Below are 110,847 nucleotides of genomic sequence, written 5' to 3'. Positions count from 1 at the left end.
GTGCAGACTCTGACCGCGGATCTGAATGCGGCGATTGCCCGGGTCGCGTCGGAAGAGCGCAAGCGGCGGTTGCTGGAAGAGGAACTGCGCCGCAAGGCCGAGGCGGAGAACCAGGATCTGCAACGCTACCGGTCGGAATTCTTCGGGCGGCTGCGCGACGTGCTGGGCACGCAAGAGGGTGTGCGGATCGAAGGCGACCGTTTCGTCTTTTCCTCCGAAGTGCTGTTCCCGCCGGGCGAGGCGGAGCTGTCGGCGCTGGGGCGGCGCGAAGTGGCCAAGGTGGCCGATATCCTGCAAGGGGTCGCGGACGACATCCCGGATGGGATCGACTGGGTGATCCGGGTGGACGGGCATACGGACGACGTTCCGATCCGTCCGGGGGCGCAGTTTGCCGACAACTGGGAACTGAGCCAGGCGCGCGCCTTGTCGGTGGTGAAATACATGATCGACGGGCTGGGGATCGCGCCTGGGCGGCTGGCTGCCAACGGCTTTGGTCAATACCAGCCGGTGAACCCGGACGACACAGCCGAGGCGCGGGCGCAGAACCGGCGGATCGAGCTCAAGTTTACCGAGAAATAGCCGCGCGGCCTGCTCATCCGCCCTTGCGGGCGTCTTCGCTATTCCACGCGGATGGTGGCGGGGCGGCGTGCGAGGATCCGGCCATCGCGTTTGAGCGTGACGTGGCCCGTGTAGCTGCCTTGCGGCCAGCCGCCCGAGGGTGCCTTGCGACCTTGGGCGCGGAACAGCTGTGCCCGGCCTTTGTCGATGGTCTGGCTTGCCTGCAGGATCTGGCCGCCCGGTCCCGTCGCTTCGAATTCCACGACATCGCCAGTCTGCGCGAAGAAGGCAAAGCCGTAAAGCACCAGGTCGTGGTCCGGGCGCGCGCTGTCGCGGCGGGCGGCGCCCGATTGCACATGCGCGAGGCTGGGCACCGAGGTGGAAAACGCCGCGGTGAAAAGTCCGGCTTTGTCATAGCCGGGCATGTCGCGCCAGAGCGCCGGCGTGTCCGCGCCGCAGGTCTGGCTGGCGCCGGGGTTGAAGGGGTCGATGATTTCGCCATCTTTGAGAACCGTCAGATGCACATGCGCAAAGTTCGACTGGCCGCTCATCCCCACCAGCCCCAACGGCTTGCCCGCATCGACCACGTCGCCCTTCCTCACCGTCAGGCTGCCGTTCTTGAGGTGGCAATAGAGCGTCTTGTAGCCGTTGGGATGGCCGATGCGCACCGCGTTGCCGCATTCTCGGCCCTTGATGCGGGCGGCCACCTCTGCCGTATAGGGTTCATCTGCAACGCCGTCGCGGACCGCCTCGACCAGGCCCGGCGCGGCGGCCAGCACCCGGACCCCGGCGCGCATGGCGTCCTCGTCCAGCAGGGCGAAATCGGTGCCCCGGTGTCCGTCGCGGGATTTCAGGCCGCAGGTGTAATCATGCTGGGCAAAGGTCGGGTCGGCATCGACATAATCCTCGATAAAGCAGGTCTCTCCGAGGGTGCAGTCGAGCGGCAGCGACAAAAAAGAAACCTCCGCCGCGGTGGGCGCGGCGGAGGTTGCAATGAGCAGTGCCAGCGCGGTGCGCAGCATCACTCGGCGGTGAGAAGGGGCGGCTTGTTGCCGGAAATCCGGCGCTTCTCGGGCCCTTCGAAATCGAGCTCCAGCTTGCCGTCCTTGACCGACACCTTGACGAGGCCGCCCTTGGCCAGCTTGCCGAACAACAGCTCTTCGGCGAGCGGCTTCTTGATGTGTTCCTGGATCACGCGGCCCAGGGGACGGGCGCCCATCTTGTCGTCATAGCCCTTGTCGGCCAGCCATTCTGCGGCGGGCTTGGTCAGTTCGATGGTCACGTTGCGATCCATCAACTGGGCCTCAAGCTGCAGCACGAACTTTTCGACCACCTGCAGGATCGTGTCCTTGGGCAGCGGCGCAAAGCTGATCACCGCGTCCAGGCGGTTGCGGAACTCCGGCGTGAAGGTGCGTTCGATCGCCGCCGTATCTTCGCCTTCGCGACGGTCGCGGCCAAAGCCGATGGCGGCCTTTGCCTGTTCCGAGGCGCCTGCGTTCGAGGTCATGATCAGGATCACGTTGCGGAAATCCACCGTGCGGCCGTTGTGATCTGTCAGCGTGCCGTGGTCCATGACCTGCAGCAGGATGTTGTAGACATCCGGATGCGCCTTTTCGATCTCGTCCAGCAGCAGCACGCAATGCGGGTGCTGGTCGACGCCGTCGGTCAGCTGACCGCCCTGGTCGAACCCGACATAGCCCGGAGGCGCGCCGATGAGCCGCGAAACGGCATGTTTCTCCATGTATTCCGACATGTCGAAACGCATCAGTTCCACCCCCAACGTGTCCGCCAGCTGCTTGGCCACCTCGGTCTTGCCGACGCCTGTGGGCCCGGCAAAGAGGTAATTGCCGATGGGCTTTTCGGGTTCGCGCAGACCGGCACGGGCCAGCTTGATCGCCGAACTGAGCGCCACGATGGCCTTGTCCTGGCCAAAGACCACGCGCTTGAGCGAGTTTTCGAGGTCCTTGAGAACCTCTGCGTCGTTCTTGCTGACGTTCTTGGGCGGGATGCGGGCGATCTTGGCCACGACATCCTCGATCTCTTTGGCACCGATGGTTTTGCGCCGCTTGCTTTCGGGCAGCAGGTGCTGCGCCGCACCCGCCTCGTCGATCACGTCGATCGCCTTGTCGGGCAGCTTGCGGTCGTTGATGTAGCGGGCCGACAGCTCGACCGCGGATTTCACCGCGTCGGCGGTGTATTTGACGCCGTGATGCTCCTCGAAATACTCCTTGAGGCCCTTGAGGATCTTCACCGTGTCCTGCACCGACGGTTCGTTCACGTCGATCTTCTGGAACCGGCGCGACAGGGCGCGGTCCTTTTCGAAGTGCTGGCGGAACTCCTTGTAGGTGGTCGACCCCATGGTGCGCAGCTTGCCGCCCTGCAGCGCGGGCTTGAGCAGGTTCGACGCATCCATTGCGCCACCGGACGTGGCACCGGCACCGATCACGGTGTGAATCTCGTCGATGAAGAGCACCGCGTCGGGGTGATCCTCAAGCTCGGTCACGACGGCCTTAAGCCGTTCCTCGAAATCGCCGCGGTAGCGGGTGCCGGCGAGCAGCGCGCCCATGTCGAGCGAATAGATCGTGGCGTTGGCCAGCACCTCGGGCACGTCTTCGGTGACGATCTTGCGCGCCAGACCTTCGGCGATGGCGGTCTTGCCGACGCCAGGGTCACCCACGAGAAGCGGGTTGTTCTTGCGGCGGCGGCACAGCACCTGAATGCAACGCTCCACTTCGGACGCGCGGCCGATCAGCGGATCGACATCGCCCTTGCGGGACTTCGAATTCAGATCGACGCAGTACTTGTCCAGCGCGCTTTCGTTCTTTTCGGCGGCGGCCTGATCGGTGGGCTGCGGCTCTTCCTCGATCTCGGGGGCGCCGGACACCGGGCGGCTCTCGCCGTAGGCCGGGTTCTTGGCGACGCCATGCGCGATGAAGTTGACCGCATCGTAGCGCGTCATGTCCTGCTCCTGCAGGAAGTAGGCCGCGTTCGACTCGCGTTCGGCAAAAATGGCGACCAGCACGTTGGCCCCGGTGACCTCGGTCCGGCCGGAGCTTTGGACGTGGATCGCGGCGCGCTGGATGACGCGCTGGAAGGCCGCGGTCGGCACCGCCTCGGATCCTTCGATGTCGGTCACGAGGTTGGCAAGATCCTCGTCGATGAATTCGACCAGGGTGGTGCGCAGTTCTTCGGTATCGACATTGCACGCTTTCATCACCCGCGCAGCGTCGGGTTCGTCGATCAGCGCCAGAAGCAGATGCTCCAGCGTGGCGAATTCGTGCGACCGCGAATTGGCAAGTGCCAGCGCGGCGTGGATGGACTGCTCAAGCGTGTTCGAGAATGAAGGCACGTTCGTGCTCCTTCTTGTCTGTGTCGGCCCGGGATAGGAACCAGACTGGCCTCTTACGGTTAAAGTTTGGTCGATTGTGACCACGCTTCAAGTTTTTTCTGTGAAAATCCCGGACACAATCGAACCTGTGTTCGAAACGTGACGTGATTTTGCCCATTAGAAATTGTCTTTGCGCTTGCGGATTTCGGCAAAGACGGCGGCGTCAGAGGCGTCTGTCAGCGAAAGCCCTGCCTTTACGCCAGGGTCCGAGGCGCGCAGGAAGGGGTTGGTGGCCAATTCCTCGGACAGCAGCGACGGAACGGTCGGCTGGTTGTCGGCGCGGGCCTTGGCGATTGCGTCTGCTCTTGATTTAAGCGCCTGATTGTCCGGTTCAATAGTGAGCGCGAACTTCGCATTGGCGGCCGTGTATTCGTGGCCGGAACAAACCGTCGTGTCGGGCGGCAGGGCGGCCAGGGTCGAGAGGCTTTGCCACATCTGTTCGGCGGTGCCTTCGAAAAGCCGCCCGCATCCCAGAGCCATCAGGCTGTCGGCGGTAAAGACTGTCGCGGCGTCGGGGACGTAAAAGGCGATGTGCCCGACGGTGTGGCCCGACACATCCATCACCTCCACCTCGTGCCCGGCGAAATCGAAACTGTCGCCATCCGACACCGACCGGTCGAGCGGCGGCAGGCGGTGCTTGTCGGCCAGCGCGCCGGTCACCCGGGCGGGATGCCTCGCAAGCAGGGCCTCGACCCCCTGGATATGGTCGTCGTGGTGATGGGTCAGCCAGATCTCCGACAGGGTCCAGCCGCGCGCCTCCAGTTCGGCGGCGATGGGGGCGGCTTCGGGCACGTCGATCACCGCGGTTGCGCCGCTGTCGGCGTCGTGCAGCAGGTACGTGTAATTGTCGCTGAGCGCCGGGATCGTCACAAGGTCGAGGGGCATGGTCATTCCATCCTGTCCGGTTACACTGGCCACAGCTTGGACGATCAGCCCCGAGGCTGCAATGCACCTGGATGTCAACGATTTGCGACTTTTCTACTACCGCAGCGCGCTGGGGCGTGCGGCGCAGTCGGTCGTGCGCGCCGAGGTGCTGCGGTTCTGGCCCGAGGCAAAGGGGCAGACGGTTGCGGGATTCGGCTTTGCGGTGCCGCTGCTGCGGCCCTATCTGGCCGATGCGCGCCGGGTGATCGGGCTGATGCCCGCGCCACAGGGGGTGATGCACTGGCCGTCTGCGATGCCCAACGTGTCGGTGCTGTGCGAAGACGCGCTCTGGCCGCTGGAAACCGGGCACGTGGACCGGCTGGTGATGATGCACGGGCTTGAGACGTCGGAAAACCCCTCGGCGCTGCTGGACGAGGCGTACCGCGTGCTGGGCCCCGGTGGGCGCGCGCTTTTCATCGTGCCGAACCGCTCGGGGCTTTGGGCGCGGTCGGATGCGACGCCCTTCGGCTATGGCCGCCCCTATTCGCTGACCCAGCTCGAGGCGCAGTTGAAGGCGCATGACTTCATCCCCGAACGCCACGTGTCGGTTTTGTATCAGCCGCCATCGACCCGGCGGTTCTGGATGAAATCGGCGCGGTTCTGGGAATCGACCGGGCGGGCGATCCCGGCGATCATGGCGGGCGGCGTGCTCATGGTGATGGCCGCAAAGCGCTATCCGCCGACCCGCACCCGGGTGGGGGAGGGGGCACGCGTCCGCAACCCGCTTGAGGTTCTGTCGCCGTCTCCGGGCAAAGTGGCAAAGCCTGTCTGAGGTTCGGACCCGCCTGCGCGCCCTGAGACACCCGACAGGGATTTGAGGACCCGGCACGACCTGCCTGAAAAATGTGCGATCCTGAAATCGCCCCGTCGCCGAACCGTCTGCTGCGGGGCAGGAGGTGCAGACAAGTAAAGGAATCGTTTTCGTTCACGAAAAAATGCGTCTTTTGTAATGTCGTGTGTTAGTCACAAGGTCGCACTTGGCCAAAGCGCCAGTAAATCAGGGCTATGGACGATCCGCAAAATCGCCTTAGCATGTTGCGGGGTGGGGGAGCGTCTGTTACATCCGCGCTGATTTTGATGTTCCGGCCCTGCGCCGGGACAAGGTTAACGCCTCCGGGCACCCCGTTCGCGGGGCGCCACGGGGGCATCATATCGGAAGGGTGGACGTGTCTGACTCAGCTTCGATTTCCTCCGGCATCGCACAACGCTATGCCACGGCGATCTTCGAGATCGCCAAAGAGAACAAGCGGCTCGACAAACTTGAGGCCAATCTGGGCGATCTTCAGACGGCCCTGAGCGAAAGCGCCGATCTGCGCGAATTGCTGCAATCGCCGATCCTGACGCGCGAGGTGCAGGGTCAGGCGATCAAGTCGATTGCCAAGAAAATGAGCCTGATCCCGGCGCTGCAGAATGCGCTGGCGCTGATGGCCTCCAAGCGGCGGCTGTTCGTGGTGCCGCAGATGGTGCGCCAATTGCAGGAAATGATCGCGGAGGAGAATGGCGAGGTGACGGCCGATGTCGTATCCGCCAAGGAACTGACCGCCGCGCAGTCCAAGAAACTTTCCGAGACGCTCAAGGCCCAGGTCGGCCGCGACGTCAAAATCAATGCCTCCGTCGATGAATCCCTCATCGGCGGGCTTGTCGTCAAGGTGGGCTCGAAGATGATCGATACCTCGATCCGCTCCAAGCTCAATTCCCTCCAGAATGTAATGAAAGAGGTCGGATAAATGGGTATCCAAGCAGCCGAAATTTCTGCGATCCTGAAGGATCAGATCAAGAACTTTGGCCAGGACGCCGAAGTCGCCGAGGTGGGCCGCGTGCTCTCCGTCGGTGACGGGATTGCGCGGGTTTACGGCCTCGACAACTGCCAGGCCGGCGAAATGGTCGAATTTCCGGGCGGCATTCAGGGCATGGCGCTGAACCTCGAAGCCGACAACGTCGGCGTCGTGATCTTCGGCACCGACCGCGACATCAAGGAAGGTGACCTGGTCAAGCGCACCAAGTCCATTGTGGACGTGCCGATTGGTGACGCCCTGCTGGGCCGCGTCGTTGACGGCCTGGGCAACCCGCTGGACGGCAAGGGCGAGATCAAGACCGACAAGCGCGGTCTGGCCGACGTCAAGGCGCCGGGCATCATCCCGCGCAAATCCGTGCATGAGCCGATGGCCACCGGCCTGAAATCCGTCGACGCGATGATCCCGATTGGCCGTGGCCAGCGCGAACTGATCATCGGCGACCGTCAGACCGGCAAGACCGCCGTGGCGCTCGACACCGTTCTGAACCAGAAAAGCTACAACGACGCGGCGGGCGACGACGAAAGCAAGAAGCTTTACTGCGTCTACGTCGCCATCGGCCAGAAGCGGTCGACCGTGGCGCAGCTGGTGAAAAAGCTCGAAGAGACCGGCGCCATCGACTATTCCATCGTTGTGGCCGCGACCGCGTCGGACCCTGCGCCGATGCAGTACCTGGCCCCCTACACCGCGACCGCGATGGCCGAGCATTTCCGCGACAATGGCCGTCACGCGCTGATCATCTACGATGACCTGTCGAAGCAGGCCGTGTCCTACCGCCAGATGTCGCTGCTTCTGCGCCGCCCGCCGGGCCGCGAAGCCTATCCGGGCGACGTTTTCTACCTCCACTCCCGCCTGCTGGAACGGTCGGCGAAGCTGGGTGACGAGGCTGGCAACGGCTCGCTGACGGCGCTGCCGATCATCGAAACGCAAGGCGGCGACGTGTCGGCGTTCATTCCGACCAACGTGATCTCGATCACCGATGGCCAGATTTTCCTGGAAACCGAACTTTTCTACCAGGGCATCCGTCCGGCCGTGAACACCGGTCTGTCGGTCAGCCGTGTGGGCTCTTCGGCCCAGACCAACGCGATGAAATCCGTCGCGGGTCCGGTCAAGCTGGAGCTGGCGCAGTACCGAGAAATGGCGGCCTTCGCGCAGTTCGGTTCGGACCTCGACGCGTCGACGCAGAAGCTGCTCAACCGTGGTGCACGCCTGACCGAACTGATGAAGCAGCCGCAGTATTCGCCGCTGACCAACGCGGAAATCGTCTGCGTCATCTTCGCAGGCACAAAGGGTTATCTCGACAACATCCCCGTCAGCGACGTGGGCCGGTTCGAGAAGGGCCTGCTGAGCCACCTGCGCGGCAAGAACAAGGATCTGCTGGATTACATCACCAACGAGGATCCGAAGATCAAGGGCGAGGCAGAGGACCGTGTCCGCGCGGCACTGGACGAATACGCCAAAGACTTCGCGTAAGGGAGAGGTAGGCACATGCCGAGTCTCAAGGACCTGAAAAACCGGATCGAGTCGGTCAAATCGACCCGCAAGATCACCAAGGCCATGCAGATGGTGGCCGCCGCGAAACTGCGGCGGGCACAGGATGCTGCCGAACAGGCACGTCCCTACGCCGAACGCTTTGCCGCCGTCATGGGGTCGCTTGCGGCCTCTGTCGGGGACAGCGATTCCGCGCCGCGCCTGCTGGCGGGCACGGGTAAGGACGATGTGCATCTGCTGGTTGTGATGACCGCCGAGCGTGGGCTTTGCGGTGGTTTCAACGCCAACATCGCCAAGCTCGCCAAGCAGAAGATCAAGGATCTGCAGGGCAAGGGCAAGACCGTGAAGGTGCTGACCGTCGGCAAGAAGGGCCGCGACAGCATGCGTCGCGACTACGGCGATCTGTTCATCGATCACGTCGACATGGGCGACGTCAAACGCGTCAGCTATGCCGATGCGCAGTCGATCGCTCGCGGCATCCTCGAACGATTTGACGCCGGCGAATTCGACGTCTGCACGATCTTCTATTCGGAGTTCGAAAACGTGGTGAGCCAGATCCCCACCGCGCAGCAGGTGATCCCGGCCGATTTCGACGCCCCCGAAGAAGGCGAAGAGGCGACCACGCTTTACGATTACGAACCGAGCGAGGAAGAGATCCTGGCCGATCTGCTGCCGCGCGGAGTCGCGACGCAGATCTTCGCCGCGCTGCTGGAAAATGCCGCCAGCGAACAGGGCGCGCGGATGTCGGCGATGGACAACGCCACCCGCAATGCCGGTGACATGATCGAAGACCTCACCATCGAATACAACCGTTCGCGTCAGGCCGTCATCACCAACGAACTGATCGAAATTATCTCGGGCGCGGAAGCGCTCTAAGAACCGGAGAACACTCATGGCAAACGCAAAAGGCAAAATCACCCAGGTGATCGGCGCTGTGGTTGACGTGCAGTTCAGCGATCACCTGCCGGCGATCCTCAACGCGCTCAACACCGACAACAACGGGAAGAAACTGGTTCTGGAGGTGTCGCAGCACCTGGGCGAAAATACCGTCCGCTGCATCGCGATGGACGCAACCGAAGGTCTGGTCCGCGGTCAGGAAGTGACCGACACCGACGGCCCGATCTCGGTGCCCGTGGGCAACGCCACGCTGGGCCGCATCCTGAACGTCGTGGGCGAGCCCGTGGACGAAGGCGGCCCCGTCGAAGCGGACGAGTATCGCCCGATCCACGCCGAGGCGCCCGAGTTCAACGAACAGTCGACCGAGTCCGAAATCCTCGTGACCGGCATCAAGGTGGTGGACCTGCTGGCGCCCTACGCCAAGGGCGGCAAGATCGGCCTCTTCGGCGGTGCCGGTGTGGGCAAGACGGTTCTGATCATGGAACTGATCAACAACATCGCCAAGGTGCACTCGGGCTTTTCGGTCTTTGCCGGTGTGGGCGAGCGGACCCGTGAGGGCAACGACCTCTATCACGAGATGATCGAATCCAACGTGATCAAGCCCGACAACCTGTCGGAGAGCCAGGTGGCGCTGGTCTACGGCCAGATGAACGAACCGCCGGGTGCCCGTGCCCGCGTGGCCCTGACCGGCCTGACCCTGGCCGAACAGTTCCGCGACCAGTCCGGGACCGACGTTCTGTTCTTCGTCGACAACATCTTCCGCTTCACGCAGGCGGGCTCCGAGGTGTCGGCGCTTCTGGGTCGTATCCCGTCCGCTGTGGGCTACCAGCCGACGCTGGCCACCGACATGGGCGCGATGCAGGAACGTATCACTTCCACCAAGGCCGGTTCGATCACCTCGATCCAGGCCGTGTACGTGCCCGCGGACGACCTCACCGACCCCGCGCCTGCCACCACCTTTGCGCACCTCGATGCGACGACGGTTCTGAGCCGCGCGATTTCGGAGCTGGGCATCTACCCGGCGGTGGACCCGCTCGACAGTTCCTCGCGCCTCATGGACCCGCAGATCGTGGGCGAAGAGCACTACCAGGTGGCACGTGACGTGCAGGGAATCCTGCAGCGCTACAAGTCGCTTCAGGACATCATCGCCATTCTCGGCATGGACGAACTGAGCGAAGAGGACAAGTTGACCGTGGCCCGTGCCCGGAAAATCCAGCGCTTCCTGTCGCAGCCCTTCGACGTGGCGAAGGTGTTCACCGGCTCCGACGGTGTGCAGGTGCCGCTGGAAGAGACGATTTCGTCCTTCAAGGCGGTTGTGGCCGGTGAATACGATCACCTGCCCGAAGGCGCCTTCTACATGGTGGGCGGCATCGACGAGGTGAAGGCCAAGGCCGAACGTATGGCCGCCGACGCCGCTTGATCGCAAACCGGGGTCGCTCTTCCAGCCCTTGCGGACTGTCCTCGCGAGGACGCCCGCCCGGGCGGAAGAGCGTGCCCGAACCAAAGGAATGACACATGGCGGATAAACTGCAATTCGATCTGGTCAGCCCCGAACGTCGGCTGATGTCGGCCGAAGCGATCTCGGTCCGCATTCCCGGCGCCGATGGCGACCTGACCGCGATGCCGAACCACGCGCCGCTGATCACCACGCTTCGCCCCGGTGTCCTGACCGTCGAGACCGACAAGGGCTCCGAGGAATTCGTGGTCACCGGCGGTTTCGCCGAAATCGGCGAAGGCGTCACGGTTCTGGCCGAACGCGCCCTGCCGCGGGCCGATGTCGATCAGGAGACCTATGAAGAGATGGTCGCCGAAGCGCAGGAAGCCTATGGCAAAGCCAAGGAAACCTTCAAGAACGAGCCGGGCCCGGTCGACGACGCGGCCAAGCTGCTCTCCGACATGGTCGCCATCGGGAACCACATCGGCCTGTCGCCGAAACAGCCGAACCTCTGATCCCGGTCAGACGCGATTGTTCAGAAGCCCCGCCCCTCGCGGGGCTTCTTGATTTCTCTCTCAGTGTCCTGCACTCTTTCTCAAAGCGTCCCCCGCCATGCCCGATCTCGACTGGCCGATGATCCTGCGCGAACTCATCACGCTCTTTGTGGTGATCGACCCGGTCGGGTCCTTGCCGGTCTTCTATTTCGCCACGGCGACGGTTCCCGCGGCGCTGCACTGGCGCTTTGCCCTGCGCGCCGTGGCGGTGGCGACAGTGGTGCTGATGCTGTTCCTTGTCGCCGGGCAACTGGTGCTCGAGGCGCTGGGGCTGCGCTTTGGATCTTTCCAGATCGCCGGTGGCATCATCCTGTTCCTGTTCGCCATGAGCATGATCTTCGGCGATGCGAAACCCGCGCGCGAGATCGAAGAGGCCGAGCGCGACCATCTTGCGGGCGCGGTCTTTCCGCTGGCGATGCCGTCCATCGCCTCGCCCGGGGCCATGCTTGCCATCGTTGTCCTGACCGATAACAACCGCAATTCCATCCCCGATCAGATGGTCACGGCGAGCCTGCTGCTGCTGGTACTTCTGGTCACGCTCGTGCTGCTTCTGCTGGCGGCGCGGCTCAAACGGGTCATCGGCGGCACCGGCGCCAATGTCATCAGCCGTGTCATGGGCATCGTCCTGGCCACCGTGGCGGTGGACGCCGTTCTGGGCGGGCTGGACGCGGTGGGCGTCCTCGACCTACCCGAAAGCCCGGGGTTGATCGCTGGGCAGTGACTGCGCAGACCCCCGCCGTCCTTGCGCAAAATTCCCCTTTTCCCGTTCCCATTTTTGCCCAAATCGCTGACTATGCCCAAAGAAATGGCAAGAGGCAGGCATGAAACGGTTACGCGGTGCGACGGTTGGCATTGACCAGGGCAATGTGGAGTTGTTTTCCGAATTCGCCAGCGGCGGCGATATGTGGGTCGGCTCGGGCTCGCGCGAGCGGCGCAAGTGGATCGAATTTTCCGCCATCTACAGGGACATCCCGTCGGTGCATCTGTCGCTGTCGCTGTGGGACATGGACAGCAACGCCAACGTGCGCGCTGACCTGACGGCCGAGAACATCGGCACCAAGGGGTTCGACATGGTGTTCCGCACCTGGGGCGACACCCGCGTGGCGCGGGTGCGCATGGCCTGGATCGCCATTGGTGAGGTCATGGGCGAGGACGACTGGGATCTTTACTGACGCGCGCGCTCCGGCGGCGGATCAGGCCGCGCCATCCTCTTTCCAGCGGGGTGCCAGCGTCGTGTGAATCCCCAGCGCGTCCAGCCAGCGCTGCACCTGGTGGTTGACCAGATCGTCCAGCGTCTGGCCCTGGGTGTAGAAGGCCGGCATCGGCGGGGCGATGATCGCGCCCATTTCCGTCGCCGCCGTCATGTTGCGCAGATGACCCAGGTGCAGCGGCGTTTCGCGCACCCCCAGCACCAGCGGCCGCCGTTCCTTCAGGGTCACATCCGCTGCACGCGTAAGCAGACTGCTGCCGATCCCGTTCGCGATTTCCGCGAGGGTCTTGACGCTGCAGGGCGCAATCACCATGCCATGGGTGCGAAACGACCCCGAGGCCAGGCTGGCCCCGATATCACGATTGGAATGCACATGGTCGGCCAGCGATTTGGCCATTTCAAAGCCATTCTCGGTCTCGACCGCGAGTGTCTGGATCGCCGCCTTGCTGACGATCAGATGCGTTTCGATGGAATGGCCTTGCAGCACCTCCAGCAGGCGCAGCGCGAAGGGCATGCCGGATGCGCCCGACAGGCCCACGATCAGGCGGATTTTCGTGCCGTTCGCCTGCGATCCCGACTGGGTGTCGGACGCGGTGGACAGGGTAAGTTTCGAAGGGATCATGGAAAGTAATCCTAGGTTGTAGACAGTGCGTTTTTTCTCTTATAAGCAGATCGTGGGTTTTGTTAACGTAAGGGAAGACCTGATGATGAAAGGCGAGAATCCGAGCATGCCCCCGCTTGATGATGCGGTCAGGTTAGGCGCGCTGGCCCTCACAGACACTTCCTTTTTTGTGGAGAAATTAGATAAACCGTCATGATAAACGTTCTCTTGATAGACGATGATGTCGAGCTTGCAGAGCTGATGCGCGATGTTCTGAAGAACTACAGCATCGAATTGCACGCGGTACACAGCCCCGGCGAAGGCTTTGCGGCCCTGGAGGCCAACAAATACGATCTTGTGCTGCTCGACGTGATGCTGCCCGAGGTGAACGGCCTGCAGATGTGCAGCAAGATCCGCTACAGCAATGCCCCCTACAAGGATGTGTCGATCATCATCCTGACGGCCCGTACCGAACTGACCGACATGGTCGTGGGGCTTGAGACCGGGGCGGACGACTACGTCAAGAAACCGTTCGAGCCGCGCGAGCTTGTGGCACGAATCAACGCGATTCTGCGGCGCACACGGGCCCCGGAGCTGGCCGCGGCCCAGCCCCAGGTTGACGAGGCGCCGATCGCATCGGCGAAAAGCGGCGTATGCTGCGAGATCGTCCTCGAAGGGGATGTGCTGCAGATCGAAACCGAACGCGCGCAGGTGCGCATGAACGGCCAAAAGCTGGAAACCACGTCGATGGAGTTCGAGCTGATCGCGGCTCTGGCCCAACGTCCGGGCGAGATTCTCAACCGCGACGATCTGCTGGGCGAGGTGCACGGCACCAATGTGATCTACACGCGCAGCATCGACGCACTGATCTACCGCCTGCGGACCAAGATCAAGGAAGCCGGGGCAGAGGTCGATTTCATCCGCACCGTACGCGGGCGCGGGTATTCGCTGGTCGGGCAGGTCAGGCAGTCGATCAGCGCCTGATTCTGCAGGACAGATGGGAAAAGGCATCGGTTTCGACCGGTGCCTTCCCGCGTTTTATTCTCCGTCACAAAATATCCGCACACGTATAGCGGTAGTTTCGCGATGATCCGGCGCGGCAGGGCTGAGTTCTGTCACAAATCCCCACGAGGTGACACAAATCCGGTCAGTTTTTCGATTTTTGTGTCCATGTAAAATCACAATTCGCCACACTTCTCTATTTATCTGTCATTTGCGGTTTTTTGTCGAATGATTTGGGGGCGCATTCCTTTGATCATGGAATTGCGCTAATCTGCCGTTGGTATCAACCTTCCCATAGAAGCGATTGCAAGCCATGCTCAGACTCAATTATCTTCTTTGTCTCGTCCCCCTTGTCCTTTTCGGTGCAATCGGCGGGTTCTTCTACGCGTATTCGGTTTCTGTCATGCAGGGGTTGAACAATCTGCCTGACGTGGATGCGATACGGGCGATGCAGGAGCTTAATCGGGGCACGCGAAACGGGGTGTTTCTCTTCACCTTCCTCTTCACACCGATCCTGGCGCTGGGATGCGCTGCGGTGCTCTATTTCAAGGGGCGACAGACATCGGCGCTTTTCCTCTTTGCGGCGGCGGCGATCTACTTTGGTGGGTCGTTCCTGCCCACAGTGAACGTCAGCGTCCCGATGAATCACGCGATCGAGGCCATTGATCCCGCCGGTATATCCCTGGCCGAGGCGGCGCAGATCTGGGCGGACTACAGCGCCGACTGGACCTACTGGAACACCATACGCGCGGTCATGGCGCTGATCGGTCTGGCGCTTGCTGCCACTGCAATGTACAGCGTCACCCGCGTCGCGGTGCCGGTGGGCCAACCCGCCTGACACGCGCCATCCATGCCACCGGAACAGCCGTCGGAGCCTGCTTCGGCGGTTTTTTCTTTTTTGAAGTTTTGTGGCGCGAAAATGAATGAGCGTTTTCAGATCTTCATATTCATCTTTCTCACGCCAATTTTCGATATTCATAGCGCGTTGAAAAACCATTCTTTGTTGTTTGAATAAACGACCCTCGGCTTCGTAAATTGGGTGCAGAAACTCATCTGCCCGAAAAGGACCGAGATCGTGAACACCGCCTACAATCCCCAGTCGTTCGAATACGACACGCTGCGCCCGGCGACAGCGCCCGAACCGGCCGCTTCGGTGGTCCGGTTCCGCAACCTGAGCAAGATCTATCACATGGACCGGGTCGAGGTTCCGGCGTTGCGGTCGGTGTCGGGGGCCATCGCGCAATCCGAAACCACCTTCATCACCGGGCCGTCGGGCAGCGGCAAGTCGACGCTGCTCAACATCATCGGTCTGCTGGACAAGCCCACGGACGGCGAGATGACCATCCTGGGCGAAGACGTCACCAACCTCAGCGATCGGGCGGCCGCGGACTTCCGCGCGCAGCACATCGGCTTTGTCTTCCAGAGCTTCAACCTGATCCCGGTTCTGTCGCTGCGTGAGAACGTCGAATTTCCGCTGCTCAACCGCAAGGTGTCGGCGGCGGCGCGGCGCGACAAGGCGATGGAATACCTCGACGCGGTCGGCCTGACCGATTTCGTCGACCGTCGCCCCGGCGAGATTTCCGGCGGCCAGCGTCAGCGCGTGGCCATCGCCCGCGCCCTGGTGACCGAGCCGACGCTGATCATCGCGGACGAACCCACCGCCAACCTCGACAGCAAGACCTCGCGCGACATCGTCGCGCTGCTCGATCGGATGAAATCGGAACTCAACACAAGCGTCGTGATCTGCACGCACGACACCAACCTGATCACGCCGCAAAGCGCGGTCATCAACATCATCGACGGCCAGACGGCCGAGGAGTGAACGGACATGATCTGGAAAATCGCCTTACGCAACATCCTCAAGAACGCCCGGCGGTCGCTGACGACAGCGCTTGCCATCGGCATCGGCGGGCTGGCCGCGCTGCTGTTCGGGGGGTTCGTCACCTCGATCTGGTACGGGGTCCAGACCTCGATGATCCAGGAGCAGGGCAACCTGCAGGTCTATCGCAACGGTTATCTGGAATTCGGTGCCGCCAATCCCGATGACTACACGATCCAGAACTGGGATCAGGTCGCGGCGCTGCTGGCCAATGACCCGGTGCTGTCGGAACAGATTGCGGTGATCACGCCGCGGATCGACCTTGCCGGGGTTGCGGGCAATGCCGAGACCGGCAATTCCAAGACCTTCATCGGCACCGGCATCGTCCCGTCGCAGGTGGATGCGATGCGCGGCTGGGATGGCTGGGGCATCGGCCAGGCGTCGCCCGCGACCGGTCTGGATACCGGCGGACAAGACAATGTCGTCATCGGCCTGGGCATGGCCCGGATGATGGGGATGTGCGCGGCGCTGAACGTGCCGGATTGCCAGGACCGCCCGGTGGACGAGGCCTTTCTTGCCGGGGAAGAGCAGGACTTTTCCGATCTCGTCGCGGCAGAAACCGGCCTGGCAGACCAGAGCGGCGGCAACGCGGCCCCGCAGCTGAACGTCATGGCGGCGACGTCGTCCGGCGTGCCCAACATCGCCCGCGTCGAGATTGCCAAGGCCCAGGCCCAGGCCATCCGCGCCGTCGACAACGCCTTTGTCATGATGCACTTCGAACAGGCCCGCAGCCTTCTGTACGGTGACAGCCAGGAAGCCACCGCCCTGATGCTGCAGGTCAAGGCGCCCGAGATGGTCGACACCGTGAAGGACCGCGTCGCCACCGTGCTGGAGCGCAACGGCCTCGACCTCAGCGTCTATCACTTCACCGAGGTGGACCCGACCTTCGACCGCATCTTCGGCATGTTCACCTTCATGTTCATCGTTGTGTCGCTGGTGCTGTCCATCGTGATCGTCTTCACCATCGTCAACACGATCTCGATGACCGTGATGGAGCGGGTGAAGGAGATCGGCACCATCCGTGCACTGGGCTTCCGCAAGGGCTTTGTCCGGGCGCTGTTCCTGACCGAAAGCATGCTGATCGGCCTCATCGGCGCGGTGATCGCTTTGGGCTCTGCCGTGGTGCTCTCGAACGTCGTGAACACCGCCGGTCTGCAGTGGACGCCGCCGTCGAACGCCACGCCGCTCACCGTGCAGCTGATGGTGCTCGACAACCCGATCTTTGCCGCCAGCGTGGTCGCCGCTCTTGTGATCCTGGCGCTGATGGCCGCGGTGCTGCCGACCTTCAAGGCCGCACGGCTCAACATCGTAGAAAGCCTTCAGCGGGCCTGATCCAGGCCCCCTGATCCCTCACCCCGAACCCAACCAATCGCTGCCACTGAAAGGACCATACCATGCAACTTGATCGCCGCGAATTCGCCCAGCTGATCCTTGGCGGGATGACCGCCGCCTCCCTGACCTCATTCGGCCTGCCGGCCCTGGCCGCCGACAACGCCGCCCGCATCCTGCAAAAGACTGATGCGATCCGGAACCCGCAGACCTCGTTCGCCGTCGACGTGACGCTGGTCAACTACGATCGGGGTCGGCCCAAGGAAAAGACCACCGTCACCACCTATTCGCGCCCCACGGGCAGCCAGTTCCAGACCCTGGTGCACATCAATTCGCCCTCTGCGGATCGCGGCAAGATCCTGCTGCGCAACGGCAACAGCCTGTGGCTTTACGATCCGTCGTCCAAGGCATCCGTGCGCATCTCGCCGCGCCAGCGGCTCTTGGGTAACGCGTCCAACGGCGATGTCGTCAGTTCCAACCTCGTGGGCGACTACCGTGTCAGCCTGACCGGCACCGAGACCATCGCCGACGGCAACAAGCAAAGCCGCAGCTGCCACAAGCTGCGCCTGACGCAGGCCGCGCAATCGGCCCCCTACAGCGCCGTGGATTTCTGGGTCGACGCGTCCAACAGCCAGCCGGTCAAGGGCATGTACTACACCAAGAGCGGCAAGCTGATCAAAGTCGCCTGGTACCGCAAGGGCAAGCGCCAGATGGGCGCCACCCGGCCGACCGAGATCGTCATCGCCGACGGGTTCGACCCCAACAAGGTCACGGTCATGTCGATGGGCAACTTCCGGGCCAAGAACATCCCTTCATCCTGGTTCAGCAAGGAATGGTTGCCGAACTTCAAGGCCTGATCGGCCACCCCTGCAACCCTTGCAAGAGGAGACGATGACATGACCAACCTTCTGACGTATTCGGTGGCTCCGACACTCGCCCTGATGATCGCCCTGCCGGCCCAGGCCCAGGATTTCGATCTGCCGCCCGACCTCCCCGGGTATGTGGACGAGAGCGTGACCCCCCAAGACGCTGTAGCGGACGTGCCGGATGCGTCAGAAGATGTCATCGAAGACGCTTCGGTCGATGTGGCGGACGTGCCCGAGCTTGATGACGCCACCGGCGTGCCGGACCTTGAAGAGGTGCCCGAGGTCGACGGTGTGCCCGAGCTTGCCGCGGCCGACGACACGACGTTCGAGGCAGAAGAGGACCCCCGCTTCAGCTTTGGCCGGAATGCCACGCTCGAGCTTGAAGCACGGGTCTTCGCCAACACCGACCTGTCCGGCGACACCTCCCACGCCCTGCGCCTGCAGGCGCATTACTTCGGATCCTGGGAGATCAGCGACCGGTCGAGCGTGATCTTCAACCTGCGCGCCCGTACCGACAAGGTCGACGGCGTCGCCTACCGGTTCGAGGACGATTTCAATTTCGACGTGCAGGAACTGGCGTTCAGCTATGCCCCCAATCCCGGCACCACGTTTCAGATCGGACGGATCAACATCCGCAACGGCGTGGCCAGCGGCTTCAACCCGACCGACTGGTTCAAGGACGACAGTCTAGTGGTCACCGGCAGCGCGGCCCCATCGGACCGTCGCAACGAACGGCTGGGTGTTCTCGCGCTGACCGCGACGACCTCAATCGGCGACACGCTGGTCACGCTGGGCTACCGCCCAAAAATCGACGCCGATCCCGATACGATCTGGACCGATCGCGATAACTTTGGCCTGGGCCTCGACCGGACCAACCCGTCCGAGGCGTGGTTCATCAAGGCCACCCCGAACATCGGCGACAACCTGTCGCTGACCGCCAATGCCCTGCTGATCGACGATGAGCCCGGCATCGGTTTTGAACTCAGCGGCACCGTGGGCGACAACCTTGTGCTCTACTCCGAAGTCATGGCGCAAAAGCGCCTGTCGCTGGCGGACGAGGCTCTGGGCGCCACCCTGGGCTCTGCAGGCTTCCGCAGCGGGGTCGGGGCCGGGAAGGGCAAGGAATGGCACACCCAGGCCGCCCTGGGGCTCAACTGGGCCTTGCCGCAGCCCATCGTGGGTGCGCGCGACGTGTCGCTGACGTTTGAGTACCACCTCAACAGCGCCGGGCTGACCTCCGGGCAGATCGACGCGCTCTCGGGCGCTGCGGGCCCCGACCTGGCCGCGGCCGGTGCGCTTTACGGGCTGGCCAACCGCCGCCAGGAACCGCTGGCGCGCGAACAGCTCTTCACCCGGTTCGCCTGGAACGATTTCTGGGGCGACAGCGACATGTCGCTCTTGGGCTTCTACGTGCCAGCCGACGGCAGCGGGCTTGCGCAGATCTCGATCGACGTGCCGGTGGGCGACAATGGTCTGTTCAACCTGCGCGGCATCACGACCTTTGGCGACGACCAGTCGGTCTATGGCGCCAACCCGACGAAAAGCTCGGTTCAGATGGGCCTGACCTACACCTTCTGACCGATCCTAAAAACAAAGCAGTGACGCTGAAATATAAGGACAAAAGACTTGCGCGTACTGATACTGGACGATGACGAGGAACTGGGCGAACTGATGCAACCGGTTCTGGCAAAATACGGCATGGAGCTGACACTGGCCTTTGCCCCCTCACAAGCCTTCGAGCAGCTTGAGCGGCAGACCTTCGATGCCCTGATCCTGGACATGATGCTTCCGGAACTGGATGGCATGTCGGTCTGCCGCAGCATCCGCGGCAGCGGCAAACCCTACGCCGAAATTCCCATCGTCGCGATGACGGCGCGGGCCGAACTGACGGATCGGATCGTGGCCCTGGAAAGCGGCATCGACGACTTTGTCGCCAAACCGGTCGAGATGCGCGAACTGGTGGCCCGGATCGGCGCCGTGGTGCGCCGGCGCCGGGATGCGGGGCAAGAGGACGCGCCCGCAGAAGACGCCGCCCCCGAGGAGACCGGCCTGCACCTGTCGCCCGGTCACATGTCGGCGGTCTTCGGCGCCTATGCGATCAACGTCACCGAACTGGAAATGCGCATTCTGAAATGCCTGTCGGATGCCAGCGGCACGATCCTGAGCCGGACGGATATTCTGCAACTTATTGGATATGACGCGCAAACTGATCCCGCTATGATTGACACGATCATCTACCGGGTGCGACAAAAATTCCGTGACCAAGGCTTGCAGACGGACTTCATAAAGACGCTGCGCGGGCAGGGCTATTGCATAAAGGCTGATCAGGCGACATGACGGATGCATTCGATAGGGTCAAGCTGTGGATCGGCAGCCGCTCGGTCTTCAGCCTGCTGCTGCTGGCGACGCTCGCCTCCACGGCTCTGCTCAGCCTGGTTCTGGTGCTGTCGCTGCAGCGCGTGGCGGATGAACATCCCCGCCGCTACCTGGCGCGGGCGCTGTTCGATGCTTTCACCGAAAACGCCCTGCACCCCGAGGAAGAGCTGACCATGATCGGCGAGGCGCCGATGATGCTCATGACCCCGGACGAGGCGCGTAATTCGCGCTTTGCCGCGATCTACCGCGATGCCGCGAACGACCCCGATGGCATCGCCATCCGGCGGCTTGGCGACAACTACGCCGCCGTGTCGGTGCGCGGGGACCAGGTTTCCGTCCTGCCGAAGTTCGGACGTCCGATTTCGACCTACGCGCTGTTCCTTGTGGGCGTGGTTGTCATGTCGATCATGTTCGCCATCGGCGTGATCTTTCTGCTGATCCGGCGGCTGACGCTGCCCTTCGACGAGTTGACCGAAGGCATCCGCCGGGTCGAGGAGGGCGACCTGAGCTATCAGATCCCGCTGGATCGCACGTTTGGCGAATACCGGACCTTCGCGGACGGGTTCAACAACATGGTGGCCGAACTGCAGCGCATCCACGAAAGCCGCCGCCACATGCTGCTGGCCCTGCCGCACGAGATCCTGACCCCGCTGTCACGGCTCAAGGTGCGCAAGGACATGGTGGGCGATGCCAAGCTGCGCGACCAGATCAGCAAGGACATCACCGTGGTCGAGGAAATCCTGTCCTCGATCCTGGCGGCGGAAAAGCGTGACACCGGCCAGAGCACGGCGGATTTCATCGACATCGAACCCTATGCGCGCGAACAGATCGCGCAGCTGACCCATCAGGGCATCGACGTCTCGATCCGCAACGAAACGGGTCAAAAGACCGCCTATTTTGATCGCTTCTTGACCAGTGTCCTGCTCAAGAATTTCGTTTCAAACGCAGTGCGTTACGGCAAGGGGAAGCCGATCGCCGTGATCTTTTCCGCGACCGGGGAAAACGGCTACGACATGCGCATGGCGGTGCGCGACCAGGGCATCGGCATTTCCCCCGAACATCAGCGTTACCTGATGGAGCCGTTCTGGCGCGCCGACGAATCCCGCGGTCGTGCCTCGGGCGGTTACGGGCTGGGCCTGTACCTGTGCAAAACCATCGCCAAAGGCCTTGGCGGGCGCATCGATATCGAAAGCGCGCTGGGCGAAGGAACCGAAATCAGCGTGGTCCTGCCCGATGCGCTGTGCAACACTCTGGAGGATATCTGACATGACACTCACCACGCTCAGGAAGACCGAGTTCTTCGATTTCGACGACCCCGGCCTCGCGCGGTTTTCCGACAAGGCCCTGGCCAACAGCGGCGACGATCCGCGCCAGCAGGCGGTCGATCTGTTCTATGCGGTTCGCGACGGTCTGTTCTACGAGATCTACAACGCCGATTTCGCCCGCCCGGCGATGAAGGCCAGCGCCATCATGCGCCGCCGCTCGGGTCTGTGCATCCACAAGTCGATCGTCTACACCGCGCTGCTGCGGCGGATCGGCATTCCGGCAAAGCTCTGGATCACCGATGTGAAAAACCACCTTTGTTCGCCGCAGCTGGCCCGGATGATGGGCACCAACGTCTTTCACTATCACGTTCTGGTCTCGCTCCAGCTTGATGGAAAGTGGATCAAGGCGACCCCGGTCTTCAACCAGCGCCTGTGCCAGCTTTACGGCATGTCGCCGCTGGAATTCGACGGCATCCATGACTGCGTGCACCATGCCTTTGACACCGATGGGAAGGCCTATATGGAAATCATGCACGATCACGGCGAATACGAAGATTTGCCCTATGACATGATTTTGGGCGGTCTTCGGGAAAAGCATTCTAAAATGTTTCACACCGAAACGAAATTCAAATCCGGATCGCTTGTCGCCGATATGGCGTGAATAAAACGAATCTCTGATTCTTTCGTGATTCTCGAGGGACGGGCCGCCAGCTTCTGGCGGCCCTTTTTGTATGTTCGGCACGGGTGGAGGTCGATCATAACTACATGAAAATGATATATAAAAGGCGACACCGCATTTTCGTGATGCACAATGTGAGGGCCGCGTGGAATCAGGCAATTTTTTGTGTTCAACGAAAATTCTTTGGAACAAAACTCCAAACTATCCACGGAACAGTTGGTCTAAGGTTAAATCACGCTAGGGGCGACAGTGAATATCGCCAGTTTAGCCCGAAAATGATCAACTGATACGAGGATACCATGATCATCAATTCCCTGGACAAAATTGCCAATACCGACCGCGATGTCGACTGGGGCAACGGCAAGAGCCGCCGCCTTCTGATCGAGGGCGACCAGATGGGCTATTCGCTGACCGATACGGTCATCAACGCCGGGTCCGCCTCGCTTCTGGAATACAAGAACCATCTCGAGGCTTGCTACTGCGTCGAGGGCGAAGGCGAGGTCATCGACGAACAGACCGGCGAAACCCATCGCATCACCCCCGGGACGATGTACGCGCTCGACAAGCACGACAAGCATTGGCTCAAGGCTGACAAGACCATGCGTCTTGTCTGTGTTTTCAACCCGCCACTGAAAGGACATGAACGGCATTCGCTGGGATCCGACAGCTCGGCCTACTAGGCCCCGCAGACGATCCTTTCTCTCTTCCTATCCCTCCCGACTAAACCAAAGGTTGCACTGCCATGAAGGACAGCATCGTTATATCGGCGACTTGCGCTGATGCCGCGTCCCCGGACTCTCTCCCTTCCGATGGACAGAAGGCAGATGCAGCCTTTGGTTCTTTTCTGGTCCACTACCTGGATCACGCCGATTTCGAGGCCCACAGCGTCACCGAACGCGGGCGTCACACACGAATTTCGCACCGGCTGAGCCGCCTGGTGCCGCGGCTTCTGGCCCAAAGCGGGCTGAGCGCCGAAGACATCGCGGGCACCCGGACGGGCCTTGTCTCGGGATCGAGCTACGGCTGCGCCCAGGTGTTCGAAATGCACCAGCGCCTGCGCCGTCACGGCCCCCGCGGCGTCGATGCGGTGCGCTTTGCCCAGGCCACGCACAACTACCCGGTGTCTGCCTGCGCCATAGAATTTGGCTTGCAAGGCCCGTGCCTGTCGGTCGTCAGCACGGAAACCGCCGGCCTCGATGCGCTGCAATGCGCCTTTGACTGGCTGCGCGATGACCGTTGCGACCGGGTTCTGGTCGTCGCCTACGAGGATATGGCCCCGCCGATCGCCGATCACCTGGTCACCCGCGCCATGGCCACCCCCGGCAAGGCGTATGGCGAAGCCATGGTGCTGATCCTGCTGGAACGCGACAGCATCGCCGCGGCGCGGGGGCATGTGGGCCGTCCGGTGCTGGCCTCGGTCGTCAACACCCCGCGCCCGGAATTCATCCTGCCGCCGGCAGATGTCACGACCCGCTGCGCCACCGCGACCGCGGCGGCGCCGTCCTCCAGAACACTCGATTATCTTGGTGCCGGCGGTCTGCTGGCCATCCACGACCTGCTGAACAGCCCCGACGCGGGCCAGCAAGGCGATGCGACATGGCAGATCGACGCGACCGCGACAGCGGGCTGCGGCGTGGCCGTCGGCATCAGGGTAAGTAAGATGGAGCCAGCACTATGAGCCGCTCTGTCGTCGTCACCGGCCTGGGTGTCGTGGCCTGCCGGGCCACCGATATCGCCGCCTTTCACCAGATCCTCGACACTGGCGGCGGTGCGCCGGAACCGCCGGTGCAGTTCGACACCGGACGCTTCCGGTCGCAGAATGCCTATGTCGCCGATCCCGACGCCACCCGCCGGGCGCTGCAGGTCTGCGAGGCTTACGGCCTTCTGGACACGATGACCGATGCCGAGCTTGACTGCGCCGGTCACGGCATCCTGGCCGCGTTGCAGGCCGTCGGGCAGGCGGGGCTGGACCCGCTCACCCTGGCCTCTGCGGGCTGTGCCATCGCCACCACGTCGGGCGGCATGATGGATCACTACTGTGACGCGCTTGAGGCCGGTGCTCCTGCTCAGGACATGCACGGGCTGGTGTCGCCCTTCAGCGCCGGGCTGGTGCTGCAGCGTATCTTCGGGCTGACCGGGCCGCTGTGCGGGTTCTCCTGCGCCTGCGTGTCGTCGCTCGGGGCCTTGTCCTATGCCTTTGCCCGGGTCCAGCGCGGCGATGCGCCGATCATGCTGGTGGGCGGCGCCGACCGGATGCGCGAGGCGGATTTCGCGGGCTTCAACGCCCTGCGCGCCATGGATCGCGACAGCTGCCGCCCCTTCGACCGGACCCGAAAGGGCATGATGATCGGCGACGGCTCTGCCATCCTGGTGATCGAGGACGAGGCGCATGCCGTGGCCCGCGGCGCGACGCCGCTGGTGCGCCTGACCGGGATGGGGCTTGCCACCGACAGCCACCACATCACCAGCCCCAACCCGCGCGGGCTGACCCAGGCGATGAAGCAGGCGCTGGCGCAAGCCGGGCGCACCGCCTCCGAGGTGTCATATGTTAACTGTCATGGCACCGGTACGCCGCTCAACGACGCGGCCGAGGCCGAGGCGCTGAGCATGGTCTTTGCCCCGCGCGACCCGCGCCCCATGGTCGGATCGACCAAGGGCAGCACCGGGCATCTGTTGGGAAGCGCCGGGGCGCTGGAAACCGTGGCCACGATCCTGGCCCTGCTGTCGGGGCGGGCGCCGATCATGGCCACCACACTCGATCCCGAAGACATCGCCTTTGACCTGCCGCTTCGCGGGGCAGATCGCGGACTGGCCCCCGGGGTGGCCATGAACAATTCGCTCGGCTTCGGGGGGCTGAACGCCAGCCTGATCATCGAGCTTCTCACGACAGGAGAGACGTGATGCGCACGATCCGCAGCCTGCCGCTTGGCGGCGACGACAGCCAATACCGGGCCGATTTGATGGAACCTCTTCTGGAAGGCCTCGCCCAATGGGCGCCGGTCCTGAACCAGGGGTGGCAAGAGGATGACCAGGTCGGGGCCTTCGGCACCAACCGCTGGCGCGCACTGGTCGAGGCCGGGCTCACCGGCCTGGTCACCTCTGAAGAGATGGGCGGGCTGGACCTGTCGGTGCCGGAACTGTCGCAGGTTCTCGAAACCCTGGGGTACGTCTGCGAAGACGCGGGCCTTGGCTTTTCGCTGGCGACGCATCTGTGCAGCACCTGCCTGCCGGTGGCGAAATTCGGCGGCGACGCGATCCGCGAAGAGCTTTTGCCGCAACTGGCGCAGGCGCAGAAGGTCGGGGCGCATGCCATCACCGAACCCGACAGCGGATCGGACGCCTTCGCGATGAAGACCACCGCCACCCGCGACGGCGACGATTACATTCTGTCGGGCGAAAAGTGCTATATCTCCAACGCGCCCATCGCCGACATCTGCGTGATCTACGCCCGGACTCATCCGACCAAGGGCGCGCTGGGGGGCTTTTCGGCCTTTGCGGTGGATTGCGACGCCAAGGGCTTTGGCATCGGCAAGCCGCGCAAGAAGATGGGCTTGCGCACAGCACCCATGGCCGACCTCTACCTCGATGACGTGCGGGTGCCCGCCAGCCGCCTGATCGGACGCGAGGGGCAAGGCTTTTCCATCCTCGACTACGTCATGCGCTGGGAGATCCTGTGCGTCTTTGCGCTGCAGGTGGGGGAAATGCGCCGCCAGTTCGACCGCAGTGTCGCCTATGCCAAGGATCGCAAGCAGTTCGGCGCGCCGATCGCCAGCTTTCAGGCCATCTCGCATCGCATCGCCGACATGCACATGCGGCTGCAATCGGCCCGCAGCTGGCTGTCGCGCATGGTCATCGCGATGCAGGGCGGCGGCCAGGCCTCGCTCGAGATTGCGGCCGCCAAGCTCGCCATTTCCGAGGCGCATGTGGCCAATTCGCTTGATGCCATCACGCTGCATGGCGGCGCCGGGTACATGTCCGAAACCGGCATCGAAAGCCACCTGCGCAACGCCATGGGCGGCCTGATCTACTCCGGCAGCTCGGACATCCAGAAAAACCGTATCGCCGCAATGCTTGGCCTGTGACGCCCTAGGAGAGACCCATGCTGCATCACCAGAACTTTCAGATCATCGGCACCCGGGCGTTTTTCGAACGCATCCGCACCGAGATGGACAAGACCCCGGAGGCGGCGATCATCGCCTCGGGCGACCGGCAGGTGAGCCACCGCGAGTTGCTGGCGCTGACCGATCACATTCGCGACCACCTGCCGGGGCCCGGCCCGCTGACCGAACAGACCGTCGCGATCTGCGCGGGAAAGTCGCCCGATTGTCTGGCGGCGGTTCTGGCGGTGCTGTCCACCGGCTGCGCCTATGCGCCGCTCGACCCGACCCATCCTGAGGGCCGGTTGAGCGATATCCTGACTGACCTGCAACCGCGTGCGCTGGTGGTCGATGCCTCGACCGAACCGATGCTGGCGGGCTGGGCTCGCGCGGCCGGTGTGCCGCTGGTCGACCTGTCCCAGATCGGCGCGCCTGCGCCGGATGCGGGCCGCACGCAGCCGCAGGTCGCGGTGTCGCAGCAGAACCTGGCGGCGGTGCTGCACACCTCTGGCTCCACCGGTAAACCCAAGCGGGTCGAGATCGAGGCGCATGCACTGCACCTCTTCCAGGACTGGGCAGTGGACGAACTGGCGCTGCGGATCGACGATTGCCTGCTCAGCCACGCGCCCTTTGCCTTTGATCTGTCGTTCCTCGATATCTACGCCTCGCTCATGTCAGGGGCCGATCTGGTCCTGGCAGACGCCAAGACCGCCCGCAACGGGGCAAAACTCATCTCGATGATGCAGGACGCGGGCGTTACGGTTTGGCATTCCGCGCCGTCGGCTCTGAAGCTGGTGGCCGAAGCGGCAGGCGATCAGACCCTGCCGCAGGTGCGCAACGTCCTCTTCGCCGGGGAGCCGATGCCGGGCAAGACGCTGCAGCGGCTCTTCCGGCTGTTTCCCAACGCGCGCTTCCTCAACATCTACGGCTGCACCGAAACCAACGACACGTTCTTTTACGAGGTGCCGCGCCAGAACACCCCCGATCCGCTGCCACTGGGCCGCAAGCTGCCGTATGTCGATTTCCTGCTGGCCGATGCCGAAGGGAAAGAGATCTACGGCCCCGGCGAAGGCGAGCTTTGGGTCTGTTGTCCGACGATGATGCGCGGCTATTCCGATCCGGTGCTGACCGCCCGCGCCACCGTGATGCACCGGGGCAAACGCTACTACCGGTCGGGCGACCAGGTGCGGCGCGACATGTCGGGCCTTGTGCATTTCATCGGGCGCAACGACTCGGTTGTAAAGCTGAGCGGCGTGCGCGTCGACCTCAACGAGGTCGACATCGCCCTGCAATCCCACGCCGGGGTGGACGAGGCGACGAGCTTTGTCACCCGGTCCGGCGACGGCAAGGTTCTGAACGCCTGGGTCACCTCGCAATGCGACGGACTCAACAGCCTCGATCTGCGGCTGCACCTGATGAAGCGGCTGCCCGCCGCCGCGATCCCCCGCAATTTCACGATTTCCCTGATGGAGGTTCCCAAGAACTCCAACGGGAAAGCCTGCAGGCGCCTTCTGGCGCAGAACTGCCAACCCACGGCCCTCGCCTGACGGCCACCATCCTCCCCCCAAGACATCAAAAAGGAGTTTCCCAATGTCTTACCAAGCCCTCCGCAACTTCATTTCCGAAGAATTCGCCATGGACGTCCCGCCCGAGCAGCTGACCGCCGATCTGGACCTGATCGACACCGGCATCGTCGACAGCCTGGGCGTGCTCAAGCTGATCGCGTTCCTCGAAGGCGAATACAACCTGAACATCACCCCCGACGAGCTGGACGCCGATCTTTACCGCACCATCGGCATGATCGAGGCGATGATCGACAGCAAGCAGGCCGCCGCCGCCTGATCCCATTTCCCCAACCAGAAAAAGGAGCGAAGACCATGACGCCGGACCAAACTGCCGCGGCCGTGATCGCAGGCCGGAAACCGACCGAAGACGCCATGTTGGCCTACTGGCAGGCCACGGATCGTGGTCTTCGCACCAAGGCCGAAACCGTTGCCGTGCTGGCGGCGCTTTCGGCGGCCCCCTCGGATGACACGATGATGCGCAGCTTTGTGCGCTACATCCGCGACACCTATCCTCCGGTGGCGCTGCCCGCCGCGCGCGAGGCTGTCAACATCGTCGGCACCGGGGGCGGCCCTTCGACATTCAATATCTCGACCACGTCGGCCTTTGTCGTCGCGGCGGCGGGCGGCAAGGTCCTCAAATCCGGATCGTCGGCCTATTCGTCCTCGGTCGGGTCGGGCGATATCCTGAACGCACTGGGGCTGGCGCGGTCGGCGTCGGACGACTTTACCGACGCGATGCTGGCGGAAACCGGGTTGGCCTTCGCCTCTCCGCAGCGCTACGCGCCGATCTGCAAGCGTCTGGCGATTGCCGCCATGCCGCTGAACTTCAAGGTCATCGGGCGGTTCGTGAATGGTCTGGGGCCGCTGATCTGCCCCTACCAGATGCGCGCCCATGTGATCGGCGTGTCGACGCCGCGGCTGTTCGAGCAGATCCACAGCATCGCCAAGACGCTGGGCATCCCGTCGCTGCTGGTGCACTCAAAGCTGGGCGTGGACGAATTCCTGAGCATCGGCCCCAATCGCTGGCTTTGGGCGGCAGAGCTGCAGGCCAACCACCTGGATCCCGTCGACATGGGGCTGGAGCGCAGCTGCCTCAACGACCTGCAAGGCGGTGACCTGGACACCAATATCGAAATCATGACGGCGGTGCTGAAAGGGCAGGGCAACCGCGCCTGCACCGAAACCGTCGCGCTCAACGCCGGGGTCGCACTTTATGCGGGCGGGGTCGCCAGCGATCTGCGTACCGGCACGCGGCTGGCGCTCGATTGCCTGAAATCCGGCGCGCCCTTCGACAAGCTGGAACAGGCCCAGGCCTTTGCCAGGTCCGAGGTGAAAAAGCTGGAGCGTGTCGCATGACGCTGGCGTTTCACGCCGCCCTTGCGGGGGCGCGCGCGCCGCTCATTGCCGAGATCAAGCCCAATTCGCCCAAGGTCGGGCCGCTTCTGGCGGCCCGGACGGTGGCAGGGGTCGCCCGTGATTATGCCGATGCGGGCGCACCCTGCCTGTCGGTCACGACCGGGGCCTGGCACGGCGGTAACCTTGGCATGGTCGCGGAAATGGCCGCCACCGGTCTGCCGGTCCTGCGCAAGGATTTCATCACCTCGCAGCGCCACCTCGACGCCTCTGCCGAGGCGGGGGCCAGCGCGGTGCTGCTGACCTGCGCGCTGTTGCGGCGGGCGGACATCCTGCGGCTGGCCGATGCGGCGCTGAGCCTTGGCCTGACCCCGTTCGTTGAGGCGGCGACACCCGCGGAACTGGACGGGCTGCGCCTGCCGCAGGACGCGATCCTGGCCGTCAACAACCGCGACATCCGCAGCAAGGAAACCGATGACGGCGGGATCGAACAGAGCGAGGCGCTTTATGCGCAGGCCCGCGCCGGCCATGCCGGGCTGCTGGTCAGCGCGTCGGGCCTGACCACAACCAAGGCGGTATCGCGCGCCATCGATTGCGGCTATAACGGGGTTCTGGTCGGCACCGCCCTTCTTTCGGGGCCGGACACAGCCATAACGACAACTCAGGCCTATCTTCGGGCCGCGGCCCTCAAGATGGCGGCGAACGCGTGAAAAAGCACTCAAATCCGCCCCCGGTCGGGGGAGAGACGATTGTCATTCTTGGCACCGCAGAGGTGCCGGGCACGGTGCTTTTCCAGTGTCTGTCCTGTCGCGGCTACCTGCCGATTCTGGCCGCCTCCGCGCAGGAGGCGCGCAACCTCTTCGCCAGTGCGATGGTGTCGGCGCTGCTGATCATGGACGACCTGCCGGTCGATGCGGTGCGTGAGCTTTGCATAGACCTGCGCCGTGACAATCACGTGACGCCTATCATCGTCCTGCTGAACGACCAGACCCGGGACGAAGGGATAAGACTGCTGGAAAGCGGCGCGGATCATTTCGACGTGGAACCTGTCCGAATCGAAGAATTGCAGCTGGTGCTGCACGCCTTCACCCGGCGCACCGTCGCGATGATCGACAACCTGATCACCTGAGGCTCAGAAGCCGGTGACCGGTTCGCCCAGATCCTCGCCCTTGTCGCGGCGCTTTTCGGCAAAGACCTCGGCCCTGGGGCGCCAGGGATAAAGCTCGTCCTGCAGGGTCGGGCCATAGTACAGCGTGCCGCCATAGCGCCAGGGATCCAGCACCAGCCCGTCATAGATGTCGTCGCCGCGCGCCGCGATGATGATCGAGCTGTGTTCGATCCGGAACGGCACCTTGTAGTTGGCGATGGCGTGCAGAATGTCGAGGGACTGGAAATCCTCCTGCTCCATCCGCGCCCCCAGATCGCGGGCCCAGTGCCAGCACAGCCCCCGGGGTTTGAGCCCGGCATTCACCTTCATGTTGTGGCGCAGCGGCGGATCGGTGATCTGGTATTCGACCATCAGCCGCCGGGGGTATTCCACTGCCACGCGCGCTGCGCGGCGCGCCTCTTCTGGGTCGATCTCGGGGCCCAGGGCCACGATGGCGCGGGCCAGAGACTCGATCTTTTGCGCGTCGGGCTGCGCGGCGGGGCCCACCGGGGGCGAGGCGCAGGCCGAGAGCGCAAGAAGGGTCAGCGCCAGCAGGCAATTGCGAAGGGATATCAGCGACTTCATGCGAAACCTGTTAGCCCAGCCCGGCAGGGGTGTCGAGCCGCCGGCGGCTCAGGCCCGTTCATCCTTTGGTGATCCCATGACCACGTAGGACGTGATCGCGTTGACCTGCGGCAGGGTGCCCAGAACTTCGGTATGGAAATGCTTGTAGGCGCTCAGGTTTTCCGCCTCGATCCGCAACAGGTACTCCACCGATCCGGTGATGTTGTGGCATTCGCGAACCTCGGGACTGCGGGCGATGGCGCGCTCGAATGCCTCTTGCGCGGCCTTGGTGTGCTGGCTGAGGCCTACGGTCACGTAAGCCACGAAACCGATGCCTGTCTTTTCGGGGCTGAGCACCGCGCGGTAGCCGCTGATCACCCCCGTCCGTTCCAGCGCCGTGACCCGGCGCAGGCAGGCCGAGGGCGAGAGGCCCACGCGGTCCGAGAGGGCCAGGTTGCTGATCCGGCCGTCGCGGATCAGTTCCTGCAATATCCTGCGGTCTATGTTATCCAAAGAGATCATTTGTTGCAAGTGATGGCTGAGATTGCCGCATTTTGCAATCAAGCGGCGTACGATTTCGTCAATAGTTGCGTCCATGACGCCCGAATTGCTGATCCCGCTCCTGACCTTTGCCTTCGTGACCGTGGCCACGCCCGGGCCGAACAACCTGATGCTGCTGGCATCGGGGGCGAATTTCGGCTTTCGCCGCAGCCTGCCGCATATGCTAGGGGTTGGCCTTGGCTTTCCGGCGATGGTGGTGCTGGTGGGACTGGGGGTGATGCAGATTTTCGACCTCTGGCCGCCCAGCTATCTGCTGCTCAAGGGGCTGTCGGTCCTCTACATGCTTTATCTCGCCTGGAAGATCGCCAACGCCGCGCCGCCCCGTGACGCGCAGGCCGAAGGGCGCCCCTTCACCTTTTTGCAGGCCACGGCGTTTCAATGGGTCAATCCCAAGGCCTGGTCGATGGGCCTGTCGGCCATCACGCTCTACGCCACCAGCCGCGATCTGGGCGCGGTGCTGTGGGTGGCGGGGGCCTATGTGGCCTGCGGCGTGATCTCGACCAGCACATGGGTTCTGCTGGGCCAGCAGGTGCGGCGGCTGTTGTCGCGTCCCGCGCGGCTGCGCTGGTTCAACCGCATCATGGCGCTGCTGCTGGTCGCGTCGCTGCTGCCGGTGCTGCTGCCTGGCGGGGGCTGACCGGGCGGCGCTTTCTTGCATCCCCGCCCCGCCCGCGCCATATAGCGGCAAACGACATGAGGGCGCAGATGACCCACTACCTCGATTTTGAGAAACCGCTGGCCGAGATCGAAGGCAAGGCGGAAGAGCTGCGCGCGATGGCCCGCGCCAACGAAGAGATGGATATCGAAGCCGAGGCAAGCGCGCTGGACCGCAAGGCCGAGGATCTGTTGCACGAGCTTTACAAGAAGCTGACACCGTGGCGCAAATGCCAGGTGGCGCGGCACCCCGAGCGTCCGCATTGCCGCGACTATATCGACGCGCTCTTTACCGAATACATGCCGCTGGCCGGAGACCGGAAATTCGCCGAGGACGAGGCGGTGATGGGCGGCCTCGCGCGGTTTCACGACCAGCCTGTGGTGGTGCTTGGCCACGAAAAGGGCAACGACACCAAAAGCCGCATCGCGCGGAACTTCGGCATGGCCCGACCCGAAGGCTATCGCAAGGCGGTGCGGCTGATGGAGATGGCCGACAAGTTTTCGCTGCCGGTGATCACGCTGGTCGACACGCCCGGCGCCTACCCCGGCAAGGGCGCGGAAGAACGCGGCCAGTCCGAGGCGATCGCCCGGGCCACGGAAAAATGCCTGCAGATCGGCGTGCCGCTGGTCACCGTGATCATCGGCGAAGGCGGATCGGGCGGCGCCGTGGCCTTTGCCACCGCCAACCGCGTCGCGATGCTGGAACATTCGGTCTATTCGGTGATCTCGCCCGAGGGCTGCGCGTCGATCCTTTGGAAGGACGCGGAGAAGATGCGCGAGGCTGCCGAGGCGCTGCGCCTGACCGCGCAGGACCTGGTCCGGCTGGGTGTGGCCGACCGGGTGATCCCGGAACCCTTGGGCGGCGCGCACCGCGATCCCGGCGGCACCATCGCCTCCGTGGGGGCGGCGATTGCGGCGATGCTGGGCGAGATGGAAGATGTCAAACCCAAGCAGCTGATCCGCGGACGGCGGGAAAAGTTCCTGGCCATCGGCGCCAAGGGGCTGGCGGCGTAAGCCGCGGCAGGATCGCCCGTGCGGGCGATACGAGAGACGCTGTCTCTCGTGCTCTCTGGAGTTTCAGCCAAGAAGAAGGGGCGGGTCAGCCCGCCAGCATCCGCAAGCCCTGGGTGACGTCGGAGCGGACTGCGAGGCGCAGGCCGGGTTCGTCTCCGGCCTTGAGAGCGGCGATGATCAGCCGGTGGTATTGCGGCGCCTCGGTCCGGCGCAGGCGGCCGTAAAGAGCGCGCATGGTCGGGCCCAGTTGCAGCCAGACGGTTTCGGCCATCGCCAGCATCGCCGGGGCCTGGGCGCGCAGGTAGAGCGCGCGGTGAAATTCCAGGTTGGTACGGATATAGCCGACAGCGTCGCGGTTGCTGACCACGTCGGCGATGGTGCCGTTGATCGCCTGCAGCCGGTCGATGAGCGCGATATGCGCGCGGGGCAGGGCGCGGCTGGCCAGCTCCACCTCGATCAGGGCGCGCAGGGCGGCCAGCTCCTCGATCCGTTCCTGGCTGAGTTCCGGGGTCTGCACGCGGCCCGAGTTCGACATCGACAGCGCGCCTTCGGCCACCAGCCGCTGCACCGCTTCGCGCGCCGGCGTCATCGAGACCTCGAATTCGCGCCCGATGCCGCGCAGGGTCAGCGCCTGACCCGGGGCGATCTGGCCCAGCATGATGCGCGTGCGCAGGCCGCGGTACACGCGGTCATGCGCCGAGGGCGGCAGGTCGGTCAGGCGGGGTGAGGCCAGCATGGCGGGATCGTGATCACAAAATCACCGGCGGTCAATCGTCAAAGCGATAGCGGTGCAGCCCGGCGCCGTGTTCGCGCAGCCATCGGCGCGGCGCGTGCCAGTCGCCGTACAGCTGTGTGACCGTGGACCAGAAGGCGGGCGAATGGTTCATCTCGGCAAGATGCGCGACCTCGTGGGCGGCGACATAGTCCAGCACCTCGGGCGGTGTAAGGATCAGCCGCCAGGAATACATCAGCCCTCCGGTCGACGAGCACGACCCCCAGCGCGAGCGTGTGTCGCGCAGCGTGAGTTTGGTATAGGGCCGCCCCAGCAGGCCCGCGTAGCGGTCCGATGCCGCGGCCAGCCGGTCGCGCGCCTGGGCCTTGAGCCAGCCCTGAACCCGCGCGGCGATTCGCGCCTCGGGCCCCGGCACCAGCAGCGCGTCGTCGGTCAGGCGCAGGCTGCGGCCCTCTGCGGGCAGGATCCGGCGGTCCCGCCCCGCCACCGGCAGCAGCGCGCCGGGGCCGACCTGCACATCGGCGCAGCGCGCGGCCAGGTGACCGCGCAGCCAGGGTTCCTTTTCGCGCAGAAACGCCAGGGCCTCGCGCTCGGGCAGGCGGCGCGGCAGGGTCAGCGTCACCCGCCCATCGAGCTGCGACAGCCGCAGGCTTAGCCGCCGCGCGCGGGCGGAGCGGCGCAAAATCACCGCGATCGGGGGGTTGCCGGGAAGCGTCACGTCACCCATATAGCGGACCTCGATAAGCCGGGCGTCAAAGCCTTTGACACTGCCGGAGTGTTATGGCACTTGCCCCGGATCGTCCACAGGACCACCAGATTAAAGGGGACTTCCCATGCCCAAGGAAGAATGGGGCGTCAAGCGTGTTTGCCCGACCACCGGCAAGCGGTTTTATGACCTCAACAAGAGCCCGATCATCAGCCCCTACACGGGCGAAGAGGTCGAGGTCGACACCTCCAAACGCAGCATGATCGCCGCTGACGCGGCCGATGGCGCGCGCAGCAAGTCCAAGGTCAAGGAGACCGAGGAGGATGCGGTTGTCGAGGATGACGACATCGACGTGGATCTGGACGACGATGATGTGCTGGAGGACGAGGACGACGACGATAACGTCTCTCTGGACGAGATCGCCGACGTGGCCAGCGACGACGACTAAAGGTTTGTGCGAGGGGGCGGATTTTTCCCTTGATCCCACCCCCGGCTTTGCGTAATCGAAGCCGCACACGGCGCTCCGGCGCCAACTTCGGGGCCTTAGCTCAGCTGGGAGAGCGCTTGCATGGCATGCAAGAGGTCAGGGGTTCGATCCCCCTAGGCTCCACCAAACCTCCTTTGAAAAAACTTGCCGGGTTGTCTGGCTTATTGCGGGACGTCCTTCGGCGTTGCGACGGTGGTTGATCGTCCCGGCGCTGGACTGCAGTGGTCATGACAGGGCTTAGGCCTTTCGCGTCGGCGGCTTGTCGCGCGCAGGTTTGTGGACGCAGGACAGTACCCAGCTGCAGGTCGGCGACGGTTGCGGCTCAGGCAGAGCGGTTGACCCCGTCAAGGAGGATGTCGTCCAGGGCGTCGCCGTGCAGCACCGAGATATCCCCGGTGGTTTCAAGCACGACGGCGCGCACATCTTCGAGGTGCAGGACGTTTGCCTCGCGCAGTTTGGCGATGATGTCGCTGCGGGTCGTGCGCGTGCGGGTGAGCGCGGCGTCCTGGAACTCTCCGTTGTGCATCAGCAGGGTCGGGGTGTTGCCGATCAACCCTTCGAAGCTTTCACGCTCCGCGCGCATCCTGGATACGGCGTACTGGATGCCGAGCAGCGCGGTGATGGCGATCAGAGGTTGCAGGAGCCCGCTCCAGCTTGAGGCTTGCACGCATCCGGCGAGAAGTGACCCGATGGCGATGGTGGTCACGAAGTCGAAGGACGTCATCTTGGAGAAGGCGCGCAGCCCGATCACGCGCACGCAGACCACCACCCAGAACAGGCCGATGAGGGCGAGGAGGGTGCCGCGCAGAATGACGTCGAGGGCGGCAATTTCGGTGAACATCAGGTCACGTTTCGCTGCTTGAGGAGACGGTGAAAGGCGGCGCAGATATCGAAACCTTTCCTGGCTCGGGTAGCGATCTTGCGGACAAGTTGGCGGACGTCTGGCGCACGGGTTGTTGCATCGAAGCTCCTCAGGGTTGATAGATCAACCCACGCGAGGGTGATTGGTTCATTTCCTTGCCCTGATCGGCTGACCACGGTCGGCGAACGCGCGACGGCCCGGCTGATCGAGCCAGACAAATTTCAGCGGTTCGCGACCGGGTATTTGGTCGGGTCGTCGCTTGTTTGCCTGAAGGTTCCGGAGTTTGCCTCAGCGCAGAAACGGGTAGAGGGGCGTATTTTCAGGAATGGCCTTGCTGTCGGCCGCTCCTGCCCGGAAACCATCGTCCTGCTGTTGCGATGCCAGGCTATAGCTCGAGCACCAGCGGGCAGTGATCCGACACTTCGGGCTCATAGTTCACGTCGAAGGATTTCACAGCCTCTTCCCGGTTCACCAGCATGTAGTCGGCAAAGCGGCCGGGCTTCTTGTACTGCGCGTTGCGCGTGCCGGCAAAGCCGCGTCCAGTCACCAGTTCGCAAAGCCCCGCGTTTGCCAGGATCCGGAGCGTTTCGCTGTCCGGTTCGACGTTGAAGTCACCGCAAACCACCGCCAGGTCCGTGCCATCAGAGACATGACGGGAAAGATCGAGGAACCTATGCGCCTGCGCCGCGCGGTCGGGCGTATCCATCTTGCCGGCGAGATCCCGCAACCCGTGCATATGGGTGACGCCGACCGTCCGGCGCGATGTATCGTCAAACACCCTGACGCCATGTGCGTTGCGAGAGCGCGGGTGGTCGCCGAAACCGTTGGAGGAATAGTCTTTGTGAACGAAGCCCTGCACTTGGCCGATGATCGGGAACGAGCGGCGCACGAATGTGGCCAGACCCCATTGCGACGGTACGGATTGCGTTCCGTCCCATAGCACACCCTGCGCCGCGGGGCAGAAGATCGCGACGTGATCTTGCAGCGCGTCCGAGACATCGCGAAAGAAATTGGCGCGTTGCGGCAGGACATGATCGCCATCCCGATAGGTCAGCCAGTCCTTCTTCGAGGCGGGGCTGTGGATCACCTCTTGCAGGCAGAGAATATCCGGGTCGCTGCAGCGCAGGTAGGACACAAGCGGCTCGTGCAGCTTGCCTCCCCAGCCGTTGAGACAGACTATTTTCACCCGGCGTTTCCTCTCCCTGCCCGTTGCCGACACTCTCCGAAGAGCTTGGTCGCCGCAAGCAAGGCATCTTTCAATCGGTGGCCGGGAGGGCGACCCGCGATCTAGCCCGCGATCATCTCGGATTGTTTCACGATCACTTCGGCCTGTTTGATGCTGGCGATGTCCACGAGGCGGCCCTTGTAGACCGTGGCACCTTCGCCCTTGGCCTTGGCCTCTTCCATCGCGGCGAGGATTTCGCGCGCTTCGGCGACGGCGGCGTCCGACGGGGTGAAGACCTCATTGGCCAGCGCCACCTGCTTGGGGTGGATCGCCCATTTGCCGACCATGCCGAGCGTCGCCGAGCGCAGCGCCTGCGCGCGGAAGCCGTCGTCGTCCGAAAAATCGCCGAAGGGACCATCGACCGGCAGCACGCCGTGGGTGCGGCAGGCGGCGACGATGGCGGCCTGCGCCCAGTGCCAGGGATCGGACCAGTATTTCGCCCCCTCATGCGCCATGTAGTAGTTTTCCTGCGTCCCGCCGATGCCGGTCGTTGCCATGCCCATGGAAGCGGCGAAATCCGCGGCGCCCAGGCTCATCGCCTGCAGGCGTGGGGTGGCGGCGGCGATCTCTTCCACATGGCTGATGCCGGCGGCGGATTCGATGATGACCTCGAACCCGATGGGTTTCTCGCGGCCCTTGGCGCGTTCCACTGCGGTGACCAATGCGTCGACCGCGTAAAGGTCGGCAGCGCATCCGACCTTGGGAATCATGATGATGTCGAGCCGGTCGGACGCCTGTTCCAGCAGGTCCACCACGTCGCGGTACCAGAAAGGCGTGTCCAGCCCGTTGATCCGCACGCTCAGCGTCTTTTTGCCCCAGTCGATGCCGCCGATGGCCTCGATCACGTTGGCGCGGGCGCTGTCCTTGTCGGTGGGGGCCACCGAATCCTCCAGATCGAGGTTGATCACATCCGCCGCCGAGGCCGCCATCTTTTCAAAGATCGCCGGGCGCGAGCCGGGGCCGAACAGCTGACAGCGGTTCGGGCGGGCGACGGGGGCAGGCTGGATACGGAAGGACATCGGGCTCTCCTTGAAAGGATATGTCGTGTACGGTCGCATACCGGTTATAAAATGACCCGATGCTGCGCAAGCATAATTTGCAGGTGCAGCATTGCGGGGCCGAAACGGCCCCGGGCGGGAACACTGTGCCGGGATGCTCGTTTCTTTTGCACCGCCGGGCCGTGCTTGCCTGTTCATGCGACCGTGCAAAGAAAATTGGCCCTGGGTAAAGACATTGCCCCCGCGCTGCGGTTAGCGTGGCGGCCAAATCGACAGGGGGACGACACGATGATCGAGACACCGTATCTGCTGTTTCTGGGCGACGCGCCCGATGCGCTTTCGGCCAAGGTGGCGCAGGGCATCAAGGACTGGCGCCCCGACAATTGCGTCGGGCAATTCCGCATGGACGGCTGCAAGGCCGACATGAAGCTGCCCGACATGACGCTGGAAGAGGCCAAGGCGGCCGGGGCCAAGACGCTGGTGATCGGTGTTGCCAATCGCGGCGGCAAGATCAGTCAGGGCTGGAAAAAGGTGCTGGTCGCCGCGCTTGAGGAAGGATTCGACCTGGCCTCGGGCCTGCACAACCTGCTGCGCAACGAACGCGACCTGGTCGAAGTGGCCAAATCCTGCGGACGCAGCTTGCACGATGTGCGCATCCCGGAGGTCGAATACCCCATCGCCAGCGGTGAAAAGCGCAGCGGCAAACGGGTGCTGGCCGTTGGCACCGATTGTTCGGTGGGCAAGATGTACACGACGCTGGCGCTGGATGCGGCGATGCGCGAACGCGGCATGAAATCCACCTTCCGCGCCACCGGCCAGACCGGCATCCTGATCACCGGCGAAGGCGTGCCGCTGGACGCGGTGATCGCCGATTTCATGGCAGGCTCCATCGAATGGCTGACGCCCGACAACGATCCCGACCACTGGGACGTGATCGAAGGGCAGGGCTCGCTGTTCCACGCCTCGTTTTCGGGTGTGTCGCTGGCGCTGATCCATGGCGGCGCGCCCGATGCGCTGATCCTGTGCCATGAGCCGACCCGCAGCCACATGCGCGGTCTGCCCACCTACAGCCTGCCGACGCTCGAGGATGTGCGCGACCTGTCGCTGCAACTTGCCCGCGTGGTCAATTCCGGCTGCCAGGCGGCCGGGATTTCGATCAACACGCAGCACATGAACGACGCCGAGGCGAAAAGCTACCTCGCGGAGGTCGAGAAACGGATGGGCCTGCCCGCGGTCGACCCTTATCGCCACGGGGCAGAGCGGCTGGCCGAGGCGCTCGAGGCGCTGTGACCCGGCCCGCGAATCCCCCGCAAGCGAAAGGAGCGGACCTTGGATATTGAGGTGACACGTGATGTGTTCCGGCTGGCCGAGGTGTTCACCATCAGCCGCGGATCGCGGACTGAAGCAAAGGTTCTGACGGTGCGGATCACCGACGGCGGCGTGACCGGCTGGGGCGAATGCGTCCCCTATGCCCGCTATGACGAGACGCTGGAGTCGGTCACCGCCGAGATCGAAGGCCTGCCCGACCGTTTCGACAGGGATGCGCTGTACGACCTGTTGCCCGCAGGTGCGGCGCGCAATGCCGTGGATTGCGCGCTTTGGGATCTGCAGGCCAAGCAGGCAGGGCGTGCCGCTTGGGAACTGGCCGGCCTCGCCGCCCCGGGTCCCGAGATCACCGCCTACACCCTGTCGCTCGACAGCCCGGAAAAGATGCGCGCGCAGGCCGCGAAACACGCGCACCGTCCGCTTTTGAAGATCAAGCTTGGCACCCCCGACGACATGCCCCGGCTCGAGGCAGTACGGGCAGGCGCGCCCGACGCCCGCATCATCATCGATGCCAACGAAGGCTGGTCTGCCGCGGTCTATGCCGATCTGGCGCCGCATCTTGTGCGGCTGGGCGTGACGCTGGTGGAACAGCCGCTGCCCGCGGTTGAGGATGACGCGCTCATCGGCATGGACCGCCCGGTGCCGGTCTGCGCCGACGAATCCTGCCACGACCGCGCGTCGCTGCCGAAGCTCAAGGGCAAGTACGACGTCGTGAACATCAAGCTCGACAAAACCGGCGGCCTGACCGAGGCGCTGCGCCTGCGCGATGCCGCGCGCGCCGAAGGCTATGACGTCATGGTCGGCTGCATGGTCGGGTCGAGCCTTGCCATGGCGCCAGCGACGCTGGTGGCGCAGGGGGCGCTGGTGACGGACCTTGACGGGCCGCTGCTTCTGGCCGAAGACCGGGACCACGCTCTGACCTTTGACGACAAGGGCGTGCATCCGCCCGAACGCGCCCTCTGGGGCTGAGACACAAGGACCCGACCCATGACCCGCACCGTCTATGTCAACGGAGAGTACCTGCCCGAACACGAGGCCAAGGTGTCGATCTTCGACCGCGCCTTTCTGATGGCCGACGGGGTCTACGAGGTCACCAGCGTTCTCGAAGGCAAGCTCATCGACTTTGCCGGTCATGCCAAACGGCTCGAACGGTCGCTGACCGAGCTTGATATGCGCGCGCCCTGCACGACCGACGAACTGCTCGAGATTCATCGCGAGCTGGTGCGCGTGAACGACATCGACGAGGGGCTGGTCTATCTGCAGATCACCCGTGGCGCACCCGGCGACCGCGATTTCGTCTTTCCCGATCCCGAAACCACGGAACCGACGATCGTGCTGTTCACCCAGAACAAGCCCGGGCTCGCCGACAGCCCGGCGGCCAAGACCGGGCTCAAGATCGTCACCATCGAGGATCAGCGTTGGGGGCGGCGCGACATCAAGACGGTGCAGTTGCTCTACCCGTCGATGGGCAAGATGATGGCCAAGAAGGCCGGGTGCGACGACGCCTGGATGGTCGAGGATGGCTTCGTCACCGAAGGCACCAGCAACAACGCCTACATCGTCAAGGGCAACAAGATCATCACCCGGGCGCTGTCGAACGACATCTTGCATGGCATCACCCGCGCCGCCGTGCTGCGGTTCGCGCGCGAGGCGCAGATGGAGGTCGAGGAACGCAATTTCTCGGTCGAAGAGGCCAAATCCGCCGACGAAGCCTTTGTGACCTCGGCCAGCGCCTTCGTCATGCCGGTGGTGGAAATCGACGGCGCGGCCCTGGGCGACGGCACACCGGGCCGACGCAGCCTGCGCCTGCGTGAAATCTATCTCGAGGAAAGCCTCAAAGCGGCCATCTGACGCCCCCCCCCGCGCCGCGCCCCTCATTCTCCGGTTTTCAAATACCCTCGGGGGAGGCCGCCAAAGGCGGTCGGGGGCAGCGCCCCCAAAAAACCTATTCGTCCTTGCCGACGTTTTCGGCAAAGCTCTTTTCGAAGGCCTGCTGCTTGTCGGGCCCGGCGTCGGTTTGGTGGTTCGCTTTCCATTCCGCCATGGTCATGCCGTAGAACGCCTCCCGGCCTTCGTCCTTGCTCATCTCGATGCCGCGCTCGTTGGCGGCCTCCTGATACCAGCGGCTCAGGCAGTTGCGGCAGAAACCGGCCAGGTTCATCATGTCGATGTTCTGCACATCCGTGCGATCCTGCATCAGGTGCTGGCGCAGACGGCGGAAGGCCGCGGCCTCAAGCTCGATACGGGTCTGGTCGTCCATCTTGCTCTCCTTCTTCATGCGCCTGTCGGATCAGAATGTGCTGTCGGCCAGCGCCGATTCAAGCACCGGCGCCAGTCTTTCGCCCCAGTGGCGCTGCTGCTCGGCGGTTTCGATCAGGTCGCTGCGCAGTTCGATCAGCGTGTTCATCCGCCCGTGTTGCAAGCCGTGCCGGTCGATCGAGTCACCGGGCAGATGGCCGGGGTAGGGCTGGTTGCGGCCCACGGTCAGGTCCGGTTCCGCCTCGAGCCGCGCGATCAGCGGATCCGACAACCGGCTGTCCCAGGCGTGCAGGATGCCCACATGCCAGGGCCGTGTCGGCCGCCCGCGCAGCTGCCGGGTAAAGGAATGCACGGCGACGATCACGGTATCGTCGTGCCGCGCCGCCAATTCCTCGAGCGCGGTGTGATAGGGCCGGTAATAGGCATCGAGCCTGCGCGCCCGTTCCTCGGCTCCGGCGTGGCGGTTGCCCGGAATGACCGACCCGTCATACAGCCGCATCAGCAGCGTCGGATCATCCTCGCCCCGGTTGGGATCGATCACCAGCCGTGAAAAATCCGACAGGATCGCAGGGCATTGCAGGGTGTCCGCCAGGGCCCGCACGACCCCCGCCGCGCCCACATCATAGGCAATATGGCGGGCCATGTCGGCTTCGGGCAGGCCCAGCGTGCCGCCCAGATCGGGCGGGACCCGGTTTGAGGCATGATCGCAGGTGATCAGCCAGCGGCTTTTGCGTTCCGCCCCTTCGATCAGGTAGGGTGAGTAGGTCATGGAGGTGTCATTTCGTTTTGCGATGACATAGAGGAGTTGCGTGACAAAGGGAAATAGGCAATAACTCTCAAGAACTGTTAGCGGTAACACTGCACTTGCAGCACGCCCCTGGACGGGTGCCGCCGACACATCCGATAAGGACTGCTGATATGAAACGTCTGCGCAATGTGAAGATCGTGGCCACGCTTGGCCCGGCGTCGTCCGACTATGAAATGATCCGGGCCCTGCACGAGGCGGGGGCGGATGTCTTTCGCCTGAACATGAGCCACGGAAGTCACGAGGAAATCGCCGAACGCCATGCGATCATCCGCAAGGTCGAAGAGGATTGCGAAAGCACCATCGGCATTCTGGCGGATCTTCAGGGGCCAAAGCTGCGCGTCGGTGTCTTTGCCAACGGTGAAGAGGAGCTGGAAGAGGGCGCTGATTTCCGGCTCGACCTCGATCCGGCCGAAGGCGATGCGACCCGCGTTAACCTGCCGCATCCCGAAATCTTCGCGGCGCTCGAAAAGGGCTCGCACCTGCTGATCAACGACGGGAAGATCCGGCTCAAGGTCACCAAGTACGGCAAGGATTTCGCCGATTGCACGGTGCTGACGGGCGGGACAATTTCCAACCGCAAGGGCGTGAACGTGCCCGACGTGGTGCTGCCGCTGGCGGCGCTGTCGGAAAAGGACCGCAAGGATCTGGCCTTTGTCGCCGATCTTGGCGTCGACTGGCTGGCGCTGTCCTTCGTGCAGCGCGCCGAGGATGTGAACGAGGCGCGGGCGCTGTGCAAGGGTCGCGCGGCGATCCTGTCCAAGATCGAAAAGCCCGCCGCGGTGAAATCCTTCGATTCGATCCTGGCGGTCAGCGACGGCATCATGGTCGCCCGGGGCGATCTGGGGGTGGAACTGCCCGTGCAGAACGTACCGCCGATTCAGAAACGCCTGATCCGCAAGTGCCGCGCCGCAGCCAAGCCGGTGATCGTCGCCACGCAGATGCTGGAATCGATGATCGATTCGCCCATGCCCACACGGGCCGAGGTGTCGGACGTCGCCACGGCGATCTATGAAGGCACCGATGCGATCATGCTGTCGGCCGAATCCGCCGCCGGGTCCTATCCGGTCGAGGCGGTGACGACGATGAACAACGTCGCCATCGAGGTCGAGGCCGATCCGACCTACCGCGAGGTGATCGACGCCTCCCGGGCCGCCAAGCGCAACTCCGTCGCCGACGGCATCGTCGCCGCCGCGCGCGAGATTGCCGAGACCACGGATATCAAGGCGATCTGCTGCTTTACCCAGTCGGGCACCACGGCCCTGCTGGTGGCGCGCGAACGCCCCCGCGTGCCGATCCTGGCGCTGACGTCGCAGGAAGGCACCGCCCGCCGTCTGGCGCTGACCTGGGGCACCAACTGCGTGCAGACCGGCAAGCTCGAGCGTTTCAAGGAGGCTGTCGTGAACGCCGCGCGCGAGGCCCGCAAGGGCGGCTATGCCACAGCGCAGGACCAGATCGTCGTGACCGCCGGTGTGCCGTTCAACACCTCTGGCACCACGAACATCCTGCGTGTCGCCCCCTGCGACGAACGGCTGATCTACCACACGGATCCGGGCTGACAGCGGTCTGCTTCCAGAGTAATCTGCCTGCGTAAGTGGTGGGCAGGACATTTCTGATGGAACCGGATTTGAGTCTCGTCATCGGCCTGGTGGTGGCGGTGTTCGCCATACCGGCAATGGTATCGGCGATATCGGACGGGCGTCCGCCCCGCGCGGCGTCCGTTGCCGTGCTGATCGCGGGCGGGCTGATCGTCTATGCGATCAACACCAAGGAAAACGGCTACCGGATGGACCAGATTCCCGGGGTGATCTACCGGGTCATCGGGCAATTCACCGGATAGCCGGGCGGCAGCGGGGCATCGACTGACCGGCGACTACCGGCCGCGCGACAAACCGTCTTGCATCCCCAGGCGCAGCCGCCTATACGGCGCCTCTCTACCGCGCGTCCGGCCCAAGTGGCATGCCGAGTCGCGCGCCAGACCGACCCAAATTCGAAGGAGACGGAAATGCCCAAGATGAAGACCAAATCGAGCGCGAAAAAGCGCTTCAAGGTGACGGCGACCGGCAAGGTCCTGTCGGGCCAGGCGGGGAAACGCCACGGCATGATCAAACGCACCAAGAAGTTCATCCGCGATGCGCGCGGGACGACCACTTTGTCGGCCCCCGATGCAAAGATCGTCAAGGGCTTCATGCCCTACGACCGCTGATAGACCCATCTGAAAAGGAGCCCTAGATCATGGCACGCGTCAAAGGTGGGACAGTCACCCACGCCCGTCACAAGAAAATCACCAAGGCCGCCAAAGGCTACTACGGCCGTCGCAAGAACACCTTCAAGGTGGCGGCACAGGCTGTCGACAAGGCCAACCAGTATGCCACGCGCGACCGTCGTGCGCGCAAGCGCAGCTTCCGCGCGCTGTGGATCCAGCGCATCAACGCGGCTGTGCGGATGTATGACGACACGCTGACCTATTCGCGTTTCATCAACGGTCTGGCACTGGCCGGGATCGAGGTGGACCGCAAGGTTCTGGCCGATCTCGCGGTGCACGAGCCCGAGGCGTTCAACGCCATCGCGGCGCAAGCCAAGGCCGCGCTGCCCGCCTGAGCCTTCAGCGCCAGGAATTGACGATCAGACCGCGGCTTCTTCGGAGGCCGCGGTTTTTTCTTGTGCGGCTTCCGTGCCCGGTGGTGCGGCAAGGTCGGTCGGCATGAAAAGATCGAACCACAGGCGCACACCATCGACCCATTCGGCAAATTCGCGGCGGTTGCCGGAAAAATCCGCCTGCCGCGACACGTAGGTGCCAAAGGCCATGGCATAGGCCCGGCATTCACGGCAATCGATATTGGGCGAACAGCACTTGCCTGTGTGCCGTGTGGCGTCGGATCCGTGATGGCGATGGGTTTCGGTCGACCGGGTGCCGCAATTGATCGCCACGCCGTCGGCGTCCAGGTCCCAAAGCTGGGCGATGGGCCGGGAAATCCAGTCGTTGTAATGCAGGCTGTAGCGGACGGTGTCCGGATAAAGCGCCATCGCCTCGACGATCTGCGCACGGGCGGCGGCCAGGCTTTCGGGCGTGTGCCGCAAGTCGTAATCCGGGGCGCTCAGCCGCAGGTAGTCGGTCCGCTCGGCTTCGGTCGATTGTACGTGGCTCTGGTAGGCATCGGTGGGCGAAAAATAGCTGTAGGTCAGCGGCACGCCATGCGCGGCGCAGGCAGCGGCGGCCGGGACAATCTCTTTGGTGTTGTGTGCATTGATCGTAAAGACAAAAACCGCGCGCGGGTCACCGGCATAGTTTCGAAATGCCTTGGCATTCACGTCCGCGCCGCGCAACTCCGCGCTGCTGTCGCCGATTCCCCAAAGCGACACATGAATGCGAAAACCCAGATCGTCGGCGATCCGCCGCGTCCCGTTGGTAAAGACCACGCCCGCGCCGATATGGGTCCAGGCCGCGCGCAGCCGGTTCGGCACCATCGATGGCTCCGCCCCGGCAAGATAGGCAAAGTTCACGCCCCGCCGGGCTTCGGCTCGAAAAAGCGCGTCCCACTTAAGGTCCGTGCCGTCGGCCTGCGGATGGGTGCTCGCCCGCGCGAAGTAAAGACAGCCCTCGCAGGTCAGATTGCAGATGTTGGCGACATCGTAGCTCGACGCTTGCAACCGCCCGATCCGGCGGCGCAACGCCGACAGGGTCGGTCGCGTGCTGCGTCCTTCAATGATGCGGTGTGGCAGGGTCATCGGAAACTACCAGGCAAGGGGGCTACTCTCGGGACCTAGCAGAGAACTGTATCCGCAGTACACGCAAAAACGCGTTTCGCGACCCGCATCACTGCAGCGCCTGACAGGTCCAGTCGGGAGTTACTGGGGTCCAAGCGCCGCGACCCGCCGCAGGTTGCCGCGCAGAACGTCCATGAACAAGCCCCGCTGCATGATGTCGATAATCGATGCGTGCTCGGCCAGTCCCTTGATCGGGTAGAGCGTCACCCCGGGCGCGCCGCGCACGACCTCGGCATAGGCGGAATCCTGCGGCTGATCGGCACCATAGATCAGGTCGAGCTGCAGTGGCGGATCCTGTGCATCGAGAACGGGTCGCAGGAGTCGCGGGCGGTCGGGGGCGAGAGTTTCGATCCGGTGCAATATCGACCGCGCCCGCCGGTCGCCGATCGAATCCGCAAAGGCGCGATCCACGACAGTGGGGGACGAAAAGCACACCACGCGGTCGGCCTTGAGCCGCGCGCCGAAGAGCACCGCGCCAAACCCGCCCGCCGACACACCGATCATCGTCAGGCTGTGCCGCGGGCCAAAGCTGTCGATCCGCGCCTGCAACGCCTCCGCCGCGCTGTCCAGATCGCCACCGAGCTCGGCATGGCCTGCGGTGAACAACAGGCGGTCGGGGTCGCGCAGATAGATCGCATTTGCCCCGGCGCAGTTCAGGTAGGCATCCATCGCGACCGTCATCAGCGCGACCTCGGCCAGGCCGTGGAAATAGACCACCACATGCCCCGATCCGGTGTTTTCGCTTTGGGTAATGGTATCTTCGACCGCCGTCAGCACCGGATCGCGGGTCAGCATGTCCTCCTCGATGTCCTTGACGATCCGAGGCACCAGCGGGGCAAAATGCGGTCTGCCGGCGGTGATCTGCTCCAGCCGGGCCTGGATCAGGTCCAGACGGCCCTTGCCTGCGGGTTTGGGCGGGGCACCGAATTCGGGCGGCAGGTTCTTCGACCGGTGGTGCGCCAGATCGGGATGATCGGCCCAATGCGCCATCGCCTGGTCCACCAGACGCTGCAACCTTTCGGGGTCACGGCGCATGGCGGCGCGCAGCTCTCGCAGCGCGATCAGATGCGCGGGGCCGTGGCCGGGGGCGAACATGCGTGCGGCCAGTTCCGCCTCGGCGGTGTCCTCGGGCAGGAACCGGGTCGCGGCCTGATATTTGATCTCGATCGCCTTGGGGTGTTCGGGATGGGTCGAAAGCACAAGATCGGCCTGTTCCTCGGCCAGCTGGTTCTGCCCGGTTTCCAGCGCTGCAAGCGCGATGTTGAGCCGCGCAGGTGGCACTATCTCGGTGCCCGCGTCCAGGGCCGCGCGGGCGGCTGACATCACGGCATCGTAGTCCCGGCGCCTGATCCCCAGCGCCACGGTCAGTTGCAGGTCGAGTGGCGCGGCCAGACCCAGACCCCGCGCCGCGTCAAGCGCCTCTTGCGCGCTGTCCAGGTCCTGGCAGGCAATCTCGGCCCGGGCGATCCGGAACCAGTGGGCGGGTTCGGCATTTTCGGGCAGGGCGCTGCGCAGCAGATCGCGGGCGGCGGCGTGCTGATGGTCTTTTCCCAGCGCGTCCGCCTGGGTCAAAGCCTCTTTCCAGTTCAGCGACATGGCTACGGGTCCTTCTGTCCGATGTACCGACGGGGCACGCGGATCACTGCCCGGCCCGGGTGGTCGCCGGGTCCGCGCTGCGCAGGGCGTCCGCGATCAGCGCCGCGATGCGGGCAGAGCCTTCGTGCGAGGGGTGGATGCGGTCGCGCGCAAACACAGAGGCATCGGCGGGCTGAACCACATCCCCCATGTCGACGTAGAAAACGCCCGGATCCGCCGCCGCCATCCGCGCGGTGCGCCCGGCCATCTGGTCATAGACGCGGCCGCACGGCGTGCCGACGAAACGCGGCGAGGTGTAGTAATCCGCCCAGAGCACCCGCACATTGCGCGCCCGCAACTTCGCCACCATGTCCGGGATCGCGCCGGTGCGGCCGTCGGCCGAGATCAGCCGGTTCAGGATCGCCCCGGTTCCGGCCCCCGAACAACCGACGCCCAGATCGTTTGCGCCGCCGTTCATCACCACCCAGCGGGCAGACAGCCCGCTGACCTGGCGCGAGATGTCGAGCGGCCCGGACCCGGTCGATCCGGTCACGCTGGCATAGGGCAGGGACACGTCGCCCACCGGCTGCGCCAGCCGCTCTGACAACTGGTCCGCGACGCCGGCGCCCTGGACACGATTCCAGGCCATGACGGAGTCCCCGGCGACGACGATCTGCGCGTCATCCGGCACGCCGCGCCCGCAGGCAGCGGTGAGTAAAAGCAACACGGCAACGGCAATCCGGCGCATGAAAAGGGTCCTTTTGACTGGCACACCCCAAGACATGATGCGCGTAGCCCGTCCTGCAAGTGAGCTGGTTCTTATCCCGCCCCCATGCTGCAACCTTCAGAATGCAAAGTAGGCGATGATTGGCAAGAGGATCAGCAACGGATTGCGGGCAAGCAGCCTCAGTGTCAGGAATGCCATGCACAGCAGCAGGATGCCGGTGATGGGCAGCGTGTACAGAAGCAGGTGCCCGAAGATCATCAGGAACCCTTCGAAATGTGTGGTGTAAAAGTAGTAGAGCAATCCGAGACCCAGAGCTGACGGGATCTCTAATGCCGCCCATTTGCTACTGCCGGATTTGCCGTGTCCTGACATGCCTGCACTCCCCTGCATGAAGCCCTCTGAAAAACGCCTGCGACATGGAGTAACGACGCGAAAAGGCCGCGATCGGGCGTGATGATGGTCATTTCCGGAAAATACCTTGGCCGTCTGGCCGACACGTTCCATCCGAGTGGACGGGCCGGCGACGGTCGATATAGCGAACCGGATGGCAGCCATCCGTTGCCCCGACGCCACGGGTCGCATTGGCACCGCAAGACGGGCGGCACATGCCGCGCGCGACCGCGCGATGTCTTGTATTCAGCCACCAGTCTGCTAACCCGTCCGGCGATCACTGAAGGACCGCGCGATGGACGATCTCAAGCAGAAATACCTCTCCCGTATTGCCGATGCCGCCGACGAAGCGGCGCTCGAGGATATCCGCCTGGCTGCCGTCGGCAAGAAGGGCGAGGTGGCCCTGAAGATGCGCGAACTGGGCAAGATGAGCCCCGAGGAACGCCAGACCGCAGGCCCCGCGCTCAACGCGCTCAAGGACGAGATCAATTCCGCGCTGGCGGCCAAGAAGATGGCGCTGGCCGATGCCGCGCTCGACGAGCGCCTGCGCGGCGAATGGCTCGACGTGACGCTGCCGGGGCGGTCGCGGCCCGCGGGCACGATTCACCCGATCAGCCAGGTCACGGAAGAAGTGACCGCGATCTTCGCCGACATGGGTTTTTCGGTGGCCGAGGGGCCGCAGATCGATACCGACTGGTACAATTTCGACGCACTCAACATCCCCGGTCATCACCCCGCGCGGGCCGAGATGGACACGTTCTACATGCACCGCGCCGAGGGCGACAATCGCCCGCCGCACGTGCTGCGGACCCACACCAGCCCGGTGCAGATTCGGCATATGGAAAAGCATGGCGCGCCTTGCCGCATCATCGCGCCGGGCCGCGTCTACCGCGCCGATTACGACCAGACCCACACGCCGATGTTCAACCAGGTCGAGGGGCTGGCGATCGACAAGGACATCTCGATGGCCAACCTCAAGTGGGTGCTGGAAGAGTTCTTTGCCGCTTTCTTTGAAGTCGACGGGATCAAGACCCGGTTCCGCGCCTCGCATTTCCCGTTCACCGAACCCTCGGCCGAGGTCGACATCCAATGTTCCTGGGAAGACGGGCAGCTCAGGATCGGCGAAGGCGACGGCTGGCTCGAGGTGCTGGGGTCGGGCATGGTGCATCCCAAGGTGCTGCGCGCCGCGAATGTCGATCCCGAGGTCTGGCAGGGCTTTGCCTTTGGCATGGGGATTGACCGGATCGCGATGCTGAAATACGGCATTCCCGACCTGCGCGCCTTTTTCGACAGCGACCTGCGCTGGCTGCGTCACTACGGCTTCGCGTCGCTTGACGTGCCGACGCTGCACGGCGGGCTGTCGCGCTAGCATACTGCTTGCGCGGTACGGCGCTCAGGAACGGTCAGCCTCCGCGCGCGGGCGAAGCTGCACGGTTTGCCCGGTGCGGGCGGATGCCTGGATCGCGTCCACCACAGCCAAGCTGCGCAATCCTTCGCGTCCCGATACCAGCGGCGTCTCGGTCCCCGCGATCACCGCCACGAACTGCGCGATCTGGTTCACCAGCGGATCGGACGCGCTTTGCGGGACCGAGGTCGCGGATATGGGTGTCCACCAGTCGCGCACCGCGCCGTGCGACCAGACCGTGAGGTCGGGAATCGACAGCGACCCGTGGCTGCCGCCGATCTGGTAGGCGCTTTGCCCCGTGGCCGGATAGACCGGGTATTCGCGCGAGGTCATTTCCCAACTCCAGGGGGCGACAATGCTGTCCGAGACGGTGATCGTCCCGATGGCGCCGGTGTCAAAGGTCAGAAGGGCGGCGGCGACATCCTCGTTCTCGAACCCGCGCTGCGATGGCGCGGCCTGAGCCTGCACGCTGACCACTTCGCCGCAGAGATGCCGGATGAGGTCGACATCGTGGACGAGGTTGACCGATATCGGCCCCGCGCCGCGCAGCTTGCGCCACGGGGCGGCGTCGAAATAGGCGTCGGGCTTGTAGAACCAGCAGGTCGCCTGCACCGCCCGGACGGTGCCGATCTGGCCCGCGTCGATCAGCGCCTTGGCCTGACGGATCAGCGGATTGTGGCGGCGGTGATGGCCGACCAGCAGCGGCACGTTCGCGGCCTCGGCCTGCTCAACGAGGTCGCGCGCGGCGTCCAGATCGTCAGCGAGCGGCTTTTCGATCAGCGCGGGAATGCCCGCCGCGACGCAGCGCAGGCCCTGGGCCGCATGCAGGGGTGTCGGGGTGGACAGGATGATGCCGTCTGGCCGTTCCGCCGCGATCATCTCGTCCAGATCAGCGAAGAGCGGTATGCCCCGACGCGCTGCCTCGGCCCCCGCCTGCGGGCCGGTATCGACCACCGCGCAAAGCGTGGCGCCCGCGACCTGCGCGATGGCATCGGCATGACGCTGCCCCACAAGGCCCAGCCCGGCGATGGCCAGCCGGACGGGCGAGGCTCTGCGGGGATCGGGTGTGGACATGACGGCGCCTTTCTGACGGCGGCCGGGCCCGGCCCTAGCGGACCTTGACCTTGCGCGCGGCAGCGGCGGCGGCGCGGATTTCCTCGGCGATGTCGTCCGCCTCTTCCGGGTCGAAATCCATCGGAATTTCGATTCCGTCGGCCAGAACGAACAGCCGCACCATGCCCTGATCGGTCGGGCCGATCTGCAGGTTGGCTTCGATGTCGCGTTCGGTGTTGATGCCCATGTCGATGTCCCCGGCGGCTGTCAGGGGCCGTACGGGCCCCGCTATCAGGACGCAGGACGTACGCGCAGCCCCGCCGGAATGCAAGAGCGTGGCATGTGCTGGACAGCGGCGGCGCGCTCTGCTTCGCTGCCGATATGGCGGTGGAATTGCGTGACCTGGAACCTGACGATGTGCCCTGGCTGGTGGATCAGCACGGCCAGCACTATGCCCGTGCCGAGGGGTTCGACGACAGCTTTGGCGCGCTGGTGGGCGATATTTTGCAGGCTTATGTCAGGGATCGTGATCCAACCTGCGAGCGCGCCTGGATCGCGGTCGAAGAGGGCCAGCGCCTTGGCAGCATCTTCTGCGTGCGCGAGGATGCGCAGACGGCCAAGCTGCGGCTGTTCCTGCTGGCGCCCGCGGCGCGCGGAAGGGGCCTGGGCAAACGCCTGCTGTCTACCTGCATGACCTATGCCAAGGCGCGGGGGTACCGGCAGATGCGGCTTTGGACGCATGAAAGCCACCGCGCGGCCTGCGCGCTTTACGCCCGCACCGGCTGGACCTTGAACAGCAGCCGTCCGGTGCGGTCCTTCGGCGTCGATCTGGTGGAACAGGCGTGGTCGATCCGGCTGGATCAGGCCGGGATTGGGGCTTGCAATGACGATTAAGCGGGGGTATTTCGCCCCAACGTGCCGACTTAGCTCAGTAGGTTAGAGCGCTTGATTGTGGATCAAGAGGTCCCCCGTTCGAGCCGGGGAGTCGGTACCATCCCCCCCCTTTCGCGACCCTCCGCCGGTAAACCTGCGGTCAGGAGCCGTTCGAATATCTGGCTTGCCCTGAAAAGAAGGGGGATGTCCGCAAACCGCGTTGGTCGGCTTACAGCCCGAAGTTGACGGCTGCTCCTGGCGCACAGGACATTATCGCATCATGAGGTATTCAGCGACCGCTTGATAGGCAGGCAGTGAGGTCGGATCGATGTAGCCGTTCTGCGCGCGGGGGTAGGACGCAACGCGCACCAGAACCATCTCGGCGGTCGGGTCGATATAGATCGTCTGGCCGTGGACGCCGCGCGCGGCATAGGCGCCGTGGTCGTTGTGCAAGACCCACCACTGGCTTTTGTAGCTGCCGTTCGGGATCGTCGGAAAACCTGCAAACTTCGACTGATCGCCTCCTGCGGCGATTTTCTGAGCAACCTCCGCCGGGAAAAGGCGCTTACCGTTCAGTTGGCCCTCGTTCAACATCAGCAAGCCGAGCCGCCCGAGATCGCGCAGGCCTGCCGTTATGCCGCCACCGGCGAAGGGCACGCCCTTGCCATCCACCGTCTGGTAGGCGTCCATCTCGGCGCCCATGCGGCGCCAAAGGCGCTCCGAGGCGAGATCGGTCACCGCCTTGCCCGTCACCCGGCTGATCATCCAGCCAAGCATGTCGGAGTTGATCGTCTTGTAGTGGAATGCGTCTCCGTGGTTGCCCTCCGGCTGAACCTGCTGGAGATACTCCCAGTAGCCGTCCGGCCCCTCGTAATCGGCTGGCTTCGGCAGCGGGCTTGCTGCACGCGAGTAAACCCAGATGTCGGCGTTCGGGTCAGAGTAGTTTTCTGAATACTGGACGCCGGTGGTCATATCCATGACCTCCCGGACGGTTGCACTCGCAAAGGCACTGTCGCCGATCTCCGGGATCACGTCACGGACCAGACGCGTATCGTCAAGCACGCCCTCGGCCACGAGAATTTCGCCCAAAAGCCCGGTGATCGACTTCGTCATCGACATGATCGCATGCTTGCCCTCTTGCTCGAGGCAGCCGAAGTAGCGCTCGTAGACCACTTCTCCCCGATGGAGGATGAGCATGCCGTCGGTGTAATTGGCGAAGAGTGACTCTTCCCAGGTCATCTCGGTGGTGGCGTCGATCGGCATGAAGGTCAGCGCGTCGATCTCTCGCGCCAGATCGGCGAATTCTGACGGGCTAGGGTAGTTCAGCGGAACGGGCGCATTGGTGCCGCGGCTGATCTCTTCCGTGGGCAGGAACTCGCGAAGATGACAGACAGACCAGCGCAACTTGGGAAAGCTGAAGTAGTTGCTGTCGGGCTGTGTGATGAGCTTGTCGTCAGGCGGAGGGAAGCCCTGCATCCAGCCAATAACATTCGGGTCGGACTGCTGCGCAGAAAGCACGTCTGTTTGCGCAAGAACCGATGTTGCAGAGATCGCGGACAAAACTGCGGCTATGCCAAGACGAAATGTGCGCCGAACCATTTGCTTCTCCCTTTTTCATAGACGCAAAGCATCACCGAATTTCTTTCGGGTCTTTAAGGAAGGTGCTGTTCGGTCTCTGTCCTGTCAAACAAATTGAATGTGGGCTTCGTCCGCAAAACCGACCAGCACGTTTGGGACCCGTCCAAAAGAAAACCCCCGCGATCGGGATCGCAGGGGCCATGACGCGCTGATCTGTTTGGTCAGGCGACGTTCTGGTTGGCCGCCTTGGCCGGTTTCGCCGATTTGCGCGGGGTGCCTGCGTTCTGGTCGATGAAATCCAGCACGAGCGGGCGGATGTTGTTGCGCCAGCTCTTGCCCGCGAAGATGCCGTAGTGGCCCGCGCCGGGTTCCACATGGCTGGCCTTCATGTCGTCCGGCAGGCCGGTGCACAGCCCCAGCGCCGCGACGCACTGGCCGGGGGCCGAAATGTCGTCATTGGCGCCTTCGACCGTCTTGACCGCGACCTTGGTGATCTTGCCGATATCGACCGGCTTGCCCGCCACGACGAATTCGTTCTTGGCGATCTCGCCGTTCTTGAAGATGCGTTCCACGGTCGACAGGTAGAATTCCGCCGGCATGTCCATCACCGCAAGGTATTCGTCGTAGAATCGGTTGTGGGCATCGTGATCCGACCCCAGCCCCTTGCTGACGCGGATGATCTGGTCGTTGAAGGCCTTGGAATGCCGGTCGGCATTCATCGACACGAAGGAGGCCAGCTGCAGCAGCCCGGGATAGACCATGCGGCCGACGCCGGGATATTTGAACCCGACGCGCTGGATCATCGTCTCTTCCAGCTGGCCCATGGTCATGCGGTGGCCGAAATCGGTGACATCGGTGGCATTGGCATCGGGATCAATCGGCCCGCCGATGAGGGTCAGCGACCGCGGCTGCGCGTCGGGGTCCTCTCCGGCAAGGTAGGCAGTGGCCGCCAATGTCAGCGGCGCGGGCTGGCACACCGCGATCACATGGGTGTCGGGGCCAAGGTGCCGCATGAAGTCGACGAGGTAGAGCGTGTAGTCCTCCACATCGAATTTTCCGGCGCTGACCGGGATGTCGCGTGCATTATGCCAGTCAGTGACATAGACTTCACAATTGACCATCAACGATTTGACGGTCGACCGGAGGAGAGTGGCGTAGTGACCCGACATCGGAGCCACAAGAAGGATCTTGCGGGGCTGTTCCGCACGTCCCGACACGTTGAAGTGGAGCAGGTCGCCAAAGGGGCGCTCCACCACTGTTTCGATGTTGACCAGATGATCCTTGCCGTCTTCGCATGTCATGGTGCGGATGCCCCAGTCGGGCTTGACGACCATGCGTTTGAACGTGCGCTCGGTGACTTCGCCCCAGGCCGCCATCCACTGGATCGCTGGGTTGGGAATCATCGAAAAGGCCGGGTAGGATGCCATCGTACGGGCCGTTGCGCCCATCCAGGCATTGGTGTTGCGGACGGTTTCCATCAGGTCGTAAGTGGCCATATAGCGCATGATGCGTCTCCTTTTGCCGGTGCGCGGGGCGCACATCGAGCCAAATCGTCGCTTTGCCCCCCGACCGTGGCGACTTTATTCTGCACAGCAGCAAACGTAAGGGGGAATTGCAGGAATGACAACTGAGACTGTTGACGCAGCGAAGGGACTTGAAAAAATGACCGAGAATCTAGCGCGCGTTGAAGAGCTGTCACAGCGTTTGCTGAATGCCATGAGCCAGAAAAAGCCCATCAACCCGGCCCTGCATGGTCCGGACCAAGAGCTTTATGCCGACGCGCTCACCGCCTATTGGCAGGAATGGCTGCAAAATCCCGCCAAGATCATGGAGCACCAGATCGCCTACTGGGGGAAATCCGTCACCCATTACGTCGAGGCGCAGCAGGCGCTGGCCAAGGGCAAACTGCAGGCGCCCGAGGACCCGGGCCCCAAGGACAAGCGGTTTTCCAACCCGCTTTGGGACACGCACCCCTATTTCAACTTCATCAAGCAGCAGTACCTGATCAATGCCGAGGCGATCCGCACCGCGGTCGAGGACGCGGAAGGCATGGATCCCAAGGAACGCCGCCGCCTGCGCTATTTCGCACAGCAGATCGTCGATATGATGGCGCCGACGAATTTCTTCTCGACCAACCCCGATGCGCTGGAAAAGGCCGTGGAAACCGAAGGGGCCAGCCTGGTGAAAGGGCTGGAAAACCTGGTCGCGGATCTTGAGGCGAACAACGGCGAACTGGTGGTCAAGCTCGCGGACGAGGACGCCTTCAAAATCGGCGAGAATATCGCCACCGCCGAGGGCGAGGTGATCTATCGCAACCGGATGATGGAGATCATCCAGTACCACCCCACCACCGACAAGGTGCGTGAAACGCCCATCGTGCTGTTCCCGCCGTGGATCAACAAGTACTACATCCTCGACCTCAAGCCGCAGAATTCGCTGATCCGCTGGATCGTCGATCAGGGCTATACGCTTTTCGTGGTGTCCTGGGTCAATCCCGACGAATCCTACCGCGACGTGGGCCTCGATACCTATATCGAAGAGGGGTACCTGACGGCGCTCGACGTGGTGAAAGAGATCACCGGCCAGGCCAAGGTCAACGCCGTGGGTTACTGCATCGCGGGCACGACGCTGAGCCTGACGCTGTCCTTGCTCAAGCAGCGTGGGGACAAGTCGATCAAGTCGGCAACCTTCTTTACCACCCTGACCGATTTCAGCGACCAGGGTGAATTCACACCCTTCCTGCAGAACGACTTCATCGACGGGATCGAGGCCGAGATCGGCGATACCGGGCTTTTGCGGTCTTTCATCATGGCGCGAACCTTTTCGTTCCTGCGCTCGAACGACCTGGTCTATGGCCCCGCGATCAAGAGCTACATGATGGGGGAAACACCCCCCGCCTTCGATCTGCTCTACTGGAACGGCGACGGCGCGAACCTGCCCGGAAGGATGGCGATGCAGTACCTGCGCAGACTTTGCCAGGACAACCGCTTTGCCGAGGACGGGGTCGAGCTTCTGGGCCACACGCTCAATATCCGCGACGTGGACGTGCCGCTGATGTCGGTGGCCTGCGAAACCGACCACATCGCCGCGTGGAAGGACTGCTATCGCGGGGTGCAGAAGATGGGATCCAAGCAGAAGACCTTTGTGGTCTCTGAATCGGGGCACATCGCGGGCATCGTCAATCCGCCGTCGAAAAAGAAGTACGGCCATTACATCAACGACGAGTTCGGCGAGGATGCGGATCACTGGATGGAGGCGGCGGCATTCAACGAAGGCAGCTGGTGGCCGCGCTGGGAAAGCTGGCTGTCAAAGCGCTCCGGACGCTGGACGGCGGCCAGAAAGCCCGGCGATTCGAAGTATCCGTCGCTCTGTCCCGCCCCTGGGACCTATGTTTTGGCCAAAGCAAACCAGAAAGATCAATAACTTAGAGATTTTTTCTGCACTGCAGCAATTTACCCTTGAAATGCTGCGGTGCAGAATGCATATTCCTGACAGCTGCAATGAAACGGCGGGGTGGGCCCGCCAAGCAGATGAAAGGATCAAGATTATGGCCAAGACGCAAGATTTCACCACCGTCCTGAAAGACATGATGGGCGCATTCCCCGTGGACACCAAAGCCATGGACGACGCGTTCAAGACCTCCGCCACGCTGAACGAAAAGCTGTCGGGCGTTGCTCTGGAAGCCGCTGAGAAATCCACCGAGATTTCCGCCAAGTGGACCAAGGACACCCTGACCAAGCTGGCCGACATGTCCAAAGCCAAGGCAGAGCCTGCCGACTATGCCAAGTCGATGACCGACTTCGCATCGGCTCAGGCAGAAGTCACCGCCGAGAACATGGCCGCTTTCGCTGAAATCGCGAAAAAGGTTCAGATGGACACCGTCGAACTGATGATGGCCGCAGGCAAGGACTTCTCCGAGGACGCAACCGCGGCCGTGAAGAAAGCCACCAACGACGCGACCGCCGCTGCCAAGAAGGCAACCGCAACCGCGAAGTAAGTCAAAGGGAGATTGCGCCTCTTTCCTCCCGAAGAGCGCAGGACCTTGGGCGGATCCCTTTCTGGGGTCCGCCTTTTTCGCGTTAGGGGGCGGTAAAATAAGGGACTTCCCATTTATGCCGGTGCAGCATAGGCTTTTCTGCACCGCAGCCTGACTGGGAGGGAACCCGTGGCCGATAAAGACAAGCCTCTTCTGATCAAGCGTTATGCCAGTCGGAGGCTGTATAACACGGAAACCAGCGACTACGTGACGCTGGAGGATATCGCGGGCTTTATCCGTGAAGGGCGCGAAGTGCAGATTGTCGACCTCAAGTCAGGCGACGATCTGACCCGGCAATATCTGCTGCAGATCGTGGCCGAGCATGAAAGCAAGGGTGAATCCGTCCTGCCGATCAACGTCCTGACCGATCTTGTGCGCAGCTACACCACCCAGGCCACCAGTGTCGTGCCGCAGTTCCTGGCCGCCAGCTTCGAGATGTTTCGCGACAGCCAGTCGAAATGGGTCGAGAAGATGGGATCGGTCAACCCGATGACCAAGATGCCGGGGTTCGAGGCGATGCAGGCGCAGCAAGAGGCGTTTCTGAAGGCCATGACCGGCGGCATCGCGTCCGGCACCAGCGCGCCGGAGCCCGAGCCCGAGGGCGAAGACCTCGACGCGATCAAGAAGGAACTGGCCGATCTTCAGGCCAAGCTGAACAAACTCAACAAGTAATCAGGTGCCGAAGGCCCGCGGCGGGGTCATCACCGCGTCCGCGGCGTTCAGCAGCGCATCGGCGACGGCGTCGCAGTCCTGCGGAGTCAGCCGGGCGGGCAGGCGCGTGTCGCAGGCCCGCATCAGCATTGCGCGGGTGCGCGGCAGCTCTGGCAGGTCGGGCACGAACTGCCAGTTCCAGAACGCCCGCGCGTTGTCGGCGCTGTGTCCGAAGACCTGAACGCTCACTCCCGCGGCCTTGGCAGCCGCGACGAAGTCGTAGACCTGCGCATCGGTCATGCCGACCAGGTTGAACTGCAGCGAATCCGGCGCGCGGTCTTCGGGCGGCAGCTTTGACGGCACGTCGATATAGGGCGAGGCGCGCAGCCGGTCGGCGACCAGGTCGTGATTTCGCCGCCCGTCCGCCACGCGGCGGGGCACTTCGGCAATCTGCGACCGGATGACCGCCGCCGACAGGTTCGACAGCCGCAGGTTATAGAGGGGCAGGCGATTCTGCCATTTGGCAAAGGCCGATTGCAGGACCGGGTGTTTTTGCCAGTTATGCTCGTAGGCGCCCGACATGATGATGGCACGGGCGACGATATCGGCATCGTCTGTAACCAGGATCCCGCCCTCGCCGGCGTTGATCAGCTTGTAGCTTTGAAAGCTGAAACAGCCGATCCGCCCGATCGTGCCGATGTTGCGTCCCGCCCATGTGGTGCCCAGCGAATGCGCAGCATCCTCGATCACCGGCAGGCCCCGCGCATCGCAGAGCGCCATGATCGCGTCCATGTCCGAGGTGTGCCCGCGCATGTGGCTGATGATCACCGCCTCTACGTTGTCGAGCTTCGCCTCGAAATCCGCTAGGTCGATGCGGTAGTTTTCGCCGACCTCGCACAGCACCGGCAGGCAGTCCGCGTGGATCACCGCCGACGGGACGGCGGCGAAGGTAAAGCCGGGGATCAACACCCGCGCGTCCCGTGGCAGCCCCAGCGCCTTGAGCGACAGGAAAAGTGCCGCGGAGCAGCTGCTGACCGCCAGCGCATAGTCCGCCCCCAGGAACGCTGCGAATTCCCGTTCCAGCACCGCGACCGGCGCATCCGACGGTGCGGTATAGCGGAAAAGGTCGCCCGACTGCAAAAGCCGCTCGATCTCGGCCCGGGCCGCGGCGGGGATCGGTTCAGCCTCGTGCATATTTGGGATGGTCATGGTTTTCAATTTTCCAAAGGCGCGCTTTGACTTTTCTTAAATCAAAGCCGCCCGGGTGCAAAGTGAAAATCCTGTGACGCCCCTTGGATCGGTGATCAGAGACCCAGCCGGTCGCGCAGGGCAAACCAGCTCATCGCCAGAACCAGAAGCGGGCTGCGCAGCGCGCCGCCACCCGGAAACGTGGGCGCGGGCACGGCGGCGAGGGTATCGAACCCCGCCGACTGACCGCGGATCGCCTCGGCCATCAGCTTTCCGGCATGCACCGCCGTGCCGACCCCGTGCCCCGAATAGCCCGAGGCCGAAAGCAGGTTGGGCGAAATCCGCGCCAGATAGGGCATGCGCTTCATGGTGATCGCCAGCGTCCCGCCCCATGCATAGTCGAGCCGCACATCCGCCAGATGCGGAAAGACCTTCAGCATCGGTTTCGACACCACCGCGCGGATGTCCTGCGGGAACCGGTAGCCATAGCTTTCGCCGCCGCCGAACAGCAGTCGGCCATCGTGGCTAAGCCGGAAGTAATTCACAACGAATCGGCTGTCGGCCACCGCCACATCGCGGGTCAGCACCTCGACCGTGCGCGCGCCCAGCGGTTCGGTCGCGACGATGAAGTTGTTGATCGGCATGACCTTGGCCGCGACCTGCCGGTCCAGCCCGCCAAGGTAGCCGTTGGCGGCCAGGATCACGTGATCCGCCGTTACCCGGCCCGCATCGGTCTGCACCGTGGCGGGCGTGCCCTTGGCGATATGATGTACATGGCTGTTCTCATGGATGCGCACACCGGCCTTCTGCGCTGCCTCTGCCAGCCCCAGCGCAAAGCGGAGCGGATGCAGGTGCCCAGCCCCCATGTCCAGAATCCCGCCCTTGTAATCCGGCGAGGGGCAAAGCGCGTGACAGGCGTCGGCGTCGAGCACCTCAAGCTGGTCATAGCCGTAGCGTTCCGACAGATGCGCGGCATAGCGGTGCAGGTCGTCGACCTCGGACCGGCTTGACCCGGTCCAGGCCACGCCGGGCTTCAGGTAGCAATCGATTGCGTGGCGCGCGATCAGGTCCTTGACCAGCGCCTTGGCATCTTCGCCCAGGTCCCAGAGCTGCCGCGCGGTGTCGCGGCCCACGAACCCCTCAAGCCCGGTCTGGTCCATCCGCTGGCCCGACCCCAACTGACCGCCGTTGCGCCCCGAGGCACCAAAGCCCACGCGGTGCGCCTCGAGCAACACGACATCAAGCCCCGCCTCGGCCAGATGCAGCGCCGCCGACAGCCCGGTATAGCCGCCGCCGACGATGCAGACATCGGCCCGCGTTTCACCCTTGAGCGGCGGGGCAGGCGGCAGAGACTTGGTCGTGGCGGCGTACCAGCTTTGCGGATACTGCCCGCGCCGGTCATTCGAAAACAACAGATCCATCAACGGTCCCTCAGGCTGCGTCTTGCCGGAAAACGCCGGGCAGGCGCCCCGCGATCAGACGTTGAGCAGCAGATGTTCGCGTTCCCACGGGCTGATCACCTGCAGGAATTCCTCGTATTCGGTGGCTTTCACGATGGAATAGACCCGCGCGAATTCCGGGCCCAGCACCTTGTGCAGATCGTCCGCCTCGGCGAAGAGGTCCAGCGCCTGGCCCAGGGTCCGCGGGATGTCGCCATCGCCCTCGTAGGCATCGCCCTTGAACTGCTTGGAGGGGCGCACCTCGTTCATCATGCCCAGATATCCGCAGGCCAGCGACACCGCGATGCCGAGGTAGGGGTTGCAATCCATGCCCGCCAGCCGGTTTTCCACCCGGCGCGAGTCGGGCCCGGACAGCGGAATGCGGATGCCGGTGGTGCGGTTGTCGCGGCCCCATTCCAGGTTGATCGGCGCGGCGTGATCCTTCACGTAGCGGCGATAGCTGTTCACGTAGGGCGCCAGCACCGCGATGGCGGCGGGCATGTATTTCTGCAGGCCGCCGATGAAATGAAAGAACGCGTCCGTCTCGCCGCCCGCCGGACCGGTAAAGATGTTCTTGCCGGTCGACCGGTCCAGCACCGAATGATGCATGTGCATCGCCGATCCGGGTTCATCCGCGATGGGTTTGGCCATGAAGGTGGCGAAACAGTCGTGGCGCAGCGCCGCCTCGCGGATCAGCCTTTTGAAATAAAAGACCTCGTCGGCCAGCTTGACCGGGTCGCCGTGCAGCAGGTTGATCTCGAGCTGGCCCGCGCCGCCTTCCTGGGTGATACCGTCGATCTCGAACCCCTGCGCCTCGGCAAAATCATAGATGTCGTCGATCACCGGGCCGAATTCGTCCACGGCGGTCATCGAATAGGCCTGCCGCGCGGCGGCGGGGCGGCCCGACCGGCCCAACATCGGCTCGATGTTCTTGGCCGGGTCGATGTTGCGCGCGACCAGAAAGAACTCCATCTCGGGGGCCACCACGGGCGTCCAGCCCTCCGCCTCGTAAAGCGCGCAGACCTGCTTGAGCACGTTGCGCGGCGCGTAAGGCACGGGCCGGTCTTTGCGGTCAAAGGCGTCGTGGATGACCTGTAGCGTCCAGTCGCCGGTCCAGGGCGCGGCGGTGGCGGTCGACATGTCCGGCTTCAGGATCATGTCGCGTTCGATAAAGCCTTCGCGTTCGTCCGCCGCTTCGCCCCAGTCGCCGGTGATGGTCTGGAAAAAGATCGAATCCGGCAGGTGGAAATACTTTTGCCGCGCGAATTTGGAGGCGGGCACCGCCTTGCCCCGGGCGATGCCGGGCAGGTCCGAGATGATGCATTCCACCTCGTCCAGACGGCGGTTTTCCAGGAACAGGCGCGCGGCCTCGGGCAGGCTGTCGGTCCAGTCGGTCATGCGAATTCTTTCGTCTTGAAGAAATGGGCAAAGCGCTGTCCGATCTCGGCCCGGTCCAGCGGTGCGCCAAGCGCGGCCTCGGCCTGGGCCAGCTGATCGTCGGGGACCACACCGCGCCCGCGGTGGTCGATCAGGCCCTGAATGAAGGCGTCGTCGTATTCCGGATGCGGCTGCACGCTGATGGCGCGCCCGGGATAAAGCAGCGCCGCATTGGCGCAGAAATCGCTGTGGCCGATGACTTTTGCCCCAGGGGGCAGGGCGGTGACCTGATCCTGATGCCAGGCGTTCAGCGTGACGGTGCGACCGTCAAGATCGTAGGCGGTGGGGCCGATCGACCAGCCGCGCGCGAATTTCTCGACCCGCCCGCCCAGGGCCTGCGCGATGATCTGATGCCCGAAACAGACCCCGACCAGCGGCCGTTCGGCGGCGACGATATCGCGGATCAGCGCCTCGAGCGGGGGGATCCATGGCAGATCCTCATAGGCGCCGTGCCGCGATCCGGTGATCAGCCAGCCTTCGGCAGCCTCGGCCCCGGGGGGGAAGTCGCCGTTGACGACGGCCCAGGCCTCGAACTCGAAGCCGTGGCCCTTGAGCAGGTCCGCGAACATTTCGGGGTATTCGCCGGTGCGCGCCGCAAGCTCTGCGGGCGCGAGGCCGGTTTGCAGGATACCGATTTTCATGAAGCACCGTTTCGGGTTGTCTGGTCGCAAGGTAGAGGTCGGGGGCAGGGGCGGCAAGGGGCCGCCCCGTCAGACCGTGTCGAGGTAGATCTCGACCTGTTCATTGGGGCTGAGCTCGGCCATGTAATGCCGCTCCTGCTTTTTGGTCAGCAGCAGGTTGCGGATCATCTCGGGCGCAAAGATACGCGGGATCTCGGCGCTGTTCTCGAACGCCTCGATCGCATCGCCCCAGTTGTTGGGCACATGCGCTAGATCCAGCGCATAGGCATTGCCGGTGATCGGTTCGGGCGGCAATACGCCGTCCTCGATCCCGTTGAGCGCCGCCCCAAGGATCGCCGTCAGCATCAGGTAGGGGTTCACATCCCCGCCCGCGAGCCGGTGTTCGATGCGCCGCGCCGCGTGATTGCCCGACGGGATGCGGATCGCCGCCGTGCGGTTTTCGTACGCCCAGCAGAGCCCCGTCGGCGCGTGTGCGCCCGGCACCATCCGGTCGTAGGAATTCAGATGCGGTGCAAAGACCAGGGTGCTGTCGTGCATGGCGTTCAGACATCCCGCCACCGCATGCAGCATCGCATCGGTGCCACGCGGGCCGCCGTCGTCGAAGATGTTGCGCCCCTCGGCATCGAGCACGGAAAAATGCGTGTGCAGGCCAGAGCCTGCGTAATCCTCGTAGGGCTTCGCCATGAAGCTTGCGGCAAAGCCGTGCCGCCGGGCCAGCCCCTTGACCAGCATCTTGAAGAGCCAGGCATCGTCGGCGGCGCGCAATGCGTCGTCGCCGTGCATCAGGTTGATCTCGAACTGCCCCAGCCCGGCCTCGGAAATGGCGGTGTCGGCGGGAATGTCCATCGCCTCGCAGGCGTCGTAAAGATCGGTAAAGAACTGGTCGAACTGGTCGAGCGCGCGGATCGACATCGTCTCGGCCGCCTTGCGGCGCTTGCCCGACCGGGGCGACAGCGGCACCTGCAGGTTCCGCCCCGAATCGTCGATCAGAAAAAACTCGAGCTCGACCGCCACCACCGGCGTCAGCCCTTTGTTCCGATAGCGTTCCACCACCGCGCGCAAGGCATGGCGCGGGTCCCCTTCGAACGGGCGGCCGTCTTCGCGGAACATCCAGATCGGCAGCAGCGCGGTCGGGGCCTCGAGCCAGGGCATCGGCATGAAGCCGCGTTCGGTGGGTTTGAGCACACCGTCCGCATCGCCGGAGTCAAAGACGAGCGGGCTGTCGTCGATATCCTCGCCCCAGATATCGAGGTTCAGCACTGACAGCGGAAAGCGCGTGCCATCCTCGACCACCTTGTCGGCAAAGCGCGATGGCACGCGTTTGCCGCGCATCTGGCCGTTGAGGTCGGCGGCGGCTACGCGGATGGTCCGGACTTCGGGATGTTTGCGCAGGTAGTTCTTCATCGCAGAGGATGACATGGGGCACCGGAGGTTTGCATAATTTGATCAAATTATGGATACCGGGCGGCAGGGGGGCTTGGCAAGTGTTAAGGTGCGGGGCGGCGTTTTCCCTCAGGAAAACGGGCCCGGAAAATTCGAATTTTCCGGGGCACCTAGCGCAGGAAGTTCGGGCGCAGTTTCATCCGGGCGCGCTGTTCCTGCGGCAGATGCCGGTTCAGGCGGCGGTTCACCAGGCCGAACCCCCCCACGATCACCAGCGTCAGCAGGATGAAGTACCCCGCCAGGATCGGATAGGGCACGAAGGGGTTGAAGGTCTTGTCGGCGAAATAGCTGGCGTAATAAAGCGCATCGCCGCGCTGCTGCCAGGCCGGAAAGCCGGAAAAGAAGACCAGCGTGGTGGACTGGAAAAGAAAGATCGCCTCGTTCGTGTAGGCGGGCCAGGCCAGCCGCAACAACGTGGGCCATGTGATCCGCTTGAACCGCGACCAGCCGGTCAGCCCGTAGGCATCGGCAGCCTCGATATCGCCCTTGGGCACCGACAGCAGCGCGCCATGGAAAATCTCGCCCGAATAGGCGGCGGTGTTGAGAAAGAGCACGATCAGCGCCCCAAGCCAGGCCGCCGAAAAGGCGTCGAAGACCGGCGACACGGCCTTTAGGCTGACGAACAGGAAATAGGCAAAAAAGAACTGGATGAAAAGCGGCGAGCCTCGGAAGACGAAGATGAACCATTCCGAAAGCTTGCGCAGAACCCGGTTCTGCGACGCCTTTCCAAGCGCCACTGCCGTGGCCAGGAAAAAGCCCGAACACATCGCCAGCACGCCGAAATAGATGTTCCAGATCATGCCCGAGCCGATCAGCACCACCTGCTGACAGAGGGTGAAATCGGATCGCGGCAACAGCCGTTCGCCGTAGCCCAAAGACCGCAGGCCATAGTCGGCAAGGGTTTCCCAGCAGCTCACGCGGCTTTCCTTTGCGCTTCGCCTGCCATGGTGGCCTGGCCGCGCGTCAGCCGGGCCATGACACGCGCCAGCACGACCTCGGAAATACGCGTCAGAATGAGATAGAAGACCAGCAGCGCCAGGAAATACCACATCCGCCAGTCGCCGTGGGGATAGTCGGTAAAGCGCGGCGTCTTCGCCCCGCCCAGTTCCCGCGCCCAGTAGACGATATCCTCGACCCCGAGCAGGAACAGCAGCGGCGTGGCCTTGATCAGCACCATCCATAGGTTCGACAGGCCGGGCAGGGCAAAGACCCACATCTGCGGCACGAGAATGCGCCAGAAGCATTGGCGCTGGGTCATACCGTAAGCCTCGGCCGTTTCCAGCTGGCCACGCGGCACGGCGCGCATGGCGCCGTAAAGCACATTGGCGGCGAAGGCGCCGAACACGATGGCAAAAGTCAGCACCGCCAAAAGAAAGCCATAGGTTTCATGCACCCATTGCGCGGCGTTGCCGAGCGGCAGTTTGGCCGCATCGCAGACGACGAAATCATTGCCCTGCCGGATTGGCTGATCCCAATCGGGACATTTGACCTTGTGGCGCATCCATTCGAACGCCTGGTCGAGTGCTATGACGAAAAAAAGGAAAAACGCGATGTCGGGCACGCCCCGCACGATCGCGATATAAGTCTTGCCGAACCAGCGCAGCGGCAGGAATTTCGACCGCGCCGCAGCCGCGCCGCCAAAGCCGAAGGCCAGCGCCGCAGGCGCGGTGATCGCCAGCAGCACCAGTACCGTGCCCACCGACCAGTAGATCGCCATGTGCTTGCCCGTGGTCAGGTAACAGGCAAGCCAGGCCGCCTCTGAAAGGGTGCTGGGATCTGCGCAAAAGCTGAAGATGGCGGGGCCTTTCGGGCAGCGGGTGTGTCTTGACGGTCAGGCGGGCGGGGAGGGCGCAACGCGCCCCCCCCCGGGCGTGCTTCAGAACGTGGCCGAACCCGGCAGCCACTTTTCGATCAGGGCGTTGAGCGATCCGTCTTCCTTCATCGACTCGATCGCGGCCGAGAACTTGTCCTTGAGCTCGGTATCGCTTTCGCGCACGCCCATGCCGATGCCGCCGCCCAGCAGCAGGTCATCCCCGACCAGTGCCAGATCTGCGGCCTCTTCGGCGATGGGCGACAGGAATGCCTTGTCGGCCAGCACCGCGTCGGCCTCCCCGCCGCGCACGGCGGCGATGGTTTCGTCGGGCGTGGCGAATTCCACCAGCGTCGCCCCGGAAGAGGCGATGTGGCCGGCCTGGAGGGTGCCCGACTGCGCCGCGATCACGCCGCCTTCGAAATCGACCTCGGCGCCGTCCAGCGCCAGGTAGGCCGACGGATCGGGCTGGGTGTAGGGCGCGGTGAAATCGATCACCTCGTCGCGTTCATCGGTGATCGACATGCCCGCGATGATCGCATCGTAGTTGCCCGACACGAGGTTCGGAATGATGCTGTCCCATTCGTTGGTCACCCATTCGCAGGTCAGTTCGGCCCGCGCGCAGAGCTCATCCCCAAGCTCCCGCTCGAAGCCGTCGACTTCGCCTGCGTCGTTGATGAAGTTGTACGGAGGGTAGGCGCCTTCGGTGCCAAGCCGCACGACCGAATGCGCCGCCGCAAACGCCATGCTGGCGGAAAGCGTCAGAGCCGCCGTGCCAAGTAGGATCTTTTTCATTTTGGTCTCCCTGAGTGGTGGTTTTTTGATTTATCCGTGAGTGGATTTCAGAAAGCCGCGCAGGCGTTCCGACTTTGGGCTGCCGAACAGCCTGTCCGGCGGGCCTTCTTCCTCGATCAGGCCCTGGTGCAGGAACACGACGTGGTTGCTCACGTCCTGGGCCATCTTCATGTCATGGGTGACAATCAGCATCGTGCGCCCCTCGGCGGCCAGATCCTTGATGACCTTGACCACCTCCTGTTCAAGCTCCGGGTCCAGCGCCGAGGTGGGTTCGTCGAAGAGGATCGCCTCGGGCTCCATGCACAGCGCGCGGGCGATGGCGGCGCGCTGCTGCTGACCGCCCGACAGTTGCGCCGGGTAAACGTCACACTTGTCGCCGATGCCGACCTTGTCCAGATAGCCGCGCGCGGACTTTTCGACCTCGGCCGGATCACGGCCCAGCACCGTGACCGGCGCCTCCATCACGTTCTGCAGGATCGACAGGTGGGACCACAGGTTGAACTGCTGGAACACCATGCTGAGGTTGGTGCGAATGCGCAGCACCTGCTTGGCATCGCCCGGGCGGCGGCCCAGGCCCGTGCCGCGCCAGTGCACCGGTTCGCCCTTGAACTCGATCTCGCCCTGCTGGCTGTCCTCCAGCAGGTTGGCGCAGCGCAGCAGCGTGGACTTGCCCGACCCCGACGACCCGATCAGCGACACCACGTCGCCGCGACGGGCCGTGATGTCGACGCCCTTGAGAACCTCAAGCGCGCCATACTGCTTGTGCAGGTTGCGGATCGCGATCACGGGGGGCGTTTCGGACACAGGTGCCTTGTCGGATTAGGAAAGGTGTTAACGACCAGAATGAGGCGAAAGACTGCCGCAATGCAACGCGTAAAACGCGTCGAAAGCGATCTCGGCGACGCAAATGACCCGATGTCAGCCCCGCTCTGCCGCTTTGGGGGGCACCGGCAGGGAAGTGTAGCGATCGGCCGGGATGGCGACCACGCCGCGCAGACCCAGCGTGGCGCGATCCGCGGGCGCCATATCGTCGAGCGCCTGCCAAAGGTCGGGATCGCGGGCCGGGTCGCGGGCGGCGGCGGTGATGAAGGGCAGGCCCGGCGTCGGCTCGGTCCGGTCGGCCACGCGCAGGCCTGCTGTCCAATCGTCCCAGCGGCACATCAGGCGCCAGGTCTGCGCGTCGATGGCGGCGATGTCGGCGGCGCCGTCGTATACGGCGCGGGCCGATGCCCGGTGCGCGCCGGTGACCAGATGCGCGCCGAACGCCAACCCAAGCGCGCTTGCTTGGAAAAAGGGCGCGGCCCAGCCCGACTGGCTGTCATATCCGTTGAGCGCGAGCGTGAGATCAGGCCAGTCGTCGCGGCTGCGCGGATCGTCCGTCCGCATCACCAGGACCGAGTTGTAATATCCCGGCGGGCAGCCCGGCAGGCCATAATCGGGCGTCGCCAGCAGTCGCACGCGGTCATGTAGCCGGGTGCGGTAGGGCAGGCCGCAGGTTTGCGAAAAGACAAGCGCCGGATCTCTCCAATGCGCCATCAGGTCATCGGGCTGGCCAAGCTCTGCGGGTGCGGCCCTGTCGGGAAGGCTGCGCCGGATCGCCTGCCAGAACGCCGCCGTCGCCGCCCGCGTTTCAGGCCGGTCGTACATAGGCAGGCTGGCGGTCACCCCGCCGCTTCGACCCGCTGCCGCGCCAGCGCGCTGTCCCGGTCGCGGATGCCCAGCAGGTTCGCCACCAGCCGCAAAAGCGAATCTTCCTCCGCCTCGCGGTGGCCATCGGCCAGCACCACCTGCCACAGCGCCTCGATCACCGCGATGCGGTCTTCATAGGCCACCGCATCCTTGATGGCGCGGGTAAAGCGCACGGTGTCGGGGGCCTCGGCCTCCAGCGCCTCGGCCTGGCTGCGCAGATGCTTCGAGGCATCGGCATCCAGCCCGTAACGCGTACGTGCGATCTGGTCGATGCGGTCACGTTCGGCCGGTTCATAGGCACCGTCGGACCGCGCAACCCGCACCAGAAGCGCGGTCAGCGCCAGGCGGGCATCTTCATCGGGAAGCTGTTGAGGCTCCGGCTCTGTCAGCCGTCTGAGGAAATCTGCAAACATGCTGCCCGATATAGTCCCGTTTCAGGACGGCGCAAACGGCTTTGTTGGGGCAGGCGCGGGCAGGGCCCCCATCAGTTCGGTGAACTCGAAGCGCAGGTTGTCGATCCCGATGCCTTCGGGATCGGTGTTTTCAATCAGGATCCCGGCGATATCGGGGGTCTGGTCCGCCCGCAGAAAGGTCACCGCCCCTTCGGCCAGATCACCGAGCGCGATGCGGTGGAGGACCGTGCCATCCCGGCGCAGAAAGGTGACGGCGGCGGCGCCCGCCTCGCCGCCGCGAATGTCGAAGGCCAGCGCGGGTTGGTCGCGGTCGAACAGCACCGCGATCGAGCCTTCGCCCACGGCATTGGCATTGGGGAAAAGCGCAGGCCCATGCCCGTGCAGCACCGTCGTCCCCCACAGCATCATCGTGCCCAGGTTTTCGCGCGCCGCCCCCGGCTGCAGGGTCAGCGGTGCCACCGGATCACCGGCGAAGCGGTCATAGACCGTGTCCTCGATCCGGCTTTGGCCCAGAAAATGCTCTCCGAACCGCGCACCGTCCTGGTCGATGATGCCGGGCAGTTCGCGGCCCACGCCCATGCCCGACGGCAGGGTGTCGAAAGTGATGATGCGGGTGAAGCGCAGGCTGTCCTCGGCCACGCGGCAGACCGGGGCCTCGCAAGCAAGGGCCGGGGTGGCGAGGAGAAGGAGAAGCCAGCGCATGGCCCCCAGATTACACCGCTTTGCGCGGCCTGGCGCGGGAATTTTAGCGGCAGGCCTTGAAGAGCGTGGCCAGCGAAGCCGCCGCCTTGTCCAGCCCGAAGGGCGGGTTGACGACATAGACGCCCGATCCGGTCATTCGGTGGCCGGGGCGGATGGGCGGGAACCGCACCTCGTGGCGAAACCGGTGGGGCAGGTGCTGGGCAAGGGCCTGCAGCATCGGTTTGTGCGCCTCGGACGTCAGCAGTGGATACCAGAGCATCAGGATTCCGACGTTCCATTTCCGGTGCAGTTGCGCCATCGCGCGGGGGATCGCGTCGTATTCCGTCTTGACCTCATAGCTCGGGTCGATGAGCAGCAGCCCGCGCCGGGGCGTCGGTGGGCAGAGGCTTTGCGCAAGGGTCAGACCGTCCTGATGAAGAACATGGGTGTTCCGGGCCTGCAGCGCGGTCTGCAGCGCGGCATGTTCGCCCGGATGCAACTCCGCCAGATACAGCGTGTCCGTGGGGCGCAACAGTGTTTGCGCGAGCAGCGGCGAGCCGGGATAGGCCTGCGCACCATGGGCGTCGGCGATGTTGCGCAGCGCCTGCGCGTAGGGATGATCGGGCGCGAACGCGGCGCGCAGCCGCGCGATGCCCGCCGCCGCCTCTCCGGTCTTCTGCGCCTCGGGGGCGGTCAGATCGTAGAGCCCGCGCCCGGCATGGGTCTCGATATAGCTGAGCGGTTTGTCCTTTTGCGTGAGATAGGCCAGCATCCACGCCAGCAGCGCGTGCTTGTGCACATCCGCAAGGTTCCCGGCGTGGTAGAGGTGTTGGTAGGACAGCATGAGGGCGGGAAATAACGTTGCCGATCAGAACACGCAACGCTGATGCAAGGCCCCGCGCGGAATCAAGGCCGCTTGCGGCCGCCGCGCCATCGCAGTCGCGCCCCCACGCGGCTGCGATTGGGTTGAGCTAGGTGCATAGCCGGGTGGCGTGCGGATTTGGCTGGGATAAAGCGCTGGAGCGCAGAGGTCGGATCGCATCCGCGCGCGACGGCGATGGCGCGGCTCCTCGCCCCGGTCGCGCAAGGTCCGCTTCAGGCTGCTCGCGCATCGTTCAATCTGTCTGCATCTCGCTGTAGTTTTCGACTTTTCTCTTCATTGCTCATCACACCAACCGCGACACATCCTTCGCGGCCCTGACAAAATCCTTGAACAGCGGATGCGGGTCAAAAGGTTTCGACTTCAGCTCGGGGTGGAACTGCACGCCGATGAACCACGGGTGGTCCTTCCATTCGACGATCTCGGGCAGCTTGCCGTCCGGGGACATGCCGGTGAAGCACAGCCCCGCTTTCTCCAGCGCGTCACGGTACTGGATGTCGACCTCGTAGCGGTGGCGGTGGCGTTCGTCGATGGCGGTGGTGCCGTAGACTTCGGCGACCTTCGATCCGGGTGTCAGCACCGCGTCATAGGCGCCCAGACGCATCGTGCCGCCCTTGTCGTCGGCCACCGAACGGTTGACCTTCTCGTTGCCCTGCACCCATTCCTTCAGGTGATAAACAACCGGCTCGAACCGCTTTTTCCCGGCCTCGTGGTCGAACTCCTCGGACCCGGCGGCCTTGACCCCCGCGACGTTGCGCGCCGCCTCGATCACCGCCATCTGCATGCCCAGGCAGATGCCCAGATAGGGCACGTTGTGTTCGCGCGCGTATTGCGCGGCCTTGATCTTGCCCTCGGTGCCGCGTTCGCCAAAGCCGCCGGGGACCAGAATGGCGTGAAAGCCGGTGAGGTGGGGGGCGGGATCCTCGGAGTCGAAAATCTCGGCATCGACCCACTGGATGTTGACCTTGACGCGGTTGGCCATGCCGCCGTGGGTCAGCGCCTCGGCGATGGATTTATAGGCGTCCTCAAGCTGCGTGTACTTGCCGACGATGGCCACATTGACCTCGCCCTCGGGGTTGTAGATACGGTCGGCCACATCTTCCCAGCGGTCGAGCACCGGGCGCGGGGCGGGGGTGATCTGGAACGCATCCAGCACCGCCTGATCGAGCCCCTCGCGGTGATAGGCCAGCGGTGCCTCGTAGATCGACTTGAGGTCCTGCGCGGCGATCACGCTGTCGGGGCGGACGTTGCAGAAGAGCGCCAGCTTCTCGCGCTCCTTGACCGGGATCGGCCCTTCGGACCGGCAGACCAGGATGTCGGGCGCGATCCCGATGGACCGCAGTTCCTTCACCGAATGCTGCGTCGGCTTGGTCTTGAGCTCACCGCTCGCCTTGATCCAGGGCAGCAGGGTCAGATGCATGAAGATGCACTGGCCGCGCGGCTTGTCCTGGCTGAACTGGCGGATCGCTTCAAAGAACGGCAGGCCTTCGATATCGCCCACCGTGCCGCCGATCTCGCACAGCATGAAATCGACCTCATCCTCGCCGATCTGGATGAAGTCCTTGATTTCGTTGGTAACGTGGGGGATGACCTGGATCGTCTTGCCCAAGTAATCGCCGCGCCGCTCTTTTTCGAGCACGTTGGAATAGATGCGCCCCGACGAGATGCTGTCGGTCTTGCGCGCGCTGACGCCGGTAAAGCGTTCGTAATGCCCGAGGTCGAGGTCGGTTTCCGCGCCATCGTCTGTCACGAACACCTCGCCATGTTCAAACGGCGACATCGTGCCCGGATCAACGTTGAGGTAGGGGTCGAGCTTGCGCAGCCGCACCGAAAACCCGCGCGCCTGCAACAGCGCCCCCAGCGCGGCCGAGGCCAGCCCCTTGCCAAGCGAAGAAACCACACCGCCGGTGATGAAGATGAAACGTGCCATGTGGCGGGAACCCCGTGAATTGGTCTTGATGTTGCGCACCCGCGGCAGGTTGAATTGCCACAGCATCACGGGATTTAAGATATAGAGGATTCGCGCCTGTCTGTCCAGACAACCGCAAGATGCTGTTGCGTGTCCGGCGCGGGCCTCAAGCTATGGTGGTGATGGCGGGACAGGTGTTTTGCGGCCACCCGACCCTGCCGGATCAGTCGGCGCGCGGCACCAGCGGCGCGTCCGACCCGCCCGATGGCGGCGGCAGCAGCCCGTCGGTGGGCAGCGCCGGTGTCGTGCCTTCGGCCGGAGCCTCGGTTGGTGCAGAGCCGCCCAGACGATCCATGATCGAGGTGCCCGACGCGTTCGCCGCGGCAAAGATGGTAAGCGTGAGCGAGGTGCAGATGAACGCGATGGCCAGCAGCCAGGTCACCTTGCCCAGCGGCGTTGCCGAAGGCCGGCCAGCCGTGGCACCGCCACCGCCGCCGCCCATGCCAAGCCCGCCGCCTTCGGAGCGTTGCAGCAGCACGACGCCGATCAGGGAAAGCGCGAGAAGAAGGTGAATGATGAGGACGACGTTTTCCATGGACGGGATGACCTGCGCTCTTGTTCGCGGGGTATCTATGCAAATCCGGTGCGTCCCGCAACCCGCCTTCTGCATTGCGGGGCGGGTAGGCATGTGACGCCCGCCAGCCGTCGCCCCCGCCTCTACGCCCCTCTGTCGGGCGCGGGCGGCGGGTTGCCGATCCGCCAGCTTCCGGGCGTGCGGCGCCAGAGCAAGAGGTTCGCCGCGATCCAAAGCGCCAGCGGGGCCAGGCAGGCGACGAAGAGTTCGGGATATAGGATGTAGAAGAGGTTCGTCAGGTCGCCGTCATACCGCAGCGTAATCCGCACGAAACCATAGGCGTCTTTCAGCGCCTCAAAGAGCGGGATCGCCAGCGCCAGACCGGCCACGACGCGCAAGGTCAGCGACAGGTCCCGCCGCCAGCCCGGAGCGGCCCGCTGTCGTGGTCGGGTCAGAAGCGCCAACCCGAGCAGCCCGAAAAACAGCCCCAGAACCAGCAGGCTGCGCCACTTGTAGAGTGTGATGCCCACGGCCCAGCCGAAGCCGTTGACGTCATTCCAGAACGCCGCGTAGTTGGCCAGGAAGCGCAGCGCGAAAAGGCCCAGCAAGGCCGCCCCAAGGCCGCTCAGGCCCCATCCAGCAAGTCTGTTCATCGCGCACGCTCCGTCCCGTGTCGGCTGGGTTGACGGATAGGCCGGCAAATTGCGTCAAATGCGGCGCTGGCAGGGAAAGGTTGTGGACAGCGTCATTCGTCAACGTCGTCCACATCCGCCTGGCCCGACAGCTTGCGGCGCACCAGGCTCCAGCTCAGGCCGATGCCCAGCACCAGTGACAGCGCGACGATGCCGATCCATTGCGTGAGCGCGCGATTCGTGAGGTCCAGCAAACCGTAATCGATCAGCACCCAGATGAGCGCGGCCACGACCGCGAGGATCAGCAGCATGCCGAAGGCGCCGATCGACCGCAGCGTGGCGCGCAGGTAGATGATATATCCGATCAGCAGCAGCAGCCCCAGCAGTACCATCAGCGGCAACTGGTCGGGATAGGTCTGGCGCACCCAGCGCACGTAATTCCAATCGGTCGGGTTGTAGGTCGCCGTCACCAGCACCAGCGCGCAGATCCAACGCAACAGGAATCCCATGCCGCTCTCCTCTTTCATCCGTTCCGGCCAAATGACCCAAGCCGCGGGCCGCTGTCCAGTGCCCGCGCAATTTCGTGGTTTCGCAGACCGCGCCGCTCCGATAAGCAATGCACGGTTTGAAACCGGAATGCGAAAAGGTCGGATGACATGGCAAACGTGGTGGTCGTGGGCGCACAATGGGGCGACGAGGGCAAGGGCAAGATCGTCGACTGGCTGTCGGAACGCGCCGATGTGATCGCGCGCTTTCAGGGCGGGCACAACGCGGGGCACACACTCGTCATCGACGGCACGGTCTACAAGCTGCACGCTCTGCCCTCGGGCGTGGTGCGGGGCGGCAAGCTCAGCGTCATCGGCAACGGCGTGGTGCTGGACCCCTGGCACCTGATGAACGAGATCGCGACGATCCGCGAACAGGGCGTCACGATCACGCCCGACACGCTGATGATTGCCGAAAACACCCCGTTGATCCTGCCCATCCACGGCGAGCTGGATCGCGCCCGCGAAGAGGCGGCCAGCAAGGGCACCAAGATCGGCACCACCGGCCGGGGCATCGGCCCGGCCTACGAGGACAAGGTCGGGCGCCGGTCGGTCCGGGTTGCGGATCTGGCCGACGACGCCACGCTCGAGGCGCGGGTGGACCGTGCGCTGCAGCACCACAATCCGCTGCGCCGGGGCCTTGGCATCGACGAGATCGACCGCGATGCCCTGCTGGCCCAACTGCGCGAGATCGCCCCGCAGGTGCTGCCCTTCGCGGCGCCGGTCTGGAAGGTGCTGAACGAAAAGCGCAAGGCGGGCCGCCGCATCCTGTTCGAAGGCGCGCAGGGCGCGCTGCTCGACATCGATTTCGGCACCTATCCCTTCGTGACCTCGTCCAACGTCATCGCGGGGCAGGCGGCAACCGGCACCGGTATTGGGCCGGGGGCGATCGATTACGTTCTGGGCATCGTCAAGGCCTACACCACCCGGGTCGGCGAAGGGCCGTTCCCCACGGAACTGCACGACGAGGATGGCCAGCGGCTGGGCGAGCGGGGCCATGAATTCGGCACCACCACCGGGCGCAAGCGCCGCTGCGGCTGGTTCGATGCCTGCCTCGTCCGCCAGACCTGCGCCACCTCGGGCGTCAACGGCATCTCGCTTACCAAGCTCGATGTGCTCGACGGGTTCGAGACGCTGAAGATCTGCGTGGGCTACGATCTGGACGGCACGCGGATGGACTATCTGCCCACCGCCGCCGACCAGCAGGCGCGCTGCACGCCGATCTATGAGGAAATGCCGGGCTGGTCGCAATCCACCGAAGGCGCGCGCAGCTGGGCCGACCTGCCGGCCGAGGCGATCAAATACGTGCGCCGCGTCGAGGAGTTGATCGGCTGTCCGGTGGCGCTACTTTCCACCTCACCCGAGCGCGAAGACACCATTCTGGTGACAGACCCCTTCGCGGACTGACAATCCGGAGCGCCCCATGGCCCTGAGCTACAAAGCCCGCCGCCGCCTGGCGGCCCTGATCCTGCTGGTGGGGCTGCCCGTTTACATCGTGGTGGCGATCACCGTGGTAAGCCTTTTCGATCGCCCGCCGATCCTGCTCGAACTGCTGATCTACGTGGTGCTCGGGCTGCTCTGGGCCTTGCCCTTCAAGTTCGTTTTTCTGGGCGTGGGCCAGGCAGATCCCGAAGACGACGCTTGACCACCGCCCCACTTCTTCGGTTCCAAAATACCTCAGAGAGCACGAGAGACAGCGTCTCTCGTTTGCCAAAAGCAACGAAAACGGCGGACCAGGCGGTCCGCCGTTTCAAAGTCATGAGGCGAGGGTTCAGCCTGCGGCGCGTTTGCCGGGGCGGAAGCTGATCCGGTCTGAGGCGGTGAAGCGGCCGCCTTGGGTCTTCTCGATCTTGCCTTCGCGCAGAAGCTGGCCAAAGCTGCGCAACCGGTCCTCGCGGCTCGATTCCGACAATTCGGCCTGGCGCACCTTGGTCATCAGTTGCGGACGCGAAAACTGCTCGCGGCCTTCCACAAAGGACATGTAGGCGGCGGCGGCCTCCAGCAGTTCGGGCAACTCGGATGCCCCCATGCTCTCGGCGAATTCCGCAAAGGCGCTTTCGCCATCCGCCTCGGCCCCGCGGGACGCGTCGGCGAGATCGGCGTCGCGGGTCACGCGGCGGGGGCGCACCGGCGCGGCCGGGGTGGGTGCGGCCATTTCGGCCTTTTCCGCATCCACCCGCTGCTCGGCCACCAGCTTGAGCGGCGCGGGCTTGGGCGCTTCGGGGCGTTGCGACCGTTCGTCGGATCCGACCACCGGACGGCGCGGGCGCACGGCCCGGTCGAGATCGGCACGGTAGGGTTCGGCCTCTTCCTCGGCGTCCTTCTTGCGGCTCAGGATACGGTCGGCCCGGGTCGCGGCGACCGCGGCGCGCAGATGCGCGATGGCGGACCGGCGGCGGTTGCCTTCGGGTTCCTCGAGTTGAGTGTTGGTTTCGTCGAGGATGCGCGACACCGAAGTATCGTCTTCCTCTATCTTGTTCTCGGTCAGCATGACGCGGGCCGGACTGGACAGCTTCACCGCCTTGCGGGCGCCCTCGCGAGCCATCCGTTCAATGGCTTCGTCCATCTGATCGACCGCATGCGGATCGTCTTCATCATCGTCGTCATCGTCATCGAAAGCGTCCGACAGATCGGCGTGCAGATCGTCGTCGTCCTCCTCGTCGTCCCAATCCGTGGATTTGCGGGCCGCCGCTGCGAGGATCGCGTCGTCCTCGTCCTCGTCGTCGTCAAGCTCCGGCTGGGCGGCGGCTTGCGCGACTTCGTCGTCGTCGTCGTCCAGCGCGACCGGCACCGGCGGCGCGTTGCGGCGCAGGCGCAGGCCGGTGGACCGGCGCGGCGTGGGCGGCGCTACGGCCTCCTCCAGTGTGTCATCCTCGTCATCGTCCTCGTCGTCGGATAGCGCGTCCGAGAGGTCAAAGCCGTCGTCGGCCTCATCCTCTGCGTCGTCTTCATCCACGTCCCAACCGGCGTCGAGTTCGGCTTCGACCTCGGCCAGTTCGCGGGCCAGGTCGGCCTCTTCCTCTGGGCTCAGCGTGCTTTCGGAGCGGGTGGTCTCGGCCTCGTCTTCGACTTCCTCAAGATGCCCGGCGGCCACCGCGGCCTCGAAATCGGCGCGCTTGACCTTGATCACGCGGGCACGGACGGGGCGCGCGGTGGCCTGGGCCGCCTCGGGCTCTTCCGGCTGCTCGTCCTCTTCGGGGGCGTCTTGTTCGGCCATGAAGCTGGCGATCGTATCGGTGAAAAGGTTGTCGCTCAGCGAGTCGTCGTCGGACAGGTCGCTGGCGGCGTCCTCCCCCTGCGCCATGTCGTCCTCGCCATCGGCAAGCAACGCGTCGGCATGCTGATCCTCGGAATAGGCGGGGGCGTTGGCGCTGCTGGCCGAAACCACGGCGCGAATGCGCTGAAGCTTGGCGGCGACACTGTTGGGGTCGCTCGCGGCGGGCTGTTCAATCGCCGGAGCGGGCATGTCTTCGGCGACATCCTCGGCCACCTCCGCGTCAGCCCCGGCGGCGCGGTCCTCTTCGTCCGCCGCTTCGAATTCGAATTCGGCTTCGGCCTTCGTCGCCATCGCGCGCTGCGCGGCCAGGGCGACGGACATCGGATCCGCTGCGTCGTCTTCGGCGGTCTCGGGCGTTTTCTCTTCGGCCATATCGGCCTTCGGGTGGGTGGTCGGTCCGGACGCGGGTTCGTCTGTCGCCGCCGTGTCCTCCGCCATCTTGGCGGCCGGGGCGACCTCTTCACTTATGTCGGGCGTTTCTTCCGCGACGGGTGCGAGTTCTTCGGGCGTCTCTGCCTCGGGCGCGGTTTCCGGCTCGGCGGCCGGTGCCGCCTCGCTCTCTGCCAAGGCCTTCGGTTCCTCTGCAGGCGCGGCCTCGGTGTTCGGTGCTTCGCTGGCGGCAGCGGCGGCAGGCGGCGTGGCCAGCGACGGGCGCAGCACGTAGCTGCCGTTTTCCATCCGCGCCTCGACCCGACGTTCGATTTCGCGTTCGGCAATGCGGGCCAGCATTTCGGCGTCCGGCGTGGGCGGTTCCGCACCGAAGTATCTGTCGTCCTGAGCGAGGTCGCGGAAATACTCCGCAATCGCCTTCATGGTATCGAACGAATCGTCGAACCCCTCAAGGGTACAGGAGAAGGTCCCGTAGGATACCGTGAGAATTTTGCTCGAACTCACCATGTGCTGCTCACTTTCACATTTTTTGCAACAGTGTGTTTAGCGTTCGCCCACGTCGAAAGCTGACCGAATCTGTGCCGTTAAGGGTATCATTTCGTGACTAGATTGTGTCTTGTTTCCCAAAACGGCATTAATGACGCGATGATACCGGCGATTGTTCAGCGATCCGGCCCAGTTTTGCTGGTTGGCGGCGCCTTGCGCAACCCCGGCGCCGTTCTGGAGCTTCAAAACACGGTAAACGCCGTGGTCGCGGCGGATGGCGCCGCCGATTTGCTGGTCGACGCCGGTGTCCGGCCCGATGCGGTGATCGGCGACATGGATTCGATCCGTCCCGAAACGCGCGCCGCCCTGCCAAAGGACGTGCTGCACGAGATCACCGAACAGGACAGCACCGATTTCGACAAATGCCTGCGCAATATCGCAGCCCCGCTGGTGCTGGGGCTGGGGTTTCTGGGCGCGCGGGTGGATCACGAACTGGCGGCGCTGACGGTGCTGGCACGGCGGGCCGACCGGCGCTGTGTGCTGGTGGGCGAGGAGGATGTGATCCTGCTTTGTCCGCCCGAGTTCACCATCGACCTGCCCGAAGGCTGCCGGGTGTCGCTTTTTCCGCTGGGGCCCGTCACCGGCCGGTCAGAGGGGCTGCGCTGGCCCATCGACGGGCTGGAATTCGCGCCAGCCCTGCGCGGCGGCACGTCCAACATGGCCACCGGCGGGCAAGTGCGCCTTAGGATGGACGCGCCGCTCATGCTGCTTATTCTGCCAAGGAGCCTTTTGGCACAGGTGCGACAGGCCCTGGCACAACAGCCTTCATCATGGCCCGTTCCCGCATGACGATATAAAGCCCCGCGGCCAGCGTGATGCAGATGCCCACCGAGGCCATGACATTGGGCAGGTCGCCAAAGACCAGAAGGCCGATGATCGTGGCGAAGGGAATTTCGAGATACTGCATCGGGGCAAGCGTGGCGCCGGGCGCGTAGCGCAGCGACCATGTCATCAGCAGATGCCCTGTCGTGCCCAGGACGCCGATGGCCAGCAGCAGCGACCAGGTGTTGCCGCTGGGGGCGATCCAGTCGAGCCCGGGAACCGCCGATGCCGGCACCAGCCAGAGCACCGGGCCGATGACGCAGACCGCCATCACGCCGCTGACCGCCTGCAGGCCGATCGGGTCGACATCCTTGGCGATCTGCCGCGTGACCAGCATGAAGACGGAAAAGTTCACCGCTACGCCCAAGGGCAGCAGCGCGGGCCAGCCGACCTGCTCGAACGCGGGCTGCACAACCAGAAGCGTCCCGGCAAACCCAACGGCGCAGGCGATCATCCGGCGCATGCCGACCTCTTCGCCCAGCACGAAATGCCCCAGAAGCAGCATTAGGAAAGGCATGATGAAGGCAATCGCCACCGCATCGGCCAACGGCAGGTACCGCAGGGCCGAGAACATCATGCCGATGCCCAGGATATGCAGAAGAGTCCGCACGAAGGTCAGCCCCAGTACCCGCCCGCGCGTACGCCAGACACGCCCGGTCACAAGGATGATCGGAATCAGAAGCAGCGCCTGTATGCCGAAGCGCACAAACAGCAGCTGGCCAAGGGGCACCTGTCCTCCAAGAAGCTTGGCCACGGCATCGCCCATCGGAGCGACGATGCAGAAACCCAGCATCAGGAGGATGCCCAGAACGGGATTGTCCTTATGCATGGCGCTGACGCTAAACAGAGTCGATTGCGGAGGCAAGCGCCACCTGCACGCCATGCGGGAGGCGTTGTTTTCAACCAACCGCAGGGTTGAAAACGGCGCCTCAGCAGTTGGGAATGTTGACCGCCAACCCCCCGAGCGAGGTTTCCTTGTATTTCTCCGACATGTCCGCGCCGGTCTGGCGCATGGTTTCGATGCAGGAATCGAGTGGTACCAGATGCACGCCGTCGCCCCGCAGGGCCAGGGATGCGGCCGACACGGCCTTGATCGCGCCCAGGCCGTTGCGTTCGATGCAGGGCACCTGCACCAGCCCTTTGACCGGATCGCAGGTCATGCCCAGATGATGCTCGAGCGCGATTTCGGCGGCGTTTTCGATCTGCGCTGGCGTGCCGCCTATGGCAGCACACAGGCCGGCCGCTGCCATGGCTGCGGCTGATCCGACCTCGGCCTGGCAGCCCGCTTCGGCGCCCGAGATCGAGGCGTTGTATTTCACCAGCCCGCCAATGGCGGCGGCGGTCAGCAGGAAATCGGGCACCATCCGCCGCGACGCGCCAGGGACGTGATCGAGATAGTAGCGGATCGTCGCCGGCACCACGCCGGCCGCGCCGTTCGTCGGCGCGGTGACGACCTGCCCACCGGCGGCGTTTTCCTCGTTCACGGCCATCGCGTAGGTCGACATCCAGTCGTTGATCGTATGCGGCGCGCTTTGGTTCAGTCCGCGTTCGGCCTGCAGCGCATCGTGGATGGCGCGGGCCCGGCGGCGGACCTTGAGCCCGCCTGGCAACACACCGTCCGACGCAAGGCCGCGGTCGATGCAGTCGTTCATCACCTCCCAGAGCCGCGCCAGACCGCGGTCGAGCTTGTCGGCCCCGCCGCGCGACACCTCGTTGGCGCGTTTCATCTGGGCGATGCTCAGGCCCGACTCCTCTGCCATGGCCAGCATCTCGGCCGCGGATTTGAACGGGAAGGGGACCGGCGCGCCGTCGTCGGTGTCCTTGCCCGCGGCCAACTCGTCCTCGGTGAGGACGAAGCCGCCGCCGACCGAATAATAGGTTTCCTGCAGCACGACGTCGCCCTGCGCATCCGTGGCCATCAGGATCATGCCGTTGGCATGACCGGGCAGTTTGCGGTCGTAGTCGAAGACAAGATCGCTCGCGGGATCAAAGCGCAGTTCGGGCAGACCCTCGGGCGTCACGGTGCCGGTTTCGCGAATCCGGTCCAGCGCCAAATCCGCCTTTTCGCGGTCATAGGTTTCGGGCACGAACCCGGCGAGGCCCAGGATCGTCGCACGGTCGGTGGCATGGCCCACACCGGTAAAGGCCAGCGATCCGTGCAGCGACCCCTTGAGCCCGGCAAAGCGGAACGGCGCGGCGCGCATCGCGTCCAGAAACCGCGCGGCGGCCACCATCGGCCCCATGGTGTGCGACGAGGACGGGCCGATGCCGACCTTGAACATTTCGAATACCGACAAGAACATTTCAGGTGGCACTCCCTTCCGGTGGAGTTGCGGGGCGCGGAGCGGAAAACGGGGTGGGACCCAGCCCTTCGGCGGCGGCGGCGCTGCGGGCATTGTCGCGCGCCTCAAGCCGGACCGCAAGGTCGTGCAGGGCGGGATAGTCGCGCAGGGCGAACCAGCCGGTGGCGCCGATCGGATAAAGTGCGCACCAGCGCAGCATGGCGCAAAGGTAAAGATCGCAGGCCGACACGTCCGGGCTGTTCAGAAAGCCCGGCTTGCCCCCGGCGGTGCGGTCCAGCAGCGCCAGATGCCCGGCCAGCGAGCCGTGAAGCCGGCCCCGCAGCGCCGGGGCGGCGGCATCGCCTGCATAGGTCTTCGCGTAGAAAAGCATCCGCAGTTCCGCGTGTAGCGTGTTGGACAGAAAGAACAGCCAGGACAGCGCCGCGCCGCGCTCTGCCGCGTCAGGATGCGGCATCAGCCCGCCATGACGGTCGGCCAGCCACAGCAGGATCGCCGCGGTTTCAAAGATCGGCCCCTGCGGCGTTTCCAGCGCCGGGATGCGGCCCACGGGGTTGACCCGGCGGTAGGCCGCACCGTCCTGCGCGCGGCTCGTCCGGTCGACCAGAATCGTGTCGAACGGCTGCTCAAGTTCCAGCAATGCCAGTCGAATCACGAGCGAGGCATTGTCAGGGGCATAGTGAAGGCGGTATGGCTGCGTCATGGGGGTGTCCTATCGCGCGTCGGCGGATTCCCACCATCGAAAAACGACCTCTGGTCGTGCGAAACGGAAGCTGCTTAACATCGTATTAGGGTGACAGAACGACACTGGGGGGTAAGGTCGAGGAGGACCTGCCTATGGGACATATACTGGATCGCATCGCTCTGACCCTCGCGGGCGTGCTGGTCTTTTGGTGGCTTTTGAGTGCTCTCTGACAGGATGTGACGGGACTGGGCCTTTCAGCGCGCAGACGGGTGGATTGCCCCTCGCGTACCGGGATGGCTCGGCCTATAACGCCCGGTATCGGAAACGCCCGACATCGGACGGAGAATGCTGCACATGACCGGAGAACTCTCACCCATCGACAAGGCCAAGTTCGTTGCCGCCAAGCGCGCCGCGGATTTCGTGGAGGACGGCATGCGCGTCGGCCTGGGCACCGGCAGCACCGCCGCCTGGCTGGTGCGCTGCCTGGGCGAAATGGTGCGCGACGACGGGCTGAAGTTCCGCGGCGTGCCGACATCGACGCGCACCGCCGAACTGGCGCGCGAAGTGGGGATCGAGGTCATCAGCCTGGACGAGGCGAAGTGGCTGGACCTGACCATCGACGGGGCCGACGAATTCGACGCCGAACTGAACCTCATCAAGGGCGGCGGCGGCGCGCTTTTGCAGGAAAAGATCGTGGCCACCGCGAGCGATCAGATGATCGTCATCGCCGATGCCGCGAAAGAGGTGGAAAACCTGGGCGCCTTCCCCCTGCCGGTCGAGGTCATCCCCTTTGGCTGGCCCACCACCCAGGCGCTGATCGAGGAAACGCTGGTGGCGATGGATGTGATGGGCCGTGGCGCGACCCTGCGCATGACCGGCGACCGGCCGTTCATTACCGATGAGGGTAACCATATCCTTGACCTGCACCTGGGCCGCATCGGCAACCCGCGGCAGCTGGCGATGGTTCTCAACCAGATCCCCGGCGTGGTGGAAAACGGGCTCTTCATCGACATTTGCGATGTGGTGCTGATCGGCTTTGGCGATGGCCGGATCGAAATGCGCGACATCAACGCGGGCACGGTGCAGGAAGACCGGCTTGAATTCGTCGAGACCGAGAACCTGTTCGGCGATATGAGCGACTGATCCGCGCGCCGGGGCGCAGCCTGCGGCGTTCTCGATCCTGGTCCGCCCCCGAAATGGCGCGTTTGCGTGTTTTTGCGGCCCCGCTCTGGCCAAGGGGCGGGACCTATGGGATACCTCGCCCTCGAACGGCAAGAGGGCTCCGGGCATGTCCGATTTCGACTATGATCTTTTTGTTATTGGCGGTGGGTCGGGCGGCGTGCGCGCGGCGCGCGTCGCGGCCGGAGAGGCGGGCGCCAAGGTCGGGCTGGCCGAGGAAAGCCGCTATGGCGGTACCTGCGTGATCCGGGGCTGCGTGCCGAAAAAGCTCATGGTCTTTGCCAGCGAATATGCCGGTCACGTCGAGGATGCGGTGGCCTATGGCTGGGACGTCAAGGCGGGGCCATTCGACTGGACCGCGTTTTCAAGGCGCCTGCACGGAGAGCTTGACCGGCTTGAAGGCATCTACCGAAAATTGCTGAGCGGTTCAGGGGTCGAGACTTTCGACTGCCGCGCCACGATCAAGGATCCGCACACCGTTGCCCTGTCCAATGGCGAGGAAAAGACCGCCAAGCACATCCTCGTGGCCGCGGGCGGCCACCCGGTGCGTCCCGACATGGCCAATGCCGATCTGGGTCTGGTGTCGGACGATCTGTTCCACATGGACGCGCTGCCGAAATCCATCCTGATTGTCGGCGGCGGTTACATCGCCTGCGAATTCGCCTGCATCCTGCACGGGCTGGGCGTGGAGGTGACGCAGTATTACCGCGGCGCGCAGATCCTGCGCGGCTTTGACGAAGAGGCGCGCGGCCTGATTGCCGAGGAAATGAAGCAGCGCGGCATCGACCTGCACACCGGCACCAACATCGTGGACATGCGCTGTGCCCAGGAGGGCGAGGATGCCGAAGGCGGCCTGGGCGCGTCGGTGCAGCAGATGGGCGACAGCGCTGGTGACAGCGCGATGATGGGCCGCGAAGATCACGGTGGCGGCACCCGGAAAGGCCCGGTCTGGGTCAAGGCCACCAACGGCAACATACGCGTCTTCGACCGCGTGCTGTTCGCGACCGGGCGCAAGCCGAATACCGACGGTCTTGGGCTGGAAGAGGCGGGCGTCAAGCTGGGCCGTAACGGCCAGATCGTTGTCGATGAATACAGCCAGACCGCCGTGCCCAGCATCTATGCCATCGGGGACGTGACCGACCGCGTGAACCTGACGCCCGTGGCGATCCGCGAAGGCATGGCGTTTGTCGAAACGGTGTTCAAGGGCAATCCCACGCCGGTTGATCACGACCTCATTCCGTCGGCTGTCTTCACCCAGCCGGAACTGGGCACCATCGGCCTGACTGAGGAGGACGCCCGCGACCGCGAAGAGATCGATGTCTATTGCACCAGTTTCCGCCCCATGCAGTCGGCCTTCATCGACCGGTCCGACCGGGTGCTGATGAAGCTGATCGTGTCCCGCGAAAGCCGCAAGGTGCTGGGGTGTCATATCGTAGCACCCAACGCGGGCGAAATGATCCAGCTGGCAGGCATCGCGATCAAGATGGGCGCAACGAAAGAGGATTTCGACCGCACCGTGGCGGTGCATCCAACCATGTCCGAAGAGATCGTGACCATGCGCAATCCGATCCGCACAGCTTGAATTTGCGGGGAAACTGCACAGGTATGACACCAGGTTACAGACGACCGAGAGGGAAGAACTAGATGGCAGGCAACAATGGCGGCCCCTGGGGCGGCGGGGGCAGCAACGGTGGCCAAGGCGGCGGTGGCCGCGGACCCGGTGACAACCGGGGTCAGAATGGTGGCGGGCGCAGGCCCGAGGACAATCAGGGACAGATTCCCGAAATCGACGAGCTGATGAAGAAGGGCCAAGAACGCCTGCGCGTGCTCATGGGCGGGCGCGGCGGCGGATCTGGCGGCACGCCCGGCGGATCGGGCGGCGGTGGCGGGCCAAAGCTGACCCGTGGCACCATCGGCATCGCGGTTCTTGGCGCCATCGCGCTTTGGGCTTTTGCCAGCTTCTACACTGTCAAACCCGAAGAACAGTCGGTCGAGCTTTTCCTCGGCGAATATTCGAGCACCGGCAACCCAGGTCTGAACTTTGCCACGTGGCCGCTCGTGACCTACGAGGTGGTCAACGTGACCTCAGAACGCACCGAAAACATCGGCGCGCGGCGCGGCAACAACGGCGACGGGCTGATGCTGACCACTGACGCCAACATCGTCGACATCGAATTTCAGGTGGTCTGGAACATCAACGACCCGGCCAAGCTGCTGTTCAACATCCGCGATCCGCAACTGACGGTGGGCGCGGTGTCAGAATCGGTGATGCGCGAGATCATCGCCGCCTCGAACCTGGCCCCTATCCTCAACCGCGACCGTGGACTGATCGCCGATACCGCGATGCAGGACATCCAGAACACGCTGGATGAATACGACAGTGGCATCAACATCGTTCGGGTCAACCTGGATACCGCCGACCCGCCCGCCGAGGTGATCGACGCCTTCCGCGAGGTGCAGGCCGCCGAACAGGAGCGCGACAGGCTGCAGCGCCAGGCGGATGCCTATGCCAACCGCGTTCTGGCCGAGGCACGCGGTGCCGCGGCCCAGACCCGCGAAGAGGCGGAAGGCTACCGTGCGCGCGAGGTCAACGGCGCCTTGGGTGAGGCATCGCGCTTCACGTCGGTGCTGGAGGAATATTCCAAGGCCGAAGATGTGACCCGCAAGCGTCTTTACATCGAGACGATGGAGCGCGTGCTGGGCAATGTGGAAAAGATGATCCTGGACGAGTCGGTCACCGGCAGCGACGGGCAGGGCGGCGGTGTCGTGCCCTACCTTCCGCTGAACGAGCTGAACCGGAACCGTTCGGGCGAGGGGAACTAAGATCATGCGGAAAACAACTTTCCTGTTGCCGATCCTTGTGGTCGTGGTGGTCACGCTGCTCTCTGCCGTGTTCGTGGTGGACGAACGTGAAAAGGCGCTGGTGCTGCAATTCGGCCAGATCAAGGCCGTGAAGGAAGAACCGGGCCTGGCGTTCAAGATCCCGATCATCCAGGAGGTGGTGAAATACGACGACCGTATCCTGAGCCTTGATACCGAAACCATCGAGGTCACGCCGTCGGACGACCGGCGACTGGTCGTGGACGCCTTTGCGCGCTACCGCATTTCTGACGTGGTGCAGTTCCGGCAGGCCGTGGGCGTCGGCGGCATTCGCGCCGCAGAGGACCGGCTAAGCTCGGTTCTCAACGCCCAGATCCGCGAGGTGCTGGGTGCCGATCAGGTGACGTCCGACACGATCCTGTCCGAAGACCGGCGCGAATTGATGACGCGGATCCGTGATCAGGCGCGTATCTCTGCCCGGGGCCTTGGCCTTGATGTGGTGGACGTGCGGCTCAAGCAGACGAACCTGCCCGCGCAGAACCTCGAAGCGACCTTTGCCCGGATGCGGGCGGAACGCGAACGCGAAGCGGCGGACGAAATCGCCCGCGGTAACGAGGCCGCACAGCGCGTCCGCGCGCTGGCCGACCGGACCGTGACCGAAACCCTGTCCGAGGCGGAACGCGAAGCACAGGTCATTCGCGGTGAGGCGGATGCCGAACGCAACCGGATCTTCGCCGAAGCCTTTGGCGAGGATGAGGAATTCTTTGCCTTCTACCGCTCGCTTCAGGCCTACGAGAATGCGCTTTCGGGCGGAAACTCGACCATGGTGATGACGCCCGACAGCCAGTTCTTCGACTACTTCAAGAACGAACGTGCCCAGGGCGGCGCCGTCGCGGGGCAGTGATGCAGGACATTCTGACCGGGATCGGACTGGTTCTGGTGATCGAGGGGCTGGTGTACGCACTGGCCCCTTCGCTTGTTGAGCAACTGCTCGAGGCGCTGCGCGCCATGCCCGAGGACATGCGCCGCAACGTCGGCCTGGGCGCCGTGGCGGTCGGCGTGATGTTCCTGTGGGTGGCGAAGGGCGTGCTGGCGGGCTGACTCGCTATTTCCAGTCGCAATTTTCGGGGATGTTTTCGGGCAAGGCCTCGACCGTGTCGAGCGTGAATTCGTCGGTCCCGCCATCGCTGGTGGCCTCGACATCGGTCAGTCGGCCCACCTCCGGCATGGGCGGCCAGGGCCTGCCGCCCTTTTCCAGCCAGGCGCGCCAAGTGCCGAAGAATTTGCGAAAACCGGGCCGGATCTCTTGCAGCCATTGGCAGGGATACCGCGCGCCGGGTGGCAAGGTGACCGACCGGTCGCCAAAGCTGTTTGCGAAGACGCGCGGCCAGGTTTCGAAAGGCAGCGTCTCTGCGTCCACCGGCAGGTAAACGGCTGAGAGATCGATCCAGCGCAGCGCGGTTCCGTCAAGACGAAGCTGGCGCCCCGGCACCGGGCTGACGGTGCCGTTATACGCGTCGAGCCCGAGAATATTGACACCTCGAAGCGCGTCGGGGTCCTCCGAGGGGGTGATCAGGCTGTTTTCGATCCTGAGCCCGGAGAGGTCGGCGCCGCGCAGGCTCAGCGCCTGTCGCGGCGCATCTGTGAACAACCCCGTCACCCGACCGCTCAGCCGGGTATCCGCCAGGTTCGCGCCGCTGAAATCTGCCCCATTCAGGTGATCGAATGCGATCCGCGATTGCGACAGATTGGCAAGGCTGAAGTCGACGGTGTGGGCCGTGCCGCCCGTGATCTGTGTCGCGGGCAGTTTGGCATCGGTGAAATCCGTTTCGGCCAGCGTGACATCCGTGAGCGTGGCCAATTCAAGCAGCGCCCGGTCCAGCTTGGCGCCGGTCAGGTCGGCCCCGGCAAATGACACCCCAGGTGCGAAAGCATCGGCCATCTCTGCCTGTCTCAGGTCACGCCCGCTGAACGATGTCGTGGGCAGCGCCGCGATATAGTCACGGCGCAGATCATCGAATTCGTCGTTGAAATCCTGTCGCACCAGCAGACGCTCGGCTTCGGCCACGGTTTCTGGGCAGGTGGGCGTGTCGAAGCGCTTGCACCATTCCGAGAAATAGATGCGCCTCGCGGTGACCCGCGGCCGCCAGTCCGCCGGTTTGGTGGCCAGCGCCTTGCCGGTCAGGTTGGCGTGCACGGCGCCTGGCCACAGCGGATCCGATTGGGCAAGCCGCCCCGTCGTGCGCAGACTGGTCACGGCAAAGACCGCGGCAGAAATTATCAGGAAGATCAGCACCAGGACGGGCCGAATGTTCGCGGCCGGTGGCCTTTCTTCGGTGCGTCCAAACAACCTCACCGGTTGGCTCTTGACCTTCTTTCGCCATGAAGGGGGGCGTATCTGCATCGGACCGTCCTGTCGTTACGACGCTTTGGCGTGCTGTGGTCCCAATGAATCGATCATCCGCCACAGGCTCCAGAAACTGACGAGGATGGCGGTCAAGAGAACCAGACCAAGCCGCAGGGAAAGCCCATAGTCGTGCAGAACGAAAGACCGGAACCAGAAGCCGCCGATTGTCAGGGGCGCGCCGCCCCACATCAGGATCATGGTCACCAGAACGCCGATCTTGCCGAGGAAGGTCCTGCTGACGATCGCGTCCTCGTCGGGCGTTTTTCGCCGCCAACTGCGCACATAAAGCGCGGCCTCGATCAGCAGCCATGCGGGGGTGAAGGTGGACAGCGGTTGGCCTTCGATCTTCGGGCTGACCTTCGCCAGATCGCCCCAGACCAGCTCTAGCTGGACGTGGAGGTAGATGTGCATGACCAGCAGCACCACTGGCGAAAGCGTCATGAATTGCAGAAGGTTCACGTCATAGTTCAGCACCGGCAACTTGGTCGTCGCGGTGAACTTGAAGAAATCGGCGTCGGTGGTGCCCATCAGCGTGAAGGCCGCAAAGGCGAAGATGCCGTAGAACCAGAACCAGGACGACCGTTGCGACGAAGACAGCGCCGCGATGCGGGCCAGGGCTTCGGTGTCCTTTTTCAGGGTCGCGGCGGTCTTGGCTTTGGCCGCATCCTCCACGGCCTTTCGCGCTGCTTCCTTTCGGGCCTTTTCCTCGGCATCGGCCCGTTCCCGCTCTGCCGCAGCTTTTTCGGCGTCGGTGGGCACGTCGCTCGCGATGGTTTCCACAGCGCTGACCAGACGTTCGAACTGCGAAAAAAGGGACATGCGACGCAACCGGGACCGTGTTTCAAAATGGCTGGGGCGGGGCGGGCCGCCGTTACAATTCGCGTCAGGGTAGCATGGCGCCCGCAGCCCGCAAACGGATTTTTGCGGAATGAAAGCCGCGGCCCCGGCCATCACTTCCGCTTGAAAGCGCACAAGGGGCTTTGAGTGTCGGCGCAAGGCCCCTATGTTGAAGCCGGGTAGTGACGCGTGCCGCCATGACCGGCTGGCCGCAACGACAAGGAGTTCACGTTGAAACCGCAATCCCTCGCTCTCGTGCAAGACAAGGCAACAACGCTGCGCCTCTTCTGGCTGGCCACGCTGTCCATGGTGCTGATCCTTTCGCAATCGCTGATGGCCGGAGCGCAGGGCGCTCCGAAAAGCTTTGCCGATCTGGCCGACCGGATCAGCCCGTCGGTGGTCAATATCACCACATCAACGACGGTTGCCGGGCGCACCGGGCCGCAGGGCATCGTGCCCGAAGGCTCCCCGTTCGAGGATTTCTTTCGCGAATTTCAGGACCGCAACGGCGGCGGTGGCGACAGGCCGAGACGGTCGTCTGCGCTGGGATCAGGCTTCGTGATCTCGGAAGACGGCTTTGTGGTGACCAACAACCACGTGATCGACGGCGCGGATGAAATCCAGGTCGAATTCTTCGAAGGGTTCGAGCTTCCCGCAGAGCTTGTCGGCACCGATCCCAACACCGATATCGCGCTGTTGAAGGTGTCGGCGGATGTGCCGCTCAAGTTCGTGAACTTCGGCGACAGCGACACGGCGCGCGTGGGCGACTGGGTGATGGCCATGGGCAACCCGCTGGGCCAGGGCTTTTCGGTCAGCGCGGGCATCGTGTCAGCGCGCAACCGGGCGCTTTCGGGCACCTATGACGACTACATCCAGACCGACGCGGCGATCAACCGCGGCAACTCGGGCGGGCCGCTTTTCAACATGGCGGGCGACGTGATCGGGGTGAACACCGCGATCCTGTCACCCAACGGCGGGTCGATCGGCATCGGCTTTTCCATGGCGTCGAACGTCGTGGTGCGTGTGGTCAACCAGCTCAAGGAATTCGGCGAAACCCGCCGGGGCTGGCTGGGCGTGCGCATTCAGGACGTGACCGACGACGTGGCCGAGGCGATGGGCCTCGAGACCGTGGCGGGCGCGCTGGTGACCGATGTGCCCGACGGCCCCGCCAAGGACGCGGGCATGGAGGCCGGTGACGTCATCACCAGCTTTGACGGCCGCGAGGTCGAGGACACCCGCGGCCTTGTGCGGCAGGTCGGCAATACCGAGGTCGGCAAGACCGTCCGCGTGGTGGTGCTGCGCGAAGGCGCGACCGAGACACTGCGGGTCACCTTGGGCCGCCGGGAAGAAGCCGAAGGCACCATGCCGGCGGCGCAGGACGATCCGCAGGCGGAGGAAGACCCGGCCGAACTCGAAATCCTGGGCATGACACTCAGCCCGGTGACCGAAGCCGTGCGCGAGGATCTGAATCTGGACGACACCGTCAAGGGTCTTGTCGTGGTCTCGGTCGACGAGGCATCCGAGGCTTTTGAAAAGGGCCTGCGCGAAAACGACGTGATCACCGAGGCGGGCCAATCCGCCGTGCTCAGCCTGGGCGATCTGCAGGATCGCATCGACGATGCGGAAGAGGCAGGGCGCAAGTCGCTGCTGCTGCTGGTCCGGCGGGGCGGCGATCCGCGTTTCGTGGCCCTTTCGCTGGGCGACTAGCGCGCAGCCAGACCCCGACCCAAAGGAACGCCCCTTAACCGGGGCGTTTTTTTATTGTTTTTCGACGAAATACCCATGTTCCGTTTACCAAGACTTAAGCCGCCGGATGCGAAAACAGAGGCAAACAAACAGACTCGGTGATTTGTATGAACGGTACGGACGGTTTGAAAACGGTGGCCCCGGAACGCGCCCCGGTGGATCTGAATGCAGAGGCGTTCTTTGGTGATATCGTCAGCACTCTGGCGGGCACGCTGGAAGATGTCATCGGGCTCGAGGATTCGTCAGCCTTCGTCTCGGTTGTCGGGGAAACGCTGGGCCTGCGGATCGGGGCGCTTTATTCCGCGGAACTGCAGGGCCTGCCGCGCGAACCGGAGCTGATCGGGCGTCTTCTGGTCGATCTCAAACACCGGATCGGTGGCGCATTCGAACTGGAAAGCGTGAGCGACGACCAGATCGTCTTTGTCAACAGCCGCTGTCCCTTTGCCAGCCGGGTGATCGGGCGGAGCTCGCTCTGCATGATGACGACGAATGTCTTTGGCCGCATCACCGCAGAGGCGCGCGGATACGCCCGGGTGCAGCTCACGCAAACCATCGCAAGTGGCGCGGCCGGATGCCGCGTGGTGGTCAACCTGGATCGCAGCAGCGGTACTCGGCATGGTCAAGAATTCTATTCATGATCCCGACGCCCTGATCGCCGGCATCCGGCTTGCACTTGAAACTGCCCCCGACCCCTGCCTGCTTGTGGATGCCGAAGGGCGGGTGCTCTGGATGAACGGCCGCGCGCGGGGTCAGTGCGTCACGCCCCCCGCTTACGTGACCGACCTTGGCGAGACGACCGGTGCGCAGATCGCCGCCGCACTGCGCAGACTGCTGCGCAGCTCTGGCCCGGTCTATGTGCGGCTCTTCCTGCAACCGGACGCACCCGCGATCTATCATGCCCGGCGGCTCGACCTGGCCGACGGCAGCGGTGGCGGCGTTGCGTTGTTCCAGGGCGACCGGTCGCAGTCGCTGGTGGGTCGCTTCATCGCCGTCCAGTCCGCGGCCAAGCTTAACCGTGACCGGCTGCGCCGCATCCATGCCGAACATGACGACCTGCGCCGCGAAACCGCGCGCCTGCGCGAGCTGGTGGGCACCGACGCGCTGACCGGCCTGCTGAACCGCCGCGGCTTTGTCGAGGCGGTTGAGACGACCCTGGGCTGCGGGCGGGTGACGAAAGGCACGATGCTTTTCCTGGACCTCGACAAATTCAAGCCGGTGAACGACCGTCACGGTCATGCCGCGGGCGATGCGGTGCTGCGGGCCACGGCCATGCGTCTCCGGGCCGAGGTGCGGCAGGGCGATATCGTGGGGCGCATGGGCGGCGATGAATTCGCTATCTGGATGTCGGGGGCCCCGCCGGGCGAGGTGCGCAAGATTTCGATGCGGATCAAGGCGGCGGTGTCCGCTCCGCTTCGGATCGCGGGCACGGACGACTGGGTTACCGATTTGTCGGTGGCGCTCGGGACGTCAGCCTGGCCGCAGGACGCCCCGGATGTGGCGCATCTGCTGGATATCGCGGATGCGCGGATGTTCGACGACAAGCACGCGGCCCGGCAGCGGCTGACCGGGATGCCCGACGCGCAGGCCCGGCTGTCGGCAAAAGCCTCCTGATCGGGCGCGGCCTTACCCTGCCGGAAGCTCCACCGCGATCAGCCCGAGCGCCCGGGCGGTTTCCAGCGACAGATGCCCGCTTTGCAGGCCGCGCTTGGCCTGATACCGGCGTATGGCGGCGATGGTCGGCGGATCCATGCGGCGGGTGATGTCGCCGCGGTAGAGGGCGCGCACCTTGAGCGCGCGCTGAACCGATCCGATGAATTCCGGCGTCATCTGGTCGGGGCAGGGGGCTTCGAACGTCAGCTCGCCGCGCGGCTTGACCACCTTGGGCACGGTCGCGTTGCGATAGATCGGCGGGCGGAGGACCGTGCCGTCATCGGCGATTTCGGCCTGAACCACCTGCACCTGGCCCGGCACCTGCTCATAGATGGCGGGGGTCACCTCGCGCGCCCAGCAACTGCCGTCGGGCTGCTGCGTGGTGGCGATGGCCTGCAGTTCGGCGGCGCTGCGGGTCACGCCGTCGGCAGGCGCGCAGGCCGCGGCCAGCATCAGCACGGCCGGAAGGAACGGGGCGGGACGGATCATCTGACTGCTCTGCCTCTGATACGGGCGTTTTGCCAAGACTTTAGCGGGCTTGCGCGCCGCTGCAAAGTGCGACGTCGGCGCGGCCCGCCGCATCGGCGGGTTTTGGGCGGCGTTGTTGTCGCCCAGCCGCATCGGCGCGGGTTTGGGCGCCGTCAGTGGCGGTCGAGAAGCCAAAAAAGCGGAAATTTCGCGTGGCGGCCCCGGCTGCCGCGCGAAAGGGCTGGAAGGCGGCGGATCGCAAAGCTAGGTAAGGTGCGATTGTTTCTGAGGAGAGACCCCAAATGGCGAAGATCACGTATATCGAGCACAACGGGACCGAGCATGTGGTCGAGGTGGCCAACGGCCTGACGGTGATGGAAGGTGCGCGCGACAACAACATTCCGGGCATCGAGGCGGATTGCGGCGGTGCCTGCGCCTGTTCGACCTGCCATGTCTACGTCGACCCCGCGTGGGTGGAAAAGCTGCCCGCGAAGGAAGACATGGAAGAGGACATGCTCGACTTCGCCTATGAGCCGAACCCCGAAAGGTCGCGCCTGACCTGCCAGCTGAAGGTGACCGACGCGCTGGACGGGCTGGTCGTACAGATGCCGGAAAAACAGATCTGATGAGGTCGGCGGCGCCGCGTCTGCCGTGGCGCCGGTGGCGCGGGATCGCCCGCGGCGCGTTCTGTGCGATGGGCCTGTGGCTGGGGTCCTCCTGCGGCACCGGCAGCGCGATTGCGCAGACCGCCCCGCAGGTTGTGGGCGCTGAATACGCGGCCCCCACCGATCGCTACGATCACGGTGTCCTGGGTGACGCGATCGAATGGGGCGCGCTGGTGCTGCGCCTGCGCGATTGTCCCACCTGTGCGCCGCGCGGGGTCCGACTGACCCTGCCGCAGACCCGCGTCTTCGAGGATCTCGCGCCGCGCCTCATCCGCACCGACAGCGGGCAGACCATTGCGATGGTCGTCGAATCCGACCTGCGCCGCGGCGCGCGGCTGGCGCTTTACGGGGCAGAGGGGCTGGTGACCGCGACGCCCTACATCGGCCGCCGCAATCGCTGGCTGGCGCCCGTGGGCGCCGCCGATCTGGATGGCGATGGCCGGGTCGAGATCGCCTATGTCGACCGCCCGCATCTGGCCAAGACCCTGCGCGTCTGGCGGCTCGAGGGCGAAAGGCTTTCCCCGGTCGCGGACCTGGCCGGGCTCACCAACCACAGTATCGGGTGGGACTACATACTGGGCGGCCTGCGCGAGTGCGGCACCGGCCCCGAGATGATCCTGGCCGATGCCGACTGGACCCGGGTCATGGCGGTGCGCCTCTCGGCAGGTCAGCTCACCGTGACGCCGCTGGCGCCCTATCGCGGCCGCGCCGATATCGACCGGGCGCTGGCCTGCGGCTAGGCCTTGTCGTCGCTCTCCACCGCGTATTTGCGAAAGAGCCCGGTCTGCGACATGAAGAAGAGAAAGATCGCCGCCGTCAGCCCGAAGGTCTTGAAATAGACCCATGTTTCCGTGCTCATGGTGCGCCAGATGATCTCGTTCAGGACCGCGAGGCCGAAGAAGAGCGCGGTGACGCGCTTGGTCAACAGGGTCCAGCCTTCTTCTTGCAGCGGCATCAGCCCGTCCATGACCATTCGCAGGTAGCTTTTGCCGCGCAGCAGGCCGACGCCCAGGATCGCCGCGAACAGCAGGTAGATCATCGTCGGCTTCATCTTGAAGAACCGGTCGTCGTTAAGCCAGACCGAGAGGCCGCCGAACACTGTTACCAGCACCACCGTCATCACCTGCATGCGGTTGAGCGTGCCGGTCAGGCGCCACAGGATCGCCGTCGTCACGATCATCAGCGGCACAAAGCCCGCGGTCACCAGGATGAACCCGTCGTATTCAGTGCCGCCGATCACGAATACATCGTCCTTGAGCAGCAGGTAGGCGGCAAAGAAGGCGATCACCGGCCCCAGTTCGAGGGCGGTCTTGAGGGTCGGGTTGATGGACTTTTCTGTCATGTGCGCTCCGCTGTTGCTGCGGATATAGGTGGTCGGGGGCCGCTACTCAACGCCGATCGGTATCGGCCGCCTACGATCCCAGCGGATAGTCGGCCAGCGGTTCGTGGATCGCACCGGTCTTGTGCAGGATCGACCGGTAAAGCGTGACGCGGTCGATCCGGACGTTCGGCAGGCCGACCGGGCTTTCGCGGGCCAGAAAGCGGCCCAGCTTTTCCTGCTGCTCCGGCGTCATGCGACCGGGCAGGCGGGCCACGGTGACATGCGGGCGAAAGCGGCGGCGCGGCAGCTCGAGGCCCAGCCCACGCAGACGCGACAATAGGCGCGCCTGCAGGTCGCGCAGCGCGGCGCCGCCATCGGCGCGGATGGCCAGCGCATGGCCGCCGTGGCCACCCAGGCTCTGAAACTCCGACAGGGCCAGCGTGATTGCGGGCCCCGTGATCTCTGTCAGCTCTTCGTGGACCGCTTCGAGCATGGGCAGCGGTTGTTCATCCAGAAAGGCCAGCGTCAGGTGCAGGTTTTCCGGCGGCACCGTGCGTCCCACGGTCAGGCGTTCCTGCAGCGCCTCGATCACCTCGGCGTCCGAGGGGGGCAGGGGCAGGGCGATGAAAGCGCGCATGAGGGGCCTGACGATTGACCGGGGCGGGGACTGCCGTAGGTTTGGCGCATGCGCACCCTCTTTCGCAACCCCGTCTATGCCCGGCTTTTTGCAGCACAGGTCGTGGCCCTGACGGGCTCGGGTCTGTTGACCGTGGCGCTGGGGTTGCTGGCCTTCGATCTGGCCGGAGGGCAGGCGGGCGCGGTGCTGGGCCTTGTCTATACGATCAAGATGCTGGCCTATGTGGGGCTGAGCCCGCTGGCGCAGGCCTGGGCGGTGCGCTGGCCGCGCCGCACGGTGCTGGTCGGCGCGGATCTGGTGCGCGCGGCCGTGGCGCTGTGCCTGCCCTTCGTGACCGAGGTCTGGCAGGTCTACGGCCTTGTTTTTGCGCTTCAATGCGCCTCGGCCACCTTCACGCCCGCCTATCAGGCGACGCTGCCCGACGTGCTGCCCAACGAAGGCGATTATACCCGCGCGCTGTCGCTGTCGCGGCTGGCCTATGATCTGGAGAACCTCAGCAGCCCGGCCCTGGCGGGGCTCTTGCTTGGGGTGATGAGCTATTCGGGCCTTTTCGTCGGAACCACCCTGGGGTTTCTGGCCTCTGCCGCGCTGGTGCTGAGTGTCACCTTGCCCGCCATACACGGAACGTATCGGCCGTTTTCAGACCGTGTGACACGGGGCGTGCGGATTTATCTGGCGACGCCGCGGTTGCGGGGCCTGCTGGCGCTGAATCTGGGGGCGGCCGCGGCGGGGGCCTTCGTGCTGGTGAATACCGTGGTGCTGGTGCGCGCGGGGTTTGGCCGGGGGGAGGCCGCGCTGGCCCTGGCGATGGCGGCCTACGGCGCGGGGTCGATGGCCGCGGCACTGGCCCTGCCACCGGTGCTGGAGCGGCTGGGCGACCGCGCGGTGATGATGGCCGCCGGGACGGCGCAGGCGCTGGTGGCACTGGCGCTGGCGCTTTGGCTGATGGTTCAGGGACTGCCGGGCTGGGGCGCCTTCCTGGGGCTCTGGGTCGTGATCGGCGCGCTTTACTCGGCGGTGCTGACACCTTCGGGGCGGCTCTTGCGCCGGTCGGCGGGGGCGGAGGACCGGCCCGCGCTTTTCGCCGCGCAATTCGCGCTCAGCCATGCCTGCTGGCTGCTGACCTATCCGCTGGCGGGCTGGGCGGGCGCGACGCTGGGCATGGGGGCCGCGCTTTTGATCCTGGCAATTCTGGCGCTGGCGGGCTTGGCCCTGGCGTGCCGGGTCTGGCCTGCGGATATGGACAAAGGGACGCCCTTGTGAAATGGCACCCTGCAACAGGAGATGCCGATGACCACCACCCGTTTCGCCCCGTCGCCCACCGGTTTCATCCACGTGGGCAACCTGCGCACCGCGCTGTTCAACTACCTCATCGCCCGCAAGGCGGGTGGGGAGTTCATTCTGCGCATCGACGACACCGATCCGGTGCGGTCGAAACAGGAATATGTCGACCAGATCAAGATCGACCTGGAATGGCTGGGCCTGACCTGGGACCGGACCGAACGACAGTCCGAGCGGCTTGACCGGTATGCCGAGGCAGCAGATCAACTGCGAGATATGGGCCGGTTCTACGAGGCGTTCGAGACGCCGACGGAACTGGACCTCAAGCGCAAGAAGCAGCTCAACATGGGCAAGCCGCCGGTCTATGACCGGTCGGCCCTGGCGCTGTCGGAGGACGAAAAGGCCAAACTGCGCGAAGAGCGGGGGCCGGGCGTCTGGCGGTTCAAGCTGGATCAGGAACGCATCGAATGGCACGATGGCATTCTGGGCGATCTGTCCATCGACGCGGCCAGCCTGTCGGACCCGGTGCTGATCAAGGCCGACGGACAGAACCTTTATACCATGGCATCAGTGGTCGATGACACCGAGATGGGCGTGACCCATGTGGTGCGCGGGTCGGACCACGTGACCAACACCGCGACGCAGATCCAGATCATCCAGGCGCTGGGCGGCACGCCGCCCGCCTTTGCGCATCACAGCCTGCTGACCGGGCCGCAGGGTGAAGGCCTGTCGAAACGGCTGGGCTCGCTCGCGCTCAAGGATCTGCGCGCACAAGGGGTGGAGCCCGAGGCGCTGCTGAGCCTGATGGCGCGGCTGGGATCGTCGCAGCCGGTCGAATTGCGGATGTCGCTGGACGAGATCGCCGATGGGTTCGAGCTGTCGCAGTTCGGGTCGGCACCGACCAAGTTCGACGTGAACGACCTTTATCCCCTGACCGCGCGCAAGTTGCAGCAACTGCCCATCGATGCGGTGGCCGACGATCTGCGCGCGCTTGGCGTGCCCGACGACAAGGCCGCGCTTTTCTGGCGCGTGGCCCGCGAAAACATCACCACCCGCGCCGATCTGGCGGGCTGGTGGCGGCTGTTTAGCGACGGGGCGGAACCGGTCGTGGCCGACGAGGACCGAGAGTTCGTGGCGCAGGCCATGGCCCTGCTGCCCGAAGGGCCTTACGACGCGGACACCTGGGCCAACTGGACGACAGAGGTGAAGGAAAAGACCGGCCGCAAGGGCAAGGGTCTGTTCATGCCGCTGCGTCTTGCCGTGACGGGCCAGCAGCGCGGGCCGGAAATGGCCGATGTGATGCCGCTGATGCAGGTGGTGCGCGCGCGGAGCCTGGCCCAAGGCTAGGGCCTACGCCAGCTGTCCAATCGGCAGGCGTGCGTTCTGACCGGCGCGCCGGGTCCTGTCGGACCCGGCGACCCGCGCCCGCCGTTCCTGCGCCGGAGACAGCTTTTTTCGATGCTCAGCAACCGACGCTGAGGTCCGGTATCAGTCTCTGAGCGACGCGATGGCGTCGCGGTCGGACTGCACCGAAAGTGCTGCTTCGGCATGTTCGGCGGCATAGTCCTGCTTTGCCTGGGCCGCGCGGACAAGGGCCTCCCAATCGCTGTTCTCCAGATCGCCAAGCGCGTGCAGGACCTGGCCGATCACCTCGGGTCGGCCCGCGCCGTCGCGGATGATCACGTCAAAGGAATCGTCAACGAGGTCGTCGGCGCCGATGCGCGGCACGTGGGCGCAGCGGTACTTCACATCCGGCGTGTCGCTGGTGTCGTTGCCATGTTCCCAAAGCAAACGCTTGAGCCGCTGGATCACGTCGATGGCGGTGCCCGGGTCGTTGACCCCGGGCGACAGCGCCCGGGCCGCGATCTCGGCCATCATGATCAGGCCGAACCGCGCGTCCTGTTCCAGCGTACGTTCGCGCCCAAGGGTGAAGTTGGCGCTGGCCTTTTCGGCAAGCTCTTCGCTGCCTCCGATCAGATAGCCCAGCGGCGCATCCCGGAGCACGAAGCGGCCGGGTGGCGCGGTGACCCAGATCTCGGCCCCTGCCTCTTCGATCTCTTCATGCATCTCTGGCAGATTGACGAACTGCACGTAGCCCGAATTGCGCGCCCGCACCGGGATTCCGTCCGTTGGAATTTCGGCATCAGGGTCCAGTTCCTGCGCGCCTAGGCAGGGCGCCTCGGCCGCGGATTTCAGGCAATTGCGCGCCCCCACCTCGACCATGCGCAGGGTGTGATCCATGCTGCCAAGCTGGCTGAGATGGTCGATCCAGCGCAGGATCGCGATGATGATCAGCACGATGCTCAGCACTGTCAGGCCAAAGATCACAACCGCTGCGGCATTGGTGTAGTATTCGGCCCGGAACATCACGATCGAGGTGAGCGAGAACAGGAAGGTGCTGACAAAGGTCGCCAGCACCGTCTGCGTCGTGCCGTCCTGCATCAGGATCCGGTAGGCGCGTGGCGTGGCCTGACCGGACGCGGCCTGAAACGCCTGGACCATGACGCCCAGCGAAAACGTCGTCGCCGCCAGCATCGACGAGGCCAGGATGTTGAGGATCGGCAGCACGGCGTCGCGGTCGAACCGATCTTTCAACTCGTCGGGAATGAGCGGGTCGATGGTGCGGGCGAGGAACGCGGCGACCAGGGCCAGCAGCGACATCAGCAGCACCCGCACCCCCAGCCTGCGTGTCAGCCGTTTCAGCAGCAGGAGCGGTTTCGACAGCATCAGGCGAAGGTCCTGCAACCCAGCCGCGCAAGGGCGGCATCGACATATGCGCGATCGGCCCCCGACAGGGTTTGCGCGCGCGGATAACGGGGCTGGTGCCGGTCATCGAGGATCGGCGCCTCCCACCCGTCGGTTGTGGCCAGGAACCTGTCGGCGCCGTCGCGTCCCCAGACCGCAAGATAGCCTTGCAGCACCACGTCAATGTAACTGAGCAGGACCGGATGATCGGCATCGGGCCGGTTCAGCCGGTCGGGCGGGATGGCATAGATCGCGATATCGGTGCTGTCGGCGGGCAGCGGATGATCGACCTCTGCGGGCAGGCGGTCATAGGCCGCCTCGCGCAGGTCGAGCGCCGCCCAGTCGGCCCCGGGCACCGGCGCGATCAGCCCATCGATGCTGCAATCGGGATCCGGGATCACGGTCAGGAACGCCACCTGCCGGTCCGCCGCGAACCGCCAGGCCCGCCGCCAGCCATGCGCCCGCGCCGCGTGACAGGGCGCATAGATATGCGTTTGCCGGTTCACCAGCGATCCGTAGCCAAAGAAATATGCATTGCCCATGCCGATATAAGTGGACGGCCATTGATGTATGTCAAACCCCGCATTGCGCATGTCCGCTAGTCTTGATCAGGAATTGCAGCAGGAGCAGCCCGGTGCGCGTCACGAAAAGAACCAATATCGCCATGCGGGTGCTGATGTATTGCGCGGCACATCCGGACGAACTGGTGACCAAGGCAGAAGTGTCGCGCGCCTGCGCGGCCTCGGAAAATCACGTGGCGCAGATCATCAACCAACTGGCGCAGCTGGGCTATCTGCACACGCGGCGCGGGCGGCACGGCGGTCTGGAACTGGGCCGCCCCGCCGACCGAATCGTCATCGGCGAGGTCTTTCGCGCCTTCGAGGCGCCGGTGCCGCTGGCCGAATGTTTCGCCGATGCCGACAACACCTGTCCGTTGACCGACGCCTGCCGGCTGCGCGGGATCCTGTCCCGCGCTGCGGAGGCGTTTTATGCCACGCTCGACCCGGTGACGCTGGATGCGCTGGTCTGCGACAACACCGCGCTGCTTGAAATCCTGGCACCGGAGAGGGCCTGCACCGGCCCGGTCGGCGAGGTGCTTGTCTAACCCCGGCAACTGGACTAGCGTGCCCTCACCACGCGATGGGAGAACCGGCACAGCCGGTGCCGAAGGAGCAACCGCCCCGGAAACTCTCAGGCCCCAGGACCGTTGCGCGGCACAGACTCTGGAGAGAGTTGCAGGACTTTTTGACCTGCATCCGCCGAAGGGATAACGATCTCAGGCAAAAGGACAGATGGGGCGTTTCGGATGTGGGGCTTTCCGCATCTTATGACGCAATCCGACCCCGGACCGACGTGCGGGGAAAACCGGCGGGGGTTCACATGGGCGAAAGCGGCGACAAGGACGGACAGAACGACCTGAGCCAGTACGAGGTGCGCGAAGACGTCTGCGCCTGCGGTGTGGCGCATGGGCCGGGCGAACCGCACCACCACCACCACCACGCAGCACCGCAGGACGATCCCGACGCGCTGAAGCGCACGCCGCTTTTCGCGCTGCATGAGGAGCTTGGGGCCAAGATCGTGGAATTTGCCGGCTACGAAATGCCGGTGAGCTATCCGCTGGGCGTGCTCAAGGAACATCAGCACACCCGCACCAGGGCCGGGCTCTTCGACGTCAGCCACATGGGGCAGGTCGTGCTGCGGTCGCGCAAGGCAGACGCGGCAGAGGCGCTGGAACGGCTCGTGCCCGTCGATGTGGTGGGGCTGGCCGAAAATCGCCAGCGCTACGGCTTTTTCACCAATGACGGCGGCGGGATCGAGGATGATCTGATGATCGCCAACCGCGGCGATCACCTGTTCGTCGTGGTCAACGCCGCCTGCAAGGAGGCCGATGTGGCGCGGATGCGCGCGGCGCTGGAACCGGACGTCGTGGTCAAGCTGCTGGACAACCGCGCGCTGCTGGCGCTGCAGGGGCCCGCCGCCGAAGAGGTGCTTGCCGGGCTGAATACGGCCGTGCGCGACATGGCGTTCATGGATGTGGCGACGCTGGAGCTTGCCGGTGCGGAATGCTGGGTGTCGCGGTCGGGCTATACCGGTGAGGACGGGTTCGAGATTTCGGTGCCCGATGCCGCCGCCGAGGCGCTGGCGCGGGCGCTGCTGGCGCATGACGATGTGGAACCCATCGGCCTTGGCGCGCGCGACAGCCTGCGGCTCGAGGCGGGGCTGTGCCTTTACGGCCATGACATCGACGCCGAAACCTCGCCCGTGGAGGCGGCGCTGACCTGGGCCATCCAGAAGGTGCGCCGCCCCGGTGGCGCGCGCGCGGGCGGCTATCCCGGTGCCGACCAGATTGCCTGGCAGATGGCCGAAGGCGTCGCGATCAAGCGGGTGGGTCTGCGCCCCGAAGGCCGTGCGCCGATGCGCGAGGGGGTGGAAATCTTTGCCGATGACACGGGTGGCGATCCTGTGGGGCGCATCACCTCGGGCGGGTTCGGTCCGACCGTGGGCGCGCCCGTGGCGATGGGCTATGTGCCCGCGGCGCTGGCCACACCGGGCAAGCGGATGTATGGCGCGGTGCGGGGCAAGCGGCTGCCGCTTCAGGTGGAAAAGCTGCCCTTCGTACCTGCCGGATTCAAGAGATAGACCAGACGGGAGACCGAGATGAAATTTACCGAAGAGCATGAATGGCTGCGCGTCGAAGAGGGCAATGTCGTGGTTGTCGGCATCACCGAACACGCCGCCGAACAGCTGGGCGACGTGGTGTTCGTGGAACTGCCCGACGTCGGCAGCACCATCGCCAAGGATGACGAGATCGTGGTGATCGAAAGCGTCAAGGCGGCGTCGGACATTCTGGCCCCGATCGACGGCACGATCGTCGAGGTCAACAGCCCGCTGGTGGACGAGCCGGGCAAGGTCAACGACGACCCCGAGGGCGAGTCGTGGTTCTTCAAGGTCGAGGTAGAGGACCTGTCGGTGCTGGACGACTACATGGACGAAGCCGCCTACAAGAAGTTCATCAGCTGAGTGCGGCCGAACGGGTACCGGGGGGCCAGCCCCCCGGACCCCCCGAAGTATTTCCGGGCAGATGAAACGGGGTGACGGCACCTGTGCGGCCCCGGCAGCGCGAGAGGCCTATCATGAGCTATGAACCGACCGAGTACCTTCCCTACGATTTCGCCAACCGGCGCCATATCGGCCCCTCGCCCTCCGAGATGGCCGAGATGTGCGATGTGCTGGGCGTCGCGGATGTGAACGCGCTGATCGACGAGACAGTGCCGAAATCCATCCGCCAGGCCAAGCCGCTGGAGTTCGGCAAGCCGCTGTCGGAACGGATGCTGATGCATCACATGCGCGAGACGGCGAACAAGAACCGGGTGCTCAGTTCGCTGATCGGGATGGGCTATCACGGGACGGTCACGCCGCCTGCGATCCAGCGCAACATCTTCGAAAATCCCGCCTGGTACACCGCCTACACGCCCTATCAGCCCGAGATCAGCCAGGGGCGGCTCGAGGCGCTGCTGAACTACCAGACCATGGTGTGCGATCTGACGGGCCTAGAGGTGGCGAACGCATCACTCCTCGACGAATCGACCGCCTGCGCCGAGGCGATGACCATGGCGCTGCGGGTTGCGAAATCGAAGGCGAAAGCGTTTTTCGTGGATGAAAACTGCCATCCGCAGAACATCGCGGTGATGCGCACGCGCGCCGCGCCGTTGGGGATCGAGATCATCGTCGGCAACCCTGACGATCTGGATGCACAGGCGGTCTTTGGCGCGATCTTCCAGTACCCGGGCACCCATGGCCATCTGCGCGATTTCAGCGACCTGATCGCCGATCTGCACGAGGCCAAGGCCATCGCGGTGATGAGCGCCGATCCCATGGCGCTGTGCCTGCTCAAGGAACCGGGGGCGATGGGCGCCGACATCGCGGTGGGCTCGACCCAGCGCTTTGGCGTGCCGATGGGCTTTGGCGGGCCGCACGCGGCCTATATGGCATGCCGCGATGCGCTCAAGCGGGCGATGCCGGGGCGGATCGTCGGGGTGTCGATCGACAGCCACGGCAACCGCGCCTACCGGCTGTCGCTGCAGACCCGCGAACAGCATATCCGCCGCGAAAAGGCCACGTCGAACGTCTGCACCGCACAGGCGCTGCTGGCGGTCATGGCGGGGTTTTACGCGGTCTTTCACGGCCCCGAAGGTCTGCGCGCCATCGCGCAGCGCATCCACCGCAAGACCGTGCGACTGGCCGAGGGGCTCGAGATGGCGGGCTTCAGCATCGAGCCGAAAGAGTTCTTCGACACGATCACCGTCGACGTGGGCCTCTTGCAGCGCGGCGTGCTGCAGGCGGCGATCAAGGAAGGCATCAACTTGCGCCGGGTCGGCAAGACCAAGGTCGGCATCACGCTTGACGAAAGCACGCGGCCCGAAACCATCGAAGGCGTCTGGCGCGCCTTCGGCCTCTGGCGTGAGGCGGATGCGGATGAACCGGCGTACCGCCTGCCCGACGCGCTGTGCCGCAAGAGCGCCTATCTGGAACACGACGTCTTTCACATGAACCGGGCCGAGACCGAGATGATGCGCTACATGCGCCGTCTGGCGGACCGCGACCTTGCGCTCGATCGCGCGATGATCCCGCTCGGGTCCTGCACGATGAAGCTGAACTCGGCGGCAGAGATGGCGCCGGTCAGCTGGCACCAGTTCGCGCACATGCACCCCTACGCGCCCAAGGATCAGGCGCGCGGCTATCACGAACTGATCGACGACCTGTCGAAAAAGCTGTGCGCAATCACCGGCTACGATGCGATTTCGATGCAGCCCAACTCCGGCGCGCAGGGCGAATACGCCGGGCTTCTGACGATTGCCGACTGGCATCGCGCTCAGGGGCAGGGGCACCGCAACGTCTGCCTCATCCCGATGAACGCCCACGGCACAAACCCGGCCAGCGCGCAGATGGTCGGCTGGAAGGTGGTGCCGATCAAGGACGATGCGCGCGGCGATATCGATCTTGAGGATTTCCGCGCCAAGGCGGCGGAGCATGCCGACAACCTCGCGGGCTGCATGATCACCTATCCGTCGACCCACGGCGTGTTCGAGGAGACGGTGAAAGAGGTCTGCGAGATCGTGCATCGGCACGGTGGTCAGGTCTATATCGACGGGGCCAACATGAACGCCATGGTCGGCCTGTCACGACCCGGCGATCTGGGCGGCGACGTGAGCCACCTGAACCTGCACAAGACGTTCTGCATCCCGCATGGCGGCGGCGGCCCTGGCATGGGCCCCATCGGCGTGAAAAAGCACCTCGTACCGCACCTGCCGTCGCATCCGCTGGAGCCGGGGGTGGGGTCGGTGTCGGCCGCGCCGTTCGGCTCGCCCTCGTTGCTGCCGATCAGCTGGGCCTATTGCCTGATGATGGGCGGCGAGGGGCTGACCCAGGCCACGCGCGTCGCGATCCTGAACGCCAACTACATCGCCGCGCGGCTGAGCGGATCGTACGACATTCTGTACAAGGGCAATCAGGGCCGCGTGGCGCATGAATGCATCCTCGACACGCGCCCGTTCGAGAAATCGGCCGGCGTCACGGTCGAGGATATCGCCAAGCGGCTGATCGACTGCGGCTTTCACGCGCCCACGATGAGCTGGCCGGTCGCGGGCACCCTGATGGTGGAGCCGACCGAGAGCGAGACCAAGGCCGAGCTGGACCGGTTCTGCGACGCGATGCTGGCCATCCGCGAAGAAATCCGCGCGATCGAGGCGGGAGAGATGGATCGGGGCAACAATCCGCTCAAGAACGCGCCGCACACGGTCGAGGACCTGGTGGGCGACTGGGACCGGCCCTACAGCCGCGATCAGGGCTGTTTCCCGCCGGGCGCGTTCCGGGTCGACAAGTACTGGCCGCCGGTCAACCGGGTCGACAACGCCTATGGCGACCGCAACCTGGTGTGCACCTGTCCGCCGATGTCGGACTATGCCGAAGCGGCGGAATAGCCGCGGGTGAGGGTGCCGGGGGCCGACCCCGGCACGTCTTGATCAGTCGTTAAGGAACGACCAGTGGTCGCGCAGACGGTTCCAGGTGGCCATGTTCGCCGCCGCCAGCAGCGCGCCGTCGCGCCTGTCTGCCCGGTAGTCCGACCCGTCGGTCATCGCCACATGGCAGCCCGCCCGTTTTGCGATCAGCGCGCCCGCGGCATGATCCCAAGGCGTCAGCCCCGCCGAAAGCACGAAATCCACATGGCCCTGCGCCAGCATCCGGAATTCGTGGCAGGCGCAGCGCAGCGACAGGGCGCGCTGGAACGTCGGCAGACTGGCAGCCATGGCCGCGCGTTTGTTTTCGGGCAGCATGTAGAGGTTGGCATAGCCCTGCAGATCGGTCAGCTCCCCCCCGACCGAGGCGTTGAGCGTGCGCGGCGCGCGGCGCGGTTGCAGCATCTGCGCGGGCCCGACCTCGTCCGCGACAATGGCGTCGTCCATGACCGGATCGTAAAGCAGCCCGAAGACCGGCACGCCGAAGCGCGTGACCGACAGGATGACACCGAACTGCGTCAGCCCGTGGGCGTAGTTCCAGGTCCCGTCCACCGGGTCGATGGTAAAGGCCATTTCGGCCTCGGCGATCTTGGCGATGATATCGGGGTTCTTGGCGGCATCCTCTTCGCCCACGATGAAGGCGTTCGGGAACATCTGCACGAGGCCGCGGGCGATCATCGCCTCGGATGCGCGGTCGGCTTCGGTCACCAGATCCTGCGGGCCGCTTTTCTGGTCGATCTGATCTGCCGAGAGCGCACGGAACCGCGGCATGATCTCGGCCCGCGCGGCGCGGCGCACGAGGTTGAGCACCTGGCTGCGCTGGGCGGGCGTCAGGGGGGCGGAAATGGGCATCGGCAGGGTATCGGTCATGGCTGCGGCTCCGGACTGGGGGATGAGATCGGGTTTGCCACCATGCGCCGGGCTGTGCAACCGGGCTATTCGCGGGCGCGCAGCACCTGCGCAGGGCGCGCGGCCAGCGGACGCCAGGCAAAGGCGAGCCCCGCCAGCAAGGTGGCGATGACGCCGCCGATGATGATCCCGAAGGCCGACGGCCAGATCACCGCAAAGCGGGTTTCCATGATGAAGGTGCTGACCGCCCAGCCACCCAGGATGCCCGCGACAAGCGCCACCGCCCCGGCGGCAGCCCCCAGAAGCGCCGCGCGCAGGGCGAAACTGCGCAGGATGCGCGACCGGCTGGCGCCCAGTGTCTTGAGCACCGCCGCCTCGTAGGTGCGCGCGCCTTCGCCCGCCGCCGCCGCCCCGATCAGCACCAGAAAGCCGGTGAGCAGCGTCGCCGCGGCACCCCAGCGTGTGGCATCCGCGATGCCCGCCAGCAGCTCTGACACCCGGTCGAGCGCGTCACGCACGGAAATCGCGGTGATGTTGGGGAATTGGTTGGCCAGATCGCGCAGGATTTGCGCCTCGGCCTCGGGCTCGGCATAGACGGTCGAAATGAAAGTATGCGGCGCCCCCTGCAGCGCGGCGGGGTTCATCGTCATGACAAAGCCGATCCCGGCGGTGGAAAAATCCACCTCGCGGAAGCTGGTGATCGTCGCGGTGATGTCTCGGCCCAGGATGTTGACGGTAATCTTGTCACCGAGCTTGAGCCCGATTTCATCCGCCTCTTCCTGGGCGAAACTGATCTGCGGGTCGCCCTGGTAATCCTCGGGCCAGAATTCCCCGGCGGTGATCGTCGTATCCTCGCCCGGGGTGGCGGCATAGGTGATGCCGCGGTCGCCGCGAATGACCCAGTGTTCGCCCGCCACTTCGGTCGCGTCGACGCCGTTGATCTGGGTGATCACGCCGCGCAACATCGGGGCGCTGTCGATGCGGCTGACGGCAGGGTCGTCTTGCAGCCGCTCCAGATAGCCGGGCATCTGGTCCTTCTGGATGTCGACGAAGAAATAGGACGGCGCGACCTCGGGCAGGTCGCGGCTGATCGAATTGCGCAGGTTGCCGTCGATCTGGCCGACGGCGGCCAGCACCGACAGCCCCAGCCCCAGCGACAGCACCACGGATGCCGCGCCTTCGCGCGGTCCGCCGATCGACCCCAGCGCCCACCGCAGGATCGGGCGGCCGCGCGCGGCACGGGTGGAGCGCCGCGCCAGCCAGCGGATCGCAAAGGCCGCGAGGCTGAGGATCAGCAGCGCGCCCAGGATGCCGCCCGCCGTCCAGCTGGTGAGCCATGGATTGCCGGAAAACACCATCGCGGTGCCGATGAGCAGCGCCGCCAGAACCGCCGTGGCCAGAACGTAGCGCAGGGCGGGTAGGGCCTTGGCCCCCTCGAGCGCATCGCGAAAAAGCGTCGCGGCACGCACTTCCTCCGCGCGGGCGAGCGGCCAGAGGGTGAAGAGGAGCGCGGTCAGGACGCCGTAGATCGCGGCCTCGATCAGCGGGGCGGGATGCAGCGCGAAAAGCGCAGGCACCGGCAGCGACGCGGTGATCAGCGGCGCGAAGAGAAGCGGCACTACCGCACCGAGGATCAGGCCCAGCACGATCCCGATGACGCTGAGCACGCCGATCTGGATGAAATACGTCTGGAAGATCGTCGCGCGGCTGGCCCCCAGCGTGCGCAGCGTGGCGATGACCGAGGTCTTGCGCGCCAGATACGACCGCACCGCCGCCGACACGCCGATGCCGCCCACGGCGAGGCCCGAAAGGCCCACCAGAACCAAAAAGGCCCCCAGCCGGTCGACGAACCGCGCCACACCCGGCGCGCCGTTGCGTGCATCGCGCCAGCGCAGGCCGGTGTCGCGGAACCGCGCCTCGGCTTGCGTTTCCAGCGCGTCGAGGTCGGTGCCCGGGGGCAGCGTCATGCGGTATTCGGTCTCGAACAGGCTGCCGGGTTCCAAGAGGCCGGTGCCGCGCAGATCCTCTGTCCGGACCATGGTGCGGGGGCCAAGGCTGAACCCGCCGCCTGCGTTGTCTGGTTCGGTCACCAGCAGCGCCGACAGGGTGAAATCCTGCGTGCCAAGGCGGAAGCTGTCACCGGGGCTGAGGCCCAGCCGGTTGGCCAGAACCGGGGCCATGACCGCTCCCGGCAGGTCGCCCCCGGCCAGCGCGTCGGCCAGCGGCATCGCTGGGTCAAGCGCGACCTGGCCGGTCAGCGGATAGGCGGCATCGACGGATTTGACCTGGGTCAGCGCGCGTTCGGCGACGCCGTCGGGGTCCACCACCACCATGGAGCGGAAATCGGTCACCTCGGACACCTGCGTGGCGACATCCTCAAGCCACGCCCGCTCTGCCTCATCCGCAAAGCGGTAGGTGAATTCGGCCTGCGCATCGCCGCCCAGAAGCACCGCGCCCTGATCCTCGAGCCCCGCCTGGATGGCCGAGCGGACCGATCCGACCCCGGCGATGGCGGCAACGCCAAGGGCCAGACAAGCCAGAAAGATGCGAAAGCCCCGCAGGCCGCCGCGCAGTTCGCGCCGGGCGAAGCGGGCCGAGGTGCGCAGGGTCATTCCGCCGCCCGAAGCTGCTGATCGGACACGTGGCCATCGGTCAGACGCACCACGCGGTCGCATTTTTCAGCCAGGCTGTTGGCATGGGTGACCAGAACCAGCGTCGCGCCGTGGCGGTCGCGCAGACCGAACAGCAGGTCGATGATCGCCTGACCGTTCGCGCCATCAAGATTGCCGGTGGGTTCATCCGCCAGCAGAATCTGCGGACGCGGGGCGGCGGCACGGGCCAGCGCCACGCGCTGCTGTTCGCCACCCGACATCTGCGCGGGGTAGTGATCCGCGCGGTTGGCCAGGCCCACGGCCTCAAGCTCGGCCGCGGCGCGGTCAAAAGCGTCGTCGTGGCCCGCAAGCTCCAGCGGTGTCGCGACGTTTTCCAGCGCCGTCATCGTCGGGATCAGGTGGAAGGACTGGAACACCACGCCCATGTGGTCGCGACGGAAACGCGCCAGCGCATCCTCGTTCATGGTGGTCAGGTCCTGCCCCAGCGCGAGGACGGAGCCCGAGCTGGCCATCTCCAGCCCGCCCATGATCATCAGAAGCGAGGATTTGCCCGATCCAGACGGGCCGATCAGGCCCAGGGTTTCGCCCTTCGCCACGTCAAGGGTAATGTCGTGCAGGATTTCCACCATCCCGGCATTGCCCCTCAGCCGCAGGGTCACATCTTTAAGGGCAAGAACGGGATCAGTCATGAAAGGGGCCTGTGTATGTTCAGTTGTGTGTCATATGGGGCCCGCACGTGGCGGAGCAAGGCCGCGGCGGTGGGTTTGGCATTGCTCTTGCCCGTTGCCGCGCAGGCCGAGACCATCGAGGTGCTGGCATTGGGCGACAGCCTGACGGCGGGCTATGGCCTGCCGCAGG

114 protein-coding genes, 2 tRNA genes and 2 riboswitches (2 of these 118 cut by a window edge) are annotated in these 110,847 nt (G+C 64.6%); of the genes, 64 read left to right on the top strand and 52 right to left on the bottom strand.

Translation table 11 applies throughout. The annotated features are described in order from the left end of the window. On the top strand, positions 1-579 hold the 3' end of the coding sequence (locus ACOXXX_RS10875; protein ID WP_422826599.1) for a peptidoglycan -binding protein. Its footprint begins 1,590 nt before the window's first position; the window shows 579 of its 2,169 coding nt (coding positions 1,591-2,169); its start codon lies off the left edge, out of view; it ends in the stop codon at positions 577-579. Positions 580-617: 38 nt separating this feature from the next. Here the strand turns inward: ACOXXX_RS10875 and ACOXXX_RS10870 are convergent, their stop codons facing one another. From ACOXXX_RS10870 to gloB, 3 genes are all read right to left on the bottom strand, one after another. Further along, entirely contained in the window at positions 618-1,580 is a 963-nt protein-coding gene (locus ACOXXX_RS10870; RefSeq protein ID WP_422826598.1) for a M23 family metallopeptidase, read from the bottom strand. Beyond that, positions 1,580-3,907, bottom strand: a complete 2,328-nt coding sequence (gene clpA, locus ACOXXX_RS10865) for an ATP-dependent Clp protease ATP-binding subunit ClpA (RefSeq protein ID WP_422826597.1) — start codon at positions 3,905-3,907, stop codon at positions 1,580-1,582. Before clpA ends, ACOXXX_RS10870 begins: the two co-directional genes overlap by 1 nt. Before the next feature lie 156 nt (positions 3,908-4,063). Then, on the bottom strand, positions 4,064-4,831 hold the full coding sequence (gloB, locus tag ACOXXX_RS10860; protein WP_422826673.1) for a hydroxyacylglutathione hydrolase: 768 nt from the start codon (positions 4,829-4,831) through the stop codon (positions 4,064-4,066). Between the two features lie 61 nt (positions 4,832-4,892). Here gloB and ACOXXX_RS10855 point away from each other — a divergent pair, with 61 nt between their 5' ends. The 8 genes from ACOXXX_RS10855 to ACOXXX_RS10820 all read left to right on the top strand — a co-directional run bounded on the left by ACOXXX_RS10855 (position 4,893) and on the right by ACOXXX_RS10820 (position 12,212). Further along, on the top strand, positions 4,893-5,642 hold the full coding sequence (locus ACOXXX_RS10855) for a class I SAM-dependent methyltransferase (protein ID WP_422826596.1): 750 nt from the start codon (positions 4,893-4,895) through the stop codon (positions 5,640-5,642). 388 nt (positions 5,643-6,030) lie between these two features. Further along, positions 6,031-6,597, top strand: coding sequence for a F0F1 ATP synthase subunit delta (locus tag ACOXXX_RS10850; RefSeq protein WP_422826595.1), 567 nt, complete (start codon positions 6,031-6,033; stop codon positions 6,595-6,597). After that, positions 6,598-8,136 carry a F0F1 ATP synthase subunit alpha gene (atpA, locus tag ACOXXX_RS10845; RefSeq protein WP_422826594.1) on the top strand — a complete coding sequence of 513 codons (1,539 nt, stop codon included), beginning with the start codon at positions 6,598-6,600 and terminating at the stop codon, positions 8,134-8,136. 15 nt (positions 8,137-8,151) lie between these two features. Continuing rightward, positions 8,152-9,030 carry a F0F1 ATP synthase subunit gamma gene (locus ACOXXX_RS10840; protein ID WP_422826593.1) on the top strand — a complete coding sequence of 293 codons (879 nt, stop codon included), beginning with the start codon at positions 8,152-8,154 and terminating at the stop codon, positions 9,028-9,030. A gap of 16 nt (positions 9,031-9,046) precedes the next feature. Next, complete coding sequence (gene atpD / locus ACOXXX_RS10835; protein ID WP_422826592.1) at positions 9,047-10,471, top strand: F0F1 ATP synthase subunit beta; 1,425 nt, start codon at positions 9,047-9,049, stop codon at positions 10,469-10,471. A gap of 95 nt (positions 10,472-10,566) precedes the next feature. Then, positions 10,567-11,001, top strand: a complete 435-nt coding sequence (locus ACOXXX_RS10830; RefSeq protein WP_422826591.1) for a F0F1 ATP synthase subunit epsilon — start codon at positions 10,567-10,569, stop codon at positions 10,999-11,001. 97 nt (positions 11,002-11,098) lie between these two features. Further along, entirely contained in the window at positions 11,099-11,761 is a 663-nt protein-coding gene (locus tag ACOXXX_RS10825) for a MarC family protein (protein WP_422826590.1), read from the top strand. A 100-nt stretch (positions 11,762-11,861) separates the two neighbouring features. After that, positions 11,862-12,212 (top strand): H-type lectin domain-containing protein, encoded by a 351-nt coding sequence (locus ACOXXX_RS10820; protein WP_422826589.1) that lies wholly within the window; start codon positions 11,862-11,864, stop codon positions 12,210-12,212. A 21-nt stretch (positions 12,213-12,233) separates the two neighbouring features. Here ACOXXX_RS10820 and ACOXXX_RS10815 read toward each other — a convergent pair whose 3' ends face one another. Then, the gene (locus ACOXXX_RS10815; protein WP_422826588.1) at positions 12,234-12,872 is read right to left on the bottom strand and encodes a UbiX family flavin prenyltransferase; all 639 of its coding nucleotides are present in this window, start codon (positions 12,870-12,872) and stop codon (positions 12,234-12,236) included. A 207-nt stretch (positions 12,873-13,079) separates the two neighbouring features. On the opposite strand from ACOXXX_RS10815, the gene ACOXXX_RS10810 reads away from it, so the two are divergent. From ACOXXX_RS10810 to ACOXXX_RS10725, 18 genes are all read left to right on the top strand, one after another. Next, positions 13,080-13,835 carry a response regulator transcription factor gene (locus ACOXXX_RS10810; RefSeq protein ID WP_422826587.1) on the top strand — a complete coding sequence of 252 codons (756 nt, stop codon included), beginning with the start codon at positions 13,080-13,082 and terminating at the stop codon, positions 13,833-13,835. A gap of 448 nt (positions 13,836-14,283) precedes the next feature. Further along, positions 14,284-14,691, top strand: a complete 408-nt coding sequence (locus ACOXXX_RS10805) for an anthrone oxygenase family protein (protein WP_422826586.1) — start codon at positions 14,284-14,286, stop codon at positions 14,689-14,691. Between the two features lie 237 nt (positions 14,692-14,928). Beyond that, positions 14,929-15,675, top strand: coding sequence for an ABC transporter ATP-binding protein (locus ACOXXX_RS10800; protein ID WP_422826585.1), 747 nt, complete (start codon positions 14,929-14,931; stop codon positions 15,673-15,675). A 6-nt stretch (positions 15,676-15,681) separates the two neighbouring features. Continuing rightward, positions 15,682-17,064, top strand: coding sequence for an ABC transporter permease (locus ACOXXX_RS10795; protein ID WP_422826584.1), 1,383 nt, complete (start codon positions 15,682-15,684; stop codon positions 17,062-17,064). Positions 17,065-17,126: 62 nt separating this feature from the next. Then, positions 17,127-17,918, top strand: coding sequence for an outer membrane lipoprotein-sorting protein (locus ACOXXX_RS10790; RefSeq protein WP_422826583.1), 792 nt, complete (start codon positions 17,127-17,129; stop codon positions 17,916-17,918). 39 nt (positions 17,919-17,957) lie between these two features. Further along, positions 17,958-19,505, top strand: coding sequence for a hypothetical protein (locus ACOXXX_RS10785; RefSeq protein WP_422826582.1), 1,548 nt, complete (start codon positions 17,958-17,960; stop codon positions 19,503-19,505). A gap of 48 nt (positions 19,506-19,553) precedes the next feature. Continuing rightward, positions 19,554-20,264, top strand: coding sequence for a response regulator transcription factor (locus ACOXXX_RS10780; RefSeq protein WP_422826581.1), 711 nt, complete (start codon positions 19,554-19,556; stop codon positions 20,262-20,264). After that, positions 20,261-21,568 carry a sensor histidine kinase gene (locus ACOXXX_RS10775; protein WP_422826580.1) on the top strand — a complete coding sequence of 436 codons (1,308 nt, stop codon included), beginning with the start codon at positions 20,261-20,263 and terminating at the stop codon, positions 21,566-21,568. The genes ACOXXX_RS10780 and ACOXXX_RS10775 overlap by 4 nt, the downstream gene beginning before the upstream one ends. A 1-nt stretch (position 21,569) precedes the next feature. Continuing rightward, the gene (locus ACOXXX_RS10770) at positions 21,570-22,229 is read left to right on the top strand and encodes a transglutaminase-like domain-containing protein (RefSeq protein WP_422826579.1); all 660 of its coding nucleotides are present in this window, start codon (positions 21,570-21,572) and stop codon (positions 22,227-22,229) included. A gap of 317 nt (positions 22,230-22,546) precedes the next feature. Then, positions 22,547-22,927, top strand: a complete 381-nt coding sequence (locus ACOXXX_RS10765) for an ectoine synthase (protein ID WP_422826578.1) — start codon at positions 22,547-22,549, stop codon at positions 22,925-22,927. A 62-nt stretch (positions 22,928-22,989) separates the two neighbouring features. Continuing rightward, positions 22,990-23,925, top strand: coding sequence for a beta-ketoacyl synthase N-terminal-like domain-containing protein (locus ACOXXX_RS10760; RefSeq protein ID WP_422826577.1), 936 nt, complete (start codon positions 22,990-22,992; stop codon positions 23,923-23,925). Beyond that, positions 23,922-25,148 (top strand): beta-ketoacyl-[acyl-carrier-protein] synthase family protein, encoded by a 1,227-nt coding sequence (locus tag ACOXXX_RS10755; RefSeq protein WP_422826576.1) that lies wholly within the window; start codon positions 23,922-23,924, stop codon positions 25,146-25,148. Before ACOXXX_RS10760 ends, ACOXXX_RS10755 begins: the two co-directional genes overlap by 4 nt. Next, positions 25,148-26,329 carry an acyl-CoA dehydrogenase family protein gene (locus ACOXXX_RS10750; RefSeq protein WP_422826575.1) on the top strand — a complete coding sequence of 394 codons (1,182 nt, stop codon included), beginning with the start codon at positions 25,148-25,150 and terminating at the stop codon, positions 26,327-26,329. The genes ACOXXX_RS10755 and ACOXXX_RS10750 overlap by 1 nt, the downstream gene beginning before the upstream one ends. Positions 26,330-26,346: 17 nt before the next feature. Continuing rightward, positions 26,347-27,891: an AMP-binding protein gene (locus ACOXXX_RS10745; RefSeq protein WP_422826574.1), complete on the top strand. Its 1,545-nt coding sequence runs from the start codon at positions 26,347-26,349 to the stop codon at positions 27,889-27,891. A 43-nt stretch (positions 27,892-27,934) separates the two neighbouring features. Next, complete coding sequence (locus ACOXXX_RS10740) at positions 27,935-28,186, top strand: acyl carrier protein (protein ID WP_422826573.1); 252 nt, start codon at positions 27,935-27,937, stop codon at positions 28,184-28,186. A 35-nt stretch (positions 28,187-28,221) separates the two neighbouring features. Then, positions 28,222-29,265 (top strand): anthranilate phosphoribosyltransferase, encoded by a 1,044-nt coding sequence (gene trpD / locus ACOXXX_RS10735; RefSeq protein ID WP_422826572.1) that lies wholly within the window; start codon positions 28,222-28,224, stop codon positions 29,263-29,265. Continuing rightward, positions 29,262-29,972, top strand: coding sequence for a hypothetical protein (locus ACOXXX_RS10730; RefSeq protein WP_422826571.1), 711 nt, complete (start codon positions 29,262-29,264; stop codon positions 29,970-29,972). The genes trpD and ACOXXX_RS10730 overlap by 4 nt, the downstream gene beginning before the upstream one ends. Then, positions 29,969-30,391 (top strand): hypothetical protein, encoded by a 423-nt coding sequence (locus ACOXXX_RS10725; RefSeq protein ID WP_422826570.1) that lies wholly within the window; start codon positions 29,969-29,971, stop codon positions 30,389-30,391. Before ACOXXX_RS10730 ends, ACOXXX_RS10725 begins: the two co-directional genes overlap by 4 nt. A 3-nt stretch (positions 30,392-30,394) precedes the next feature. Here ACOXXX_RS10725 and ACOXXX_RS10720 read toward each other — a convergent pair whose 3' ends face one another. Beyond that, complete coding sequence (locus ACOXXX_RS10720) at positions 30,395-30,994, bottom strand: hypothetical protein (protein ID WP_422826569.1); 600 nt, start codon at positions 30,992-30,994, stop codon at positions 30,395-30,397. A gap of 48 nt (positions 30,995-31,042) precedes the next feature. Continuing rightward, positions 31,043-31,495, bottom strand: coding sequence for an Lrp/AsnC family transcriptional regulator (locus ACOXXX_RS10715; RefSeq protein ID WP_422826568.1), 453 nt, complete (start codon positions 31,493-31,495; stop codon positions 31,043-31,045). Between the two features lie 73 nt (positions 31,496-31,568). Here ACOXXX_RS10715 and ACOXXX_RS10710 point away from each other — a divergent pair, with 73 nt between their 5' ends. Beyond that, on the top strand, positions 31,569-32,171 hold the full coding sequence (locus tag ACOXXX_RS10710; protein ID WP_422826567.1) for a LysE family translocator: 603 nt from the start codon (positions 31,569-31,571) through the stop codon (positions 32,169-32,171). 68 nt (positions 32,172-32,239) lie between these two features. After that, positions 32,240-33,202, top strand: a complete 963-nt coding sequence (locus tag ACOXXX_RS10705) for an acetyl-CoA carboxylase carboxyltransferase subunit alpha (protein ID WP_422826566.1) — start codon at positions 32,240-32,242, stop codon at positions 33,200-33,202. An 85-nt stretch (positions 33,203-33,287) separates the two neighbouring features. Here the strand turns inward: ACOXXX_RS10705 and ACOXXX_RS10700 are convergent, their stop codons facing one another. Both ACOXXX_RS10700 and ACOXXX_RS10695 read right to left on the bottom strand, forming a co-directional pair. Continuing rightward, positions 33,288-33,938, bottom strand: a complete 651-nt coding sequence (locus ACOXXX_RS10700; protein ID WP_422826565.1) for a GntR family transcriptional regulator — start codon at positions 33,936-33,938, stop codon at positions 33,288-33,290. Positions 33,939-33,969: 31 nt separating this feature from the next. After that, positions 33,970-34,662, bottom strand: a complete 693-nt coding sequence (locus ACOXXX_RS10695) for a M48 family metallopeptidase (protein ID WP_422826564.1) — start codon at positions 34,660-34,662, stop codon at positions 33,970-33,972. A 106-nt stretch (positions 34,663-34,768) separates the two neighbouring features. Between ACOXXX_RS10695 and ACOXXX_RS10690 the strand changes: the two genes are divergently transcribed. Together ACOXXX_RS10690 and ACOXXX_RS10685 are read left to right on the top strand one after the other, a co-directional pair. Then, a complete protein-coding gene (locus ACOXXX_RS10690) occupies positions 34,769-35,089 on the top strand; it encodes a TIGR02300 family protein (RefSeq protein ID WP_422826563.1) in 321 nt (106 codons plus the stop codon). An 89-nt stretch (positions 35,090-35,178) separates the two neighbouring features. Then, positions 35,179-35,254 (top strand) — tRNA-Ala (locus tag ACOXXX_RS10685). 196 nt (positions 35,255-35,450) lie between these two features. On the opposite strand, the gene ACOXXX_RS10680 is transcribed toward ACOXXX_RS10685, so the two are convergent. The 3 genes from ACOXXX_RS10680 to ACOXXX_RS10670 all read right to left on the bottom strand — a co-directional run bounded on the left by ACOXXX_RS10680 (position 35,451) and on the right by ACOXXX_RS10670 (position 38,234). Next, positions 35,451-35,969 (bottom strand): DUF421 domain-containing protein, encoded by a 519-nt coding sequence (locus ACOXXX_RS10680; protein WP_422826562.1) that lies wholly within the window; start codon positions 35,967-35,969, stop codon positions 35,451-35,453. Between the two features lie 406 nt (positions 35,970-36,375). Continuing rightward, positions 36,376-37,176: an endonuclease/exonuclease/phosphatase family protein gene (locus tag ACOXXX_RS10675; protein ID WP_422826561.1), complete on the bottom strand. Its 801-nt coding sequence runs from the start codon at positions 37,174-37,176 to the stop codon at positions 36,376-36,378. Between the two features lie 101 nt (positions 37,177-37,277). Then, positions 37,278-38,234 carry an L-malyl-CoA/beta-methylmalyl-CoA lyase gene (locus tag ACOXXX_RS10670; RefSeq protein WP_422826560.1) on the bottom strand — a complete coding sequence of 319 codons (957 nt, stop codon included), beginning with the start codon at positions 38,232-38,234 and terminating at the stop codon, positions 37,278-37,280. A gap of 267 nt (positions 38,235-38,501) precedes the next feature. Here ACOXXX_RS10670 and dgcN point away from each other — a divergent pair, with 267 nt between their 5' ends. Genes dgcN through ACOXXX_RS10655 form a run of 3 tightly spaced genes read left to right on the top strand, consistent with a single transcriptional unit; the run spans position 38,502 to position 41,390 of the window. Beyond that, positions 38,502-39,503 (top strand): N-acetyltransferase DgcN, encoded by a 1,002-nt coding sequence (gene dgcN, locus ACOXXX_RS10665; RefSeq protein WP_422826559.1) that lies wholly within the window; start codon positions 38,502-38,504, stop codon positions 39,501-39,503. 39 nt (positions 39,504-39,542) lie between these two features. Beyond that, positions 39,543-40,508 (top strand): N-acetyl-D-Glu racemase DgcA, encoded by a 966-nt coding sequence (dgcA, locus tag ACOXXX_RS10660; RefSeq protein ID WP_422826558.1) that lies wholly within the window; start codon positions 39,543-39,545, stop codon positions 40,506-40,508. 18 nt (positions 40,509-40,526) lie between these two features. After that, positions 40,527-41,390, top strand: coding sequence for a D-amino-acid transaminase (locus ACOXXX_RS10655; protein ID WP_422826557.1), 864 nt, complete (start codon positions 40,527-40,529; stop codon positions 41,388-41,390). 94 nt (positions 41,391-41,484) lie between these two features. Here ACOXXX_RS10655 and ACOXXX_RS10650 read toward each other — a convergent pair whose 3' ends face one another. Beyond that, a complete protein-coding gene (locus tag ACOXXX_RS10650; RefSeq protein ID WP_422826556.1) occupies positions 41,485-41,799 on the bottom strand; it encodes a DUF1244 domain-containing protein in 315 nt (104 codons plus the stop codon). Between the two features lie 30 nt (positions 41,800-41,829). After that, positions 41,830-42,567 (bottom strand): N-formylglutamate amidohydrolase, encoded by a 738-nt coding sequence (locus ACOXXX_RS10645; RefSeq protein ID WP_422826555.1) that lies wholly within the window; start codon positions 42,565-42,567, stop codon positions 41,830-41,832. 149 nt (positions 42,568-42,716) lie between these two features. Between ACOXXX_RS10645 and pyk the strand changes: the two genes are divergently transcribed. The 4 genes from pyk (at position 42,717) to rplT (ending at position 45,204) form a co-directional block, all read left to right on the top strand. Then, positions 42,717-44,162, top strand: coding sequence for a pyruvate kinase (pyk, locus tag ACOXXX_RS10640; RefSeq protein WP_422826554.1), 1,446 nt, complete (start codon positions 42,717-42,719; stop codon positions 44,160-44,162). 56 nt (positions 44,163-44,218) lie between these two features. Beyond that, positions 44,219-44,443, top strand: coding sequence for a hypothetical protein (locus ACOXXX_RS10635; protein ID WP_422826553.1), 225 nt, complete (start codon positions 44,219-44,221; stop codon positions 44,441-44,443). A gap of 165 nt (positions 44,444-44,608) precedes the next feature. Further along, a complete protein-coding gene (rpmI, locus tag ACOXXX_RS10630) occupies positions 44,609-44,809 on the top strand; it encodes a 50S ribosomal protein L35 (RefSeq protein ID WP_422826552.1) in 201 nt (66 codons plus the stop codon). A 29-nt stretch (positions 44,810-44,838) separates the two neighbouring features. Then, on the top strand, positions 44,839-45,204 hold the full coding sequence (rplT, locus tag ACOXXX_RS10625) for a 50S ribosomal protein L20 (protein WP_422826551.1): 366 nt from the start codon (positions 44,839-44,841) through the stop codon (positions 45,202-45,204). A 24-nt stretch (positions 45,205-45,228) separates the two neighbouring features. Here rplT and ACOXXX_RS10620 read toward each other — a convergent pair whose 3' ends face one another. The 4 genes from ACOXXX_RS10620 to ACOXXX_RS10605 form a co-directional block, all read right to left on the bottom strand. Continuing rightward, positions 45,229-46,332 (bottom strand): hypothetical protein, encoded by a 1,104-nt coding sequence (locus ACOXXX_RS10620; protein WP_422826550.1) that lies wholly within the window; start codon positions 46,330-46,332, stop codon positions 45,229-45,231. 120 nt (positions 46,333-46,452) lie between these two features. Then, the gene (locus ACOXXX_RS10615; RefSeq protein ID WP_422826549.1) at positions 46,453-47,967 is read right to left on the bottom strand and encodes a tetratricopeptide repeat protein; all 1,515 of its coding nucleotides are present in this window, start codon (positions 47,965-47,967) and stop codon (positions 46,453-46,455) included. Positions 47,968-48,010: 43 nt separating this feature from the next. Next, entirely contained in the window at positions 48,011-48,694 is a 684-nt protein-coding gene (locus ACOXXX_RS10610; RefSeq protein ID WP_422826548.1) for an SGNH/GDSL hydrolase family protein, read from the bottom strand. A gap of 96 nt (positions 48,695-48,790) precedes the next feature. Continuing rightward, on the bottom strand, positions 48,791-49,177 hold the full coding sequence (locus tag ACOXXX_RS10605) for a hypothetical protein (RefSeq protein ID WP_422826547.1): 387 nt from the start codon (positions 49,175-49,177) through the stop codon (positions 48,791-48,793). 181 nt (positions 49,178-49,358) lie between these two features. On the opposite strand from ACOXXX_RS10605, the gene pheS reads away from it, so the two are divergent. Beyond that, positions 49,359-50,432 (top strand): phenylalanine--tRNA ligase subunit alpha, encoded by a 1,074-nt coding sequence (pheS, locus tag ACOXXX_RS10600; protein ID WP_422826546.1) that lies wholly within the window; start codon positions 49,359-49,361, stop codon positions 50,430-50,432. A 24-nt stretch (positions 50,433-50,456) separates the two neighbouring features. On the opposite strand, the gene ACOXXX_RS10595 is transcribed toward pheS, so the two are convergent. Both ACOXXX_RS10595 and ACOXXX_RS10590 read right to left on the bottom strand, forming a co-directional pair. Then, positions 50,457-51,542: a Gfo/Idh/MocA family protein gene (locus ACOXXX_RS10595; RefSeq protein WP_422826545.1), complete on the bottom strand. Its 1,086-nt coding sequence runs from the start codon at positions 51,540-51,542 to the stop codon at positions 50,457-50,459. Between the two features lie 34 nt (positions 51,543-51,576). After that, on the bottom strand, positions 51,577-51,768 hold the full coding sequence (locus ACOXXX_RS10590) for a DUF6324 family protein (RefSeq protein ID WP_422826544.1): 192 nt from the start codon (positions 51,766-51,768) through the stop codon (positions 51,577-51,579). Between the two features lie 134 nt (positions 51,769-51,902). On the opposite strand from ACOXXX_RS10590, the gene ACOXXX_RS10585 reads away from it, so the two are divergent. Together ACOXXX_RS10585 and ACOXXX_RS10580 are read left to right on the top strand one after the other, a co-directional pair. Then, entirely contained in the window at positions 51,903-52,415 is a 513-nt protein-coding gene (locus ACOXXX_RS10585; RefSeq protein WP_422826672.1) for a GNAT family N-acetyltransferase, read from the top strand. Positions 52,416-52,438: 23 nt separating this feature from the next. Next, positions 52,439-52,515: transfer RNA gene (locus ACOXXX_RS10580), tRNA-His, on the top strand. Positions 52,516-52,664: 149 nt separating this feature from the next. Here the strand turns inward: ACOXXX_RS10580 and ACOXXX_RS10575 are convergent. Together ACOXXX_RS10575 and phaZ are read right to left on the bottom strand one after the other, a co-directional pair. Next, on the bottom strand, positions 52,665-53,993 hold the full coding sequence (locus ACOXXX_RS10575) for a serine hydrolase domain-containing protein (protein ID WP_422826543.1): 1,329 nt from the start codon (positions 53,991-53,993) through the stop codon (positions 52,665-52,667). A 200-nt stretch (positions 53,994-54,193) separates the two neighbouring features. Beyond that, complete coding sequence (gene phaZ, locus ACOXXX_RS10570) at positions 54,194-55,477, bottom strand: polyhydroxyalkanoate depolymerase (protein ID WP_422826542.1); 1,284 nt, start codon at positions 55,475-55,477, stop codon at positions 54,194-54,196. A 115-nt stretch (positions 55,478-55,592) separates the two neighbouring features. Here phaZ and ACOXXX_RS10565 point away from each other — a divergent pair, with 115 nt between their 5' ends. The 3 genes from ACOXXX_RS10565 (at position 55,593) to phaR (ending at position 58,680) form a co-directional block, all read left to right on the top strand. Next, a complete protein-coding gene (locus tag ACOXXX_RS10565; RefSeq protein WP_422826541.1) occupies positions 55,593-57,395 on the top strand; it encodes a PHA/PHB synthase family protein in 1,803 nt (600 codons plus the stop codon). A gap of 124 nt (positions 57,396-57,519) precedes the next feature. Beyond that, positions 57,520-57,969 (top strand): phasin, PhaP, encoded by a 450-nt coding sequence (locus tag ACOXXX_RS10560; protein WP_422826540.1) that lies wholly within the window; start codon positions 57,520-57,522, stop codon positions 57,967-57,969. A 168-nt stretch (positions 57,970-58,137) separates the two neighbouring features. Then, positions 58,138-58,680: a polyhydroxyalkanoate synthesis repressor PhaR gene (phaR, locus tag ACOXXX_RS10555; protein WP_422826539.1), complete on the top strand. Its 543-nt coding sequence runs from the start codon at positions 58,138-58,140 to the stop codon at positions 58,678-58,680. Here phaR and ACOXXX_RS10550 read toward each other — a convergent pair whose 3' ends face one another. The 17 genes from ACOXXX_RS10550 to ACOXXX_RS10470 all read right to left on the bottom strand — a co-directional run bounded on the left by ACOXXX_RS10550 (position 58,681) and on the right by ACOXXX_RS10470 (position 74,699). Then, positions 58,681-59,868 carry a DegT/DnrJ/EryC1/StrS family aminotransferase gene (locus tag ACOXXX_RS10550; protein WP_422826538.1) on the bottom strand — a complete coding sequence of 396 codons (1,188 nt, stop codon included), beginning with the start codon at positions 59,866-59,868 and terminating at the stop codon, positions 58,681-58,683. Between the two features lie 95 nt (positions 59,869-59,963). After that, positions 59,964-61,268: an NAD(P)/FAD-dependent oxidoreductase gene (locus ACOXXX_RS10545; RefSeq protein WP_422826537.1), complete on the bottom strand. Its 1,305-nt coding sequence runs from the start codon at positions 61,266-61,268 to the stop codon at positions 59,964-59,966. Positions 61,269-61,322: 54 nt separating this feature from the next. Beyond that, positions 61,323-62,684, bottom strand: a complete 1,362-nt coding sequence (locus ACOXXX_RS10540; RefSeq protein ID WP_422826536.1) for a glutamine synthetase family protein — start codon at positions 62,682-62,684, stop codon at positions 61,323-61,325. Further along, positions 62,681-63,364 carry a type 1 glutamine amidotransferase gene (locus ACOXXX_RS10535; RefSeq protein WP_422826535.1) on the bottom strand — a complete coding sequence of 228 codons (684 nt, stop codon included), beginning with the start codon at positions 63,362-63,364 and terminating at the stop codon, positions 62,681-62,683. Before ACOXXX_RS10535 ends, ACOXXX_RS10540 begins: the two co-directional genes overlap by 4 nt. Before the next feature lie 69 nt (positions 63,365-63,433). Beyond that, entirely contained in the window at positions 63,434-64,768 is a 1,335-nt protein-coding gene (locus ACOXXX_RS10530; protein WP_422826534.1) for a glutamine synthetase family protein, read from the bottom strand. Between the two features lie 149 nt (positions 64,769-64,917). Then, positions 64,918-65,724: an ABC transporter permease gene (locus ACOXXX_RS10525; RefSeq protein ID WP_422826533.1), complete on the bottom strand. Its 807-nt coding sequence runs from the start codon at positions 65,722-65,724 to the stop codon at positions 64,918-64,920. Continuing rightward, on the bottom strand, positions 65,721-66,602 hold the full coding sequence (locus tag ACOXXX_RS10520) for an ABC transporter permease (protein ID WP_422826671.1): 882 nt from the start codon (positions 66,600-66,602) through the stop codon (positions 65,721-65,723). The genes ACOXXX_RS10525 and ACOXXX_RS10520 overlap by 4 nt, the downstream gene beginning before the upstream one ends. Before the next feature lie 81 nt (positions 66,603-66,683). Beyond that, positions 66,684-67,412: a transporter substrate-binding domain-containing protein gene (locus tag ACOXXX_RS10515; protein WP_422826532.1), complete on the bottom strand. Its 729-nt coding sequence runs from the start codon at positions 67,410-67,412 to the stop codon at positions 66,684-66,686. Positions 67,413-67,442: 30 nt separating this feature from the next. Then, complete coding sequence (locus tag ACOXXX_RS10510) at positions 67,443-68,216, bottom strand: ABC transporter ATP-binding protein (RefSeq protein ID WP_422826531.1); 774 nt, start codon at positions 68,214-68,216, stop codon at positions 67,443-67,445. Positions 68,217-68,330: 114 nt separating this feature from the next. Continuing rightward, on the bottom strand, positions 68,331-69,059 hold the full coding sequence (locus ACOXXX_RS10505) for a phosphate/phosphite/phosphonate ABC transporter substrate-binding protein (protein ID WP_422826530.1): 729 nt from the start codon (positions 69,057-69,059) through the stop codon (positions 68,331-68,333). 14 nt (positions 69,060-69,073) lie between these two features. Continuing rightward, positions 69,074-69,514 (bottom strand): TerB family tellurite resistance protein, encoded by a 441-nt coding sequence (locus ACOXXX_RS10500; protein ID WP_422826529.1) that lies wholly within the window; start codon positions 69,512-69,514, stop codon positions 69,074-69,076. 21 nt (positions 69,515-69,535) lie between these two features. Further along, positions 69,536-70,216: a hypothetical protein gene (locus ACOXXX_RS10495; protein WP_422826528.1), complete on the bottom strand. Its 681-nt coding sequence runs from the start codon at positions 70,214-70,216 to the stop codon at positions 69,536-69,538. Between the two features lie 43 nt (positions 70,217-70,259). Beyond that, entirely contained in the window at positions 70,260-71,039 is a 780-nt protein-coding gene (locus ACOXXX_RS10490) for a 23S rRNA (adenine(2030)-N(6))-methyltransferase RlmJ (RefSeq protein WP_422826527.1), read from the bottom strand. Between the two features lie 322 nt (positions 71,040-71,361). After that, positions 71,362-73,005 carry a CTP synthase gene (locus ACOXXX_RS10485; RefSeq protein ID WP_422826526.1) on the bottom strand — a complete coding sequence of 548 codons (1,644 nt, stop codon included), beginning with the start codon at positions 73,003-73,005 and terminating at the stop codon, positions 71,362-71,364. 202 nt (positions 73,006-73,207) lie between these two features. Continuing rightward, entirely contained in the window at positions 73,208-73,579 is a 372-nt protein-coding gene (secG, locus tag ACOXXX_RS10480) for a preprotein translocase subunit SecG (protein WP_422826525.1), read from the bottom strand. Between the two features lie 122 nt (positions 73,580-73,701). After that, the gene (locus ACOXXX_RS10475; protein WP_422826524.1) at positions 73,702-74,211 is read right to left on the bottom strand and encodes a hypothetical protein; all 510 of its coding nucleotides are present in this window, start codon (positions 74,209-74,211) and stop codon (positions 73,702-73,704) included. A 92-nt stretch (positions 74,212-74,303) separates the two neighbouring features. Continuing rightward, positions 74,304-74,699, bottom strand: coding sequence for a DUF6524 family protein (locus ACOXXX_RS10470; protein ID WP_422826523.1), 396 nt, complete (start codon positions 74,697-74,699; stop codon positions 74,304-74,306). Positions 74,700-74,846: 147 nt separating this feature from the next. Here ACOXXX_RS10470 and ACOXXX_RS10465 point away from each other — a divergent pair, with 147 nt between their 5' ends. Beyond that, positions 74,847-76,142, top strand: coding sequence for an adenylosuccinate synthase (locus tag ACOXXX_RS10465; protein ID WP_422826522.1), 1,296 nt, complete (start codon positions 74,847-74,849; stop codon positions 76,140-76,142). Positions 76,143-76,158: 16 nt separating this feature from the next. Further along, positions 76,159-76,380 (top strand): DUF2842 domain-containing protein, encoded by a 222-nt coding sequence (locus tag ACOXXX_RS10460; RefSeq protein WP_422826521.1) that lies wholly within the window; start codon positions 76,159-76,161, stop codon positions 76,378-76,380. A gap of 126 nt (positions 76,381-76,506) precedes the next feature. Here the strand turns inward: ACOXXX_RS10460 and ACOXXX_RS10455 are convergent, their stop codons facing one another. After that, positions 76,507-78,909: a hypothetical protein gene (locus tag ACOXXX_RS10455; protein ID WP_422826520.1), complete on the bottom strand. Its 2,403-nt coding sequence runs from the start codon at positions 78,907-78,909 to the stop codon at positions 76,507-76,509. Between the two features lie 192 nt (positions 78,910-79,101). Here ACOXXX_RS10455 and ACOXXX_RS10450 point away from each other — a divergent pair, with 192 nt between their 5' ends. Next, a complete protein-coding gene (locus tag ACOXXX_RS10450; protein ID WP_422826519.1) occupies positions 79,102-79,737 on the top strand; it encodes a thiamine diphosphokinase in 636 nt (211 codons plus the stop codon). Here ACOXXX_RS10450 and ACOXXX_RS10445 read toward each other — a convergent pair. From ACOXXX_RS10445 to ACOXXX_RS10435, 3 genes are all read right to left on the bottom strand, one after another. Then, positions 79,658-80,599: a DMT family transporter gene (locus tag ACOXXX_RS10445; protein WP_422826518.1), complete on the bottom strand. Its 942-nt coding sequence runs from the start codon at positions 80,597-80,599 to the stop codon at positions 79,658-79,660. The genes ACOXXX_RS10450 and ACOXXX_RS10445 overlap by 80 nt on opposite strands. A gap of 100 nt (positions 80,600-80,699) precedes the next feature. Further along, positions 80,700-82,073, bottom strand: a complete 1,374-nt coding sequence (locus tag ACOXXX_RS10440) for an L-serine ammonia-lyase (RefSeq protein WP_422826517.1) — start codon at positions 82,071-82,073, stop codon at positions 80,700-80,702. Position 82,074: 1 nt separating this feature from the next. Beyond that, entirely contained in the window at positions 82,075-82,773 is a 699-nt protein-coding gene (locus tag ACOXXX_RS10435; RefSeq protein ID WP_422826516.1) for a glutathione S-transferase family protein, read from the bottom strand. A 336-nt stretch (positions 82,774-83,109) separates the two neighbouring features. Here ACOXXX_RS10435 and rpiA point away from each other — a divergent pair, with 336 nt between their 5' ends. From rpiA to ACOXXX_RS10410, 5 genes are all read left to right on the top strand, one after another. Beyond that, positions 83,110-83,898, top strand: a complete 789-nt coding sequence (rpiA, locus tag ACOXXX_RS10430) for a ribose-5-phosphate isomerase RpiA (RefSeq protein ID WP_422826515.1) — start codon at positions 83,110-83,112, stop codon at positions 83,896-83,898. A gap of 145 nt (positions 83,899-84,043) precedes the next feature. Further along, complete coding sequence (locus ACOXXX_RS10425) at positions 84,044-85,516, top strand: FAD-dependent oxidoreductase (RefSeq protein ID WP_422826514.1); 1,473 nt, start codon at positions 84,044-84,046, stop codon at positions 85,514-85,516. 62 nt (positions 85,517-85,578) lie between these two features. Next, positions 85,579-86,757 carry an FtsH protease activity modulator HflK gene (hflK, locus tag ACOXXX_RS10420; RefSeq protein ID WP_422826513.1) on the top strand — a complete coding sequence of 393 codons (1,179 nt, stop codon included), beginning with the start codon at positions 85,579-85,581 and terminating at the stop codon, positions 86,755-86,757. Between the two features lie 4 nt (positions 86,758-86,761). After that, positions 86,762-87,658 (top strand): protease modulator HflC, encoded by an 897-nt coding sequence (gene hflC / locus ACOXXX_RS10415; protein ID WP_422826512.1) that lies wholly within the window; start codon positions 86,762-86,764, stop codon positions 87,656-87,658. Then, positions 87,658-87,855 carry a DUF2065 domain-containing protein gene (locus ACOXXX_RS10410; RefSeq protein WP_422826670.1) on the top strand — a complete coding sequence of 66 codons (198 nt, stop codon included), beginning with the start codon at positions 87,658-87,660 and terminating at the stop codon, positions 87,853-87,855. The genes hflC and ACOXXX_RS10410 overlap by 1 nt, the downstream gene beginning before the upstream one ends. A gap of 4 nt (positions 87,856-87,859) precedes the next feature. Here ACOXXX_RS10410 and ACOXXX_RS10405 read toward each other — a convergent pair whose 3' ends face one another. After that, entirely contained in the window at positions 87,860-89,011 is a 1,152-nt protein-coding gene (locus ACOXXX_RS10405; RefSeq protein ID WP_422826511.1) for a pentapeptide repeat-containing protein, read from the bottom strand. A gap of 162 nt (positions 89,012-89,173) precedes the next feature. After that, on the bottom strand, positions 89,174-89,980 hold the full coding sequence (locus tag ACOXXX_RS10400) for a hypothetical protein (protein WP_422826510.1): 807 nt from the start codon (positions 89,978-89,980) through the stop codon (positions 89,174-89,176). 324 nt (positions 89,981-90,304) lie between these two features. Between ACOXXX_RS10400 and ACOXXX_RS10395 the strand changes: the two genes are divergently transcribed. The 3 genes from ACOXXX_RS10395 (at position 90,305) to ACOXXX_RS10385 (ending at position 93,355) form a co-directional block, all read left to right on the top strand. After that, positions 90,305-91,705 carry a Do family serine endopeptidase gene (locus tag ACOXXX_RS10395; protein ID WP_422826669.1) on the top strand — a complete coding sequence of 467 codons (1,401 nt, stop codon included), beginning with the start codon at positions 90,305-90,307 and terminating at the stop codon, positions 91,703-91,705. A gap of 173 nt (positions 91,706-91,878) precedes the next feature. Continuing rightward, positions 91,879-92,382 carry a methanogen output domain 1-containing protein gene (locus tag ACOXXX_RS10390; RefSeq protein WP_422826668.1) on the top strand — a complete coding sequence of 168 codons (504 nt, stop codon included), beginning with the start codon at positions 91,879-91,881 and terminating at the stop codon, positions 92,380-92,382. After that, positions 92,360-93,355 carry a GGDEF domain-containing protein gene (locus ACOXXX_RS10385; protein ID WP_422826509.1) on the top strand — a complete coding sequence of 332 codons (996 nt, stop codon included), beginning with the start codon at positions 92,360-92,362 and terminating at the stop codon, positions 93,353-93,355. Before ACOXXX_RS10390 ends, ACOXXX_RS10385 begins: the two co-directional genes overlap by 23 nt. Before the next feature lie 12 nt (positions 93,356-93,367). Here the strand turns inward: ACOXXX_RS10385 and ACOXXX_RS10380 are convergent, their stop codons facing one another. Next, complete coding sequence (locus ACOXXX_RS10380; RefSeq protein ID WP_422826508.1) at positions 93,368-93,883, bottom strand: peptidoglycan-binding domain-containing protein; 516 nt, start codon at positions 93,881-93,883, stop codon at positions 93,368-93,370. Between the two features lie 281 nt (positions 93,884-94,164). Between ACOXXX_RS10380 and ACOXXX_RS10375 the strand changes: the two genes are divergently transcribed. Then, positions 94,165-94,488, top strand: coding sequence for a 2Fe-2S iron-sulfur cluster-binding protein (locus ACOXXX_RS10375; protein ID WP_422826507.1), 324 nt, complete (start codon positions 94,165-94,167; stop codon positions 94,486-94,488). Further along, on the top strand, positions 94,488-95,267 hold the full coding sequence (locus tag ACOXXX_RS10370) for a VCBS repeat-containing protein (protein ID WP_422826506.1): 780 nt from the start codon (positions 94,488-94,490) through the stop codon (positions 95,265-95,267). The genes ACOXXX_RS10375 and ACOXXX_RS10370 overlap by 1 nt, the downstream gene beginning before the upstream one ends. On the opposite strand, the gene ACOXXX_RS10365 is transcribed toward ACOXXX_RS10370, so the two are convergent. Together ACOXXX_RS10365 and thpR are read right to left on the bottom strand one after the other, a co-directional pair. Next, positions 95,264-95,869, bottom strand: coding sequence for an inner membrane-spanning protein YciB (locus tag ACOXXX_RS10365; RefSeq protein WP_422826505.1), 606 nt, complete (start codon positions 95,867-95,869; stop codon positions 95,264-95,266). The genes ACOXXX_RS10370 and ACOXXX_RS10365 overlap by 4 nt on opposite strands. A 70-nt stretch (positions 95,870-95,939) precedes the next feature. Then, positions 95,940-96,485 carry an RNA 2',3'-cyclic phosphodiesterase gene (gene thpR, locus ACOXXX_RS10360; RefSeq protein WP_422826504.1) on the bottom strand — a complete coding sequence of 182 codons (546 nt, stop codon included), beginning with the start codon at positions 96,483-96,485 and terminating at the stop codon, positions 95,940-95,942. A gap of 48 nt (positions 96,486-96,533) precedes the next feature. On the opposite strand from thpR, the gene ACOXXX_RS10355 reads away from it, so the two are divergent. Next, complete coding sequence (locus ACOXXX_RS10355; RefSeq protein WP_422826503.1) at positions 96,534-97,748, top strand: MFS transporter; 1,215 nt, start codon at positions 96,534-96,536, stop codon at positions 97,746-97,748. Positions 97,749-97,775: 27 nt separating this feature from the next. Further along, entirely contained in the window at positions 97,776-99,113 is a 1,338-nt protein-coding gene (gene gltX, locus ACOXXX_RS10350) for a glutamate--tRNA ligase (RefSeq protein ID WP_422826502.1), read from the top strand. A gap of 141 nt (positions 99,114-99,254) precedes the next feature. On the opposite strand, the gene ACOXXX_RS10345 is transcribed toward gltX, so the two are convergent. Further along, complete coding sequence (locus ACOXXX_RS10345; protein WP_422826501.1) at positions 99,255-100,493, bottom strand: DUF2254 domain-containing protein; 1,239 nt, start codon at positions 100,491-100,493, stop codon at positions 99,255-99,257. After that, on the bottom strand, positions 100,493-101,053 hold the full coding sequence (locus tag ACOXXX_RS10340; protein WP_422826500.1) for a gamma-glutamylcyclotransferase family protein: 561 nt from the start codon (positions 101,051-101,053) through the stop codon (positions 100,493-100,495). The genes ACOXXX_RS10345 and ACOXXX_RS10340 overlap by 1 nt, the downstream gene beginning before the upstream one ends. A gap of 92 nt (positions 101,054-101,145) precedes the next feature. On the opposite strand from ACOXXX_RS10340, the gene ACOXXX_RS10335 reads away from it, so the two are divergent. From ACOXXX_RS10335 to gcvP, 4 genes are all read left to right on the top strand, one after another. Next, positions 101,146-101,616, top strand: coding sequence for an RrF2 family transcriptional regulator (locus ACOXXX_RS10335; protein ID WP_422826499.1), 471 nt, complete (start codon positions 101,146-101,148; stop codon positions 101,614-101,616). Between the two features lie 26 nt (positions 101,617-101,642). Then, positions 101,643-101,728, top strand: a riboswitch (glycine riboswitch). 5 nt (positions 101,729-101,733) lie between these two features. After that, positions 101,734-101,804: riboswitch (glycine riboswitch) on the top strand. A gap of 87 nt (positions 101,805-101,891) precedes the next feature. Next, the gene (gene gcvT / locus ACOXXX_RS10330; protein ID WP_422826498.1) at positions 101,892-103,151 is read left to right on the top strand and encodes a glycine cleavage system aminomethyltransferase GcvT; all 1,260 of its coding nucleotides are present in this window, start codon (positions 101,892-101,894) and stop codon (positions 103,149-103,151) included. A gap of 18 nt (positions 103,152-103,169) precedes the next feature. Beyond that, on the top strand, positions 103,170-103,532 hold the full coding sequence (gene gcvH / locus ACOXXX_RS10325) for a glycine cleavage system protein GcvH (RefSeq protein ID WP_422826497.1): 363 nt from the start codon (positions 103,170-103,172) through the stop codon (positions 103,530-103,532). 113 nt (positions 103,533-103,645) lie between these two features. Beyond that, positions 103,646-106,492 carry an aminomethyl-transferring glycine dehydrogenase gene (gene gcvP, locus ACOXXX_RS10320; protein WP_422826496.1) on the top strand — a complete coding sequence of 949 codons (2,847 nt, stop codon included), beginning with the start codon at positions 103,646-103,648 and terminating at the stop codon, positions 106,490-106,492. Positions 106,493-106,534: 42 nt separating this feature from the next. Here gcvP and ACOXXX_RS10315 read toward each other — a convergent pair whose 3' ends face one another. From ACOXXX_RS10315 to ACOXXX_RS10305, 3 genes are all read right to left on the bottom strand, one after another. Further along, positions 106,535-107,398, bottom strand: coding sequence for an inositol monophosphatase family protein (locus tag ACOXXX_RS10315; protein WP_422826495.1), 864 nt, complete (start codon positions 107,396-107,398; stop codon positions 106,535-106,537). Between the two features lie 65 nt (positions 107,399-107,463). Beyond that, a complete protein-coding gene (locus tag ACOXXX_RS10310) occupies positions 107,464-109,989 on the bottom strand; it encodes an ABC transporter permease (protein WP_422826494.1) in 2,526 nt (841 codons plus the stop codon). Further along, positions 109,986-110,678 carry an ABC transporter ATP-binding protein gene (locus ACOXXX_RS10305; protein ID WP_422826493.1) on the bottom strand — a complete coding sequence of 231 codons (693 nt, stop codon included), beginning with the start codon at positions 110,676-110,678 and terminating at the stop codon, positions 109,986-109,988. The genes ACOXXX_RS10310 and ACOXXX_RS10305 overlap by 4 nt, the downstream gene beginning before the upstream one ends. 15 nt (positions 110,679-110,693) lie before the next feature. Here ACOXXX_RS10305 and ACOXXX_RS10300 point away from each other — a divergent pair, with 15 nt between their 5' ends. Then, positions 110,694-110,847: the start of an arylesterase gene (locus tag ACOXXX_RS10300; protein WP_422826492.1), read on the top strand. It continues 521 nt past the right edge of the window; 154 of the gene's 675 nt are visible here — the first part of the coding sequence; it begins with the start codon at positions 110,694-110,696; its stop codon lies beyond the right edge, outside the window.

This window comes from Thalassococcus sp. BH17M4-6, assembly GCF_049323015.1.
Lineage (GTDB): Bacteria > Pseudomonadota > Alphaproteobacteria > Rhodobacterales > Rhodobacteraceae > Puniceibacterium.
This window is presented reverse-complemented; position numbering and strand designations above follow the sequence as displayed.

What these genes read in the sequence shown, in the direction of transcription:
- ACOXXX_RS10870 (WP_422826598.1), bottom strand. Translation starts at nt 1,580, where the DNA reads ATGCTGCGCACCGCGCTGGCACTGCTCATTGCAACCTCCGCCGCGCCC.
- gloB (WP_422826673.1), bottom strand. Translation starts at nt 4,831, where the DNA reads ATGCCCCTCGACCTTGTGACGATCCCGGCGCTCAGCGACAATTACACG.
- ACOXXX_RS10855 (WP_422826596.1), top strand. Translation starts at nt 4,893, where the DNA reads ATGCACCTGGATGTCAACGATTTGCGACTTTTCTACTACCGCAGCGCG.
- atpA (WP_422826594.1), top strand. Translation starts at nt 6,598, where the DNA reads ATGGGTATCCAAGCAGCCGAAATTTCTGCGATCCTGAAGGATCAGATC.
- ACOXXX_RS10840 (WP_422826593.1), top strand. Translation starts at nt 8,152, where the DNA reads ATGCCGAGTCTCAAGGACCTGAAAAACCGGATCGAGTCGGTCAAATCG.
- atpD (WP_422826592.1), top strand. Translation starts at nt 9,047, where the DNA reads ATGGCAAACGCAAAAGGCAAAATCACCCAGGTGATCGGCGCTGTGGTT.
- ACOXXX_RS10830 (WP_422826591.1), top strand. Translation starts at nt 10,567, where the DNA reads ATGGCGGATAAACTGCAATTCGATCTGGTCAGCCCCGAACGTCGGCTG.
- ACOXXX_RS10825 (WP_422826590.1), top strand. Translation starts at nt 11,099, where the DNA reads ATGCCCGATCTCGACTGGCCGATGATCCTGCGCGAACTCATCACGCTC.
- ACOXXX_RS10820 (WP_422826589.1), top strand. Translation starts at nt 11,862, where the DNA reads ATGAAACGGTTACGCGGTGCGACGGTTGGCATTGACCAGGGCAATGTG.
- ACOXXX_RS10815 (WP_422826588.1), bottom strand. Translation starts at nt 12,872, where the DNA reads ATGATCCCTTCGAAACTTACCCTGTCCACCGCGTCCGACACCCAGTCG.
- ACOXXX_RS10795 (WP_422826584.1), top strand. Translation starts at nt 15,682, where the DNA reads ATGATCTGGAAAATCGCCTTACGCAACATCCTCAAGAACGCCCGGCGG.
- ACOXXX_RS10790 (WP_422826583.1), top strand. Translation starts at nt 17,127, where the DNA reads ATGCAACTTGATCGCCGCGAATTCGCCCAGCTGATCCTTGGCGGGATG.
- ACOXXX_RS10785 (WP_422826582.1), top strand. Translation starts at nt 17,958, where the DNA reads ATGACCAACCTTCTGACGTATTCGGTGGCTCCGACACTCGCCCTGATG.
- ACOXXX_RS10775 (WP_422826580.1), top strand. Translation starts at nt 20,261, where the DNA reads ATGACGGATGCATTCGATAGGGTCAAGCTGTGGATCGGCAGCCGCTCG.
- ACOXXX_RS10770 (WP_422826579.1), top strand. Translation starts at nt 21,570, where the DNA reads ATGACACTCACCACGCTCAGGAAGACCGAGTTCTTCGATTTCGACGAC.
- ACOXXX_RS10765 (WP_422826578.1), top strand. Translation starts at nt 22,547, where the DNA reads ATGATCATCAATTCCCTGGACAAAATTGCCAATACCGACCGCGATGTC.
- ACOXXX_RS10760 (WP_422826577.1), top strand. Translation starts at nt 22,990, where the DNA reads ATGAAGGACAGCATCGTTATATCGGCGACTTGCGCTGATGCCGCGTCC.
- ACOXXX_RS10755 (WP_422826576.1), top strand. Translation starts at nt 23,922, where the DNA reads ATGAGCCGCTCTGTCGTCGTCACCGGCCTGGGTGTCGTGGCCTGCCGG.
- ACOXXX_RS10750 (WP_422826575.1), top strand. Translation starts at nt 25,148, where the DNA reads ATGCGCACGATCCGCAGCCTGCCGCTTGGCGGCGACGACAGCCAATAC.
- ACOXXX_RS10745 (WP_422826574.1), top strand. Translation starts at nt 26,347, where the DNA reads ATGCTGCATCACCAGAACTTTCAGATCATCGGCACCCGGGCGTTTTTC.
- ACOXXX_RS10740 (WP_422826573.1), top strand. Translation starts at nt 27,935, where the DNA reads ATGTCTTACCAAGCCCTCCGCAACTTCATTTCCGAAGAATTCGCCATG.
- trpD (WP_422826572.1), top strand. Translation starts at nt 28,222, where the DNA reads ATGACGCCGGACCAAACTGCCGCGGCCGTGATCGCAGGCCGGAAACCG.
- ACOXXX_RS10730 (WP_422826571.1), top strand. Translation starts at nt 29,262, where the DNA reads ATGACGCTGGCGTTTCACGCCGCCCTTGCGGGGGCGCGCGCGCCGCTC.
- ACOXXX_RS10720 (WP_422826569.1), bottom strand. Translation starts at nt 30,994, where the DNA reads ATGAAGTCGCTGATATCCCTTCGCAATTGCCTGCTGGCGCTGACCCTT.
- ACOXXX_RS10715 (WP_422826568.1), bottom strand. Translation starts at nt 31,495, where the DNA reads ATGATCTCTTTGGATAACATAGACCGCAGGATATTGCAGGAACTGATC.
- ACOXXX_RS10710 (WP_422826567.1), top strand. Translation starts at nt 31,569, where the DNA reads ATGACGCCCGAATTGCTGATCCCGCTCCTGACCTTTGCCTTCGTGACC.
- ACOXXX_RS10705 (WP_422826566.1), top strand. Translation starts at nt 32,240, where the DNA reads ATGACCCACTACCTCGATTTTGAGAAACCGCTGGCCGAGATCGAAGGC.
- ACOXXX_RS10700 (WP_422826565.1), bottom strand. Translation starts at nt 33,938, where the DNA reads ATGCTGGCCTCACCCCGCCTGACCGACCTGCCGCCCTCGGCGCATGAC.
- ACOXXX_RS10695 (WP_422826564.1), bottom strand. Translation starts at nt 34,662, where the DNA reads ATGGGTGACGTGACGCTTCCCGGCAACCCCCCGATCGCGGTGATTTTG.
- ACOXXX_RS10690 (WP_422826563.1), top strand. Translation starts at nt 34,769, where the DNA reads ATGCCCAAGGAAGAATGGGGCGTCAAGCGTGTTTGCCCGACCACCGGC.
- ACOXXX_RS10680 (WP_422826562.1), bottom strand. Translation starts at nt 35,969, where the DNA reads ATGTTCACCGAAATTGCCGCCCTCGACGTCATTCTGCGCGGCACCCTC.
- ACOXXX_RS10670 (WP_422826560.1), bottom strand. Translation starts at nt 38,234, where the DNA reads ATGTCCTTCCGTATCCAGCCTGCCCCCGTCGCCCGCCCGAACCGCTGT.
- dgcN (WP_422826559.1), top strand. Translation starts at nt 38,502, where the DNA reads ATGATCGAGACACCGTATCTGCTGTTTCTGGGCGACGCGCCCGATGCG.
- ACOXXX_RS10655 (WP_422826557.1), top strand. Translation starts at nt 40,527, where the DNA reads ATGACCCGCACCGTCTATGTCAACGGAGAGTACCTGCCCGAACACGAG.
- ACOXXX_RS10650 (WP_422826556.1), bottom strand. Translation starts at nt 41,799, where the DNA reads ATGGACGACCAGACCCGTATCGAGCTTGAGGCCGCGGCCTTCCGCCGT.
- ACOXXX_RS10645 (WP_422826555.1), bottom strand. Translation starts at nt 42,567, where the DNA reads ATGACCTACTCACCCTACCTGATCGAAGGGGCGGAACGCAAAAGCCGC.
- pyk (WP_422826554.1), top strand. Translation starts at nt 42,717, where the DNA reads ATGAAACGTCTGCGCAATGTGAAGATCGTGGCCACGCTTGGCCCGGCG.
- ACOXXX_RS10635 (WP_422826553.1), top strand. Translation starts at nt 44,219, where the DNA reads ATGGAACCGGATTTGAGTCTCGTCATCGGCCTGGTGGTGGCGGTGTTC.
- rpmI (WP_422826552.1), top strand. Translation starts at nt 44,609, where the DNA reads ATGCCCAAGATGAAGACCAAATCGAGCGCGAAAAAGCGCTTCAAGGTG.
- rplT (WP_422826551.1), top strand. Translation starts at nt 44,839, where the DNA reads ATGGCACGCGTCAAAGGTGGGACAGTCACCCACGCCCGTCACAAGAAA.
- ACOXXX_RS10620 (WP_422826550.1), bottom strand. Translation starts at nt 46,332, where the DNA reads ATGACCCTGCCACACCGCATCATTGAAGGACGCAGCACGCGACCGACC.
- ACOXXX_RS10615 (WP_422826549.1), bottom strand. Translation starts at nt 47,967, where the DNA reads ATGTCGCTGAACTGGAAAGAGGCTTTGACCCAGGCGGACGCGCTGGGA.
- ACOXXX_RS10610 (WP_422826548.1), bottom strand. Translation starts at nt 48,694, where the DNA reads ATGCGCCGGATTGCCGTTGCCGTGTTGCTTTTACTCACCGCTGCCTGC.
- ACOXXX_RS10605 (WP_422826547.1), bottom strand. Translation starts at nt 49,177, where the DNA reads ATGGAACGTGTCGGCCAGACGGCCAAGGTATTTTCCGGAAATGACCAT.
- pheS (WP_422826546.1), top strand. Translation starts at nt 49,359, where the DNA reads ATGGACGATCTCAAGCAGAAATACCTCTCCCGTATTGCCGATGCCGCC.
- ACOXXX_RS10595 (WP_422826545.1), bottom strand. Translation starts at nt 51,542, where the DNA reads ATGTCCACACCCGATCCCCGCAGAGCCTCGCCCGTCCGGCTGGCCATC.
- ACOXXX_RS10590 (WP_422826544.1), bottom strand. Translation starts at nt 51,768, where the DNA reads ATGGGCATCAACACCGAACGCGACATCGAAGCCAACCTGCAGATCGGC.
- ACOXXX_RS10585 (WP_422826672.1), top strand. Translation starts at nt 51,903, where the DNA reads ATGGCGGTGGAATTGCGTGACCTGGAACCTGACGATGTGCCCTGGCTG.
- ACOXXX_RS10575 (WP_422826543.1), bottom strand. Translation starts at nt 53,993, where the DNA reads ATGGTTCGGCGCACATTTCGTCTTGGCATAGCCGCAGTTTTGTCCGCG.
- phaZ (WP_422826542.1), bottom strand. Translation starts at nt 55,477, where the DNA reads ATGCGCTATATGGCCACTTACGACCTGATGGAAACCGTCCGCAACACC.
- ACOXXX_RS10565 (WP_422826541.1), top strand. Translation starts at nt 55,593, where the DNA reads ATGACAACTGAGACTGTTGACGCAGCGAAGGGACTTGAAAAAATGACC.
- ACOXXX_RS10560 (WP_422826540.1), top strand. Translation starts at nt 57,520, where the DNA reads ATGGCCAAGACGCAAGATTTCACCACCGTCCTGAAAGACATGATGGGC.
- ACOXXX_RS10550 (WP_422826538.1), bottom strand. Translation starts at nt 59,868, where the DNA reads ATGACCATCCCAAATATGCACGAGGCTGAACCGATCCCCGCCGCGGCC.
- ACOXXX_RS10545 (WP_422826537.1), bottom strand. Translation starts at nt 61,268, where the DNA reads ATGGATCTGTTGTTTTCGAATGACCGGCGCGGGCAGTATCCGCAAAGC.
- ACOXXX_RS10540 (WP_422826536.1), bottom strand. Translation starts at nt 62,684, where the DNA reads ATGACCGACTGGACCGACAGCCTGCCCGAGGCCGCGCGCCTGTTCCTG.
- ACOXXX_RS10535 (WP_422826535.1), bottom strand. Translation starts at nt 63,364, where the DNA reads ATGAAAATCGGTATCCTGCAAACCGGCCTCGCGCCCGCAGAGCTTGCG.
- ACOXXX_RS10530 (WP_422826534.1), bottom strand. Translation starts at nt 64,768, where the DNA reads ATGAAGAACTACCTGCGCAAACATCCCGAAGTCCGGACCATCCGCGTA.
- ACOXXX_RS10515 (WP_422826532.1), bottom strand. Translation starts at nt 67,412, where the DNA reads ATGAAAAAGATCCTACTTGGCACGGCGGCTCTGACGCTTTCCGCCAGC.
- ACOXXX_RS10505 (WP_422826530.1), bottom strand. Translation starts at nt 69,059, where the DNA reads ATGTACGACCGGCCTGAAACGCGGGCGGCGACGGCGGCGTTCTGGCAG.
- ACOXXX_RS10500 (WP_422826529.1), bottom strand. Translation starts at nt 69,514, where the DNA reads ATGTTTGCAGATTTCCTCAGACGGCTGACAGAGCCGGAGCCTCAACAG.
- ACOXXX_RS10495 (WP_422826528.1), bottom strand. Translation starts at nt 70,216, where the DNA reads ATGCGCTGGCTTCTCCTTCTCCTCGCCACCCCGGCCCTTGCTTGCGAG.
- ACOXXX_RS10490 (WP_422826527.1), bottom strand. Translation starts at nt 71,039, where the DNA reads ATGCTGTCCTACCAACACCTCTACCACGCCGGGAACCTTGCGGATGTG.
- ACOXXX_RS10485 (WP_422826526.1), bottom strand. Translation starts at nt 73,005, where the DNA reads ATGGCACGTTTCATCTTCATCACCGGCGGTGTGGTTTCTTCGCTTGGC.
- secG (WP_422826525.1), bottom strand. Translation starts at nt 73,579, where the DNA reads ATGGAAAACGTCGTCCTCATCATTCACCTTCTTCTCGCGCTTTCCCTG.
- ACOXXX_RS10475 (WP_422826524.1), bottom strand. Translation starts at nt 74,211, where the DNA reads ATGAACAGACTTGCTGGATGGGGCCTGAGCGGCCTTGGGGCGGCCTTG.
- ACOXXX_RS10470 (WP_422826523.1), bottom strand. Translation starts at nt 74,699, where the DNA reads ATGGGATTCCTGTTGCGTTGGATCTGCGCGCTGGTGCTGGTGACGGCG.
- ACOXXX_RS10465 (WP_422826522.1), top strand. Translation starts at nt 74,847, where the DNA reads ATGGCAAACGTGGTGGTCGTGGGCGCACAATGGGGCGACGAGGGCAAG.
- ACOXXX_RS10460 (WP_422826521.1), top strand. Translation starts at nt 76,159, where the DNA reads ATGGCCCTGAGCTACAAAGCCCGCCGCCGCCTGGCGGCCCTGATCCTG.
- ACOXXX_RS10455 (WP_422826520.1), bottom strand. Translation starts at nt 78,909, where the DNA reads ATGGTGAGTTCGAGCAAAATTCTCACGGTATCCTACGGGACCTTCTCC.
- ACOXXX_RS10445 (WP_422826518.1), bottom strand. Translation starts at nt 80,599, where the DNA reads ATGCATAAGGACAATCCCGTTCTGGGCATCCTCCTGATGCTGGGTTTC.
- ACOXXX_RS10440 (WP_422826517.1), bottom strand. Translation starts at nt 82,073, where the DNA reads ATGTTCTTGTCGGTATTCGAAATGTTCAAGGTCGGCATCGGCCCGTCC.
- ACOXXX_RS10435 (WP_422826516.1), bottom strand. Translation starts at nt 82,773, where the DNA reads ATGACGCAGCCATACCGCCTTCACTATGCCCCTGACAATGCCTCGCTC.
- rpiA (WP_422826515.1), top strand. Translation starts at nt 83,110, where the DNA reads ATGACCGGAGAACTCTCACCCATCGACAAGGCCAAGTTCGTTGCCGCC.
- ACOXXX_RS10425 (WP_422826514.1), top strand. Translation starts at nt 84,044, where the DNA reads ATGTCCGATTTCGACTATGATCTTTTTGTTATTGGCGGTGGGTCGGGC.
- hflK (WP_422826513.1), top strand. Translation starts at nt 85,579, where the DNA reads ATGGCAGGCAACAATGGCGGCCCCTGGGGCGGCGGGGGCAGCAACGGT.
- hflC (WP_422826512.1), top strand. Translation starts at nt 86,762, where the DNA reads ATGCGGAAAACAACTTTCCTGTTGCCGATCCTTGTGGTCGTGGTGGTC.
- ACOXXX_RS10410 (WP_422826670.1), top strand. Translation starts at nt 87,658, where the DNA reads ATGCAGGACATTCTGACCGGGATCGGACTGGTTCTGGTGATCGAGGGG.
- ACOXXX_RS10400 (WP_422826510.1), bottom strand. Translation starts at nt 89,980, where the DNA reads ATGTCCCTTTTTTCGCAGTTCGAACGTCTGGTCAGCGCTGTGGAAACC.
- ACOXXX_RS10395 (WP_422826669.1), top strand. Translation starts at nt 90,305, where the DNA reads ATGGTGCTGATCCTTTCGCAATCGCTGATGGCCGGAGCGCAGGGCGCT.
- ACOXXX_RS10385 (WP_422826509.1), top strand. Translation starts at nt 92,360, where the DNA reads ATGGTCAAGAATTCTATTCATGATCCCGACGCCCTGATCGCCGGCATC.
- ACOXXX_RS10380 (WP_422826508.1), bottom strand. Translation starts at nt 93,883, where the DNA reads ATGATCCGTCCCGCCCCGTTCCTTCCGGCCGTGCTGATGCTGGCCGCG.
- ACOXXX_RS10375 (WP_422826507.1), top strand. Translation starts at nt 94,165, where the DNA reads ATGGCGAAGATCACGTATATCGAGCACAACGGGACCGAGCATGTGGTC.
- ACOXXX_RS10370 (WP_422826506.1), top strand. Translation starts at nt 94,488, where the DNA reads ATGAGGTCGGCGGCGCCGCGTCTGCCGTGGCGCCGGTGGCGCGGGATC.
- ACOXXX_RS10365 (WP_422826505.1), bottom strand. Translation starts at nt 95,869, where the DNA reads ATGACAGAAAAGTCCATCAACCCGACCCTCAAGACCGCCCTCGAACTG.
- thpR (WP_422826504.1), bottom strand. Translation starts at nt 96,485, where the DNA reads ATGCGCGCTTTCATCGCCCTGCCCCTGCCCCCCTCGGACGCCGAGGTG.
- ACOXXX_RS10355 (WP_422826503.1), top strand. Translation starts at nt 96,534, where the DNA reads ATGCGCACCCTCTTTCGCAACCCCGTCTATGCCCGGCTTTTTGCAGCA.
- gltX (WP_422826502.1), top strand. Translation starts at nt 97,776, where the DNA reads ATGACCACCACCCGTTTCGCCCCGTCGCCCACCGGTTTCATCCACGTG.
- ACOXXX_RS10345 (WP_422826501.1), bottom strand. Translation starts at nt 100,493, where the DNA reads ATGCTGTCGAAACCGCTCCTGCTGCTGAAACGGCTGACACGCAGGCTG.
- ACOXXX_RS10340 (WP_422826500.1), bottom strand. Translation starts at nt 101,053, where the DNA reads ATGGGCAATGCATATTTCTTTGGCTACGGATCGCTGGTGAACCGGCAA.
- gcvT (WP_422826498.1), top strand. Translation starts at nt 101,892, where the DNA reads ATGGGCGAAAGCGGCGACAAGGACGGACAGAACGACCTGAGCCAGTAC.
- gcvH (WP_422826497.1), top strand. Translation starts at nt 103,170, where the DNA reads ATGAAATTTACCGAAGAGCATGAATGGCTGCGCGTCGAAGAGGGCAAT.
- gcvP (WP_422826496.1), top strand. Translation starts at nt 103,646, where the DNA reads ATGAGCTATGAACCGACCGAGTACCTTCCCTACGATTTCGCCAACCGG.
- ACOXXX_RS10315 (WP_422826495.1), bottom strand. Translation starts at nt 107,398, where the DNA reads ATGACCGATACCCTGCCGATGCCCATTTCCGCCCCCCTGACGCCCGCC.
- ACOXXX_RS10310 (WP_422826494.1), bottom strand. Translation starts at nt 109,989, where the DNA reads ATGACCCTGCGCACCTCGGCCCGCTTCGCCCGGCGCGAACTGCGCGGC.
- ACOXXX_RS10305 (WP_422826493.1), bottom strand. Translation starts at nt 110,678, where the DNA reads ATGACTGATCCCGTTCTTGCCCTTAAAGATGTGACCCTGCGGCTGAGG.